This is a genomic window from Streptomyces sp. NPDC014864 (genome assembly GCF_043081525.1).
GTDB lineage: Bacteria > Actinomycetota > Actinomycetes > Streptomycetales > Streptomycetaceae > Streptomyces.
The window spans coordinates 1-112,765 of sequence record NZ_JBIBWT010000017.1 but is presented as its reverse complement, the minus strand read 5'-3'; the positions used below and the strand labels follow the sequence as shown (position 1 = coordinate 112,765).

Sequence of the window (112,765 nt, the reverse complement as noted above, 5' to 3'; positions counted from 1 at the left end):
AGCTCCAGCGTGGTCTCGGCGAGCCGGGCCTTGGTCTCCTCCGTACGCCCGGCCAGCAGTCCGATGCCGACGTGCACGACGGCGTGCCCCTCGTGGTCGAAGCCGACCACGGTGTCCTCGGTGGGGCGGAACTGCGTCTTGCAGGCCGGCGGCCGGGCGGCCGCGATCTCGACCGTGGCGGCGTGCAGCGCCCGCGCGAACCCGGGCCGGTCGAAGGCGTCGGCGAGTCCGCCGGAGTAGTCGACGGTGATCTGCGGCATGGGAACTCCCGTTGTGTCTCTACGGCGTCGCGCTCACCCTAACCGGGGCAGCGGAAAGGGGGCGGTCCCGAAAGGTCCGCCCCCTCACCTGCCGGTCTGCCGTCAGGCGGTCCGGGTGAACACAGCGACCGTGCGCGCGGGCACGGTGAAGGTGCCGGAGCCCTTGGCGTAGGCCGCGGACTTCACGGTGGTGTCCGCGCCCGACGCCTGCACCGGGTGCAGGCGGTAGCCCGTCCCGGCCAGGGACGCGACGTGCTGCTCCTGCGTGGTGGGCGTCGCGTTGAACACGACGACCAGGTCACCGAGGCGCATGGTGATCACGCCGGGCGTCTCGTCCTTGCCGGACAGCGGGAAGGACAGCCGGGACTGCACCTGCGTGGCCGTGGCGAGGGAGAACGCCTTCTCCGTCGTACGGATCCGGAGCAGGTCCCGGTAGGCGGCCGAGGCGGCGTCGATCTGCGGGCAGCCCACCTTGACCGAACCCAGCAGCGGCTTGGCGTACGGCCACTTGGACTGGTTGTCGGCCGCCATGGGCAGACCGCGGCCGAAGCCGTTGCCGTCCGCGCAGTTCCAGTGGATGGCGTTGAACCAGTCGCCGCTGTCGAAGGAGTTGCGGTCCAGGGACTTGGAGCGCAGCAGGTCGGTGCCGGCCTGGGAGAGCGCCGGGCCCTGCGAGAGGGCCGCCGTGGCCATCGCCAGGACCTGCATCCGGGACCGGTCCGACGCCGGGGTGTCCTTCGGCAGCTTGTAGGTGAGCGCGTCGAACAGCGACTCGTTGTCGTGCGCGTCGACGTAGGCGAGGGCGTCGCCGGGGGCGTCCGCGTACCCCGCGGGCGCGCCGTTGTAGTCGACCTCCGCGCCGGTGACCTCCTTGCCGCCGGTGTCGGTGAAGCGGTACGCGGCCAGGTTGCCGCTCAGGCCCACCTTGATGAGGTCCTGGTAGTGCAGCAGGCGGGCCTTCTGCTCGTCCCTGGTGCCGTTGGCGGTGGAGGAGTTGGGGTCGGTGTAGAGCCCCGAGGCGAAGCCCTGGATCCCCGGGTCGGAGTCGAAGGGGCCGCCGCCGCGCACCGCGTCACGGCCCCGGTCGGAGAAGGTGGCGATGCCGGTGCCGGCCATGTTCTTCTGCGTGGCCTGCACGAAGCGGGCGTCGTCGGCGACCTCGCCGAAGTTCCAGCCCTCGCCGTAGAGGATGATCTTCTTGCCGTCGACGCCGTCCTTCTCCGGGGTCAGCGCGTCGAGCGCCCTGCGCACGGCGAGGATGTTGGCCTTCGGGTGGTGGCCCATGAGGTCGAAGCGGAAGCCGTCGACCTTGTACTCCTTGGCCCAGGTGACGATCGAGTCGACCACCAGCTTGCCCATCATCGCGTTCTCGGGCGCGGTGTTGGCGCAGCAGGTGCTGTTGGCCACGGAGCCGTCGGCGAGCAGCCGCTGGTAGTAGCCGGGCACGATCCGGTCGAGCACGGAGGTGTCCGCCTGCCCGGCGGCCGCGGTGTGGTTGTAGACCACGTCCATGACGACCCGCAGGCCGTCCTGGTTCAGCGACTTGACCATGCGGCGGAACTGGACCGTACGCGCCGTGCCGTCCGGGTCGGTGGCGTAGGAGCCCTCCGGGACCGTGTAGTGGTACGGGTCGTAGCCCCAGTTGTAGGCGTCCTTCGCGGCGATCTTCGCCACGCACTCCTGCTGCTTGTCGGAGTCCGCCGGGTAGGAGGCGAGGTCGCAGTCGGTGGTCGCCTGGTCGGCCTTCCGCTCCGGGATGGTGGCGATGTCGAAGGCCGGCAGCAGGTGCACGTAGGAGGTGCCGGCCTTGGCCAGCGCCCGCAGGTGCTTCGAGCCGTCGCTGTTCTTGTCGGTGAAGGCCAGGTAGCTGCCCTTGTCCTTGGCCGGGACGGTCTTGTCCGCGATCGAGAAGTCGCGGATGTGCAGCTCCTGGATCTGCGCGTCGCGCAGCGGTACGGCCTTGGGCTTGGCCAGGGAGGACCAGCCGCTCGGGGCGAGTGCGCGGTCGTCCAGGTCGACGACGAGACTGCGCTCGGAGTTCGCGGTGAGGGCGACCGAGTAGGGGTCGGTGACCTTGTTGGTGACCACCTTGCGCACGGTCGGCGCCCAGACCTTCACGACGTAGCGGTAGGGCTTGCCCTTCCAGGACGCGGGGCCCGTCACGGACCACACGCCGGTGGTGCCGTCGCGGCGCATGGGCACGGTGGAGCCGCCGAGCTCCAGGGCGACGCCCTGGGCGGTCGGCGCCCACACGGACAGCGTGGGCCGTCCGTGGTGGAACACCGGGCCGAGCTTCGCCTTCGCCGCCGCGCCGCCGTACACGTCGTCGAGGACGCCGGCGAGCTGGACGCCGGTCGCGGCGAGCACCGCGCCGTTGGCGGCCCGCTGGGAGGCGACGAGCTGGCCGCGCAGGGCGGCGCGGACCCGGTCGCGGTCGCGCGGGTCGATGGACCAGGCGGTGTAGTTCTTCAGGTGCGGGAACTTCGCCTTCTGGGCGTCGGTGAGGCTGGTCTTCACCAGCCGCAGCCAGCGCTCGTCGTCGCTGGTCAGTGCCCCGTCCTTGACGGTGATCGAGCCGTCGTGGGAGGAGAGCAGCTGGGTGGAGGCGGCGCCCTCGACGCCGTTCCAGGCGATCGTGTCGCGGTCGATCCAGATCGCCTTGGACGTGCCGAGGTCCAGGGCGGCGGCGCTGCCCGTGGGCTGCGGCAGCAGGTACTTCTCCTGGCCGCTCACCTGCCACACCTCGTAGCCGTTGGCCTTGAGGTCGAGGGACTGGTCGGCGGGCAGGTCCTTCTGGTCGCCCTTGTGGACGATGTAGCTGAGGCTGGTGGCACCGTCGCTGAGCGGCACCTCGAAGACCGCGCCATAGGCGTCAGTCTTCACCGGCTTCAGGGGGTTCGACCAGTCGGTGGGGTTCGCGGCGCCGGTCCAGACGTGCAGTCCCCAGCCGTCGTAGTCCCCGTCGGCCCGGTGGTAGTGGATGACCGCCTTGGTCCGGTCCTGCGCCGGGTAGTCGGGGCGCTGGGTCTGGACGGTGTCCTTGCCCTGCTCGATCCAGACCTCACCCGTCTTGGTGACGTCGATGGACCGGTCGGCGGAGACGTCCTTGTTGCCGTCCTTGTCGATCACGAGGAAGCCGACGTTGGAGGCGCCGGGCTTCAGCTTGACGTAGGCGAAGGCGCCGTAGGCGTCGCGGCCGATGAAGGGGTGGCTGGCGGGCCAGGTGGTCGACTCGCCGTCGGCGAGGTCGCCCCAGGCGTACAGGCCCCAGTTCGCGTAGTCGCCGTCGGTGCGCTTGTAGTGGACGACCGCGTACTCGCGGGAGCTCGCCGTGGGGACCTCGGGGGCCGGCGGGGTGCCGGTGGTGGAGGCGGCCATGGCGCTCGCCGTGCGGCCGGCCGAGTCGATCACGACGGCCTTGTAGCGCAGGGCGGTCCCGGCCGGGATGTTCCTGCCGAGGGTCTGGGTGACCTTGTAGGGGGCGTGGTCGGCGGAGCCGAGCACCTGCCACGGGCCGTCGCCGACCTGCGCGGCGAAGACCACCCGGTTCAGCCGGCCGCCGGAGACGTCGGCGCTCGGCTCCACGGTGCCGGTGGCGCCCGCGGGCGGGGCCGTGAGGGTGAGGGTGGGCTTGCTCGCGGGTGCCTGGGGGCGGCCGGCGGCCTTGAGGACGACGGCGGAGCCCGCCGGGACGGTGAGGGTGACCTTGCGGTCGGCGCCGGAGGTCACGGCGGCCTTGGTGCCGTAGATCCCCGTGTAGGCCATGTCCGCCGAGCCGGCCGCGAAGGTCGCGGTCTTCGCCTCGCCGGCGTTGTTGAACGCGACGAGGTACTCGGTGCGGTCGGCGCCGGTGCTGGTGCGGGAGAAGGCGTAGACGCCCGCGCCGTCCGCCGCGTACCGCTCGGTCTGGACGCCGTCCGTCAGCGCCGGGTTGGCCCTGCGGAGCTGGGCCAGCCGGGCGATCTGCCGGTACAGGGGCGCCTTCGTGTCGTAGGCGTCACTGGCGTGGGTGCGGTCGGTGCCGATCTCGTCGTCGTCGAGGTAGTCGGCGACCTTGGAGGCGAACATGGTCTGGCGGGCGTCCTTGTCGCCGCCCGAGCCGGTGAAGCCCTGTTCGTCGCCGTAGTAGACGACCGGGTTGCCGCGGCTGAGGAACATCAGCTCGTTGGCGAGCTTGTCCTTGGCCAGGAGTTCGGCGTCGGTCGCCTTCGGGTTGTCCTGCTTGAGGAAGTACCCGATGCGGCCCATGTCGTGGTTGCCGAGGAAGGTGACCTGTTCGTAGGCGTTGGCCTTGTCGGTCGTGTACTTGTAGTCGTCGCCGAAGACTCCGGCCAGCTTGCCGGCGCTGCCGCCCTGGGAGGCGTAGGTGCGGGCCGCGTCCTGGAAGGGGAAGTCGAGGGTGGCGTCGAGCCGGCCCCGGGTGACGTACGGGGAGGTGACCGAGGTGTCGGCCGAGTAGACCTCGCCGAACATGAAGAAGTTCCTACGGCCGTGCTCGGCGGCGTACTTGTCGAGCGCCGTCGCCCACTGGGTCCAGAACTCCATGTTCACGTGCTTGACGGTGTCGATGCGGAAGCCGTCGACGCCGAAGTCCTTCACCCAGCGCTGGTAGATCTTCTCCATGCCGCTGACGACCTCGGGACGCTCGGTCCACAGGTCGTCGAGGCCGGAGAAGTCGCCGTAGGTGGCGTTCTCCCCGGCGTAGGTGGAGTCGCCGCGGTTGTGGTACATCGCCGGGTCGTTGAGCCAGGACGGGACCTTGACGTCCTTCCTGTCCGCCGGGACGACCGGGGTGTACGGGAAGGAGGAGGTGCCGACCGCGGGGAACCGCCTGGTCCCGTCGGCGTAGTCGGCGTCGTCGAAGGGCCGGCCGTCCTTGGTCAGGTACGGGAAGGCGCCCTTGGAGAGGTACTCGTGGGACTGGCCCTCGTAGTCCACGACGTCGGCGGTGTGGTTGGTGATGACGTCGAAGAAGACCTTCATGCCCTTGGCGTGCGCCTTGGAGATGAGGGCCGAGAGGTCGGCGTTGGTGCCGAAGTGCGGGTCGACCTTGGTGAAGTCGGTGATCCAGTAGCCGTGGTAGCCGGCCGAGGCGTCCTTGCCGGTGCCCTGCACGGGCTGGTTCTTGAAGATCGGCGCCATCCAGATGGCGGTGGTGCCGAGGTTCTTGATGTAGTCGAGCCGCTTGGTCAGGCCCTTGAGGTCGCCGCCCTGGTAGAACCCCTTGTCGGTGGGGTCGTAGCCGGTGCTCGTGCGGGAACCGGTCAGACCGCCGCGGTCGTTCGCGGTGTCACCGTTGGCGAAACGGTCCGGCATGACGAAGTAGAACTGCTCGCGCGTGTCGTCGTGCCGGGCCGGCGCGGCGGCGAGCCGCGCGTCCGACGGTGGCGCGGGCGGGGTGGCGGCCCGGGCGGCGACGGGCTGGACGAGGGCGGCGGCGAGCGAGGCGGCGGTGAGGACCGCGGCTCTTCTCCGGTGCGGGGTACGGCGCGAGCGGGGCGCCGGCCATCTCGGTATCACAGGCGTGAACTCCTTGCGATTACGGCTCAGGTGGGTCCGACTCCTGCGCGGCCGAAGGCCGCGTCGCCGGGCGCCCGCGTGACCGTACCGCCGACGAAAGGTTTACAGCAAGAGGCTTGAAAGCGACGGCAAGAACTTTCACAACCGGGCCCCGGCGCCCGCGCGGACAAGGGTGATGTCCTGCGCCGACGCCGGGGTCCGGGGGTCCGGGTGCGTCAGCAGCCGGACTTTCCGGCGTAGATCGCGAGCGCCGTGTTGGCGCCCAGCGTGGCCGTGAACTGCCCACTGGAGTTCACGCTGACGCTGGTGTTGTTCTGCACGTTGCAGTACGTGCCCGCCGGCAGGGACGTCTGGTAGGTCCGGGTCAGCGAGCCGGTCTCGTGGTTGATGGCCACGAAGCCCGTGGAACCGCGGCCGAACGCGATCGCGTTGTTCCCGTTGTCCCACCAGTTGGTGACCGACTGGCCTCGGGTGGCGTTGCGGAAGGCGACCATGGACTTGATCTCGGGCCAGGCGTGCTGGCACTTCCAGCCGTCCTGCCAGCAGGCGTTCACCGTGCCGCCGTTGGGCGGGCCCGCGTCCGCGTCGGTCCACTCGTAGCCGGAGTTGATGTCCGGGGCGCCGTAGGGCCAGGCGAGCATGAAGACGTTCGCCAGGGTGTAGTTGGCGCCGTCCTTGTAGTTGAGCGTGGAGCCGTTGCGCTCGGTGTCGTGGTTGTCGACGAAGACGCCGGCCACCGAGCTGCTCATGTAGCCCCAGCCCTCGCCGAAGTTGTTCAGGTAGGCGAGCTTCTCGCTGTTGAACACCCGCTTGAGGTCATAGGCGTAACGGAACTCCTGGACGTCGCCGTTGCCGGTGTACTCGGTCGGCTGGACAGCCTCGTTCGCCCCGTAGATGACCTCCTGCTTCCAGTAGGCGTTCGGGTTGGTCAGGCGGGACTTGATGTTGGCGAGGTCGGCCGCGTCGATGTGCTTGGCCGCGTCGATCCGGAAGCCGTCGACGCCGAGGGTGAGCAGGTCGTTCATGTAGCCGGCGATGGTCTTGCGGACGTACTCCTCGCCGGTGTCGAGGTCGGCGAGGCCCACCAGTTCGCAGTGCTGGACGTTCCAGCGGTCCTGGTAGTTGCCGACCTGGGCGGTGCAGTCGTCGAAGTCGTAGACGGAGTAGAGGCCGGGGTAGCCGTACTTGGAGTACGAGGAGCCGCCGGTGCCGGTGCCGCTGCCCGCCGACATGTGGTTGATCACGGTGTCGACGACGACCTTCACGCCGGCCGCGTGGCAGGTGCCGACCATGTTCTGGAAGGCCGCGCGGTCGCCGAGCCGGCCGGCGATCTTGTAGCTCACGGGCTGGTACGAGGTCCACCACTGCGAGCCCTGTATGTGCTCGGCGGGCGGGGAGACCTGGACGTAGCCGTAACCCGCCGGCCCCAGGGTGCTGGTGCACTCCTTGGCGACGGAGGCGTACTTCCACTCGAAGAGAACTGCGGTGACGTCCTTGGTGCCGGGCGGGGAGGCCTGGGCGGTCCCGGCCGGGACGGCGAGTGCGACCGCCGCCGCCGCCGCGAGGGCGAGGGCGCCGGAGAGCGTTCTGCGGGCCATGTGGGGGTCCTTCTCCGTTGAAGGATCTGCTGCCGGGGCCCTGGGGAGGCTCCCGGGATCCCTTTGAAGGGAATTGCTGCAAGCTTTCAATCACTTGCAGTGAGCAGACCGTACGAGCCCCGACCTCGACGGTCAACCCCCTGGACATGCTCCTGTCACATAAGCGAAATAGAGGCGGTTTGCCGCGCGTTGGCGTGCGCGGACGCCTCCGGTACGCGCAGCGGGGCCCGTCGTCCGGTGCGGACGACGGGCCCCTGAAAGAACGCGAAAGACTTGCGACGGATCAGCCGGTGGTCCACCACACCGTGGTGTCGGCGGGCACCGTGGTCGCGCCCTCGCCCTCCGCCACCTCACCGCTCGAGAGCAGGAGCCGGCCGTACGCCGGGACGGTCACCGGCCGGTCGGTGGTGTTCGCCACGCAGACGAACTCACCGCGGCGCAGGGCGAGAACGCCCTCGGGCGCCCGCAGCCACTCCACCGAGTCGCCCGCGCCCAGGTCGGTGTGGGCCCGGCGGAAGGCGAGCGCGGAGCGGTACAGCTCCAGGGTCGAGCCGGGCACGCCCGCTTGCGCCTCCACGCTCAGCTCGCCCCAGGTACCCGGCTGCGGGAGCCAGCTGCCGCCGGCGCCGAAGCCGTAGGAGGAGCCGTCCCGCGTCCACGGGATCGGCACCCGGCAGCCGTCGCGGAAGCCGTCCTGGCCCTCGCCCCGGAAGTACGCCGGGTCCTGGCGCACCTCGTCCGGCAGGTCGACCACGTCCGGCAGGCCGAGCTCCTCGCCCTGGTAGACGTAGGCCGATCCGGGCAGCGCCAGCATCAGCAGCGTGGCCGCGCGGGCCCGGCGCAGGCCGAGCTCCCGGTCGCCGGCGGTGCGGATCTGAGTGCCGAGGCCGGGCGGGTTGGCGAAGCGGGTGGCGTGCCGGGTCACGTCGTGGTTGGACAGCACCCAGGTGGCGGGGGCGCCGACCGGGCGCATCGACTCCAGGGTGCGGTCGATGACCTCGCGCAGCTCGGTCGCGTCCCAGGCGGTGCCCAGGTACTGGAAGTTGAAGGCCTGGTGCAGCTCGTCCGGGCGGACGTACAGGGCGGTGCGCTCGACGGTCGGCGTCCACGCCTCGGCGACGAAGATGCGCTCGCCCGCGTACTCGTCGAGGACCTTGCGCCACTGCCGGTACACGGCGTGCACGCCGTCCTGGTCGAAGAACGGCATGACATCGTTGCCCAGCAGCTTCAGCTGGTCGTGGGAGCCCAGGTCCGGCAGACCGTCCGCCTTGACCAGGCCGTGGGCCACGTCGATGCGGAAGCCGTCCACGCCCATGTCCAGCCAGAAGCGCAGGATGGAGCGGAACTCGTCACCGACCGCCGGGTGCTCCCAGTTGAAGTCGGGCTGCTCCGGGGCGAAGAGGTGCAGGTACCACTCGCCCGGGGTGCCGTCCGGCTCGGTGACCCGGGTCCAGGACGGGCCGCCGAAGATGGACTCCCAGTCGTTGGGCGGGAGTTCGCCGTTCTTCCCCTTGCCGGGGCGGAAGTGGTAGCGCTCACGCAGCGGCGAGCCCGGGCCCTCGGCGACCGCGCGCCGGAACCACTCGTGCTGGTCGGAGGAGTGGTTGGGCACCAGGTCGACGATGACGCGCAGGCCCAGCTCGTGGGCGTCGCGGATCAGGGCGTCGGCGTCCAGGAGGTTGCCGAACATCGGGTCGACGGCGCGGTAGTCGGCGACGTCGTAGCCGGCGTCGGCCTGCGGCGAGGCGTAGAAGGGGCTGAGCCACACGGCGTCGACGCCGAGGTCGCGCAGGTACGGCAGGCGGGAGCGTACGCCCTCCAGGTCACCCATGCCGTCGCCGTTGCTGTCGGCGAAGCTGCGCGGGTAGACCTGGTAGATCACCGCGTCCCGCCACCAGTCGCGTCGCGTGGCGACAGTGGCGACGGCCGCTTCGGAGGTGGGGGTTCCGGCCGAGGAGTGCTGCTGGCTCATGGCGTCCTTGATGCGATGAGGGTCCCCCCTCCCGGGCGGGGCCGGGCGTGGGGGAGTCGGGTCTGGGGGCGTGGGCGGAAGGGATGAGGCGGCCGCGGTGTGAGCGGGGGCGTTGAGGCACCGCGGCCGCCGCCCGCGCGGGTCAGGCGCGCGGGAGCCTTCTCGGCTGGGGTCAGCCCTTGGTGCCGCCCGCTGTGAGGCCGGTGACGAGGTTCTTCTGCACGAGGTAGAAGAACGCGGAGACCGGTATCGCGATCAGCACCGCGGTGGCGGCCATCAGGTTGCGCTGGGCGTCGTGCTCACTGATGAAGCTCTGGAGGCCGACGGCGAGCGTGTACTTCTGGTCGTCCAGCATGAACGTCGTGGCGAAGGCGACCTCGCCGAACGCGGTGATGAAGCTGTAGAAGGCGGCGACGGCCAGGCCCGGCTTGGCGAGCGGCAGGATCAGCCGTGCGAACGTGCCGAAGGGCGTCAGCCCGTCGACGCGGCCGGCCTCGTCGATCTCGAACGGGATGGTGTCGAAGTAGCCCTTGAGCAGCCAGGCGCAGTACGGCACCGCGGTCGTGCAGTACACGAGGACGAGACCGAAGTAGCTGTCGACGAGCTGCAGGTCGGCGAGGATCTGGTACATCGGCACCATGAGCACGGCCACCGGGAACATCTGGGTGACCAGGAGCACCCACATGAACTTCCGGTAGCCCGGGAAGCGCATGCGGGAGACCGCGTACCCGGTGGTCGCGGCGACCATGACGCCGAGGACCGTGGTACCGAGCGAGACGATCAGCGAACTCTTCAGCCACTCGAAGAAGTTCGTGTGCTGCAGGACGAACGTGTAGTTGTCGAGCGTCATCTTGTCCCAGATGCCGCCGGGGTGCAGGTAGTCGTCCTTGTCCGGGCCGAGGGACAGGTACACCAGCCAGGCGACCGGGAACAGCGCGACGAGGCTGCCGGTGATCAGGATGCCGTGGGAGGCGAGGGAGGCGGCGAGACCGCGCTGCTCGCGTCCGCGTCCCCTCCGCGGCCGCGGAGCCGCGGAGTCCTGCTCGCTGACCGCGGCGGAGGTCTCGACTGTGGTCGTACTCATGGGAACTCCTGCCTCAGATCGCGAGCTGCTGCTCATTGCGGTTCAGCCAGCGGCGGTAGAACGAGGTGAAGACGATCAGAATGGCCAGCAGCAGGATGCCGTAGGCGGCCGACTGGGCGAAGTCACGCGGTTGCTGTCCGAAGCCCAGGTAGTAGGCCCATGTGACGAGGATCTGGGCGTCGGGGGCGCCGTTGGGTCCGAACAGCAGGAAGATGACGGCGAACTGGTTGAAGGTCCAGATGATGCCGAGCAGGACGACGGTGGAGCTGACCGACCGCAGGCCCGGGAGGGTGACGAAGCGGAACCGCTGCCAGGCGTTCGCGCCGTCCATCTCCGCGGCCTCGTAGAGCGAGGCGTCGATGGACTGCAGGCCGCCGAGGAGCGAGACCATCATGAACGGCACACCGCACCAGGTGTTGACCATGATCGCCGCGAACCGCTGCCAGAAGGTGTCCTCCAGCCACAGCGGTGTGGGCAGGTGCAGCGTGTCGAGGGCGGCGTTGATGACGCCGCCGTCGGCGAGCATGAAGCGCCAGCCGAAGACGGTGACGAAGGTGGGCACGGCCCACGGCAGGATCAGCATCAGCCGGTAGAAGGTGCGGCCGCGCAGCTTCTGGTTGAGCAGCAGGGCGAGGCCCAGACCGATGGCGTAGTGCAGGGCGACGCACAGGGCCGTCCACACGATCGTCCAGATGAAGTGCGACCAGAAGCGGTCGTACGACGTCGCGCCGAACAGGATGTCCTTGTAGTTGTCGAGCCCGATGAACTTGTAGGTGGCGTCGATGTGGTTGACGCCGATCGTGCGGGCCGTGTTGAGGCTGTTGGCGTCCGTGAGCGTGAGGTACAGGCCGTACACCAGCGGGTACAGCACGAGGACGCCCAGGACGATCGCCACCGGGGCGATCATCGCGTACGCGTACCAGTACTTCTGGTAGCTGTGCTTCAGGCGCCGGCCCAGCCCGGGCCGTGGCGCGCGGTCACCGCGGCGCTTGCCGGTGGCGCGGTCGATGGCGACTGTCATGTTCGACACCTTCTGGAATTTCTGCGGCTTCGGGAAGTGGCTGGGCACAGGCGGGTGGCCGCCGGATCCGCTCCCCCCCTCGGAGGACGGATCCGGCGGCCACACGGGCACTACTTGCTGAAGTCCGGGACCAGCTTGGCGATCGCGAGCTCAGCGTTGCTCAGACCCTTGTCCAGGGACTCCTTGCCACCGGCGATCTTGGGCAGCTCGGTGTCGAGCGGGCCCCACAGGGAGCTGTACTCGGGCAGCGCCGGGCGCGGCTGGGCGGCGGAGAGCACGCCCTGGTAGCCGGCGATGCCGGGGTCGGCCTTGACCTGTGCGGTGTAGGCGTCGTCACGGGTGGGCAGCGTGGAGTTCTTCAGGGCGATGGTCTCCTGGGACTTCGCCGAGGTCATGAACTTCACGAGCTTCAGGGCCGCGGCCTGGTGGGCCTTGTCCGAGCCGGCGTAGACCGAGAGGTTGTGGCCGCCGGTGGGGGCGCCCGCCTTGCCGGAGGAGCCGGCCGGGACGGTGGCGATGCCCAGGTTGGACTTGTCCGTGAAGGCCTTGCCCTTGTAGAAGTTCGTGATCTCCCACGGGCCCTGGATGATCGCGGCGACCTTGCCGTTGACGAACGCGTCCTGGATGTGGGCGTAGGCGTCCGCGGTGGTGTCGGCCTTGTGCAGGCCCTTGCCGGAGAACGTGCTCAGCCAGGTGCCGTACGCCTTCTTGGCGGGGGCCGAATTCACGGTGATCTTCTTGGCGGCGGCGTCGACGGTGTCGGTGCCCTCGCCGTAGAGGAAGGACTGGGCGTAGTAGGCCTGGGTGGAGCCCCAGTAGCCGTCGACGCCGGTCTTGTCCTTGACCTTGGCGGCGTCGGACTTCAGCTCGTCCCAGGTCTTGGGCGCCTCGGTGATGCCGGCCTTCTTGAACAGGGCCTTGTTGTAGACAAGGGCGAGGGTGTCGGTGACCAGCGGCACGCCGTAGGTCTTGCCCTGGTACTGGGCCTGCTTCATCAGGCTGGGCTGGAACTTGGCCTGGTCCGCGAGTGCCTCGGTGCCGTCCAGCGGCAGGAAGTAGCCCTTCTTGGCGAAGGCGGGGGTCCAGCCGACCTCGGAGCGCAGGACGTCCGGGGCACCCTGGGAGCCGGCGGCCGTGTCGAACTTGTTCTGCGCCTGGTCGAAGGGCACGTCGACGTACTTGACCTTGATGTTCTTGTTGGCAGCCATGAACTGCTTCACCAGGGCCTGGTACGTCGGCGCCTCGTTGGTGGCGTTGGAGGTGTCCCACCAGGTGATGGTCACCGGGCCGTCCGACTTGTTGTCGCTGCCGCTGTCGCCTCCGCCGCAGGCCGTCGCCGCGAGGGCGAGGGACGCCACGAGCGCGCTGGCCGCTATGCCACGCCGCATGAGTTCTCCTTGAGGGTGAAAGCCCGTGAACAGAGGGCGGTCCCGTCCGCCGCCTCTGCTGTGTTGCCGACTGCGCCGTTGCGGCGGCCGGGCGACCGTGAACGTAACAGCGATGTAAGCGCTGCGAAAGACCTTGCAGAAAAAAAATGCAAGAGATCATGACGGTTATCCGCCCGTGACCTGACCGCGCCTGCCACGAGCTTGATTCCACGCCGCTCAGCGGGGCCCGAAGTGGTGTGCAAGACTCTGCAAGCTCTTGCCATACCGTTGCGACGGGGGGAACATCCCTTGCGTACCGGGGAGCCGACCAGAACACGAGGGAACGCGATGACGCAGCAGCCCGCAGCGAGCCGGGCGACGGGCCGTGCCAGGCGTCCTGTCGGTGTGCAACGCGAGATCCGACCGGTACAGTCACATCCTGTGACCACACGGCTTGCCGATATCGCCGCTCAAGCGGGGGTGAGCGAAGCGACCGTCAGCCGCGTCCTCAACGGGAAGCCGGGCGTCGCCTCCACCACCCGCCAGTCCGTGCTGGCCGCCCTCGACGTGCTGGGCTACGAGCGCCCGGTGCGTCTGCGGCAGCGCAGCGAGGGCCTGGTGGGCCTGATAACCCCCGAGCTGGAGAACCCGATATTCCCTGCCCTGGCGCAGGTCATCGGCCAGGCGCTGACCCGGCAGGGCTACACACCGATCCTCGCCACCCAGACCCCGGGCGGGTCCACGGAGGACGAGCTGACCGAGATGCTGGTGGACCGCGGGGTCGCCGGGATCATCTACGTCTCCGGACTGCACGCAGACACCACCGCCGACACCCAGCGCTACGACCAGCTGCGCGCCCAGGGCGTGCCGTTCGTGCTGGTGGACGGCTTCTCGCCCAAGGTGCAGGCGCCGTTCATATCCCCCGACGACCGGGCCGCGATGACCCTGGCCGTCACCCACCTCGTCGCCCTGGGCCACACCCGGATCGGGCTGGCCGTGGGGCCGAAGCGCTTCGTGCCGGTGCTGCGCAAGATCGAGGGCTTCGTCCGCGTCATGCAGGACCAGCTCGGCCTGTCCCCGGACGTGATCGAGTCCGTATTCCTCCAGCACTCCCTGTACACGCTGGAGGGCGGCCAGGCCGCCGCCACGGCGCTGATGAACCGGGGCTGCACGGCGGTGGTGTGCGCCAGCGACATGATGGCCCTCGGGGCGATACGGGCGGCCCGGCAGCAGGGTCTCGAGGTGCCCCGGGACGTCTCGGTGGTCGGCTTCGACGACTCCCCGCTGATCGCGTTCACCGACCCGCCCCTGACGACGATCCGCAAGCCGGTGCCGGCCATGGGCCAGGCGGCGGTGCGCACCCTGCTGGAGGAGATCGGCGGGACGCCCGCCCCGCACAGCGAGTTCGTGTTCATGCCCGAGCTGGTGGTGCGCGGTTCGACGGCGTCGGCCCCCGGGGACCGCGCCCGTCCGTAGCAGACGTCGGTGCCTGGGAGCACGCCCGCCCGTGGCGCCGCCGGGTGGACAACATGCGTCCTCGAACCGACGGCGGGATGATCGGTGGGGGAAGGCTTTTCTGGCAGACTCTGTGCCCATGGGTGACACGACCGTGACGCGACCGGGAGGGCCCGAGGGGGCCGCCCCGCATCCCGCCACGGATGCGCGGCAGGCGGACGTCCTGGGCCGGCTGCGCACGCCCGGCCGGCCCCGGCTCTGGTTCGAGATCCTGCTGATCGGGGTCAGTTACTGGACGTACTCGCTCATCCGCAACGCGGTACCGGAGCAGAAGGCCGAGGCGCTGCGCAACGCGGACTGGATCTGGCGCGCCGAGCACCGCCTGGGCATCGCCGTCGAGCAGTCCGTCAACCACGCCGTCGACGCCGTGAATTGGCTGATCGTCGGCATGAACTACTACTACGCGACCTTGCACTTCGTGGTCACGGTGGGTGTTCTGCTGTGGCTCTACCGCAGCCATCCCGGCCGCTACGCGGCGACCCGCCTGGTGCTGTTCACGACGACCGGCATCGCCCTGCTCGGCTACTACCTGTATCCGCTGGCGCCGCCGCGCCTGATGAACGGCGGCCGCTTCGTGGACACGGTCCAGGTCCACCACACCTGGGGCTCGATGGCCTCCGGCGACCTGAAGCACATGTCGAACCAGTACGCCGCGATGCCGTCGATGCACATCGGCTGGTCCCTGTGGTGCGGCCTGACCATCTTCGCCCTGGCCACCGTGCCCTGGGTCCGGGTCCTCGGGCTGGTCTACCCCGTGGCCACCCTCGTGGTCATCGTCGCCACCGCCAATCACTTCTGGCTGGACGCGGTGGGCGGCCTCATGTGCCTGGGCGTCGGCTTCACCCTCGCCCGCCTCTGGTACGGGGCGCTGCCGTACGCCCTGCCCCGCAGCCCGGTTCCGCGCGAGGCGCTGCTGCCGGCGAAGGGGCGCGACGCCGCTCACATCCCGTAGAACAGCGTCTCCACCACGCCCCGGGCCCGCCGGGCGGTCCGCCGGTAGGCGTCCAACATGTCTCCCACGTGCCCCGGCCCGTACCCCAGGTACCGCCCCACCGCCGCCAGCTCGCGCGGGTCCGAGGGGAAGGTGTCCCCCGCCCGGCCGCGCACCAGCATCACGGCGTTGCGCACCCGCGTCGCCAGCACCCACGCCTCGTCCAGGACGGACGCGTCCTCCTCCGACACCAGCCCCGCCTCCCGCGCGGCCGCCAGCGCCTGCCGGGTCCGCGTGGTGCGCAGTCCCGGCTCGCCCGCCCCGTGCCGCATCTGGAGCAGCTGCACCGTCCACTCCACGTCGGACAGCCCGCCGGGCCCGAGCTTGGTGTGCAGCTTGGGATCGGCGCCGCGGGGCAGCCGCTCGGACTCCATCCGCGCCTTCAGCCGCCGGATCTCCCGCACCGCGTCCTCGTCCAGCCCTCGCGCCGGGTACCGCAGCGGATCGACCAGGTCGACGAAGCGCCGCCCGAGGTCCGCGTCCCCGGCGACCGGCTCGGCCCGCAGCAGCGCCTGCGACTCCCACACCAGGGACCAGCGCCGGTAGTAGGCCTCGTACGACGTCAGCGTCCGCACCAGCGGCCCGGTCTTGCCCTCGGGCCGCAGATCCGCGTCGATCAGCAGCGGCGGGTCCGCGCTCGGGATCTGCAGCAGCCGCCGCATCTCGGCGACGACCCGGTTCGCCGCCTGCGCGGCCTCCCGCTCGTCCACGCCCTCGCGCGGCTCGTGCACGAACAGCACGTCCGCGTCCGAGCCGTAGCCCAGCTCGTGCCCCCCGAACCGGCCCATGCCGATGACCGCGAACCGGGTCGGCAGCTCCTCGCCCCACCCCGCGTCCACGACCGCCCGCAGGGTGCCGGCCAGCGTCGCCGCGGTCAGGTCGGACACGGCTGAGCCGACCAGGTCCACGAGCGCGCCCTGGTCGGCCTCGGCGGGCTGCTCCTCGGTGCCGTAGGAGTGGACGATGTCGGCGGCGGCCGTACGGAACAGCTCGCGGCGCCGTACACCGCGCGCGGCGGTGACCGCCTGCTCGGCGTTGTCCGCGCGGCCCACCGCGGCCAGGATCTCCTGCTCCAGGTGGGCACGCTCGCGGGGCTCCAGGCCGCCGCCGTCGCCGTCACCGAGCAGGGCCACCGCCTCGGGCGCCCGCAGCAAGAGGTCGGGGGCGAGGCGGCCGGCCGACAGCACCCGGGCGAGGTTCTCCGCCGCGGCGCCCTCGTCCCGCAGCAGCCTCAGGTACCACGGCGTCTTGCCGAGCGCGTCGGAGACCTTGCGGAAGTTGAGCAGGCCCGCGTCGGGGTCGGCGGAGTCCGCGAACCAGCCGAGCAGCACCGGCAGCAGGGTGCGCTGGATGGCCGCCTTGCGGGTGACTCCGGAGGCCAGGGCCTCCAGGTGGCGCAGCGCGGCGGCGGGGTCGGCGTAGCCGAGGGCGACCAGGCGCTCGCGGGCCGCCTCGGGGCTGAGCCGGGCCTCACCGGGGGCGAGCTGGGCGACCGCGTCGAGCAGCGGCCGGTAGAAGATCTTCTCGTGGAGCCGCCGTACGACGCCGGCGTTGCGCCGCCACTCGCGGGTGAGCTCGGCGACCGGCTCGGTGCGCAGCCCCAGGGAGCGGCCGAGGCGGCGCAGGTCGGCCTCGTCCTCCGGGACCAGGTGGGTGCGGCGCAGCCGGTGCAGCTGGATGCGGTGCTCCATGGAACGCAGGAAGCGGTACGCCTCGTCGAGCTGCACGGCGTCCGCCCGGCCGACGTAGCCTCCGGCGGCCAGCGCCTTGAGGGCGTCCAGGGTGGTGCCGCTGCGCAGGGAGGCGTCGGCGCGGCCGTGCACCAGTTGCAGCAGCTGGACGGCGAACTCGACGTCCCGCAGGCCGCCCGGGCCGAGCTTGAGCTCCCGCTCGACCTCCGCGACGGGAATGTTCTCGACGACGCGGCGGCGCATCTTCTGCACGTCGGCGACGAAGTTCTCGCGTTCGGCGGCCTGCCAGACCAGCGGGTGCAGGGCGGCGACGTACTCCTCGCCGAGCGCGGGGTCGCCGGCCACCGGGCGGGCCTTGAGCAGCGCCTGGAACTCCCAGGTCTTGGCCCATCGCTGGTAGTAGGCGACATGGCTGCTGAGCGTGCGCACCAGCGGGCCGTTGCGGCCCTCGGGCCGCAGGTTGGCGTCCACCGGCCAGATCGAGCCCTCGACCGTCGTCTCGGAGCAGATGCGCATCAGGTGCGAGGCGAGCCGGGTCGCGGCGCGCAGCGCCTTGCCCTCATCGGCGCCGTCCGCGGCCTCGCCGACGAAGATGACGTCGACGTCGGAGACGTAGTTCAGCTCGTGGCCGCCGCACTTGCCCATGGCGATCACCGCGAGCCGGCACAGCGCGGCGTCGTCGGGGGCGGCGGCCGTGGCGAGGCGGAGCGCGGCGCGCAGGGTGGCGGTGGCCAGGTCGGCGAGCTCGGCGGCGGTCTCGGCGACGGTGATGGTGCCGCACACGTCGCGGGCGGCGATGGACAGCAGGCAGCGCCGGTAGGCGACGCGCAGCGAGACGGGGTCGGTGGCGTCCGCGAGCCCGCGTTCGAACTCCTCCACGCCCGGGTGCAGGTCCCGCGGCTCGTAGGTGACGAGCGCCTGCCAGTCGCCGGCGTGCCGCGCGAGGTGGTCGCCGAGCGCGGCGGAGGCGCCGAGCACGCCGAGCAGCCGGTCGCGCAGCGGCTTGGCCGCTATCAGCGTGTCGAGCAGCTCGCGCCGGGCGGCGGGGGCCGGCTGGGCCTCCAGCAGCCGGACCAGGCCGCCGAGCGCGAGGTCGGGGTCGGCGGTCGCGCCGAGCGCCTCGAGGAGCACCGGGTCGTCGCGGACGGCGGCGAGCTCCGCGCTGTCCAGCAGCCGCTCGGCGGCGGAGGCATCGGTGAAGCCGTGCCGCAGCAGCCGTGTGAAGGTACTGCTCCTGCGCCCCGGCGCCGTCATCCCGGCCTCCCGTCGGATCCGTTCGTCCTGGCCAGAGCCTAACCGGAGTGGCGGCCACTGGCGCCGGAGGGAACCCGCCCGAGTCCGGCCTCCCCGTCCCGGACGGCCGGACTCGTGCAACATGCACACGATTCCCCCGCTCGTGCTTCGATCCGCCCATGCGCGAAGACAATGGATCGACTCGTGGCTCCGCAGGACCGATCACCACGACCGGGCCTCGCGGAACTCGGGCCATCGCGCACGGATCACGACCGGCGAGGCGGACGATGCGAGGTCATCCGCCGAGGCGTCCTCCCTTCAGCAAGGGTGGCGCCGCGCCGCAGACGCCGGCGGCCTCGCGGCTCGTCAGTCACAGTGCCGTCCTGAGTCAGCCGTCTAAGAGTTCGCACGCGGGGTGGCTGCGGTCAGGAAGGCGTGAGCAGTCGAAGTAGCCGGACCACCTGAGCTGTGAGTCAGGCGTGGTTCCGGCGCCCCTCTCCCATGTGGCGACCCTTTTGCCGTTTCGAAACTCCAATCCTCCTTGCGATACTGACGGCTTCCGCTCCAGCAAGGTCGCGATGGCCTGCAGCAACGAGATCCGGTCCTTCCTCTTCTCCCAGGAAGCGACCACCTGGCTGGGCATCGCCGCGCTGAACCCGGCAGCGTCAAAGCCTGCCCGGTCCATCGCCACTTCCATCGCGTCGAAGTCGCCTTTGCAGGCGGCATCGTGCACTACCTTGACCGAAACCTCCTCGCGCACTTGGCCGTCCCCGGGGTCGAAGGTGTCGTAAGCCTGGCCGCAATGAAGGCCGGCCAACGTCGAGGGGTGCGCTTCGGGCTTCGCCTTGGGGAGCAACGCCCACACGGCTAGCCCATAACCCAAAGCCACAGCCATGAGCGAGGAGACGACGACCCTCCTTCTTCGCTTCTGTGCCTCCTCACGGGAATACGACGCTTGGTCCGCTTCCGACTGGAGGGGGGCCGCTCTCGGGGCTCGGTTGCGGACGATGCTGATGCGATTGCCGCGCCCACGGTGCAACTGCTGAGGACGTGGTCTGCCTTTACGCCTCATGGCGGCGTCAATATTCTCGAAGACGTCAGTCATCGTCAGCAGCTCGCCGCCACCGGGGGCGCCCTGTTCCAGCACGTTGATGAGCTCGCCGGTGAACGCGGGATATGGCTCACCTTTCGGGGCCAGCGCCAGCTTGGTGGCATGCGAGGCCGTGAGGACGACGGTGCCCTCGATGTCGGCCATGCCCGTCACGTCGGCGTCGGAGGAGAGCGACCTCAGCAAGGCCAAGCCGCTGAAGCAGCAGTCGAGGATGACCACTTTACGCTTTACGTGCGTGGCGGCGACCAGAATGCTTCGGAGGTCGGCGTAACAGACGGCGGAGAATTGCTTGTCCTTGGTCGTGTTCGGCACGGCCAAGTGGAGGTCTTCGCTATGCGGATAAACAACTCCGTGGCCCGCGTAATAGACGACCAGGGTGTCTTGCGCCTTGGCTGCCGCCTTGTGCACGGCCTCCAGCATGTCGTCGCGGCTCGGTTGAGTGACGACTACACAGTTCTGGGGAGACAGGCCCCACACGGTGGGATCGATGAGGAGTTCGGCAAGGCGCCGGCAGCCGGTTTCGACGGAGGGGCGGTCTTCGAGGTATCGGGTTCGGCTGCTGCCCGCATTCGGCTCCCGAGCGAACTGGTGAACCTCGATGAGTACCGCATATGACGTTGAGGGGTCGGAGAGGTGTACCTCCGTGTTCGAGTTCCCCCGTTTCACCGAACGCCCTCCGCTGAACCCTCCTCTGTACTCCCCGCATCATCCGAGCCGCGTTGGGCGGTGTCCGTCGCAGTGCCGGAAAGCTGACGCAGCAGGTCCTGGATCGCCTCGGGGTCGGCACCCTCCACGGAGACTCTGACTCCGTTGCGCTCAACGCGGACTTCAGCCTCCCTGCCACGCGCACTGCGCCAAGTGGAGATGGACACCAGCAAGCTGCCGAGAGCAGTGGCATTCGAAATAACGACGTTGATCAACTCCAGGGCTCCCAGAGCCTCCGGGAACGCTTCAGCCTCAGCCAGTTCGACTTCCGCCTCGTTTCGGACATCCGGGTCCTCGGAAAGCCAGCGGTACAGGTCGTGTACGTCGGAGAGACCGTCTGAGACGACCCGAATGAACACCTGCACTCGTTCCCCCTCCAGTAGTGACATTGATGCTAGCGGGCCCTGTGCCAAGCAGTCAGCGAAGTCGGCGCCCCCGTCCAGTGATGAGCCAGCCCGGAAAGGCGTGGTCGGCCTCGTCCAGGGAGTGGTAACCCTGAGGCGCCGACCTGGGCGCGCTTCATGGCCTCTCGGAGGGGGCATTGCCGGTCGCCTCGCTGCGATCCTCCTGGTTCGCACTTCCGCGGGTGTGCGTGGCCGACTCGGCAACCTCCTGCCGCCCCGATGCCCCGGCCTGCGAGAGTGGTCCGGTGCTGCTGGATCCTGAGAACACTCTGTTCGTCCGTGGTGCCACGCCCGTGCTCCTGCTGGCCGAGGCGCCTGTCCACGATGCCCTGCCGCTCCTGACCGCGCCGGACGGGGCGGTGCCCTTGTGCGAGGGCTGGAGCATCGTCCCCCGCCTCACCCTGTGCCTCGTGGACGGACCCGGGGACCACGGGCTCGTAGTCCCCGCTCTCGCTGCGGCGGTGGTCGGCAGGGCCGACGACGGCACGGCAGCGAGCGGCATGAGCGACTGGTGCGCGGATGCCGAGCAGGCAGGCGGAGCAGTCGTCCTGTCCCTCGAACACCTGCCCCAGGCACTCGACTGGTCAGCCCTGCTCTCCTCGGGCACCGCCCGCGGCGGCTTCATGCCCACGCCGGGCTGACCGTGCCTCCTCCGCCACAAGCTGCCGGGTGCCGTCGCACTCCGCGCTCGTTGCCGTCGGCGTTGGCGGGGTTTCGGTCAATCGCTCTCCCGGTAGTCCATGAACCAGTGGGTGTCGAAATCGCGGGCCATCGTGTACCGCTCCATCCAGTCGACGCCCTCGTCCTCGTCCGGAGCGATCGCCAGAGGTTCTGGGACCTCCCTGTGGGCGACCACCAGCACCGGCCGCTCGATCCCCCGGCGTCCCGCGCCGTACCCGTGCCGACCCACTGGTTCCCGGGGGCCCACGCCCGTATCTTCACGGCCCGGTCCTCGAAGGGGACGAGGAGAGCGGCGCCCCTGGATTCGTCGACCGTCGGGTCGGTGAGGCCGTCGAGGACGAGGGTGCGCGGGACGCCGTACCTGCCGCCGAGCAGCTCGGTCAGGTCCTGCGGATCCACGTCGCTGGACAGGTACGCGTAGCCGTCCCCCGGGCCGATCCGGGCCAGCAGGTCGTCGACGGTCGCTTGCGTGAGCTGCATGGCGGACAGTGAAGCGCACCGCTCCGACAGCGGCTCCTCAGCCGCCCGCGATGGTGGTCTGCCTCTTCTGCATCGGGTGTGCGTCGGCGTACCGCACCAGGTCGAGGAAGCGAGAGTCGCCCGCGGCCGCCAGGAGGTCCTTGCTGGTGACCGGGGAGGATGTCGTGGCGCCCGTGTCCGGGTAGACGCTGAGTTCGACATCACTGTGCCCGTAGGAGAAATAGACCTGGGTGGACAAGGTCTCGGGCGAGTCGGCGGGCAGACGGAGCGAGACCGCCTTGAGGCCACCCGGCAGAGTGGCCTGTTCACAGCTTCCGCCCTTGAGGGCGTCGGGCTGCTCGGGGCAGGGCCTCGGGCCGGAGCCGTCGCCGGACGGCCGTACGGAGAAGATGATCGGGAACACCGAGCCGTCTTCGGCCTGGCCCTGATAGCGCCGCACCTCTAGGTCGACCGGCCGGATCAGGCCGACCGTGTCCGGCAGCAGTTCGTCGAGGACGGCCGCCGCCTGTTGCTGGAACTCCGCCCGCCGTTTCCGCTCGGCGGGCGGAAGGTCGGCCATGGACCGCTCCTCGTCGCTCGTGGGCTCGATGTGGACCGGTGTGCGGTACGGCTCCGGTTCCCGGACCGGATCGGGCGACTCGTGGGGCGAGGGTGTGCCGCTCCTGGCAGGAAGGACCGTCGTACGGGCGCCGCCCCCGACGGGGAGCGCCAGGAAGCCGAACACCACTGTCCCCGCCACACAGGCGACCACCGCGGCGATCGCGAGACGGGCCCGCGCCCTGCGGCGCCGCCCCTGGGTGACTGCGGCGGGCACCAGGTCGGACAACGACGGCAGTTCCGCCACCGTACGTTCCATCGCATCCTTGACCAGCAGGGCGCTCCGGCGGTCTTCTTCGTGCATGTTGTCTGTCATGGCGGTTCCTCAGCTCCCCGTGGCGTAGGTGTGGGCCTCGCCCAGTTGGGCGCGCAGTTTCGCCAGGGAACGTGAGCACTGGCTCTTGACCGTGGACTCGCTGCACTGCAGAAGCTCGGCAACGGACTCGACGCTCTGGTCCTCCCAGTACCGCAGGACGACCATCGCCCGGGCTCTGGGCGGCAGTCCGGCCAGCGCCGACATCAGCGTCACCCGCAGATCGGTGTGGTCGGGTGCGGGCCGGGGGTCGGGACGGGAGTGCGCCAGCAGGTCCCGCAGTCGGCGCCGACGCTCGGCCAGGTAGGTGCGGGCCAGCACGGTTCTGGCATAGGCCTCGACATGGTCGGCGGCGCTCGCCCGCCGCCAGTGCTGGAACAGCTTGGCGAGCGTGGTCTGCGTCAGGTCCCGGGCCGTGTCCGGGTCCCCGCACAGCAGGTAAGCGGTCCGGTACAACCGTCTCTGGCTCGCCCGTGCGAAGGCCTCGAAGCTCTCGGGCGCCTGGGGTCCCCTTGGCGCTTCGGAGCCCCGGCCGTTCTCCGGCATCTGCTCTCCCTTCCGGGCCCTGTCGAGGGACCCTGCCTTGTCACCCCTCTTCAGAGCGCTGCCGCACCCAAAAGGTTGAAGCCGAATCGACCTTCCTCCACGCCGCGCTGCCTCACCGCCGGCGCTGCTCCCGCCGGCAGGGCACTTTGCCCTGGCTGGTCCCCCGTCGAGCCGGCAGGCCCGTTCAGGGCCTGCGGCCGCGGAAGGTGCGGCGGAGGTCGCTCACCCAGGCGTCGGGGTTCTCCCAGGGGATGAAGTGGCCGCCGTGGTCGTGGGCGTTGACGTTGACGTGGTTGAACCAATCGGCCTGCGGGCCGGACTTGAACGCCCGGACGCGCTCGTCGGCGGTGTGGATGCCGGGCGGGTTCTCGTACGTGACGAAGGTGAGGCCGACCGGGGCCTGCACGACCGGGGTGCGGTCGTGGGCGCGGACCCAGGGGTAGCGGTTGGCGTTGGCGTAGTAACGCATCGACGTGGCGATGGAGTTGTTGACCCAGTAGATCGTGGCGTGGGTGAGCAGGTCGTCCTTGGTGAAGACGGACTCGACGTCGCCGCCGTTGTCGCTCCAGGCGTTCCAGCGCTCCAGCAGCCAGGCGAGCAGTCCGGCGGGTGAGTCGCTCAGCCCGTGGGCCAGGGTGGCGCCGTCGAGCATGTGCACGGTGAGGTGGGACGCCGAGCGGTGGTCCAGCTCGATGATGCGGGCGCGGACGTCGGCGGGCTGCTCGTCGGTGAGGGGCCGGTTCCGGGCGAAGTCCCAGGCGCGGGGGCCGGTGAAGAAGTCGAGCGGCAGCCCGGAGCCGATGTGGATGCCGTACAGCTCGTCGGCGTACTTGTGGCCGAGCTGGCTGGAGACGATCCCGCCGATGTCGCAGCCCCCGGCGGCGTACCTCTCGTATCCGAGGGTCTCGGTCATCAGGGTGTGCCAGAGGTCGGAGACCTTCCAGAAGTTGACGTCCGGAAAGCCGGTGAGCGGGCCGGGGAAGCCGAAGCCGGGCAGGGACGGCACGATGACGTCGAACGCGTCGGCGGGGTCACCGCCGAACGCGGCCGGGTCGGCGAGCGGGCCGATCACCTTCGACCAGTGCCAGAACGTCCACGGCCAGCCGTGGGTGAGGATCAACGGGATCGGGCGAGGGCCGCGGCCGCGCTTGCGCATGAAGTGCACCGGGACACCGGCGACGCTCACCTGGTAGTGGTCGTGGACGTTGATGGCGGCCTCGGCCTTGCGCCAGTCGTAGCCGTCCCGCCAGTAGGCGACCAGCTCGCGGAGATAGCTGTCCGGGACGCCGTAGGACCAGTCCTCGTTCCCCTCGTCCAGCGGCGGACGGGTCGATGTGAGACGGGCGCGCAGGTCGTCGAGGACCTCGTCGGGCACGTGGATCGGGGTGGGCTCCGGGGGGAAGGCGGGCGGGGTCATGGCGTGGTCCCTTCTGGACAGGTGGAGGCGGTGCCGTCAGCCTGTCGGGTGATCGGGCGGCGAGCCAGGCCATTTCAAGCAGTGCGCGCTCCGGCGCCGAACGGCCAGGGGCGGCGGCCCGGGGCGGGTGAGACGCGTGGGGGCCGGCGGTCCGTGACCGTCGGCCCCATGCGCCGCGTACGCGGGAAACCCGCCGCGACCTGCGCCTACAGCACCGGCAGGTTCTTCCGCAGTTCGAAGGCGGTCACCTCGGAGCGGTACTCCTCCCACTCCTGCTTCTTGTTGCGGAGGAAGAAGTCGAAGACGTGTTCGCCGAGGGTCTCGGCGACCAGGTCGCTGCGCTGCATGAGGGCCAGGGCCTCGCCGAGGTTCTGCGGGAGGGGCTCGATGCCCAGGGCGCGGCGCTCGGCGTCGGAGAGGGCCCAGACGTCGTCCTCGGCGCCCGGCGGCAGCTCGTACCCCTCCTCGATGCCCTTCAGGCCGGCGGCGAGGAGGACGGCGTAGGCGAGGTAGGGGTTGGTGCCGGTGTCCAGGGAGCGGACCTCCACGCGCGCGGAGCCGGTCTTGCCCGGCTTGTACATGGGGACGCGGACCAGGGCCGAGCGGTTGTTGTGGCCCCAGCAGATGTACGAGGGGGCCTCGCCGCCGGCGCCGGCGGTGCGCTCGGAGCCGCCCCAGATGCGCTTGTAGGAGTTCACCCACTGGTTGGTGACAGCCGAGATCTCCGCCGCGTGGCGCAGCAGGCCCGCGATGAAGGAGCGGCCGACCTTGGAGAGCTGGTACTCGGCGCCGGACTCGTAGAACGCGTTCCGGTCACCCTCGAAGAGGGACAGGTGCGTGTGCATGCCGCTGCCCGGGAACTCCGAGAACGGCTTCGGCATGAAGGTCGCCTGCACCCCCTGCTCCAGCGCCACCTGCTTCATGACCAGGCGGAACGTCATGATGTTGTCCGCCGTGGACAGCGCGTCCGCGTACCGCAGGTCGATCTCCTGCTGGCCCGGGGCGCCCTCGTGGTGGGAGAACTCCACCGAGATGCCCATCGACTCCAGCATGGTGATCGCCTGGCGGCGGAAGTCCATGCCCACGTTCTGCGGGGTGTGGTCGAAGTAGCCGGAATTGTCGGCCGGGGTCGGGCGGCTGCCGTCGACGGGCTTGTTCTTCAGCAGGAAGAACTCGATCTCGGGGTGTGTGTAGAAGGTGAAGCCCAGGTCGGAGGTCTTGGCCAGGGCGCGCTTGAGGACGTAGCGCGGGTCGGCGAAGGACGGGGAGCCGTCCGGCATCAGGATGTCGCAGAACATGCGGGCGGTGCCGGGGGCCTCGGCGCGCCAGGGCAGGATCTGGAACGTGGAGGGATCGGGCTTGGCGATCATGTCTGACTCGTAGACCCGCGCGAAGCCCTCGATGGCGGAACCGTCGAAGCCGATGCCCTCGTCGAAGGCCTGCTCCAGCTCGGCGGGGGCCACGGCCACGGACTTCAGGAAGCCCAGCACGTCCGTGAACCACAGGCGTACGAACCGGATGTCGCGCTCCTCCAAGGTCCGGAGCACGAACTCCTGCTGCTTGTCCATCTTCCGCTTCCCCATCCTTGCTGGTCAGGCCGCCTGTCTCCCGTACCACAGGAGGCGGTAGGGCACCTGAGCATCCCACCACAACACCATTTCATGCGCGTTGCGGACCTTGATCGCCCGGCCGTCCACGGCGTGAAGGCCCCGCGTACGGCAGGTGTACCGCTCCGCTGCCCATCTTGCCTGCTCGCACCGGCATCCGTAATGGCCGACAAGCACCGGGAGTGAGCGACACCACCCCTCCATAATTTGCATCAGAAATGCAAGTTTTATTAGCGTGTTGATCAGTCGAGCACGAGGAGTCCCGATGCTGTCCGAGCCGTCCGCAGCCACCGTCCGCGCCACCCTTCCCGCCGTCGGCGCGGCCATCGGCGAGATCACCGAGCGCTTCTACGCCGGCCTCTTCGCCGCCCACCCCGAACTGCTGCGCGACCTCTTCAACCGCGGCAACCAGGCCGCAGGCACCCAGCGCCAGGCGCTCGCCGGTTCCATCGCCGCCTTCGCCACGTACCTGGTGGAGCACCCCGACCAGCGGCCGGACGCCATGCTCAGCCGGATCGCCCACAAGCACGCCTCGCTGGGCATCGCCCCCGAGCAGTACGAGGTCGTGTACCAGCACCTCTTCGCCGCCATCGCCGACGTCCTCGGCGAGGCCGTCACCCCCGAGGTCGCGGCCGCCTGGACCGAGGTCTACTGGCTGATGGCGAACGCGCTCATCGCCATCGAGAAGCGGCTGTACGCGGAGAGCGGCAGCCGCGACTGGCGGGACTGGGAGGTCGTCGAGCGCGTCACCGAGACCGCCGATGTCGTCACCTTCCGGCTGCGCCCGGCCGACGGCGGCCCGGTGGCCGACTTCCGGGCGGGGCAGTACGTCTCCGTCCGCGTCGAACTCGACGACGGTGCCCGGCAGATCCGGCAGTACAGCCTGTCGGGGGTGCCGGGCTCGCCCGTGCGGCAGTTCAGCGTCAAGCGGGTGCTGGGCGAGACGACGCCCGACGGCGAGGTCTCCAACCACCTCCACGCGCGCGTGGGCGAGGGCGACGTCCTCCAGCTGTCGGAGGCGTACGGCGACCTGGTCCTCGACGACGCCGTCGACACGCCCCTGCTGCTCGCCTCCGCGGGCATCGGCGTCACCCCGATGGTCGCGATGCTGGCCCAGCTCGCGGAGACCGGGCAGCGCGCCCCGGTGACCGTGGTGCACGGCGACCGCTCCCCCGCCGACCACGCCCTGCGCACCGACCACGAGGCGTACGCGGCCAAGCTGCCGGAGGTGTCCGTGCACTTCTGGTACGAGGAGGGCGTCGAGGACGCCGGGCCGGGCGTCCGGACGGGTCTCGTGGACCTCTCCGAGGTCGACGTGGCACAGGGCACGCGCGCGTACCTGTGCGGTCCGCTGCCCTTCATGCGGGCGGTGCGGGCCCAGCTGATCGAGAAGGGTGTGGCCCCGGCGGACATCCACTACGAGGTGTTCGGGCCGGACCTCTGGCTCGCGCAGGGCTGAGAACGGCAGACGGCAGACGGCCCGGGCCGGGGCGCCCCGAGCGTCCCGGCCCGGGCCGAGGCGGTTCGAGGCCGGACGGCCGTGGCCGAGGCGGTTCGAGGCCGGACGGCCAGGGGCGAGGCGCTGGGGTCTGACGGCCAGGGGCGAGGCGCTGGGGTCTGACGGCCAGGGGCGACGCGCTGGGGTCTGACGGCCAGGGGCGAGGCACTCAGGGCCGACGGCCCCCGGGCGAGGCGCTGGGGCCGAGCAGGCGGGACCGACGGGCGCGGGGTCGACCGGGGCGGGGCCAGATGGGCAGGGCCGGACGGGCGGGACGCAGAAGCGTGCGGCCGGACGGATGCGGCCCACAGGTGCAAGGCCGAACGCGGGCGCGGCCCGGAGGCGTACTGCCGGGCGGGCGAGAGGCCAGGAGCACGTGGGTGGAAGGCCTCCCGGCCGGAAAGCGTGCCGAGGGGCGGGCCCGGGGCGCGCACCCCTTCACGGGCCCCCTAACGTGGCGGCCCCGCCCCCCTCACGGAGCCCTGGTGATCTCCAGCAGCAGCGGGCCGGTCGGTGCCGCGACCATGTCGGCCAGGGTGAGCGGGTCCAGCGAGGCGTAGAACGCCTCCTGCGCCCGGCGCAGGGCCCCCCGGAGCCGGCAGGCCGCCTTCAGCGGGCACGGGGAGGTGCCCCCGCCCTCGCAGTCGACGACGTCACCCGCCCCCTCGAAGGCGCGCACCACGGCGCCGACCGACACCGTGCGCCCCTCCTCCGTGAGCGCGAGCCCCCCGCCCCGGCCGCGCCGGGCCGTGATCAGCCCCCTGTGGGTCAGTTCGGCGACGACCTTCGCGGCATGGGTGTAGGGCACGTCCATGTCCGCCGCGACCTCCCGGGTCGTGGGGGTCGAGTCACCCGTGACGGCGAGCCGCATCAGGACGCGCAACGCCAGGTCGGTGGAGCGCAGCAGTCGCATCCGCCCAGCGTAAATAATGTGCATCCATGCTTCAACTTTCCGGCGGCCCGCCCCGGGCACCGCAGCGGCCGGTGGACAGGGAAATTCGTATCTTCGGCCAGTCCCGCGCCCTCCCTGCGTACACGGCCGCCCGCCCCACTACGATCAGCGGACCCGTTCCTCCGCCTCCCCAAAGGACTCGCCATGGGTTCCGCCAACAAGACCGGCGTCGAGCAGCGCAAGGCCCGCATAGAGGAGATGCGCCGTGCCGAGCGCTCCCGGGAGCGCCGCAACCGGATCCTGACCGTCACGGCGAGCGTGGTCGTCGTCGCCGGTCTGGTCGTCGGCGGCGTGGTGCTCGTCCGCTCGCAGGGCGGGGACAAGAAGGACACCGCGAGCGACGGGAAGAACTCCGGCGACTCGGGCCACTTCGCCGTCGGCAAGGACGGGGTGCGGGCCTGGACGGGCACGCTCTCCCGCACCCACGTCAACACGCCGGTCTCCTACCCGATGCACCCGCCGGTGGGAGGCAACCACAACCCGGTCTGGCTGAACTGCAACGGCGACGTCTACACCCAGCCGGTCAAGGACGAGAACGCCGTGCACTCGCTGGAGCACGGCGCGGTCTGGGTGACGTACACCGCCAAGGCCGCCAAGTCCGACGTGCAGGCGCTCGCGGCCAAGGTGAAGAAGACGCCGTACACGCTGATGAGCCCGTACGAGAACCAGGCGGCGCCGCTGGTGCTGTCGGCGTGGGGGCACCAGCTCGCCGTGAAGAGCGCCGACGATCCGGCCGTCGACAAGTTCTTCGCCGGCTACGTGCAGGGCCGGCAGACGCCCGAGCCGGGTGCCTCCTGCACCGGCGGGACGATGAAGTGAGCAAGCACGTCGGCTGGATCGCCGGTGCCGCCGCGGCCGCGCTGGTCGCGGCGGGGGCGATCACGTACGCGGTCGCCGAGGACGGGGGCTCGGACTCCGGCGGCGGGACGCCCGCCGCCGACTCCGCGGACGCCGGTTTCGCCCGGGACATGGCGGTCCACCACCAGCAGGCCGTCGAGATGTCGTACATCGTGCGCGACCGCGCGAGCGACCCCGAAGTGCGACGCCTGGCCTACGACATCGCGCAGACGCAGGCCAACCAGCGCGGGATGCTGCTGGGTTGGCTCGACCTGTGGGGGCTGCCGAAGGTGTCGGCGGATCCGCCGATGACCTGGATGGGCATGGGTGACATGACCTCCGGCGAGGACGGCGCGCTGATGCCGGGCATGGCGACCGACAGCGAGATGAAGAAGCTGGGCGAACTGAACGGCAGGCGGGCCGAGGTCTTCTACCTCCAGCTGATGACGGACCACCACAAGGGCGGTGTCCACATGGCCGAGGGCTGCGCGGCCAAGTGCACGGTCGGCGTGGAGAAGAAGCTCGCGCAGGGCATGGTCGAGGCCCAGCAGTCCGAGATCCGGCTCATGGCCGACATGCTCAGGAAGCGCGGCGCCACCCCCCGTTCGTAATAACGCCGTTCGGGCGAAAGCCTCGATTCACCCAGGATGACGGTCTCTTGGGCTTCTCTTGGCCTGCCCATTCCCCTGGCATGAACGGTTCATCGAAAGAGTGTCCCCGTCGTGTGATCCCTACGGGGGGTCCGAACCGCCGCGGGCTCTACGCGGATCACACCATGACCGACCACTCATTGCGTTACATGCGATCCGCATGGGGGTTCTATGAGATCCAATCGCGCCACGGTGCGCGCCTCAGTGAGCATGGCGGCGACGCTGCCGATGCTCGCCGGCGCGCTGGCGCTCGGCATACCCGCGGCGCACGCCGCGGACCACTCGGGCCGGGACGCCCTCACGGGCACCAAGCCCCTGTGGGCCACGGCCAAGGCGGACAAGGGGGCGGCTTCCGACAGCGCCCTGGTCAGTGCCCGGGTCTTCCTGGCCGGCCGCGACGCCCGCGGTCTGGCCGCCTACGCCAGGGCGGTCGCCGACCCGTCCTCCGCCGCGTACGGCAAGTACCTGAGCGCCAAGCAGGCCCAGGCGCGCTTCGGCGCGACCAAGGCCCAGGTGGCCGCGGTGAAGGGGTGGCTGAAGGCGGCGGGCATGAAGGTCACCGCCGTGACCCCGCACTACATCGCCGTCACGGGCGACGTGGCCGCCGCCGAGAAGGCGTTCGGCACCCAGCTCCACAACTACGCCAAGGGCTCGAAGACCTACCGCGCGCCGTCCTCGACGGCCTCGGCGCCCGAGGCGCTCAAGGGCGCCGTCCTGACCGTCACCGGCCTGGACAACGCCCCGCACAGGGCGAGCCACAAGGACCAGCTGCCGCCCCCGGACGCCGTGTTCAAGAACTCCGGGCCGTTCTCGTCGTACTACGGCTCGAACATCGCGAGCACGCTGCCGGACGCGTACGGCACGAAGATCCCGTACGCGGTCAAGGGCTACACGGGCAAGCAGCTGCGTGCCGCCTACGGCGCCGGCAAGTACACCGGCCGGGGCGTCCGCATCGCCATCACCGACGCGTACGCCTCGCCGACGATCGCCTACGACGCCGCCACCTACGCGAACAAGCACGGTGACGCCGCCTGGACGACCGGACAGCTGCGCCAGGTGCTGCCGAAGAACTACACGAAGACCAAGGAGTGCGGGGCCGCGGGCTGGTACGGCGAGGAGACCCTCGACGTCGAGGCCGTGCACGCGGTCGCGCCCGCCGCGAACGTCACCTACGTGGGTGCCGCGTCCTGCTACGACGACGACCTGCTCGACTCGCTGAGCAAGATCGTCGACGGTCACCTGGCCGACATCGTCTCCAACTCCTGGGGCGACATCGAGGCCAACCAGACGCCGGACCTCGCGGCCGCCTACGACCAGGTCTTCCAGTTCGGCGCGGTCGAGGGCATCGGCTTCTACTTCTCCTCCGGCGACAACGGCGACGAGGTCGCCCACACCGGTACGAAGCAGGTCGACACCCCGGCCAACTCGGCGTGGGTGACGGCGGTCGGCGGCACCTCGCTGGCGGTCGGCAAGGACAACACGTACCTGTGGGAGACCGGCTGGGGCACCGAGAAGGCCTCGCTGTCCGCGGACGGCAAGAGCTGGACCAACTTCCCGGGCGCCTACACCTCCGGTGCGGGCGGCGGCACGAGCAGGACCGTGGCGCAGCCGTACTACCAGAAGGGCGTCGTCCCGAACGCGCTGGCCACGGCGAACAACGCCGCGGGCAACCGCGTCGTGCCGGACATCTCGGCGATCGCCGACCCGAACACCGGTTTCAAGGTCGGCCAGACGCAGACCTTCCCGGACGGCTCGCAGCAGTACAGCGAGTACCGGATCGGCGGCACCTCGCTGGCCGCTCCGGTGATCGCGGCCGTGCAGGCCCTCGCCCAGGAGGCGCGGGGCGGCAAGGCGATCGGCTTCGCCAACCCGACGATCTACGCCAAGTACGGCTCGAAGCTGTACCACGACGTGACGGACACCCCCACGGGTACCGAACTCGCCGTGGCGCGCGTGGACTTCCTCAACGGGTTCGACGCCGCCGACGGTCTGGCCACGTCCGTCCGCAGCCTCGGCAAGGACAGCTCGCTCAAGGCCGTGAAGGGCTACGACGACGTCACCGGCGTGGGCACGCCCGCGAACGGCTACGTCGACTCCTACCGTCGCCACTGACCTCAGGTCAGCGGCTCGGCAGCGCCGTGTGCCCGTCCCTCGTCCGCGAGGGGCGGGCACACGCGTGTGTCAGGGGGCGGGCGGCGCGCCTTCGGGGCGGCGGCCGGCCCGCTCGGTGCTGGGGGCGCGCAGCGCTGCGCGCCCGGATCAGGCCGGGTCCGGACCGCTCGGGCCGTCGGCGACCCGGTACGCCTTCGTCCACGTCTCGCCGCACCGGCAGCGGGAGTGCTCGAGCAGCTCGCCGTCCTCGGAGACGCCGAAGCCGTCCTTGAGGCGTATATGGACATGCTCAGCCATGAGGCCTCCCTTTCTTTGTCCGGATATCAACCGATCCTCGCCTCTCGCCCCCCTTGATCGCAGTGCCCTGGGTCACGTCTGGCCCGAAACCTCTGTGGCGCCGGTCACCCTCCCCCCACCCCATCGTGTCGCTCTGACGATTACACTGGACGCGTGCCTCCGTTGAACTTCTGGTCGATCTATCAGCATGGCTTCGCCCGCGTCGCCGCGTGCACGGGTCACACCGTCATCGCGGACCCGCACGCCAACGCCGAAGCGGTCCTGCGCCACGCACGCCGGTGCACCGAGGAGGGTGTCGCCGTCGCCGTCTTCCCGGAGATGGTGCTGTGCGGCTACTCCATCGAGGACCTGCTGCTCCAGGACGCGCTCCTCGACCAGGTCGAGGAGGCGCTCCGGGAGGTGGTGGCCGGGTCGGCGGGGCTGCTGCCGGTCCTGGTCGTCGGAGCCCCGCTGCGCCACCGCAACCGGGTCTACAACTGCGCGGTGATCGTGCACCGCGGCCGGGTCCTCGGTGTCGTGCCCAAGTCGTACCCGCCGAACTACCGGGAGTTCTACGAGCGCCGGCAGATCGGCGACGGCGCCGACGAGCGCGGCGGATCGATCCGCGTCGCCGGCGAGACCGTGCCGTTCGGCGTGGATCTGCTGTTCGCCGCCGAGGACGTGCCCGGTCTCGTGCTGCACGCGGAGATCTGCGAGGACATGTGGGTGCCGGTGCCGCCCAGCGCGGAGGCGGCCCTCGCCGGTGCGACCGTCCTCGTCAACCTCTCCGGCAGCCCGATCACGGTCGGGCGGGCCGAGGACCGCAAGCTGCTGTGCCGCTCGGCGTCCTCCCGCTGCCTCGCCGCGTACGTCTACGCGGCGGCCGGCCTGGGCGAGTCGACCACCGACCTGGCCTGGGACGGCCAGGCCATGGTCTACGAGAACGGCGTACTGCTCGCCGAGACCGAGCGGTTCCCGCTCGGCGACAGTCACGCGGTGGCCGACGTGGACCTCGACCTGCTGCGGCAGGAGCGGCAGCGGATGGGCACGTTCGACGACAACCGCCGTACGCACAAGGCGCGGACCGACGACTTCCGGACGGTCTCCTTCGAGCTCGATCCGCCGCTCACCGACCTGGGGCTGCGCCGCCGCCTGGAGCGCTTCCCGTTCGTGCCGGCCGACGCCGACCGCCTCGCCCAGGACTGCTACGAGGCCTACAACATCCAGGTCGCCGGCCTCCAGCAGCGTCTCGCGGCGATCGGCGGCCCGAAGGTGGTCATCGGGGTGTCCGGGGGCCTGGACTCCACCCACGCGCTGATCGTCGCCGCGCGCGCGATGGATCGCGCCGGGCGTCCGCGCAGCGACATCCTGGCCTGGACCCTGCCCGGCTTCGCCACCAGCGACCACACCAAGGACAACGCCCACAAGCTGATGGAATCGCTCGGGGTCACCGCCGCCGAGCTGGACATCACGCCCACCGCGCGGCTGATGCTGCGGGAGATGGGCCACCCGTTCGCCTCCGGCGAGCCGGTGTACGACGTCACCTTCGAGAACGTGCAGGCCGGTCTGCGCACGGACTACCTCTTCCGGCTGGCCAACCAGCGCGGCGGCATCGTGCTCGGCACCGGTGACCTGTCCGAGCTGGCGCTCGGCTGGTCCACGTACGGCGTCGGCGACCAGATGAGCCACTACAACGTCAATTCGGGCGTGCCGAAGACACTGATGCAGCATCTGATCCGCTGGGTCATCAGCAGCGGCCAGTTCGACGAGGAGACCGGCAGGACGCTCGCCGCGATCCTCGACACCGAGATCAGCCCGGAGCTGGTCCCGGGCGAGGAGATGCAGTCGACGGAGTCGAAGATCGGCCCGTACGCGCTGCACGACTTCACGCTCTTCCACGTGCTGCGGTACGGCTTCCGGCCGTCGAAGATCGCCTTCCTGGCCTGGCACGCCTGGCACGACCCGGAGACCGGCGCCTGGCCGCCGAACTTCCCGGAGGCCAAGCGGGTGGCGTACGACCTGCCGGAGATCCGGCGCTGGCTGGAGGTCTTCTGCCGCCGCTTCTTCGCGTTCGCGCAGTTCAAGCGATCGGCCATGCCGAACGGGCCGAAGGTCTCGGCCGGCGGTTCGCTCTCCCCGCGCAGCGACTGGCGCGCACCGTCCGACGGCAACGCGCGGGCCTGGCTGCGGGAGTTGGCCCGGTTCGACGTGCCGGAGGCGGATTCAGCCCCTGAGTGAGGCGACGAAGGGCGCCCAGGCGGCCGCGCTGAGAAGCAGGGCGGGGCGGTCGGGCGCCTTGGAGTCTCGTACGGGGACGAGGCCGGGGATGTTGGGGGCGACTTCGACGCACTCCCCGCCGTCACCGTTGCTGAAGCTGCTCTTGAACCAGAGCGCTTCACTCAAGTCGACCCGGTTGCTTGCCATTTCGGTAATCCCCTGCCGCTGCCTTGATGATCGTCAGGGACGCCTCCGGTGACAGCGCGACGGCCCTCAGCCGATCGTATGCCTTGCGGTACTGCTTCACGAGGGCCGGATCGTCGATGGTATCGCCGCTGTAGGACGCCTCGGTATAGATCAGTGGGGGCGCGTCCGGAAAGGTCATGACCATGATGGAGGCGGCCATCAGGGGATACGCTCCGCACGATCGCGGAATGATCTGCGGAGTGATCCGACGTCGCTCGGCCAATTCCACAACCCGGCCGAGCTGTTCCGCCATCTCCAGCGGCGGAAGGATCGAGTCCGTGACCAGCGACTCGTGCAGGACCGCCCAGTACTCCGGGGTGGAGAGATCCTCCTCGAAGAGGCGGGCACGGGCGAGCCGGGCCATCACCTTCTCCTCGACCCACTCATCGGAGGCCGCCGGGTGCGCCGACCGGACGAGCGTCCGAGCGTACGGAGCGGTCTGGAGCAGCCCGGGAAAGATGATGGGGGCCCACAGCTCAATGGACTCCGCCTGCTTTTCCGCCTCAAGGGCCTTCTCGAAGTACGCGGCGTGCGGCCCCCTCCGCGCCTTGCGCACGTCCTCACAATGCCGTTCAAAGAACCCGTCAGTCGCGAGCACCTGGTCCACATGACGCGCAAGATCCAACGGCATCCTGCGCTCCCCGCGTTCGATGTCGCTGAGATAGGTCTTGCCGTAGAAGCTCCCCTGAAGCAGCGCCTCCAGCGAGAGACCCGCCGCCTCCCGCTTCCACCTCAGCTCCTTGCCGTAGAACGTCGGAACGCTCACCGAGCCGTCGATGTCCTTGCGCCGTGCCATCGCCCACCTTCCGCTGTACCGGTCGCGAACGCGAAACCCCTTTCACCGTAGCCAGCCCGACGACAGCCTGTGAGGAATTCGTCACCGACCGCACAGAAGGCTGTCGCCGCCCATGCACGACCACTCCCCCACCGCCTACGAACTCGACCTGCTCGCCACCCCGAAGGCCGTACCGGAGCTGCGCCACCACCTTCGCGCTCTCGACTTCGAAGTCCGCCTGTGTGCGACGGAGTTGCTGACGAACGTCATCGACCACCTCGGCCAGGGCACCCCGGTGACCGTCCGCGTCACCGGCACACCCCACGGCCACACCCGCGTCGAGGTCACCGACCCCGACGCGCGCGCCCTCCCCGTCCTCCTGTCGGCCACCGACACCGCCGAGTCCGGCCGCGGCCTGACCCTGATCGACGCCCTCGCCCAGCGCTGGGGCGTCGATCAGGGAGCGGACCACAAGACGGTCTGGTGCGAACTGGCTTGATCGTGACCGGAACTGTGGCCTCCACCACGGCGAAAGCGGTCTGGTCCTGGTGAGATCACCAAGTGCTCGGTCTACTTCTCCGCGTCCTGCCCTTCTGGGTCCGCGAGCCTCTGCTCATCGTGATCGGGTCCGTTCTCGGCCTGCGCATCATGTATCTCGCCGTCCACGATCGCGACTGGGTCGCGGCCGGTCTCGGTGTGGTGTTCCTCGTGTTCACCGGGATCCGCGTCCGCGCGGTGGTCCGGGCGCTTCGCGCGCGCCGGAACCCGGGTCCGGTGGCCTCCGGGGACGGGGCGGTGGTCGATGGAGCGGCAATCGATGCCGCCGCCCAGGCGGCCCAGTCACAGGCCGGAGCCACCCAGGCTCGGCCACAGGCCGGAACCGGGCCGCGTCCCGGTCCGGGCACGCAGGAGAAGGAGCCCAACGTGTGGGGCCAAGCCGTCGCGGCGGTGGCCCTGTTCGGGGCACTCGGGGCCGCGCTGTGGGTGGCCCCGCACGTGCTGCCGTCCGCCGACAACACGCAGCGACCCGCCTCGTGTTCGGGCACGGAACACGAGGAGTTGCCGAAGGCATACAAGAAGACGCCCCGGCCGGTGACCGGTGACGAGCTGTGCAAGGCGCTCAACCGGCCCGACCTGGCCCGGCTCCTCGGAACGCCCGGAGAGAGCGCGAACTCGGCTTCCGGCACCAGCAATACCGCCGCCCTGACCGATGGGAAGGTCGCCGAGCCGGAGGCCGAGGTCGCGTTCGACACGTACACCGTGAAACTCTCGGCCACTTACAACGAGCTGTCGATCGCCCAGTACGTGAAGCTGATCAAGATCGCGGGTGACGAGGGCAAGAAGGACATGAGGACACTCACGGTTCTCGGCCGGCCCGCGGTCCTCTCCTCGGACCACACCATGAAGTTCGAGATCAACCTCGGCAGTGATCACAACAGCGGGCCGGTCGAGGAGGGTCCCCTGGCCAGGACGCTGTCCGTGGCCCTCGACCGAAAGGATCGGGGCGGCTCCTACGACATCACCGTGTGGAGCACGTCCGGCGCCCTCCCGGACGACAAGGTTCTCCTCCACATCGCTGAGAAGGTTCTGCCGACGATCCCCGAGCGGAGTGACGGACCATGAGCGCCCGACCGACCGACCGGGCCGGGCCGGGCCGGGCCGGATGGCGGGTGACGGAGCGACACCAAGGTCCGGGAGCGAAGCCCCCTGGTTGACGGTCTGGTGCGAGTCGGCTGAACCGGGGCGCCCGTCGGTCACGCAGAACGAGAAAGCTGTCGGCGTACCCATGCGGGATCGGGGTTGACGTGAGGCCGGCCGGCCACGACCACGGTCGGCACGGTCTCGTCGCCCTCGTTGGCCGTTCTCACCACCGCGGCTCCGGCCGGGTCACGCCAGATGTTGACCCAGTGCAACCGGCGGGCGCGTCGGCCCAACCGAAAGCGCAGGCGCAGACAGTAAGTACAGCCCGGCCGCCAGAAGACGACAGGCCGGCCGTCGGCCGCGCTGAGGCGTTGCGCTTCCACAGCTCCGATCGACCTCGGAAAGACGAGCGGCGAGTACACGCCTGCGGTCAGCACGAACGTCAGCAGGACGGCTACGGCGCCGGGGCTGCTCCCTCTGGAGGCCAGTCCGGCCGCAACGACTGAGCCGCAGAGCACCAACGACAGCGGGAGGAGCCAAGCACGCATCACGAAGACGAAGGCTACCGCCCGACCGGAACCGGCCCCCAGACCCGGCAGTGCGAACACATCGCGATCAGGCGATCAACTGCCGTCCTTCTGCGCGGCATTGTGCGGCCTGTTGTCGCAGCCGAGGGGATGAAGTACCGTCACCCGACGTGAACACCGGATCGGCGCTGCGCCACACACGGATCGGCTACCCGGTGGGCGGCTGACCGCACGGTGGGTGCGGACAACGCACCCCGGTTCGGCACGCGGACCTCCCGACGCCCGGGCACCACGAGTCCGTTTCCCGTGCCGAGCGACAGCGAGGTCAGCCACATGACAGTCACGTTCAACCACACCATCGTCGCCGCCAAGGACCGCTCCGAATCGGCCCGGTTCTTCCGAGAACTGCTCGAGCTTCCGGACGCGCCGTCCTGGGGTCCGTTCACCAACATCCAGCTCAGCGACGGCGTGCTGCTTCAATTCGCCGAGCCACCGGTGGAGATCCAGATGCAGCACTACGCGTTCCTGGTCGACGACGAGCTGTTCGACCGGGCGTACCGGCGGCTGTGCGAACGCGGGATCGAGCACTGGGCCGATCCGCAGATGCGGCGCCCCGGCGAGATCAACGACGAGCACGGCGGTCGAGGGGTGTACTTCAAGGACCCCGCCGGGCACGCGATCGAGCTGATCACCCGCCCGTACCTGTAGGTGAAGGACGGCCTGGCCGGGCGCCCGGGACGGGACGCCCGGCCGGGCAGCCGTCGACCCGCCCTCGGTGGACCGGGCCGGGTCGGCGGAGGGGACGCAAGGGGGGGACCCCCGCTCAGTGGTGCAGCACGCCCGGCTCCTCGGGCACATGGGTCGCGACCACACGGCCGGTGTGGGCGGCCTCGCGGCGCCGGTCCACCAGGCGGGCGACGGCCGCCACCGCCAGGCCGAGGACCGCCAGCGCCGCCCCGGCCAGCGCGGGCGAGGTCACGCCGAAGCCCGCCGCCAGGGCGAGCCCGCCGATCCACGCGCCGCCGGCGTTCGCGAGGTTGAAGGCCGCCTGGTTGGCGGAGGAGGCGAGGGACGGGGCCGCCGTGGCCTTCTCCATGACCATGAGCTGGAGCGGGGAGCCCGTGACGAACGCGGCCATGCCGAGCAGCGCGACCGCCAGGGCCGCGCTCCAGCCGGCCGTCATCAGCGCCGGGAAGAGCAGCAGGACGACGGTCAGCGAGGCCAGGCCGCCGAACAGCGTGCCGCGCAGCGAGTGGTCCGCCAGGCGGCCGCCGAGCAGGTTGCCCGCCGTCGCGCCGACGCCGAACAGCGCCAGCAGCAGGGTCACGTCGCCGCCGGCGTACCCGGCGGCGACGGTGAGCATGGGCGTGATGTAGCTGTAGGCGGCGAAGAGGGCGCCGAAGCCCGCCACGGTGGTGGCCAGGGCCAGCCAGACCGGCAGCGGGCGCAGGGCGGCCAGTTCGCCGCGCAGGCCGCTCGTGGAGGCGTGCGTGTGGTCGTGCGGGATCAGCAGGGCCAGCGAGACGATCGCGGCCAAGCCGATCGCGCTCACCCCGAGGAAGGTGGCCCGCCAGCCGAGGTGCTGGCCCATGAGCGTGGCGACGGGGACGCCCGCGATGTTGGCGACGGTCAGGCCGAGGAACATCAGCGAGACGGAGCGGGCCTTGCGCTCCGGCGCCACCATGTTCGTCGCCACCACGGCGCCCACGCCGAAGAAGGCGCCGTGCGGCAGACCGCTCAGGAAGCGGGCGCCGAGCAGGGACTCGTACCCGGGGGCGAAGGCGGACAGCGCGTTGCCCGCGACGAACAGGGCCATGAGGCCGATCAGCACCGTGCGCCGGGACAGGCGCGCGGTGACGGCGGCCAGCAGTGGGGCGCCGACGACGACGCCCAGCGCGTACGCCGAGACCAGGTGGCCGGCGGTCGGGATCGAGATGTGCAGGTCTTCCGCGACGTCGGGCAGCAGCCCCATCATCACGAACTCGGTCGTGCCGATGCCGAAGGCGCCCACGGCGAGGGCGAGCAGGGCCAGGGGCATGAGGGACCTTTCGTTGCGGTGTTCCGTACAGCGTAGCGTCAATATGTTCACTGACGGAACAAAGCCTGCCAGGCCCCTTGTGCCAGCGGGTCAAGACCCGGTTGCGGATCGGGGGACGTTCACCCGCGCCGCCACCGGAAGGTGGTCGCTGTCGGTGCGCGGCAGGGTCCAGGACCCGATCGGCTCGACGCCCTTGACCATGATCTGGTCGATCCGCGCCATCGGGAACGACGCCGGCCAGCTGAACCCGAACCCGCTGCCCGCCGCGCCCTGCGTGGAGCGCATCTGGGAGGTGACCTCGTTGAGCGACCGGTCGTTCATGGTGCCGTTGAGGTCGCCGAGCAGGATCTTGCGGGGCAGCGGCTCGGCGGCGATGGCCTCGCCCAGCGCGTCGGCGCTCTTGTCGCGCTGCCGCGCGGTGAACCCGGCGTTCACCTTCACCCGCACCGACGGCATGTGCGCGACGTACACCGCGACGGGGCCGTACGGCGACGCCACGGTGGCACGCATGGCCCGCGTCCAGCCCAGCTTGATGTCGACGCCCCGGACGTCGGCGAGCGGGTACCTGCTCCACAGCCCGACGGTGCCCTGCACCGAGTGGTACCGGTAGGTCCCGGCGAGCGCCTTCTCGTACACCGGGACCGCCGACGCCTTCAGCTCCTCCAGGGCGAGCACGTCGGCACCGGAGGCGGCCACGTCGCGGGCGGTGCCGGCCGGGTCGGGGTTGTCGGCGTTGACGTTGTGCGTGGCCACCGTGAGGTCTCCCCCGGTGGCCGTCTTGTCGGTGAGCAGGCCGCCGAAGAGGTTCACCCAGACGACCGCGGGCAGCAGCACCGCGATCAGCGCGGTCGCCGACCTGCGCACCAGGGCCAGGACCAGCAGCACCGGGACGAGGAGCCCCAGCCACGGCAGGAAGGTCTCCGTGAGGCTGCCCAGGTTGCCCACGCGGTTGGGGATGCGCGAGTGCAGCAGCATCACCAGGGCGAGCACCAGCGCGACCGCGGCGGTCAGGACGCCCCGCCGCCAGATCCGCGGGTCGCCGCGCCAGCCGTCGAGCAACCGGTCCGCCAGGCGCCGGAGCCGGGAGCCCCGGTGCTCGGGCCCCGAGCCGCCGTTGTCCGTCTCCGTCATGTACGCCTGCTGCGCCATACCGCTGCCTCACCGCCTGCCGTGCACACCGTCACCCCCGGGTTACGACCCTAGGGGATGATCGGCTCCGTTCCGCCGTTCCATGACGGCCGTACGGGCACGAGGACGAACAAGTCGGCGCGGTGAGTTCCGGTGATCGGCGGATCGCCGCGGTCTGTGACGAAACGCGCACATCAGGCCGGGGAACTGACGGGTCGTATCCCTTCGAGCAGGGAGTCGACGATCTGTTCCGCGAGGCCCTCGGGCAGGTCGGCGTCGGGCCGCATCACGGTGCGGACCAGCATCGGGCCGACGAAGAGGTCGTTCAACAGGTCCACGTCGACGTCGGTGCGCAGTTCACCGTTCTCCTGCCCCCGGCGCAGGATCTCGATCTGCAGCCTGCGCCGGGGCTCGACGACGGTGGCGTGGTAGGCGCACCAGATCTTCGGGCTGCTCTTCATCTGGGCGTAGACGTTGTGCAGGATCGCCGAGGAGCGGCTGACCAGTCCGCGCCGCCGCAACTGCTCCAGCAGCGCCACCAGGTCGTCGCGCAGGGAGGTGCCGGGCAGCGCGGGGTCGGCCGGCTCGGCCGCGCGCACCACGTCGACGAAGAGTTCCTCCTTGCCGCTCCAGCGGCGGTAGATGGTGGCCTTGCCGACACCCGCGGTGCGGGCGATGCGCTCGATGGAGAGTTCGGCGAGCGGCACGCCCTCCTCCAGGAGCTTCATCACGCCCTCCATGATGGCGCGCTCCACCGCTTCGCTCCGGGGTCGTCCCCGGACGGGAAGCTCGGAGGCGGCTCGGCTGTCGGCGAGGCTCACTTGGGTCCGTCCTTTCGTCGCACTGAGGGATTGTCCTACCGGGCGCTCGACCCCCCGTAGAGAACTGCTGTCCCCCCGTCGCGAACTGCTCGCCCCCGTCGAGCACTACTCGACCGCCGCCACCAACTCCTGCTCCTCCTCGCCCTTCTGCGGGGCGGCCGGCCGGCCCGGCAGGAACACGGCCACCACGACGGCGCCGATCAGCGCGACCACGGTGCCGCAGAGCGCGGTGACGTGCATGGCGTGCAGGAAGGCGTCGTTGGCCGGGCCGACGAGGGCCTCGCCGCGCGGGCCGAGCCTGGCGGCGACACCGAGGGTGGCCTCGATGGACTCGCCCGCGGTGTCCCGCAGGGCGGCCGGGAGCAGGCCGAGCTTGTCCTCGATGCCGTCGCGGTACGCCGTGGACAGCACCGAGCCGAGGACGGCGATGCCGAGGGCGCCGCCGACCTGGCGGAAGGTGTTGCTGAGCGCGGACGCCGAGCCCGCCTTCTCACGCGGCAGGGCCTGCATGATCATCACACTGGTCGGCGTCATGATGTGCGCCATGCCGGCGCCCATCAGGAAGAAGACGACCTCCAGCACCCAGATCGGCGTGTCCGCCTCGAGGCCGGCGAAGGCGGCCAGCATGCCGGCCAGGAGGACGAGGCCGGCCGTGGTGGTGGCCTTGTTGCCGAAGCGCTCGACGACCAGCCGGGCGCGCGGCGCGAAGATCATCTGCGCGGCGGCCAGCGGCAGCATCAGCAGGCCGGACTGCAGCGGCGAGTAGCCACGCACGCTCTGGGTGTAGAAGACCGAGAAGAACGTCACGCCCATCAGTGCGAAGAAGACCAGCGCGATGGCGGTCATGGCGGCCGAGAAGACCTTGTTCTTGAAGTACGTCACGTCCAGGGACGGGTGGTCGCTGCGCCGCTCGAAGACCACGAACGCGGCGAGCACGACCAGGCCCGAGAGGCTGGTCGCCAGCACGGTCGGGTTGGTGAAGTCGGCGAGCTCGCCGCCCTTGATGATGCCGTAGACGAGCAGGACCAGACCGACGACGGACAGGACGACGCCCACCGGGTCCACGCGGCCGGGCCGGGGGTCACGGGAGTCGGGCACCAACCAGACCATCAGGGCGAGCGCGAGGAGCACGATCGGCACGTTGATGAGGAAGACCGAGCCCCACCAGAAGTGGTCCAGGAGCAGACCGCCGGTGATCGGCCCTATGGCGATGGCGAGGCCGACGCCGCCGGCCCAGATACCGATGGCCTTGGGCTGCTCGTCACGCTCGAAGACGTTCATCAGCACGGCGAGGGTGGCCGGCATGACGAAGGCGGCGCCGAGAGCCATCAGGGCGCGGAAGGCGATCAGCTGGGCCGGCGAGCCGGACTCGGCGGCCAGCGCGGAGCCGGCGCCGAAGATCACCAGACCGCCCAGCAGGACCTTCTTGCGGCCCACCCGGTCGCCGATGAGGCCCGCCGTGAACAGCAGTCCCGCGAAGACCAGGGTGTAGGCGTTTATCGCCCACTCCAGCTCGCTCTGCGTGGCTCCCAGTCCGACCGGCGCCGGGGTGGAGATCGTCTTGATGGCGACGTTGAGGATCGAGTTGTCGAGCACCACGATCAGCAGGCTCAGCATCAGGACGCCCAGGATCGCCCAGCGGCGCCGGTGCACCGCTTCCGGAATCCGGGAGGCAGGGGCGGCAGGAGTAGTCATGCTCACCAGCCTAGATCATTTCCGATACGAGACCGTCTCGTATCGGAAAATTATTTACCGAGACCTTACACAGTGAAACCGTCACATACCGAACCGCCCGGAACCTCCGCACGACACGGGACCGCATGGGACGGGGACCGCACGGGACGGCAGCGGGACGGGACTCCCACCGGGATCACACGGGGTCCTCTGGCCCTGACCGGCACGAGGTGCCACCATGGAGGGGATCCGGGGACGCCGTCAGGGCGCCTCGAGATGACTGAAGGAGCCGTAGCATGACGCAGCTTTCGGCTGCCCAGAAGCCCTCCGACGGCAGCAAGGCGCTGTACGGGGGCAAGGGCACGCGCCGCATCACGGTCCGCGACATCGCCGCCGCCAAGGAGCGGGGCGAGAAGTGGCCCATGCTCACCGCCTACGACGCGATGACCGCCTCCGTCTTCGACGAGGCCGGCATCCCGGTGATCCTGGTCGGCGACTCCGCCGGCAACTGCCATCTCGGGTACGAGTCGACGGTGCCCGTCACGCTCGACGAGATGACCATGCTGTCCGCCGCCGTGGTACGCGGCACCAGCCGCTCCCTCGTCGTGGGCGACCTGCCCTTCGGCTCCTACCAGGAGGGCCCGGTGCAGGCGCTGCGCTCGGCGACCCGGCTGGTGAAGGAGGCCGGCGTCGGCGCCGTCAAGCTGGAGGGCGGCGAGCGCTCGCACGAACAGATCCGGCTGCTGGTGGAGTCCGGCATCCCGGTGATGGCGCACATCGGCCTCACCCCGCAGTCGGTCAACGCCATGGGCTACCGCGTCCAGGGCCGCGGCGAGGAGGCGGCCGCGCAGCTGCTGCGCGACGCGAAGGCCGTGCAGGACGCCGGCGCCTTCGCGGTCGTGCTGGAGCTGGTGCCGGCCGAGCTCGCGGCCGAGGTGACGCGGGTGCTGCACATCCCCACGGTCGGGATCGGCGCCGGTCCGGACACCGACGCGCAGGTGCTGGTGTGGACCGACATGCTCGGGCTGACCGGCGGGCGGGTGCCGAAGTTCGTGAAGAAGTACGCCAACCTGCGCGAGGTCATGGGCAGCGCGGTGAAGGAGTTCGCCGAGGACGTCGTAGGCGGGACGTTCCCGCTGGAGGAGCACTCCGTCCACTAGACCATTGCGGCAACACCACGGACAGCCCGCCGACCTTCCCCCAGTCGGCGGGCTGTCCCCTCTTTGCGCCTGGACCGGCGCCGCTCTCGCGGGGGTGGTTGCTCGCCGTCCTGGTTCCTCAATCGATGGTCGCGGTTGCTCGTCGGCAGACTGTCGGTGCTGTGAGCGCGCGGTCGACGGCCTGTCGGAGGGATGTCGGTGGGATGTCGGTGGGTTCCGGTGGGTGTCGGTGGTCTGTCGGTGGTGGCTGACACCTTCGGGGCATGACGCGAATCGACAAGAACCCCAGCGGCGCGGACGGCGTCGTGACCGTGCGGGGGCTGGCGAAGCACTACGGCGGGACCAGGGCGCTGGACGGGGTGGACCTGGACGTGCGCGAGGGCACCGTGATGGGGGTGCTCGGGCCGAACGGGGCCGGCAAGACCACCCTCGTGCGGATCCTCTCCACCCTGCTGTCCCCGGACGCCGGACGGGCCACCGTGGCCGGCTACGACGTCGTACGGCAGCCCCGGCAGCTGCGCCGGGTGATCGGGCTGACCGGCCAGTACGCCTCCGTCGACGAGAAGCTCCCCGGCTGGGAGAACCTGTACATGATCGGCCGGCTGCTGGACCTGTCCCGCCGGGACGCCCGCGCCCGCGCCGACGCACTGCTGGAGAGGTTCTCCCTGACCGAGGCGGCCCGGCGGCCGGCGAGCACCTACTCCGGCGGCATGCGGCGGCGGCTGGACCTCGCCGCCTCGATGATCGGACGGCCCGCCGTGCTCTTCCTCGACGAGCCGACGACCGGACTCGACCCCCGGACCCGCAACGAGGTGTGGGACGAGGTGAAGGCCATGGTCGGGGACGGAGTGACCGTCCTGCTCACCACGCAGTACATGGAGGAGGCCGAGCAGCTGGCCTCCGAGCTGACCGTGGTCGACCGCGGCAGGGTCGTCGCGGGCGGCGGCATCGAGGAGCTCAAGGCGCGCGTCGGCGGGCGCTCTCTGCGCGTACGGCCGGCCGATCCGCTCCAGCTGCGACCGCTGGCCGGGATGCTCGACGAGCTGGGCATCACCGGGCTGGCCACCACCACGGTCGACGCCGCCACCGGCTCCCTGCTGGTGCCGGTGCTCAGCGACGAGCAGCTGACCGCCGCGGTCGGCGCGGTCACCGCACGCGGCATCACCCTCTCCTCCATCACCACCGAACTGCCCAGCCTGGACGAGGTGTTCCTGTCCCTCACCGGCCACCGCGCCAGTGCCCCGCAGGGCGCCCAGCCCGCCGACGCCCGCGAGGAGGTCGCCGTATGAGCGCCGTCACCACATCCCCGGCCCACCTGTCCGACCCGCGCATCCCGCTGCGCGCCCATCTGCGCCACACCGGGGCGCTCATCCGCCGCAATCTGCTGTGGATCCGGCAGGATCCGGAGTCGATGTTCGACGCGCTGCTGATGCCGATCGTCTTCACCCTGCTCTTCGTCTACGTCTTCGGCGGCTCGATCGGGCAGGCGCTGGGCGGCGGACAGGAGCGCTACGTGCAGTACGTCATCCCCGGCATGCTGGCGATGATGAGCATGACGCTGTCGCAGGGCGTCGGCACCGGCTTCAGCCAGGACTTCAACAGCGGTGTCATGGACCGTTTCCGGTCCCTGCCGATCGGGCGCGGCTCGGTGCTGTTCGCGAAGGTCGCGGTGGAGCTGGCGCGCATGCTGTTCGCGACGGCGGTGCTGATGGTCGTCGCCGTCCTGGTCGGCTTCCACATCACCAACTGGCCCGGTCTGTTCGCGACCGTGGGCCTGTCCGCGCTTTTCGCCTCCTCGATCATGTGGGTGTTCCTGACCCTCGGCGTCGTCCTGAAGAACGCCCAGTCCGTACAGGCGATGGGCTTCCTGGTGCTGTTCCCGCTCCAGTTCGGCTCGTCGATCTTCGCGCCGACCCAGTCGATGCCGGGCTGGCTGCGGCACTTCACCGACTACAACCCGCTGTCCACGCTCGCGGACTCGGCACGCGGCCTGATGACGGGCGGCCCGGTCGCGCACGACCTGTGGGTGACCCTCGTCTGGTCGGTGCTGATCACGGCGGTGATGGCGCCGGTGGCGATCCACAAGTTCCGTACGAAGAGCTGACGTTCGGGCACGTCCTCGTCGTGACGCGTCAGATCAGGGCGGCGGCCTCCCGCACGGAGAGGCCGCCGCCCTCCGCGTGCGCGGTCTCGTAGGCGTCGTCGCCGAGGACGGCCCGGACGCCCCGCACCGCCCGGTCGCGGACGTGGCGTTCCAGCGCGGAGGGGTGGTGGCGCGGGGGCAGCAGGGCGTCGGCGGCGCCGACGCAGCGGGCGGCGTCCCGGGCGCGGCCGCCCTCGTCCAGGCCGGCCAGGGCCACGGCGGCGATGGTCAGGTAGGCGGACCGCATGGCGGGAGCGATGGCCTCGGACAGGGGGTCCTGGGCCCGTTCGAGCGCCCGGCGGGCCTTGTCGAGGGCGTCCTCGTGGCGCCCGTCGGCCGCGTCCAGCCAGGCCTCGGCGCCGAGGATGAACCCGTCGAAGACCACGAAGTGGGCGATGGTGAAGTCCTCGCGCAGCAGCCGCAGGTGCTCGCGGCCCTCGGCGATACGGCCGGTCATGCCGAGCCGGCAGGCGAGGACGACCCGGGCGAGGGGCATCGCCTCGTTGTGCCCGCCGTCCCCCCGGTCGATCACCTCGCGCAGGATCGCCTCGCCCCGCTCGGTCTCGCCCGCCTCCAGCAGGGCGCTGCCGAGGCGGGCGCTGAGGACGTTCACCTGGGCGTGGGCGCCGAGGCGTTCGGCATGCTCCACGGCGGCCTCGTAGTCGGCGGCGGCGGGCAGGTACCGGCCGGTGCGCTCCAGGGCCTCGCCCCGCGCGGAGAGTGCCTCGGCGGTGCCCCAGGCGTCGCCGAGGCGGCGGAAGATCTCCAGCGACTCCTCGGCGTCCCGGGCGGCGTCACCGGCCCAGTCGGTGCGGTTGGCCAGCAGGTTGGCCCGGAACTGCAGGGCGGTGGCCAGTTCGTGCTCGAACGCGGGGTTGCCACGGCAGGTGCGGACGGCGGCGTCGACGACCGTGCGGAGCCGTTCCATGTCGCCGGTGAGCATCACCGCGAAGATCCACACCATGCCGGGGCTGCGGCAGGTCTGCGGGAGGCCGGGCTCGTACACCTCGGTGATGACGCGCAGCTTCTCCTTGGCCTCGGGCCGTTCCCAGGCGTCCAGTTCGGTGTCCATGCAGGCGAGGTGGGCCAGATGGACGCCGCGCCGGGCCTCGGCGAGCACCTCGCCGGTCATCGGCGGCGGGCGGTCCGTGCACCGCTGCCACACCGGGGCGGCGCGGCGGACCGGCTCGGTGAAGGGATCGGGCCCGAGGGCCATGACCTCGGCGCACCAGGTGCGGGCCTCGATGCGCACATCCCGCATCTGCCAGTACGCGACCAGGGACAGGACCAGGCACAGCGCCTCCTGCTCGTCGCGTTCGGCGATGGCGTGCCGCAGGGCGGTGCGCAGGTTCTCGTACTCGAGCTCGAACCGTCCGACGGCGGCGTGCTGCCGAGGCCCGCGCAGCAACGGGTCGGTGGTACGGGCGAGTTCGCGGTAGTACGTCAGGTGGGCGCGCTCGGCCTCCTTGCGGCCGCCGGCCTCGTCGAGCCGTTCGCCGGCGTACTCGGCGACGGTCTCCAGGAGCCGGTAGCGCATCTCGCCGTCCGGTGCGGGGGCGGCCGTCACGAGGGACTTGTCGACGAGGGAGCCGAGGGCGTCGAAGGCGGCCGGTCCGCACACGGCCTCGGCGGCGGCGAGGCCGCAGCCGCCCGCGAAGACGGACAGCCGGCGCAGGACGTCCCGTTCGTCCTCGTCGAGCAGGTCCCAGGACCAGTCGACGACGGCCCGCAGGGTCTGCTGGCGGGGCAGGACGGTGCGGCTGCCGGAGGTGAGGAGGCGGAAGCGGTCGTCGAGGCGTTCGGCGATCTGGCGCGGGGTCAGCATCCGCAGCCGGGCGGCGGCGAGTTCGATGGCCAGCGGCAGGCCGTCCAGGCGTCGGCAGATCTCGGCGCAGGCGGCCGCGGTGTCGTCGTCGGCGTCGGCGCGGAATCCGGGCCGTACGGCCGCTCCCCGGTCGGCGAACAGCCGCAGCGCCACGGGCTCGGGCAGCGGCTCCACCGGCCGCAGCACCTCCCCGGGCACCCCGAGGGGTTCGCGGCTGGTGGCGAGCACGGTGAGGTGGGGGCAGCGGGCGAGCAGTTCCTCGGCCAGGCGGGCCGCCGCGCCGACGACGTGCTCGCAGTTGTCGAGCAGGATCAGCATCCGGCGCCGGGAGCAGTGCTCGACGAGCCGCTCGACGGGGCTGTCGTGCCGGTCGGCGACCGCGGCCCGCATCTCCTCGGCACCGGCGCCGTAGAGCACGGTCTCGCGGGCGCCGACGGCGGTGAGCACGGCCTCGGGTACGGCGTCCGGGTCGTCGACGGGAGCGAGCTCGGCCAGCCACACCCCGTCCCGCGGCGCGGGCCGGACGGCGTCGGCGGCCTCCTGCGACAGCCGGGTCTTCCCGGCCCCGCCCGGCCCGAGCAGGGTCACCAGCCGGGCGCCGTCGAGGTCGGCCAGGATCGAGTCGATGTCGGCCTCCCGGCCGACGAAGGAGGTGAGCCGGGCCCGCAGGTTGCCGGGGGACGTGGAGTCGCCCGCCGGGAGAGGCCCCCGGCCGCCTTCTCCCCGCCCGTCGACGGACGCACCGGCGTCGTAGGCGGAACCCGTCGCGGCCCGCTGAAGATCCCCGCGGACCCGCGCTGCGACGGGCGCGCGCGAACGGTCGCCGGCCGCCTCGAACGGGGCCGGTCCCCCGGCCGCACCGCCCGCGTCCCGGCCACCGGGGACACCGCCCGTCTCCCGCGCGGCCTCGGGCGCGCCCGTACCGCCCGGCGGCACGGCCTTCGTACGGGACTCCCCTGGCGCGGGTGCGCCGAAGCCGTGCTCGCCCGGCACGTCCGACCCCCCTGGCACAGCGGACCCGCCAGGCAGGCTCGGCTCGCCGGGCACATGCGCCACGTTCGGCTCGGCGGACCCGCCGGACACGCCGGACACGCCGGACCCGCCAGTCACCCCACCCGATCCACCTGGCACACCCGGCACGCCCGACCCGCCAGGCACGCCAGAGCCACCGGGCACGCGCGACCTGCCCGACCCAGCCGTCACGCCTGCAGCACCGGACAGGCCGGACCCGCCAGTCACGCCACCCGATCCACCTGGCACACCCGACCTACCGGGCACGCCCGACCCGCCAGGCACGCCCGACCCGCCAGGCACCTCCGGGCCGCCTGGCACGTCCGACCCACCCGGCATCTTCGGCACGCCCGGCACGCCCGGCTCGCGCGTGTGCAGCAACTCCCGGTGCAGGGCACGCAGTTCCGGGCCCGGGTCCGAGCCGAGGCGGTCCGCGAGGAGGCGGCGCAGGCGCTCGTACGCCGCCAGTGCCTCGGCCGTGCGGCCAGTGTCGCGCAGGGCGCTCAGGCGGAGGCACTGGAGGGGCTCGTCCAGGGGGTGGGTTCCGCACAGGGCGGTCAGCTCGGGCAGGGCCCGGTCGGCACGGCCGAGGGCGAGGTCGGCGGTGAGCCGGGCGCGGCGCGCCTCCAGCCGGCGGGTCTCCCAGCGGGCCGCCTCGGCGGTCCGGTCGGGCAGGTCGGCGAGGGCCGGGCCGCGCCACAGGGCGAGGGCGTCGTCGAGGACGGCCGCCGCCTTGGCCGGGTCGCCGTCGGACAGCGCCCGCACGCCCTCGTCGGCCAGCCGTTCGAAGCGGTGCAGGTCGATGTCGTCGGCCGCGGCGGTGAGCCGGTAGCCGCCCTCGGCGGAGGCGACCGCGTCCGCGCCGAGCGCCCGGCGCAGCCGCCCGACCAGTGCCTGCAGGGCGCCCGTGGCGTCGGCGGGCGGGTCGCCGTCCCACACCTCGTCGACGAGGAAGCGCACCGGGACCGTACGGCCGGGCCGCAGGGCGAGCACGGTCAGCAGGGCACGCAGCCGCGCCCCGCCGACCGGGACGACGGTGCCGTCGGGACGGAGCGCCTGGGTGGTGCCGAGGATGCCGTAACGCACGGGAGCCATTGTCCCCGGGAACGCCGGGTCATCTCCTCCGGGTTTCCCGGTCGCCCCGGTCACGGGCGCACGACCGGCAGGAACCTCCCGCCCTCCACGGGACGTTCCCCCCTCATCACCGGTACGGTCGACCCCACCTCTCCGACCCACACCTCCAGGAGCCGTCCCGTATGACCAGCGTCACCAGCCGCCACAGCGACCGGCGGATCAGTCCCGTCTTCGTCGGGATCCTGGCCGTCACGGCGGTCACGGGATGGGCCACCTGGACCGGGTTCGCCCAGCAGCCGGGCGTGGCCGTCTTCCTCTTCGTGACGGCGGCCTGGATCGTCTCCCTGTGCCTGCACGAGTACGCGCACGCGCGCACCGCGCTGCACAGCGGCGACATCTCCGTCGGCGCCAAGGGCTACCTCACGCTGAACCCGCTGAAGTACACGCACGCCCTGCTGAGCATCGTGCTGCCCGTGCTGTTCCTGATCATGGGCGGGATCGGCCTGCCCGGCGGGGCGGTGTTCATCGAGGACCACCGGATCCGGGGCCGCTGGCGGCACAGCGTGATCTCGGCCGCGGGCCCGCTGACGAACGTGCTGTTCGCGGCGGTGTGCACGGCCCCGTTCTGGCTCGGCACGATGGACGACGTGCCCACCGGCTTCCGGTACGCCCTCGCCTTCCTGGCGCTGCTCCAGGTCTCCGCCGCGATCCTGAACTTCCTGCCGGTGCCCGGCCTGGACGGCTACGGCGTGATCGAGCCCTGGCTGCCGTACGGCGTCAAGCGGCAGGTGGAGCCGTTCGCGCCGTTCGGCCTGCTGTTCGTCTTCGCGCTGCTGTGGGTGCCGTCGGTCAACGGCGCGTTCTTCGACGCGGTCGACGCGGTCCTGCGCGCGCTCGGGGTCGGCGACTCGGCGAGCTACTGCGGCCAGTCGCTGTACCGGGTCTGGGAAGCGGCCCCGGACTTCTGCTCGGTCAGCCGGTGACCGAGCGGTCGCGGGCGGCCCGGCCGCGGCGGACGTAGTACCAGGCCATGTTGGAGGACAGGCCCGCCAGCAGGACCCACACGACTCCCAGCCAGCTGCCCCGCACGAAGGAGACGACGGCCGCGGCCACGGAGAGCACACAGACGATCAGGGCGTAGAGGGCGAGGCGCCGGGTCGGACCGGTCGTGGGCAGGGGAGGCATGGTCGGCTCCTGTCGGGGACACTGCTCGGAACGTCGCCGACCAGTGTCCCCCATCAGGTCATACGTCCGTGATGCGGAGTCCCGCGTGCGCCTTGTACCGGCGGTTGACGGAGATCAGGTTGGCGACCAGCGACTCCACCTGGTGGGCGTTGCGCAGCCGCCCGGCGAAGATGCCGCGCATCCCGGGGATGCGCCCGGCCAGCGCCTGGATCGTCTCCACGTCGGCCCGCTCCTCGCCGAGGACCATGACGTCGGTGTCGATCTCGTCGACCTCCGGGTCCTGGAGCAGCACCGCGGACAGGTGGTGGAAGGCGGCGGTCACCCGCGAGTCGGGCAGCAGCGCGGCGGCCTGCTCGGCGGCGCTGCCCTCCTCGGGCTTGAGGGCGTAGGCGCCCTTCTTGTCGAAGCCGAGCGGGTTGACGCAGTCCACGACGAGCTTGCCGGCGAGTTCCTCGCGCAGGGACTCCAGGGTCTTGCCGTGGCCCTCCCAGGGCACGGCGACGATCACGATGTCGCTGCGCCGGGCGGTCTCGGCGTTGTCGGCGCCCTCGACTCCGTGGCCGATCTCCTCGGCCGCGGCCCGGGCGCGCTCCGCGGCGCGGGAGCCGATGATCACCGTCTGGCCGGCCCGGGCGAGGCGGTAGGCGAGGCCCTTGCCCTGGGGGCCGGTGCCGCCGAGCACGCCGACGACGAGCCCGGAGACGTCGGGGAGGTCCCACGGGTCCTTGGCGGGGGCCTTCGCGGGCTGCTGTGCACTGTCGCTGGAGGTCATGGGCCGACTCTACGTCCGTCCCGGCACGCCGACCGGTCCAGGGAGGCCCTTTCGGATCTTGCCGTGAGCCGCGGCACCGGCCACCCGCCGGAAGGCGATCGTCCGATACCGCCCGTCGTCCCCGGGTCGGGCGAATTCGGGGTGAACTCCACGTCACTCGTGCCCGGTTGCGGCAGGATGCGCTCGTATGGACGCCGTACGGGTCGCGTTGTTGCGCGAAGTACTTGCCGGGACCGAGTGGCTGGGTGCCACCCGGCGGTTCGCCGGGGTGCTGCGGGGGTCCGTGGTGTCGCACGGCGGCGGGCTGCTGCTGGTCGGCACGCCCCGGTACGAGCCGTGGCACCTGGCGGCGCATCTCGTGGACGAGGCCGCCTGGTCGGGCACCCCGGAGCTGGCGCCGACGCTGGTACGGCACGGGGCGCGCCCCTCGGACCCGGCGCACCTGGCGGTCGGTCTCGGCCGGCTGGAGGCGGCCCGGCGCGGCGAGACGCTGCTGGTGGTCGCGCCGGACGGTCCGGGCGGCTGTCTGTGCGAGCGGATCCACGACGCCCGGCGGGCCGGGGCCACGGTGCTCGCCCTCGGCCCCGGCGACCGGGACCTGGCGGCGCTGGCCCACGAGTCACTGGCCGTGCCGGACGGTTCCGAGCTGGATCTGGACACCGTGCAGCACCTGGTCAGCGCGGCCGCCGGGGAGAACGCGCTGCCCGCCCCACGGGGACGCGGCCGCCTCCGCGACCGCCTCTCCCGCCTGGCCGACTCCCTGACGGCCCCACCCCCGGCCCGCTGGTGACCCCGCCCCGCCGCGCGGCGCCCTGAAAAGCGGTTGCCCGGTGCCGCGTCCGCGCCGAGCATCAACCGTCGTGACCGACCAAGCCCCCGCAGCCACCGGCACGTCCCCCTCCGGCCTTCGGGCCCTACTCCCGGACCTCGCCCCCTGGCGGCACTCCCGTGACTTCCGCAGGCTCTGGGTGGCGGGCCTGATCTCCAACTTCGGGAGCTTCCTGACCCTCGTCGCGCTGCCGGTGCAGATGAAGGAACTCACCGGGTCGGCCGCGGCGGTGGGCGCGATCGGGGCCGTGGAACTGGTGCCGCTGGTGGTGTTCGGGCTGTACGGCGGTGCCCTCGCCGACGCAGTGGACAAGCGCCTGCTGATCCTGTGGACCGAGGTCGGCCAGGGGGTGCTCAGCGCGGCGCTGCTGGCCGACGCGCTCCTGCCGCGCCCGGCGGTCTGGCCGCTGTACGCGGTCGCCGCCCTCTCCTCGGCCCTGACCGCGGTGCAGCGGCCCGCGCTGGACTCGCTCTGGCCGCGGATCGTGGCCCACGAGCACCTCACGGCGGCCACCTCGCTGAACTCCCTGCGCTGGACGCTCGGTGGCGTGGCGGGCCCTGCCGTGGCGGGCGTGGTCGTCGCCTTCGCGGGGCTGCCCACGGCGTACGCGGCCGACCTGGCCACCTTCGCCGTCTCCGTGCTGCTCGTGGTCCGCATCGCCACGCAGCCCGCGTCCCGCGAGGCGGCGCGCCCGTCACTGGCGTCGATCGCCGAGGGCGCCCGGTACGCCTGGAGCAGGAAGGAACTGCTCGGCACCTACGCCGTCGACCTGGCGGCGATGTTCCTGGCGATGCCGCTGGCCGTCCTGCCGTTCCTCGCGGACGAGCTGCACGCGCGCTGGTCGCTGGGGCTGATGTACGCGACGCTCCCGCTGGGGTCGCTGCTGGTGAGCCTGTCCGGCGGCTGGACTTCACGGGTCCACCGGCACGGGCGGGCGGTGGTGCTGGCGGCCCTGTCGTGGGGCCTGGCGGTGGCCGCGGCCGGCCTCGTCGGCAATGTGTGGCTGGTGCTGCTGTGCCTCACCGTCGCGGGCGGCTGCGACATGGTCAGCGGGATCTTCCGGGGTGCGATGTGGAACCAGACGATCCCCGACGAGCTGCGCGGCAGGCTGGCCGGGATCGAGCTGCTGTCGTACTCGGTGGGACCTCAGCTGGGCCAGGTCCGCTCGGGCGGCATCGCCGCGTGGGCGGGGGTGCGCACGTCGGTGTGGTCGGGCGGGCTGCTGTGCGCGGGCGCGGTCGGGCTGCTGGCCCTGTGCCTGCCGAGGCTGATGACCTACGACGCCCGGACCGACGAGCACGCGGTGCGGCTGCGCGAGATGCGCGCAGCCGCGGTGCGGGCAGGCGTCTGATCAGTCGTCGTCGGTGGGGCCGGCCGCCGGGGCGTCGTGCCAGCGGGGGTCGGTCTCCCATTCGACGTTGCGCTCGCGGGCGATCTCCATCGCGTGCTGGGCCTCCGTAGGGGAGGCGTACGGGCCGAACCGGTCCTTGGCGGGACACTCGGGTCCCTCCTCGACCTTCTTGTGCTCCAGGCAGTAGTACCACTCGCCCGGCTTTCCGGCGGTCCGCTTCTTGAACAGGGCCATGACCAGCTCCTCTCGCCACCGACATGTTCCCCCATCGCCCCTGGATAGACTCGCTGACATGTCTGGCCAGTCGCTGCTCGTCCCGGGGGAGCTGTCCCCCACCCGTTCCGTGCCCGGAAACATCCGCCGCCCCGAGTACGTCGGCCGGCCCGCGCCGAAGCCGTACACCGGGCCGGAGGTGCAGACGCCGGAGACCGTCGAGGCGATGCGGGTCGCCGGGCGGATCGCCGCGCAGGCCATGGAGGAGGCCGCCCGGCACATCGCGCCGGGCGTCACGACGGACGAGCTGGACCGGGTGGCGCACGAGTTCATGTGCGACCACGGCGCCTACCCCTCGACGCTCGGCTACCGGGGCTTCCCCAAGTCGCTGTGCACCTCGGTCAACGAGGTGATCTGCCACGGCATCCCGGACTCGACCGTGCTGCGGGACGGCGACATCGTCAACCTCGACGTGACCGCGTACATCGGCGGGGTGCACGGCGACAACAACGCCACCTACCTGGTCGGCGAGGTGGACGAGGAGAGTCGGCTGCTGGTCGAGCGGACCCGCGAGGCCCTCCACCGCGCGATCAAGGCGGTGCGGCCGGGCCGGCAGATCAACATCATCGGCCGGGTCATCGAGTCGTACGCCAAGCGCTTCGGGTACGGCGTGGTGCGGGACTTCACCGGACACGGCATCAACTCGTCGTTCCACTCCGGCCTGATCGTCCCGCACTACGACAGCCCGCACGCGACGACGGTCATCCAGCCCGGGATGACCTTCACGATCGAGCCGATGCTGACGCTCGGCACCCACGAGTACGACATCTGGGACGACGGCTGGACGGTCGTCACCAAGGACCGCAGGCGCACGGCGCAGTTCGAGCACACGCTGGTGGTGACGGACTCGGGGGCGGAGATCCTCACGCTGTCGTAGGCCGGTGCGCCCGCGACCGTCCCGGGATAGGATTTACCGACAGTATGTCGGCAACCTCATCGACCGGGGAGAGCGCATGGACCCCTTCTCCGCGGTCGTCCGGGCCGCCTCGCGGGAGCAGCACCGGGCGGCGGAGGCCTCGCCGTTCCTGGGCGACCTGCTCGGCGGCCGGCTCGGCGTCGAGGCCTTCGCGCGCTACACCGAGCAGCTCTGGTTCGTCTACGAGGCGCTGGAGAGCGGTGCCGGGCCGCTGACGTCGGACCCGGTGGCCGGGCCGTTCATACGGCCGGAGCTGATGCGTCTGGCGGCCCTGGAGCGGGATCTGGCCCACCTGCGGGGCCCCGGCTGGCGCTCGACCCTCGACGCGCTGCCGGCGACCCGGGTGTACACGGACCGGATCGCGGAGTGCGCCCGCGCCTGGCCGGCCGGCTACGTCGCCCATCACTACACCCGCTACCTCGGGGACCTCTCCGGCGGCCAGATCATCCGCGACCGGGCGGAGCGGACCTGGGGGTTCCCGCGCAAGGGCGACGGGGTCCGTTTCTACGTCTTCGACCGGATCGACAGTCCGGCCGCGTTCAAGCGCGACTACCGGCACCGGCTGGACGAGGTCCGGGCGGACGACCTGGAGCGGCAGCGGATGGTCGCGGAGTGCCAGCGGTCCTTCGCGATGAACAGCGCCGTGCTCGCCGAACTCGGCGAGGAGTTCCCGCTGAGCGCGTAGCGGACCCCCGGCGGAGCGCTTTCGCCGTGTGCGACCCGCTTCGGCGGGGTGTCATCCGCTTCGGCTCGGTGCGATCCGCTTCGGCTCGGTGCGATCCGCTTCAGCCCGGTGCGACGAGGGGACTAACGCTCCAGGACGACCCGTCCGCCGACCTCCACCCAGCCGCCCGGCTGCGGTGCCGTCAGGATCTGCGAGCCGGCGCCCTGGGTGATGTTGAGGGCCCGGCCCAGCTGTTCGGTGAGCAGCAGGGCGGCCGCGCCGGTCGCCTCGTCCTCGTCGATGCCGTCGTCGCGGCCCGTGAAGGCGCGGGCGCGCACCCGTCCGGCGGCCTCGTCCTCCCACGCCCACGCGTAGAGCCTCCCCCACTGCCCGAAAGGCGTGGGGGGTGCCCCCATGCCGGGCGGCGGCACGGGCAGCGCGTCGACCTCGGCGGCTGTCGCGCAGCGGCGCAGGGTGCGCGGCGGCACCCACTCCGCCCGCGCCTCGATCCAGGAGAACTCCCCGTCGAGGCGGGCGCCGGCCACCCCGGCGGGCGTCACCACCTCGGGCACGTCCAGCAGCCAGGCCGCGCCCACGCAGGGGTGACCGGCGAAGGGCAGGCGCAGGGTGGGGGTGTAGATGTCGATGACACCGCGCTCGGGGTCGTCGACGAACACCGTCTCGCTGAAGCCGAGCTTCGCCGCGAGTTCCTGGCGTTCGCCCCGCTCCGGGACCGCCGAGCCGTCGCGGACGACGCCGAGCTCGTTGCCGTAGCCGCCCCGCGGTCCGCAGAACACGCGCAGCACGTCGTAGTCAGTCACCCGGGAATTGAAGCACCGGCGCCACTCAGGACGCTCCCTTGACTGTCTCTTTAACGCCCCTTGGCGTCCTCTTTCCTCTGTTGCGATCAAGCCGTGTCTGTGAGCTTTCCGTGCGAGCCGAATCACGGAGGGGGTGGGTTCCAGTGAGGTAAGCCTCAGGTAACTTAGGAAAGCCTCACCGAACCGTTCTCGTCTGGAGCCTGCATGCGAGCCGTCCGACTCTCCGTCGTCACCGCCGCCGCCACCGCGGCCGCCCTGACCTCCCTGACGGCCTGTACGCAGAAGAGCACGGCCGGGGACGGCGACCACGTGATCAGCGTGACCGCGACCGACGACGCCTGCGAGGTGTCCAAGAAGCAGTTCCCGGCCGGCCACATAGAGCTCGACATCGAGAACAAGGGCTCGAAGGTCACCGAGGTCTACGTCCTCTTCCCGGACGACCGGGTCGTCGCCGAGCGCGAGAACATCGGTCCCGGCACCCGGCAGAAGGTCACCGCCGAGGTGAAGGCGGGCTCCTACCGGATCGCCTGCAAGCCCGGCATGAAGGGCAAGGGCATCCGCCAGGACGTCCGGGCGACCGGCGGCTCGACGGCCAAGCGCAACCCGGCGCTGGACAAGGCCGTCGCCGGCTACCGCGCCTATGTGCAGACGCAGGCCGACGAGACCCTGCCCCGGGTCGAGACCTTCACCAAGGCGGTCCAGGCCGGCGACCTGGAGGCCGCGAAGAAGGCGTACGCACCCTCGCGGCTGGGCTGGGAGCGCACCGAGCCGGTCGCCGAGTCCTTCGGCGACATCGACCCGAAGGTCGACGTCCGCGAGGACGGCCTGGAGGGCGGCCAGAAGTGGACCGGCTGGCACCGCCTGGAGAAGGCGCTGTGGAAGGACAAGAAGATCGGCGCCGAGGAGAAGACCCTCGCCGGTCAGTTGGTCACCGACCTGAAGGACTGGCGGAAGCGGGTCGCCACCGCCGAGATCACCCCGACCTCCATGGCCAACGGCGCCAAGGAACTTCTCGACGAGGTCGCCACCGGCAAGGTCACCGGCGAGGAGGAGGCCTACTCGCACACCGACCTGGTCGACTTCAAGGGCAACGTCGAGGGCGCCCAGAAGGCCTACGAGCTGCTGAAGCCGGCCGCGCAGGCCAACGACCCGGCGCTGACCAAGGAGCTCGACAAGCAGTTCGCGGCGCTTGAGGCGCTGCTCGACAAGTACCGCGCCGGCAAGACGTCGTACGAGTTCGTCTCCTACGACAAGGTCGGCCCGGACGACCGCAAGGAGCTCTCGGACGCGGTGAACGCGCTCGCCGAGCCGCTGTCCAAGCTCGCCGCCACCGTCGTGAAGTGAGGGGACCCACGACCATGACGGACACCCAGGAAGCCACCACCGACAGCACGCCCGCGAAGGCGCCTTCCCGGCGCGCCCTGATCGGCTGGGGCGGGGCCGGGCTCGCGCTCGGCGCCGCCGCGGCCGGTGGCGCGGCGGCGATGACCCGCGCCGGCCAGGACGCCGACCCGGTCGCCGCCGAGACGGGCGCCGCGGTGGAGTTCCACGGCACGCACCAGGCAGGCATCGCCACCCCCGTGCAGGACCGGCTGCACTTCGCCGCGTTCGACGTGAAGACCGAGGACCGCGCCGAGTTCGTGCGGATGCTGAAGGAGTGGACGGCGGCCGCGCGCCGGATGACCGCCGGGAAGGCGGTCGGCGAGGGCGCGTACGGCGGGCTCGCCGAGGCGCCGCCGGACGACACCGGCGAGGCGCTCGGGCTCCGGCCGTCCCGGCTGACGCTGACCATCGGCTTCGGCCCGTCGCTGTTCGACAAGTTCGGGCTGGCGGACAAGCGGCCCGCGGCGCTGGTGGACCTGCCCAAGTTCCCCGGCGACAACCTGGACCGCTCCCGCACCGGCGGCGACCTGTGTGTGCAGGCCTGCGCGGACGACCCGCAGGTCGCCGTGCACGCGATCCGCAACCTGGCCCGCATCGGATTCGGCAAGGTCGCCGTCCGCTGGTCCCAGCTCGGCTTCGGCAAGACCTCGTCGACGACCCCGCACGCCCAGACCCCGCGCAACCTCTTCGGGTTCAAGGACGGCACCCGCAACATCGCGGGCACCGAGCCGGACCGGCTGAGGAAGTTCGTGTGGGTCGGCGACGGCGACGGGCCCGACTGGATAACCGGGGGGTCGTACCTGGTCGCCCGGCGCATCCGCATGAACATCGAGACCTGGGACCGGACCTCGCTGCAGGAGCAGGAGGACGTCTTCGGCCGGGACAAGGGCGAGGGCGCCGCGGTCGGCAGGGCCAAGGAGCACGACGCGCCGTTCCTGAAGGCGATGAAGCCCGACGCGCACGTCCGGCTCGCGCACCCCGATTCCAACGACGGCATCACCATCCTGCGCCGGGGCTACTCCTTCACCGACGGCACCGACGGCCTCGGCCGCCTGGACGCCGGTCTGTTCTTCCTGGCCTACCAGCGTGACGTGCGCAAGGGATTCATCCCGCTCCAGCGCAGGCTGGCGGCGCACGACGCGCTCAACGAGTACATCCAGCACGTGGGTTCGGCGGTCTTCGCGGTCCCGCCCGGCGTCCGTGACGCGGGCGACTGGTGGGGACGCACGCTGCTGTCCGAGGAGGCGTAGTCCGTGTTCTCCAACTACCTGATCGGTCTGCGCGAGGGGCTGGAGGCCAGCCTCGTCGTGTGCATCCTGATCGCCTACCTGGTCAAGACCGGCCGGCGCGACGCGCTCAAGCCCATCTGGGCCGGCATCGTCATCGCCGTCGCCATCGCCATGGGCTTCGGCTGCGTCCTCGAATTCGGCTCGCAGGAGCTGACGTTCGAGGCCCAGGAGGCGCTCGGCGGTTCCCTGTCGATCGTCGCGGTCGGCCTGGTGACATGGATGGTGTTCTGGATGCGGCGCACCGCCCGGCACCTGAAGTCCGAGCTGCACGGTCGGCTCGACGCGGCCCTCGCGATGGGCACGGGCGCGCTCGTGGCCACGGCGTTCCTCGCCGTGGGCCGTGAGGGCCTGGAGACCGCCCTGTTCGTGTGGGCGTCGGTGCACGCGGCCTCCGACGGCACTCCGCGCCCGCTGATCGGGGTGGCGCTGGGCCTGGCCACCGCGGTCCTGCTGGGCTGGCTGTTCTACCGCGGCGCCCTGAGGATCAACCTCGCCAAGTTCTTCACCTGGACCGGCGCCATGCTGGTCGTGGTCGCGGCGGGCGTGCTCGCGTACGGCGTGCACGACCTCCAGGAGGCCGGCTGGATCCCGGGTCTGGGCAGCCTGGCCTTCGACATCAGCGACACCGTCCCGCCGGACAGCTGGTACGGCACCCTGCTGAAGGGCGTGTTCAACTTCCAGCCCGACCCGACGGTCCTCCAGGCCACCGTGTGGCTGGTGTACCTGGTCCCGACGCTGGCGCTGTTCTTCGCGCCGGCCGGTTCGGGCGCCGGGAAGCGGCAGCCGTCCACTCCCCCGGTGCACGACAAGGTCTGACGGGCCGTCCGCTCCGGTCGACGTGACGACGGCCCGGGCGCCGCCCGGGTCGGTCACAGTAAAGGGAACCCGGCACTCGCGTGCCTTCCCGCCCCGGTAGGGTTCGCCTCCGGGAAGGGGAAGGTGAACGTAGCTGATGAGCAGGGTTCGCGGCTCTCGCAGGCTTCGCAGGCTCGGGCGGAAGGCGGTCCTGGCGGCCTCCGTGTCCGCCCTGGCGTGGACGGCGAGTGGATGCGTGGTGGTGCACGGGGAGCGCGAGGTGCTCCCGGCCACCACCCGCGCGGAGGCCGAGAAGGCGCTCGGCCGGTTCACCGCCGCCTACAACGAGGCCGACGAGGCGTACGACGCCTCCCTGGACGCCCGCCACGTCACCGGGGCGCTCGCCGCCATCGACGGGGCCCGGCTGAAGGCCGGGCACGCCAACCACCCGGGCGGCAACCCCGCGCACACGCCGCTGGAACTGACCGACGCGAAGTTCACCATCCCCAAGAAGGCCGGCTGGCCGCGCTGGTTCCTCGCCGACGCCCGCGGCAACAAGGGCGGTGACGCGCGCTGGCTGCTGGTGTTCACCCGCGGCGGTCTCGCCGAGCCGTGGCGGGTGGCGTATCTGACGCTCGTGGCGCCCGGCGACGTACCGCGGTTCCGGCAGGACGCGGACGGCTGGGCCGAGGCCGTGCCCGCGGACTCCGCCGACGTGGCGGTCGCGCCGGGCGAGCTGAGCCGGGACTACGCGAGGTATCTGAAGAGCGGCGGGAACACCTTCGCGGCAGGCCCGCACACCACCGGGTGGCGCACTGCGCGCGAGAAGGGCGCCATCCGGCCCGGTCTGGCGACCCAGTACATCGACGAGCCGCTGACGAGCGGCGACTACGCCCCCCTGGCGCTGCGCACCGCGGACGGCGGCGCGCTGGTGTTCTTCACCACGCACCACTTCCAGAAGCAGACGGCCGCCGCGGGGGCCTCCGTGCCCGCGCAGAACAAGGACGTGCAGGCGCTGACCACCGGCGAGGTCAAGCAGTCGCTGACGATGGAGTTCGTCTCCAACGAGGTCGCGCTCGACCCGGGCCGGACCGCGGGCGGACGGCAGGTGTCGATGCTGGGACGCGTCCAGGGGCTGACGGCGGCGCGGGGCGAGTAGCGCCGGGGCCGGCCCGGGGCGAGGAGCGCCCGTACGCCGCCGGGCCGCGCGGGGCCCGATGGCGCCCGGGGGCTCGCCCGAACGCCGTGGGGGTGAGGTGCGCGCACCTAACCCCCAGGGTCTCGCAGGGGCCGGTAGCGCCGGTGCCCCGTCGAAGCCCCGCGGGGCTCGTACCCCCCCAGGCCGCGCCCGAGCGCCGCGGGGGCGTGTGGCGCCCGCACCCCGCCCGGACCGCGGGGCCAGGAGCGCCGGAGACCCGCCCAAGGCCAGCAGGGCGAGTGGGGCTCGCGCCCCCGCCCGGCCCGCGCGAGTGGCTGGTAGCGCCGGTGCCCCGTCCGGGGCCCGCAGGGCGAGCGGGCCTCGCACCCCGCCCGGACCGAACCCGAGTTCCGCGGGGCCCCGCCCGGACCGAACCCGAGTTCCGCGGGAGCGCATGCCCGCACCCCGCCGGGGCCGCGCGAGGCCGGTAGGCCGGGGCCCGCGGGGCTCGTACCCCGCCCAGGCCGCGCCCGAGCGCCGCGGGGCGCGTGCCCGCACCCCGGTAGCGCTGGTGCCCCGTCCGAGGCCCGCGGGGCGAGTGGGGCTCGTGTCCCTCCGGGTCGCGCACGGCCGGTGGCGCCGGTGCCGGGCCCGCGGGGCGGGGTTCAGCGGCGCAGGGGCCAGGCCGAGCCCGCCGCGTGGTCGGGCTCCTCGCCGGTGTGGCGGGCGCAGGCGTCGGTGAGGTCCTCCAGCAGGCTCAGCGGGTCGGGCAGCGCGTGCTCGGGGCCACGCAGCCAGCGCACCCGCCGGTCGTCGTCGCCGGGCAGCCGGGCGGGCGGCACCAGGACGTAGGAGCCGCGGCAGTGCCAGCGCAGTCCCGGGTGCTCGTCCATCGTCTCCGGGTGGCAGTCCAGCTCGCACGGCCACCACTCGTCCTCGTCCTCGGGGGTACCGCGGGTGAGGGTGAAGAACAGCATGCGGCCGTCGTCGCTCTCGGCCACCGGGCCGACCTCGACGCCGGCGGCGAGCAGCCGCGCGAGCGCCACCCGGCCGGCCTCCAGGGGGACGTCGAGGACGTCGTGCACCATGCCGGTCGCGGTGATGAAGTTGGCCTGCGGCTGGTTCCGGGCCCAGCGCTCGATCTGCGCGCGGTCGGTCGTGGACTGTGTCTGCCAGGCGAAGGACACCGGGTGCCGGGCGGGCGTGGGACAACCGACGCGGTCGCAGGAGCAGCGGTAGCCGGCCGCCGGGTACGCGGCGGGGGCCAGCGGCAGGCCCGCGGCCGCCGCGGCCAGCAGCAGGTCCTCCCGGCCGCCGTCGCCGGTGGTCTCCTTCGGGCGTCGCCCCCGCAGCCACTGGGAGAGCCTGCCCTGCCGGCCGGTGCGTCCGCCGAACTCCGCGCTCATCTATCCCCTCGCCTCGCCGCTGTAGTCGCCATGCCCCATGGTCCCACCATCCTGCGCCCCCAGGGTCCGGAGCCCGGATCCGGGGTCCCCCAAGGCGGCGAGGTCGCCGCGCGCGGCGGCCCGGCCCGGCGCACCATGGGCACCAGACGCAGCTCGCACCACGCACCACGCAGCCCACCCACGACAACCTGCGGTACATCCCCCGCAGCCCTGCGGCACCCGAGGAGCCCGCCTTGGCCCGTTCCCGCCGCGCCACACCCCGGCGCTACCTGATGTGCCCGCCCGCGCACTTCGACGTGACGTACTCCATCAACCCGTGGATGGACCCGGCCAAGCCGGTCGACGGTGCGCTGGCCCTCGCCCAGTGGGAGCAGCTGCGCGAGGTGTACCGGTCGCTCGGCCACACCGTGGAGGAGCTGCCCTGCGAGCCCGGCCTGCCCGACATGGTGTTCACGGCGAACGGCGCCACGGTGGTCGACGGCCGGGTGTTCGGCGCCCGGTTCGCGCACCCGGAGCGGGAGCCGGAGGCCGAGGCCCACCTGGAGTGGTTCGCGGCGAACGGCTTCACCCACCTGCACGTGCCCGTGCACATCAACGAGGGCGAGGGCGACTTCGCGGTCACCGCCTCCTACGTGCTGGCGGGCCGGGGGTTTCGCACCAACCCGCTCTCGCACGGCGAGGCGCAGGAGTTCTTCGGCCGCCCGGTGATCGGCCTGGAACTGGTCGACCCCCGCTTCTACCACCTCGACCTGGCGCTCGCGGTGCTCGACGACGCGGCGGACGAGATCGCCTACTACCCGGCCGCCTTCTCCCCCGGCAGCCGGGAGGTGCTGCGGCGGCTCTTCCCCGGGGCGCTGGTGGCGACCGACGACGACGCCACCGCGTTCGGCCTGAACGCGGTCTCCGACGGTCTGCGCGTGGTGCTGCCGCAGGCGGCGGCCGGTCTGTGCGACGCCCTGCGGGAACGGGGCTTCGAGCCGGTCGGCGTGGATGTGAGCGAACTCCTCAAGGGCGGCGGCGCCGTGAAGTGCTGCTCCCAGGAGCTACGCGTCTGAGGCTTCGGGCGGCCACCGGTCGCCCCAGTCGGTGTCCCGGGCCGTCTTGTACTGGTCGCCGTGGCGTTTGGTGACCGTGCGGCGGCTCAGCCGCTCGTCGGCCTCGCACAGGTCGAGGAGGACCTGGCCCTTGCGGATCTGGGGGCGCCGGACCACCCGGGCGGGGGCCGGCGATACCGGGAAGCGGGCGGCGGCGACGTAGCTGAACTTCTCGTCCTCGTAGGGCAGGGAGCCGCCCTTGACCTGCCGGTGCAGGGAGGAGCGGCTCACCCGCGCAGAGAAGTGGCACCAGTCCGTGCCCGGCACGATGGGGCAGGCGGCGCTGTGCGGGCAGGGCGCGGCGACCTGGAAGCCTGCCCCCAGCAGACGGTCGCGGGCCTCGATGACGCGGGCGTAGCCGTCGGGCGTGCCCGGCTCCACGACCACCACGGCCTGGGCGGCGGCCGCGGCCGCGTCGACGACGGCGGCGCGGTCGTCCCCCGTCAACTCGCCGAGGACGTAGGAGACGGTGACGAGGTCGGTCGGGTCGAGGGAGAGCGCCGCACCGATCCGGGCGCGTTGCCAGCGGGCGTCCCGCAGCGCCGGGTTGGCCTCGGCGATCTCCCGGCCGAGCGCCAGCGCGGGTTCGGCCCAGTCGAGCACGGTCACCGGACGCGGGCCGTCCCAGGTGGCGCTGACGGCCCAGGTGGCGGCGCCGGTCCCGCCGCCGACGTCCACATGGCCGGCGGGCCGCCATCCGGGGGCCGCGGCGGCGAACGCCGCCAGGGCCGCGCGTACGGCCTCGAAGGTGGCCGGCATCCGGTACGCGGCGTACGCGGCCACGTCCGCGCGGTCGCGCAGGATGGGGGCGTCGGTGGGGGTGCTCCCCCGGTAGCTGGCGATCAGCCGCTCGACGGCGCCCGCGGCCTGCCGGGGCGGGAGCCCGTCGAGCAGACCGGCCAGGGCGGCGCGAAGGGACTCGGCCGGGGACAGGGGGACGTTCACCCGCCGATTCTACGAGCCGCCGGGCACCTCACCGGACGCCACCACCGCTCCCGCGGATGTCGGCAACGGCGACACCACCGCGACGCGGGCGACCGCCCCGGCGACAACGGCCGCTCCCACGGACGACCACCGCGGCGACACCACCGTGCGACGACCTCAGCGGCAACCACCGCCCGCCCGGACGACCACTCCGGCGAAACCCGCCACCCACCGGGCGACAACCCCAGCGACACCCACCGCCCGCACGGACGACCACCCCAGCCCAACCGCGACCACGACCGCTCCCCCTAGGCCGCCCGCACCGCGCGTGCCACCCGGGTGGCCGCCGCCGCGCGGGGGCCGCTGTCCGGCGGGCGCCTGCGGGGGTGGACCGTGTTGGCGAGGAGCACCAGGAAGGTGTCCGTCGCCGGGTCCAGGACCAGGGAGGTGCCCGTGAAGCCCGTGTGCCCCGCCGCCCCGTGTCCCGCGAGCTCGCCCATGAACCACGGTTGGTCCACGGCGAAGCCGAGCCCGGGCGGGGTCAGCAGCAGTTCCACGAAGTCGGGGCCGAGGATCCGGGCGGGGCCGTACGCCCCGCCCGCCAGCAGGGTGCGGCAGAAGACGGCGAGGTCCCGCCCGGTCGAGAACAGGCCCGCGTGACCGGCCACGCCGCCCAGCGCCCAGGCGTTCTCGTCGTGGACCTCGCCGCGCAGCGTCCCCCGGTCCGCCTTGGCCCAGGGCCGCCGTTGGTCCTCCGTGGCGGCGGCGCCCGGGCAGGGTCCGAAGCGGGTCGCCGTCATGCCCAGCGGGCGGGTGATGCCGTCGCGCACGAGGACGTCGAGGCCGCGCCCGGTCAGCCGCTCGAGGAGGTGCTGGAGCAGGAGGAAGTTCAGGTCCGAGTAGACGTGCGTGCCGGGCGGGCCCACCGGCGCCTCCGCGCGCAGCAGCGCCGACCGGGAGGCGTCGTCGGGGCAGTCGTACAGCGGGAGTTCGGGGCGCAGCCCGGAGGTGTGGGTGAGCAGCTGCCGTACGGTGATGCCGTGCCGGGCGGCGGCCCCGAAGTCCGGCAGATACGCCCCCACGCGCGCGTCGATGCCGAGCGTGCCCCGCTCGATCTGCTGCACCGCGGCGACCGCCGTGAACAGCTTGGTGAGCGAGGCGAGGTCGAAGGGGGTGTCGACGGTCGTCGGCACCCGTCGCTCGGGCGGCAGTTCGACGCCGCGGTCGGTCGCCGGGTCGTGGGCGGCGTACCGCACGGCCCAGCCCGCCGCCTCGGCCACGGCGATCACCGGGCCGCGCCCGGCGACCACGACGGCGCCGGGCGCCCAGGGCCGGTCCCCGGCGGTGAGTTCCTCGACCTCGTGGACGAGCCGCTTGAGCTCACCGGGGTCGAGTCCGGCGCGCTCCGGTGTGCCGGGACGCAGCTTCGGCGTGCTCAGCTCTCCTCCCCGGGGCTCTCGGCCTTGCGCGGGGAGGGCAGGGACCCACCGCTCCCACGGGTGTTCCAGGGGCGGCACAGTCCCGCGAAGCAGGCCAGGGCCACCAGCGCCGCCGCCAGTTGCACCACGGCCATCGGGACGGCGGTGTGCTCCCCGGCGATGCCGACGAGCGGGGAGGCGACCGCGCCGATGAGGAAGGAAGTGGCGCCCAGCAGGGCGGACGCGGAGCCGGCGGAGTGCCGGGTGCGCGTCAGGGCCAGGGCCTGGGTGTTGGGCAGGGTGATGCCCATCGCGGACATCAGCACGAACAGCGCGGCGGCGACCGGGGGGAGGCCCACCTCGCCGAGGACGCCGTACGCCATCAGCAGCAGGGCGGTCGCGGCCAGGACGATCAATGTCAGGCCTACGGCCAGCACCCGGTCCAGGCGGACCCGTCCGACCAGCACCTTGCCGTTGATCTGGCCGGCCACGACCAGCCCGACCGAATTGAGCCCGAACAGCAGGGCGAAGGTCTGCGGGGAGGCGCCGTAGATCTCCTGGATCACGAACGGCGAGGCCGATATGTAGGCGAAGAGCGCGGCGAAGGCGAAGCCGCCCGCGAGCGTGTAGCCGGTGAAGACGGGGTCGGCGAGCAGCCGGCGCATGGCGCCGAGCGCCTCGCCGAAGCCTCCGCCGTGCCGCCCGGCCGCGGGCAGCGTCTCCGGCAGCCGGGTGAGGACGGCCGCGCCGAGCAGCAGCCCGACGGCCGTGAGCACCACGAACACCCCCCGCCAGTCGGTCACCCGCAGGACCTGACCGCCGATCAGCGGGGCCACGATCGGGGCGACTCCGGAGATCAGCATGAGGCTGGAGAAGAAGCGGGCCATGGCCACGCCGTCGTACAGGTCCCGGACCACCGCCCGCGCGATGACGATCCCGGCGGCGCCCGCCAGGCCCTGCGCCAGCCGGAAGGCGACCAGGAACTCGACGGTGGGCGCGAAGGCGCACAGCGCGGTGGCGAGGACGTAGACGGCGAGGCCGGCGAGGAGGGGGCGGCGGCGGCCCCACCGGTCGCTCATCGGGCCGACCACGAGCTGCCCCAGCGCCATGCCGGCCAGACAGGCGGTGAGCGTGAGCTGGACGGTCGCGGCGGGCGCGTGCAGGGAGCGGGTGACCTCCGGCAGGGAGGGGAGGTACATGTCCATCGCCAATGGGGGCGTGGCGGTCAGGCCGCCGAGGACCAGGGTGAGCAGCGGGCCGGTGCGGCGCCGCGCGCGCGTCGGTGGCCCCGAGGGCCCCGTCCTGGGTATGGCCGCCGGTGAGGCGTGCGGTATCGAGGCCCCGCCCTCGGGCATGCGTCCCTCCTCGTCATCGGATCCGCCACCTATGCTCTCAGTTCGTACACGGTGCCGAGCGTCACACGAGCGAGGGTGGGGTCCTTCGATGAGGGAGCCGAGGGCGGAGCAGAGGGTGCGCTGGGGGATCCTGGCCACGGGAGGGATCGCGGCGGCCTTCGCGGCGGACCGGGTGGACCTGCCGGACGCGGAGCCGGTGCTCGTCTGAGGCCTTCCCGAAGTCCGCATCCGGGTGGCGGACAGTGGATTCCGTGTGACGGAGCACCCTCGTACGCTCCGGGGCATGACCGACAGGGATGTGAAGATCGCCGTGGTGACCGGCGCCGGTTCCGGGATCGGGCGGGCCGTGGCCGTGGAACTGCTGGGCGCGGGCTGGTCGGTGGCGCTGGCCGGGCGGCACCCCGAGACGCTGACGGAGACGGCGGAACTCGTGCCGGGGGCCGCCTGCCTCGCCGTGCGCACCGACGTGTCGCGGCCGGACGAGGTGGCCGCACTGTTCTCGGCCACCGTGGAACGCTTCGGGCGGGTGGACCTGCTGTTCAACAACGCGGGGACGTTCGGGCCCGGCGGGGTGCCGGTCGAGGATCTGCCCTACGAGGCGTGGCGGCATGTGGTGGACACCAACCTCAACGGGGCGTTCCTGTGCGCGCAGGCGGCGTACCGGCGGATGAAGGAACAGGACCCGCAGGGCGGCCGGATCATCAACAACGGCTCCGTCTCGGCGCACGCGCCCCGGCCGCACTCGGCGCCGTACACCGCCACCAAGCACGCGCTGACGGGGCTGACCAAGTCGCTGTCGCTGGACGGGCGGCCGTACCGCATCGCGGCCGGGCAGATCGACATCGGCAACGCGGCCACCGACATGACGGCCGGGATGCGGACCGGCGCCCTCCAGGCCAACGGGGAGGTCGTCCCGGAGCCGGTGATGGACGTCGCCGACGTGGCCCGCACGGTGCGGCACATGGCGGAGCTGCCGCTGGAGGCGAACGTGCAGTTCGCGACGGTGCTGGCGACGGGGATGCCCTACGTCGGGCGGGGCTGAGCGGTACGGCACCCGGCCCCGGAAGGGCAATCCACACAAGCGGAATGATGAACTCCGAACCGTCTGGGCCTATAGCGGGCTTATGCTCTTCATCTCCTCCACTAAAGCTTCACAGTTGGAGGAGAGCGCTTCCGCCGATGGTGCCGAGAGCCACACCAAGGGGGGAGGCGGCAGCCGTTCCACGGCGCCGGCTGGGGGTGGGCCCCGCCGCGGGACCGCGGGGTGCGCGACGGTGCGCGGAACGGCTGCCGCCCATTTCCGCGGTCAGCGCCGGTGCCGGCCGCCGGAGTCCTTGCCTCCGAAGTCCTTGCCCACGGAGTCCTTGCGCCTGGAGTCCGCCCCGGCCGTCGCCGGCCTGAGCCGGCGGCGCAGCGCCCACACCCCGCCGGCCAGCAGCACGACCGTTCCGCCCGCCCCTTCGAGCAGCCGCCAGGCCGAGGGCTTGCCCACCGCCATGCCGGGCGCCCCGGCCGCGGCCCGTACGGACTTCCGGACGGCTTCGGCGCCCGCGCGGGCCCCGCCCTCGCTCAACGGGTCGACCAGCGCGCCCACCGCCCGCGCCGAGGGCCCCTGCGCGAAGCCCCAGTCGAGCAGGGCGGCGGTCTCCTCGTAGACGCCGTTGCCGCCGCTGCCTGGATGCATCACGGTGACGAGCAGGGTGCGCCCGCCGCGGGTGGCCGCGCCGGTGAAGGTGTTGCCGGCGTCGCTGGTGTAGCCGTTCTTCACCCCGATCAGACCGTCGTACGTCCGCAGGCCCCACGAGCCGGTCAGCAGACGGTCGGTGTTCTGGATCTGGAACGTCTTGTTCCCGCCGGCCGGGAAGGCTGCGGTCCGCGTGCCGCAGTAGGCGCGGAAGTCGGCGTCCTTCAGCCCGTGCCGGGCGAACAGCGTCAGGTCGTACGCGGAGGAGAGCTGGCCCGGGTGGTCGAAGCCGTCGGGGCTGACCACCCGGGTGTCCAGGGCCTGCAGGTCGGCGGCCCTGGCCTGCATCTCGGCGACCGTCTTCGCCACGCCGCCGTTCATGTGGGCGAGCACGTGCACCGCGTCGTTGCCCGAACGCAGGAACACGCCCTGCCACAACTGCTCGACGGTGTACGTAATCCCGGCCCTGATGCCGACGAGGCTCGAGCCCAGCGGGATGTCGGCCAGGTCGGCGGCGGTGACGGTGTGCCGCTCGGCGCGGTGGAACTTCCTCAGCACCGTGTCGGCGAACAGCATCTTCAGCGTGGAGGCGGGGGCCAGGCGCCGGTGCGCGCGGTAGGAGGCGAGCACCTCGCCCGTGTCCGCGTCGGCGACGAGCCACGAGCGGGCGGTGAGTCCCTTCGGCAGGTCGGTGGCGCCGTTCACCTGCACCCCGTCGCGGGTGAGCCGCTCTCCGCCGACGGCGGGGCTGGTGATGGCGGGGGCCGCGGCCTGGGCCGGGGCGGCCGCGGCGACCGTTGGGGCGGCCGCGGCGAGGGCGACGGCGAACAGGGATCGCCGGGACGGACGGGCGGGGGTCGGACGGGGGAACCGAGACGAATCACGCACGTCGGGACCGTACAGAGTCAGCCTGTGCCCGCGCACAGAGGGGGCTCAAAGCACGATCAAAGGATCATCAAAAGCCATGTTCCGTTCGGGTGGTGTTACGCCGGGGTTCGGCCCACGCTCGGCCGGGGTCGCCAGGCCTGCCGGGACTGCCGGGACTGCCGGGACTGCCGGGACTGCCGGGACTGCCGGGCCCGCTAGGCCTGCCCGGTCTCGAACCGGGAGATCCTCCCGTCGTCGGCGACGACGAAGCTCCACCGGGTGCGCATCTCGCCCCAGGTGTCGTTGCTGTAGCGGGCGAGGAGCGCACGGCCGCCCCGGGACTCGTTGTCGACCTCCATGTGACCGTGGGTGGAGAAGATCTCCTTCTCGATCCACTCGGCGAGGTCGCGGTCCAGACCGTCGTCCGACATCGTCGCGCCGGGCGCGAGGAGCTGCATGAAGCCCTCGCGGTCGTGGCTGTTGACGGCTGTGACGAAGGCGCGGACGGCCGGGTCGCTCAGTTTGGCGGTCGAAATCGTCATGTCGGTCAGGTTCACACCGCCCCCGGCCCCCCGCCACCCGAACGGCGCCCAGGACGGGCCCGGACGCCGGTGCGGGTGCGAGGGTGGGAACGCGGAAGGACGCGCCCCACTGTCCACGCCCCGTCCGCCCGCAGGTCCGCCTGTCTGCAGGGACGCGTTTTCCGCCCGCCCAGCTGTCCGCCTGCCCGTCTGTCCGCCTGTCCGCCTGGGGAGTCACCGTGACCTGTTACGACCGACGCGATCTCGGCCTGCTGCTGCTCCGACTGGGCACCGGCGGCGTGCTGGCCGCGCACGGCGCGCAGAAGCTGTTCGGCTGGTTCGGCGGTGGCGGCATCGCGGGGACCGGCCAATTCATGGAGTCCGTCGGCTACCGGCCGGGCCGGGCGAGCGCCACCGCGGCGGGACTGGCGGAGACGGGCGGCGGCCTGCTGCTGGCGCTGGGGCTGGCGACGCCCGCGGCGGGCGCGTCGGCGGCCGGCGCGATGGCGGGGGCCGCGGCGGTGCACGCGCCCAATGGTTTCTTCGCCCAGAACGGCGGCTACGAGTACGCGGCCACCCTCGGCCTGACCTCCGCCGGGCTCGCCGTGACGGGCCCCGGCCGCCTCTCCCTGGACCACGCGCTCGGCCACGCGGTCGACCGCGGCTGGATGGTGCCGGCGGCGTTCGCGACGGTGGCCGCGGCGACGGCGGTGGTCGTCGGCACCCGCAACCGGCGGCTGCGCAGGCAGCGGGAGGGCGAACAGGAGGTGCTGTTCGAGGAGGACCTGATGGAGTAGGCGTGGCGGGGCGCGGCCACCTGGCACGCTGAGGGCATGGCTGATCAGCATTCGCCGGGGGCGGCGCACGCGGACGTGTGGGACTCCATCGACGACCTGTGGAAGTGGCTGGACGGCAACAGTCCTTACAACGGCCGCGAGGGGCTGCTGCTGCGCATGCTCAAGCTGTCGGAGGAGGTCGGCGAGGTCGCCGAGGCGGTGATCGGCGCAACCGGCCAGAACCCCCGCAAGGGCACGATCCACACCTGGGACGACGTCCAGGCGGAACTCTGCGACGTGGCGATCACGGCCCTGGTCGCTCTGCGCACCCTGACCCCGCAGACCCGCGAGGTGTTCACGCGGCACTTGGCGCGGGTGACGGCTCGCTCGCTGGGGACGGACGCCGACCGCTGAGGCCGCTCGGCGCCGCGCGTCGCCGCGCAGGAAGAGCCGACTCACGCGGAGCGAAGAGCCCCCTCACGCGGCCCAATGAACATGCGTGCCACTGTCGCTCGACGTGATCGCGCGCGGGCCTGGTCGGGAAACGCCCCGGTTCGGCACGGGGCCTTCCGATGTCTCTGCCGTCTGCCCGGGTGAGGCCGCGTGCGCCGAACGGGCCCACCTCGGCGCCCTTGAGCCGGTGCAGGCCGCCCCTGTCACTTACGGTCGGCCGGGAAGTCCACCGTCTCGATCCCCCTGGGTCGGAGGGGTGAACCGGACGAAGCGTTCGAAAACCGGTGGCACCGCCGCGGGGGAAGTGCGCCGGGAGAACAGGAGGCCGACCATGACGACGCGAGAGCCGCGGGCTCGCCGGTTACGCAGGCGGACCTGCCGCACGGTCGGGGCCTGCATGCTCGCCGCGGGGTGCGTCGTCCGGATTCGAGACAGCCGTCACCACGAAGTCCCCCGGACCGTATTTCCAGGTGAAGGCGCTGAACGCGCAGGGCAGGGTGCTCGGGACCTCACGTGTCGTGACTCTCCCGGACAACGGTCGACGGGGGAGACCATGAAGGAGTCGCGGCGTGGCGGTCCGACGGCGCGGCAAGCCCCCGAAAAACCGGAGAGAGCCTCCGCCGCAGGCCGCAAGTCCTTTCCCGGACACAGCCGCGGGTAGGGGCAGACGAGTCGGGCTGTACGCCGGGTTCTGTTCCCCGGGTTCCTCGCGGAGCCCGGGGCGACGGCCATCCATCTAGGGCCGGTGTTGCCACCGGCCTCGTGCGGTCCACCCGCGGACTCGGGCGGGCAGCCCTCGAACGTCCGCGCAGAGCGCTTTTCACGGCGCTCCTTTTGACCTTGCTCCGGGTGGGGTTTACCTAGCTGCCCAGGTCACCCTGGGCACTGGTGGTCTCTTACACCACCGTTTCACCCTTACCGAGGGCCGAAGCCCCCGGCGGTCTGCTTTCTGTGGCACTGTCCCGCGGGTCACCCCGGGTGGCCGTTAGCCACCACCCTGCCCTGTGGAGCCCGGACGTTCCTCGGGAAGCCCCTGAGGGGCTCCACGCGGCCGTCCGCCCGGCTCGTCTGCCGTGTCGACCATGGTACCGGGCGCATGGGGCGCCCGATCGCCCCGTCAGAGGAAGTCCGTCGTGTCCAGATCGAAGGCGAAGGGGTCGGGGAGGGAGAGGGGCTTGCCGAAGGGGCGGGTGCACAGCTCTCGGTAGTCGTCGCGCTTCGGCTCGCTGAACAGGGTGATCGAGGCGGCATCCCGGTCGACGAGCAGGTAGAGCGGGATACCGGCGCGGGCGTAGCACCGGCGCTTGGCCTCCCGGTCGGCCTCCGGCTTCGTGGAGGTCACCTCCAGCACCATGGCGACGCCTTCGCAGGGCATCCAGGGCTCGGCACCCCGGTAAAGGCGCAGCGCCCTGGGCGCGAAGGTGCCGTCCGGGATCACATGATTCTTCGGGCAGTGCCCTCCACTGATCAGCCTCAAGCCCTTGTTCCCGGAGAACTGCATCTCGGTCCGGGCCCGCCCGTACACCTGCCTCACGATCAGCTCGATGCAGTCCTCGTGCTCCCCGTCCGGCGGCGGCGTCACTACGATCTCCCCCTCGATCAGTTCGGCCCGGAAGCCTGCCGGGGTGTCGAGGGACAGGAAGATCTCCAGCAGTCCCTCGGCCGGCGTGGTGGGCTCGTGCGCCACGGCAGTCATGTCACGCCCCTCCTTCGGTCGCTCGCCAGACTCGGACATCCCAAGATCACCTGTCCATGAGATCGGGAACCGTTCCCTCGATCGTGGCACAGACGCGCGCGCTCACGCGGGTGTGAAGCGCAGGGTCGCCGTGACCGGGTCGGCCCGGGTGAGACGTACGCGCAGGTCCTCGCCCAGCGGGAGGGGGATGCCGGGGCTCTCGACGGGGGCCACCACGGGTGGGGAGGTCAGTTGCACGGTGCCGGCGGTGGGGTGCCGCTCCTCCACGTCGATGACGCAGGCGTCGAACACGTCGCCGGTCCGGTCCGCCAGCAGCGCGGCCTCCAGCGCGCGGAGGCAGTCCTGTTCGACGGCGTCCGCGCGCCGGATGCCCTCGGCCATCTCCGCGGGCAGCGCGTCCAGCGCGGCGAGCACCCAGTCGGGCGGATCCTGGCCGGCCGCGGCGGCGAGGCAGATCTCGGTGGCGTACCGGTCGGCGAGCCGGTGCAGCGGGGCGGTGCAGTGGGCGTAGGGGGCGGCGACGGCGGCGTGGGTGGTGATCTCCGGCAGCCTGCCGTCCCGGAAGACGGTGTGGCCCGCGGCGTGCAGCAGGGTCGTGCACTCCTGGAGGAAGGCCGCGTGCGGCGGCCGGTGCGGGTCGAGGGAGCGGACGAGGGCCGCGTACGAGACGTGGTGCGGCCAGTCGATGCGCAGGGCGTGCGCGGTACGGCGCAGCCGGCGGACCGCACCGTCGGGGGCGGCGGCCAGGGTGCACAGCACGCCCGTCCCCTGCCTCAGCATCAGCTCGGCCGCCGCCATGCCGGGCAGGAGAGAGAGCTGGGCGTACCGGCGCTCGACGGCGGGCGGCACGCGGTAGGCGAGCCGGTACTCGGAGCCGTACGCGGCCATCTCCTGTTCGGGCGGGGTGAGCGAGATGCCGCCGCGCTCGGTCTCCAGCCCCTCGCACAGCCGCCCGACCTCAGCCAGCAGCGCGAGCGGCTCCTCGGCGGTCCCGGCGTCGATCGCGTGCTGGACCTCGGCGGGGTCGAGCCGTGCGCGGCTGCGCACCAGGGCGCGCCGCAGGTCGACGGCGAGGACCCGGCCGTCCGCGTCGAGGTCGAGCGTCCACAGGACGGCCGGGCGGGTCCGCCCCGGCAGCAGGCTCGCCGCGCCCTCCCCCAGGACGGCCGGGTGCAGCGGGACGTTCCCGTCGGGGAAGCACAGCGTGATGACCCTGCGGTGCGTCTCGGCGTCCACCGGGCCGGACGGCACGACGAAGGCGGCGACGTCCGCGACGGCGTACCGCACGCGGTGGCCGGTGCCCCTCCTGGACAGGTGCACGGCCCGGCCGAGGGTGGCGGCGCCGGGCCGGGCAAGGGTGAAGAAGGGCACGTCGGTGGCGTCTTCGCGGGCTGCGCGGGCCTCGAGCGCTGCGAGGGGGAGGACGGGGTCCCGTGCCGCCCGTTCGGCCTCGGCCAGGACCTCGGGCGGGAAGCCGCCGGGCACCCCCGGCGCGGTGCGCAGCGCGGCGAGCGCGGCCCTCAGGGGCGCTCCGGGAGCGCCGGTCACGCGGATGCGGCGGCGGGGCATACAGCGAGCGTAGGCCGGGGGTGCCCGGGCGGCACGCCGTACGCTGGCGCGGAGTCCCACAGAAGGAGTGACCCCGTGCTTGTCCTGCTGCCGCCGTCCGAAGGCAAGGCCTCCTCCGGGCGTGGCGCCCCGCTGCGGCCGGAGTCGCTGTCGCTGCCGGGGCTCGCCGCCCCCCGGGAGGCCGTCCTCGGCGAACTGGTCGAGCTGTGCGCGGGCGACGAGGACAAGGCCCGCGAGGTGCTCGGGCTGAGCGAGGGCCTGCGCGGCGAGGTCGCCAAGAACGCGGAGCTGCGCACGGCGGGCGCGCGCCCCGCCGGGGAGATCTACACCGGGGTGCTCTACGACGCCCTCGGCCTGGCCTCCCTCGACACTGCCGCCAAGCGGCGCGCGGCGCGGTCGCTGCTGGTGTTCTCGGGGCTGTGGGGTGCCGTCCGGGTGACCGACCGGATCCCGTCCTACCGCTGCTCGATGGGGGTGCGGCTGCCGGGGATCGGGGCGCTGGGCGCGTACTGGCGCGCGCCGATGGCCTCGGTGCTGCCCGACGCGGCCGGCTGCGGGCTGGTGCTGGACCTGCGGTCCTCCGCGTACGCGGCCGCCTGGAAGCCGAAGGGCGAGGTCGCGGGCCGGACGGCGACCGTGCGGGTGCTGCACGCGCAGACGGTGGACGGCGTGGAGAAGCGGTCGGTCGTCAGCCACTTCAACAAGGCGACCAAGGGCCGGATCGTCCGCGCCCTGCTGACCGAGGGGGCCGCGCCGAAGGACCCGGCCGAGCTGGTGGAGGCGCTGCGCGACCTCGGGTACGTGGTGGAGGCGGAGCCGCCCGCGAGGGCGGGGAGGCCGTGGGCGCTGGACGTGGTGGTGACGGAGATCCACTGACACGGCTGACACTTCCGGGACGTTGCAACATGCGCAACGTCCTTTGCGCAGAATGAAGGGCATGGGCAGGATACGGCCATGCCCTCCACCCCCGTGCCCGCGCCGTTCTCCGTGCTCGATCTCGCTCCCGTCGTGCCCGTGGTCGTCCTCGACGACGCCGCGGACGCGGTGCCGCTGGCCCGGGCGCTGGTGGCCGGCGGGCTGCCCGCGATCGAGGTGACGCTGCGGACGCCGGCCGCGCTCGACGGGATCCGGGCCGTCGCCGGCGCGGTGCCGGACGCGGTGGTGGGCGCGGGCACGGTCATCTCCCCGGGCCAGGTGCCGGACTGCGTGGCGGCCGGGGCGCGGTTCCTGGTGAGCCCCGGCTGGACGGACGCCCTGCTGGAGGCGATGCGGGGGTCCGGGGTGCCGTACCTGCCGGGGGTGTCGACGACGACGGAGGTGGTGGCGCTGCTGGAGCGCGGGGTGCGGGAGATGAAGTTCTTCCCGGCCCAGGCGGCCGGTGGCACCGCCTATCTGAAGTCCCTGTCCGGCCCGCTCCCCCAGGCCCGCTTCTGCCCGACCGGGGGCATCGGCCCGGACACCGCGCCTACGTATCTGGCGCTGCCCAATGTCGGGTGTGTCGGCGGGAGTTGGATGCTGCCGCCGGACGCGGTGGCCGCGCGGGACTGGTCCCGGATCGAGCGGCTGGCCCGTGAGGCGGCGGGGCTCAGCGCAGGTGCGAGGTGTCGTTGAGCAGCCGGACGCTCGCGTTGCCGTCCGCGTAGTACGCCACCGCCGACAGCGAGGCCGCCGACAGCTCCATGCGGAACAGTGACTCGGGCGGGGCGCCGAGCGCCAGGCGGACGAACGTCTTGATCGGGGTGACGTGCGTGACCAGCAGGACGGTACGGCCCGCGTGGGCGGCGACCAGCTTGTCGCGGGTGGCGGCGATCCGGACGGCGGTCGCGGCGAAGCTCTCACCGCCGCCGGTGGGTTCGGCCTCGGGGGAGGCCAGCCAGGCGTTCAGGTCGTCCGGGTGGCGCTCGCGGACCTCGGCGAAGGTGAGCCCCTCCCAGGCGCCGAAGTCCGTTTCGCGCAGGCCCTCTTCGACGGTGACGCCCAGGCCGAGGCGGGCGGCGACGATGCCGGCGGTCTCGCGGGTGCGGGCCAGGGGCGAGGAGACGACGGCCTGGATCGTGCCGCGCCGGGCGAGGGCCGCCGCGACGCGCTCGGCCTGCTCCCGGCCCACGGCGGAGAGGGAGGGGTCGGTCCCGCCGCTGCCGGAGAACCGCTTCTGCGGGGTCAGCGGGGTCTCGCCGTGCCGCAGCAGGACGAAGGTGGAGGGAGCGCCGAGATCCGCGGGAGCCCACCCGGGCGAGACGACCCGCGCGGCCCTGACATCGGCGCCCGCGGGGGCGGGGGGTCCGGCATCCGCGCCGGCGGCTGCACGGGCTCCGGCACCCACGCCGGTGGCGGCACCTGCCTCGGCATCCGGGCCGGTGACGGCACCCGCCTCGGCATCCGGGCCGGTGACGGCACCCGCCTCGGCATCCGGGCCGGTGACGGCACGCGCCTCGGCATCCGCGCCGGTGACAACATCCGCACGCTCGTCGGGCGTGCCGGTGACAACATCCGCACGCTCGTCGGGCGTGCCGGTGTCGGGCGCACCGGTGTCGGGAGACGTCCCCGTGTCCATCGCCTCGTTGGCCAGGCGGTCGGCCTGTTTGTTCTGGTCGCGCGGGATCCACTCGTAGGTGACCCGCTCGGGCGGGAAGACCCGGGCCGCCTCCGTCGCCAGCCGTCGGAGGCCGGGGTGCTTGATCTTCCAGCGGCCGGACATCTGCTCCACGACGAGCCTGGAGTCCATGCGGACGTGCACCCGTGCCGCGGGGTCCAGTTCGCGCGCGGCGCGCAGGCCGGCCAGCAGGCCCCGGTACTCGGCCACGTTGTTCGTGGTGGTGCCCAGGTACTCGGAGACCCGCGCCAGCGTCTCCCCCGTCGCCGCGTCGATCACCACGGCCCCGTAGCCCGCGGGCCCGGGGTTGCCCCGCGACCCGCCGTCCGCCTCGACGATGAACTCCCGCACGCCGTACTGCTCCCTACCGGCCCTACCGGCCCTACCGACCTGCCCGCCCGACCACCGACCGCGCGCCCGGTCAGAGGCCGGACTCGGCGGTGCGCACCAGGATCCGGCGGCAGTTCTCGCAGCGTACGACCGTGTCGGGGGCGGCCGCGCGGATCTCGCTCAGCTCGGTGATGGCGAGCTCCTGGCGGCAGCCCTGGCAGGTGCGCTGGTACAGCTTCGCCGCGCCGATGCCGCCCTGCTGCGCGCGCAGCTTGTCGTACAGCTTGAGCAGGTCCGCGGGGACGGAGCCGGCGACGACCTCCCGCTCCTTGGTCACGGACGCCGCCTCGCCGTCGATCTCCTCGAAGGCCGCGTCCCGGCGCCCGGTCGCGTCGTCGATCTTGGACTGTACGGAGCCGACCCGCTCGGTGAGCTCGGCGACCCGCTCCTGCGCGGACTCGCGGCGCTCCATGACCTCCAGGACGACGTCCTCCAGGTCGCCCTGGCGCTTGGCGAGGGAGGCGATCTCGTGCTGGAGGTTCGACAGGTCCTTCGGGGAGGTGACGGCGCCGGAGTCGAGGCGCTGCTGGTCGCGGGCGGCGCGCTGGCGCACCTGGTCCACGTCCTGCTCGGCCTTGGTCTGCTCGCGGGCGGTGTCGCTCTCCTCGGTCTGCGCGGCCACCAGCAGGTCGCGCAGTTGCGTCAGATCCTTCGTCAGGGCCTCGATCTCGGCGTGCTCGGGCAGGGACTTCCGCTTGTGCGCGAGCTGCTGCAGGCGGACGTCGAGGGCCTGGACGTCGAGCAGTCGGATCTGGTCGGCGGGCGCGGCGTTCAGTTGGGGGCTCCCGGGGCATTCGAAGGGGTGCGCGAAGCGCTCGTTGGAAGGGTGGTGGCGGGCGACGGGCGGGCGGTGGCGGTGGACGCCGCGTGGGCGGTCCAGGGGTCGGTGACCGTGGCCGAGACGTGCACGCGCAGGTCCCATCCGTGCCGGTCGGAGATTTCGTCGAGCTGGGCTGCGGCCAGCTCGCACCAGGGCCACTCGGTGGCCCAGTGCGCCGCGTCGAGCAGCGCGAGGGGGCTGTGGGCGGAGGCCGCCACGAACTCGGAGGCCGGGTGGTGGCGCAGGTCCGCGGTGAGGAAGGCGTCGGCACCGGCGGCCCGTACGGCGTCGAAGAGGCTGTCGCCGGAGCCGCCGCTGACGACGACCGTGCGGACGAGGGCCTCCGGGTCGCCGGCGACGCGGATGCCCTGCGCGGTGGCGGGCAGCCGCTCGGCGGCGCGCGCGGCGAACTCGCGAACGGTCAGCGGGTGGTCCAGCGCGCAGACGCGGCCCAGGCCGCGGCGGCCCTCCGGGTCGGTGGTGTCGGGCACCAGGGGCCGTACGACCCGCAGGTCCAGCGCGCCCGCGAGGGCGTCGGAGACGCCCGGGTCGGCGGTGTCCGCGTTGGTGTGCGCCACGTGCAGCGCGATGTCGTGCTTGATGAGGGTGTGCACCACGCGGCCCTTGAAGGTGGAGGCCGCGACCGTCGTCGTACCGCGCAGGTAGAGCGGGTGGTGGGTGACCAGCAGGTCCGCGCCCAGCTTCACCGCCTCGTCGACGGTCTCCTGGACGGGATCGACGGCGAACAGGACCCGGGTGACCTCCTGGTCGGGGTCGCCCACGACGGTGCCGACCGCGTCCCAGGACTCGGCCCGCTCGGCGGGCCACAGGTTCTCCAGCGCGGCGATGACTTCACACAGACGGGGCACGGGTGCAAGGCTACCTGCCCGATCTCCGCGGCTGAACCGGTGCCGTCGCCCGGGCCCGGGGCGCACGCGTCCAGCACACACGTCTCCACCCCCTCAGCAGAATCGCTTCTGCTCCACCCTTATGTGTGAAGCCGCCGCCCGCCGCTCCTGCCGCCGCACCGACGAAAACTAGCGTCGTCACCGGAGGTGACCGACGATGACGGCCTGTGCCATCGAACCCACGGCGGACAACGAGCACGGCGGTACGCCGCAGGCAGGCTGCACGATCACGGCGGACGGAGCCTACGCGGCCCGGCTGGCGCGCAGCGGCGACTCCCTTTACCCGGAGCGCTGGACGCTGGACGGCCCCGAGCCCTACACGGTGCCGCTGCCCGGCAACCAGCCCGAGGAGCCCGGTACGGAGGTGCAGCCGATGGCCGACGGCCGGGTCCTCATCCGGCGGCCGACTGCCGGGCGGCACGCCTTCTCCCTGCTGTATCCGACCGGCCCCGGCACCGGGGAGCTGCCGCTCGGCGCGGTCGAGTGCCCGGAGGACACCGGCCTGCGGCTGCTGCCCCCGGCGCCCGACGGCGAGCGGGCCTACGCGCTCGCCGTCGGCCGGCGTTCCACGGCGGTGTGGCTGGTGGTGGGCGGCGCCCTGGGGCCCGAGCTGGTGGCCGAGGTGCCGGGGCACTGTTCGGGCGGGGTCTGGCTGGACCGCGCGGGACGGATGCTGGCGCTGGACCGGGAGGCCCTGGGGCGGACCAAGACGGTCGTGGTGGACCTCGGGCGCGACGGCGCGGTGTCGCCGCTGCTGCAGATCACCGCCGACAGCGACGACCGGCTGCTGCTCGCCGACCCGGACAGCGGGCTGCTGCTGATCCGCTCGGACGCGCCCTCCCCCGGGGAGGAACGGCTGGGCTGGGGCGTGCTCGGCAGCACTCTGCCGGTGCGCTTCCCGGAGTGCCTGCGGCTGCCGGACTGCGTGGTGACCCCGTTCGCCATCCAGCCGGGGCAGGTGCTGACCCCGGAGCACTGCGGGGTGGCGCTGCGCTGCGACGGCGCCCTCGGCAGCTGGGTCGGCGTGTGGCGGCCCACCGAACGGCAGGTGGTCCATCTGCCCGCGCCCGAGGGGTGGTTGACCGGGGCCGGGCTGTGGACCGCGGACGGGACGCTGCGGCTGCCGTACGCGACCGAGGCCGTGCCCTGCGGGGTGGCCGCGTGGGAGGCACCGCTCGGGCAGGCGTCGCCGCACCCGGCGGCGCGTGAGGGCTCCGCGGGCGCGGAGAGGGCGCCGTCCGGAGCCGGGGAACCGTCCGGCGGGGGCCTCTCGGACGCAGGGGAGCTCTCCGATGCCGGGGCCGCCGAAGGCGAAGGAGCGGGCGCCGCGCGGACGTCGGCCGGGCAGGCGTCGGTGGCGCGGGCGCCGGCCGCCGGGACACGGGCCTCGGGTGACGGGTCGGGCCCCTGTCCGCGCGGAGAACCGGACGCCGAACCCGCGGCGGCGGCACGCCCGTTGCCGCCGGAACCTGTCGCGCCCCGCCCGGTCCCGTTGCAGCAGGCGCCTCTGACGGACCGTATGGCGCGCAGGTAACGAAGTCGTGCCGGTCGGCGTGGCCGCCTGGATTTCGCCCGAGGTGTGCCGGTTAGACTCGCCCGGCTGTACGAAAGATGATGTTGACGGGGTGAATTCTTCCGATGAACGACGCCAGCACGAACCAGCCGCTGCCCGACGAGGGCGCCCAGGAGGCCACCGGTCACGGCAGGCACCGCGGTCCGGTCTCGTCCCACGACGGCGAGGCGGCCCCCAGCGGCCGCCACCGCAAGCCCGCGGAGAAGGCCCAAGCGGCCGCCTGACAGCGGACAGCGGACGGCGAAGGGTCCCGGACTTCCTGGAAGTCCGGGCCCCTTCGCCGTTGTGGCGCTACGCGCGGCGGGGCCGAGGACCTCGACGGCCGTGGACTTCTCCACCCTCCGCCCGCGGTCCACCCCGCCGACGACGGCTGACGGTCCCTCCGGCGGTCGTGGCGTACCTGTCCCCCCGGACGGTTCAGGTGTGTTCGACGACGGTGTCGGCGAGGACGGGGGCGTCGTCCCGCTCAGCGGCGCTCACGGCGACCCGCACCGCCCCCTCCTGCCGCCACATGCGGACGCGCAGGGTCTCGCCCGGGTACACCACCCCGGCGAAGCGCGCGGTGTACGAGCGGACCCGGGTCACGTCACCGCCGAGCAGGGTGTCCACGACGGCCTTCAGTGTCATGCCGTAGGTGCACAGCCCGTGCAGGATGGGCCGGTCGAACCCGGCGCGCCGTGCGAACTCGGGGTCGGCGTGCAGCGGGTTGTAGTCGCCGCTCAGCCGGTACAGGAGGGCCTGGTCCTCACGGATCGGCCGCTCGACGGTCCGGTCCGGTGCGCCGGTGGGCTCCACAAGGCGGGTGGTGGGGCCGCGGTCGCCGCCCCGGCCGCCCTCCCCGCGGACGAAGATCCGGGCGTCGCTGGTCCACAGGGGGCCGTCGGCGTCGGTGACCTCGGTGCGCAGGACGAGGACGGCCGCCTTGCCCTTGTCGTGGACGGCGACGATCCGGCTGGTGGCGGTGGCGGTGCCGCGCGCGGGCAGGGGCCGGGACACGGTCAGCGCCTGGCCGCCGTGCAGCACCCGGGCGAGTTCGACCTCGACACCGGGCATGGACAGACCGCTGATCACGCCGGGTGGGCCGCCCCCGGCGACGGTGGCGAAGCTCGGCAGGACGTGCAGCCTGGACTCCAGGGTGTAGCGCAGCTCGTCGGGGTCGGTGGCGGGGACGCCCGCGCCGATGCCGAGGTGGTAGAGCTGGACGTCCTTGGGAGTCCAGGAGATCTCGCCGGTCCGGGGCTCGGCGGCGAGGGCCTTGGCTGCGTCGATGGGCATGGGACTCCTGAGGTCTCGAGACCCCGGCCGGCCGTCCGCACCGCCGGCCGCACCGGGGTCGTCACGGTGCCGCGGAACCCGACGCTTCCAGAACGCGTTCCAGTCGGCGCCCCCTGTATAGCCCAGTGCCCGCCGGTTGCGCAGGCTGCTGACGCGGTGCCAGTTCAGTGGAGGCCGGTCCGGTCGGCCGTGACATTTGTCCTGCCGGAGAGCGGACAAGCGCCTCTGCCGTGCGGTGGCCGGGACTCGTAGCGTCGTGGTCATGGCGAAGAGGAGCGGGACGGAGCCGGGCGGGACACCGGCGGCCCTCGGTGCGATCCTCGTGCTGACCACCTGGCTGCTCGCGTTTCGGTTCGTACGCAGTCCTGTCGCACCGCCGCGGCGCGGGCATTGCCTGATATCGAGGAGATTCGGGGGACGAGGACATGCCCTGGACGTGTGGCATCGCAGAGCCAAGGAAGAAGTCGCGGTCGGTGCTGCGGCCGATGCGGGAGGGGCGGCGCCGCCGCGCGGAGGAGAAGCGTCGTCTTATGGCCGGGTGGCGGGCAGAACGCAAGGCCGGCAAGGCCGCCGAGAACCCGGGGCCGCCGCCCAACGGTTTCACCCTGCTGCCGTGGCTGCTGATGGGAATGGGCGCCCTCTCCAACATCTTCCGGGGCCAGACGCCCAACCCGTGGATCGGTGCCCTGGGCCTGTTCGTCTTCAACTCCCTCTACGTACACATCGCCTTCCGCGCCTTCCACCCCCGCTGCCGCAACGCGGCGTCGACGCGGGTCGCCCTCGGACTGCTGGCGGCAGTCGCCTGCGCGCTCGCGGCCGGCTACGGCGGCAGCTGGCAGTTGTTCTTCCCCCTGCTGGGCCTGGCGACGGGCGCCGTGCTCCGCGGGCCGCACCTGCGCTACGCCGGTCTGGCGGTGGCCGCGCTCGCCGGTGGGGTCAGCTGCGCCCGTGACGGCTGGGACGGAATCGGCATCGCGTACGCGACCTGGATCTCCACCATGGTGACGGCGGCGATCCTGTCCCTGTCCGAGGCGGTACGGGAACTGCGCGCCGCCCGCGAGGAGTTGGCGCGGCGCGCGGTGGAGCAGGAGCGGCTGCGCTTCTCCCGCGACCTGCACGACCTGCTCGGGCACACCCTGTCGGTGATCGTGGTGAAGTCGGAGGCGGCCCGGCGGCTCGCGCCGCGCGACATGGGGGCGGCGCTGACGCAGATCACGGACATCGAGTCCGTCGGGCGGCAGGCGCTCACGGAGATCCGCGAGGCGGTCACCGGCTACCGCGAGGGCAGCCTCAGCACCGAACTGGACGGGGCCCGTTCGGCGTTGACCGCGGCCGGCATCGAGCCCGTCGTGCGCCGGTCCGGGCCGCCGCTGACGCCGCAGACCGAGGCCCTGCTGGGCTGGGTGGTGCGGGAGGCGGTCACCAACACCGTACGTCACAGCGGTGCGGCCCGCTGCGAGATCACCGTCGACGGCACGCCCGAACGCGTCCGGCTCGAGGTCGCCGACGACGGCGAGGGCGACGGCACCCCCGCCTCCGCCTCTGCCCCGGCCCCGAATCCGCCGGGCATCGGCGGCACCGGTCTGAAGGGCCTGACCGAGCGCCTCGCGGCGGCGGGCGGCTCCCTGCGGGCCGGCCCCTCGCCGCGCGGAGGCTTCACGGTCGCCGCCGAACTCCCGGTGGACACGGCGAACTTCACCGGTCCGGAGGAACAATTCGCCCCGTCCAAGGGGCAGGAGGAGCACGTCGCCGGGTCCACGGAGGCGGCGCAGCGACTCTCCCGGCCCACTCCCCACGGCGCCCGGCGCGCGGCGATCCCCGGCACCGGCCCTCACTCCGCACGAGCGGACGACGGCATCGGCTCGGGTCCGCTCCCTACCCTTGACCCGTGAACGAGATGCCCCGGAACCACCGGCCCGCCCAGCCCGTCCGCATCCTGCTCGCCGAGGACCAGGGGATGATGCGCGGCGCCCTCGCCCTCCTGCTCGGCATGGAGGAGGACATGGAGGTCGTCGCCCAGGTCCCGGCGGGCGACGCGATCGTGGACGCCGCGCTGGTCCACCGGCCCGACGTGGCCCTGCTGGACATCGAACTGCCGGGCAGGAGCGGTCTGGACGCGGCCGCCGACCTGCGTGAGCAGGTGCCCGACTGCCGGGTGGTGATCCTGACCACCTTCGGCCGGCCCGGCTATCTGCGCCGCGCCATGGAGGCGGGCGCGGCGGGCTTCCTGGTCAAGGACGGCCCGGTGGAGGAACTGGCGGCCACCGTCCGCCGGGTGCTCACCGGCGAGACGGTGGTCGACCCGGCGCTCGCCGCGGCCGCCCTCAGCGCCGGGCCCAACCCGCTCACCGCCCGCGAGTGCGACGTGCTGAAGGCCTCGGCGGACGGCGCGACGGTCGCCGACATCGCCGCCCGGCTGCATCTGTCGGAGTCCACCGTCCGCAACTACCTGTCCGCCGCCATCGGCAAGACCGGCACCCGCAACCGCATGGAGGCGATGCGGGAGGCACGGCAGCAGGGGTGGCTGTAGGGAGCCGTGGCTCAGTCCGGGCCGGCGACCCGGATGGCCGGGGTCTTCTTGAGCAGCGCGCGGAGATGGGCGAGCCTGCGCGCGTCCCGCGGCATCGGTGTCGCGGACCTGGCCGGGCGTCCAACAGCCGGGGTGGAACAGCCCATGACGCTGCCCGGCGGGTAGCAGTTGTCCGGCGTGTTCCGGGTGACCGTGGTGCCGGAGAGGAGGTTCACCACCCCACCGGCACGGTAGCCGCCACCGCGCAGGCGCACTGAGGACTTCATGGACGGGCCTCCTTGTCCGTCGAGGACGCGGGCACGGCCACGAGTTCACAGCGCCGACTCAGGCACATGGGGTGATCGTCCGGCCGCAAGGTCATGGGTGTCCCGTGCGGATACGACCCGCACGGCGAGACGCCCGTACGGCCGGACGCCGCACGACGTACCACCGAGAGCTGACGCAGCGTCAGGACATTGCGGAACGGTCAAGAAATCGTTAGTACGCCAAAGCATCGGAATAGGCACCCGGACGTACGGGGTTCACCGAGGGCTACCCGCACGGTTGATCATCGACCCCTCTCCCCGGCCCGGAGGCCCCACTTCATGACGCTCACGACGACCGACCGGCCCGCGCCGAGCGCGAGCGGGGCACTCGTCCCCGTACTCGCCTTCGCGGGCATCGTTGTCGCGGTGATGCAGACCCTGCTCGTCCCGGTCATCAAGGATCTGCCGCAGCTGCTGGACACCGCGCCCAGCAACGCGACCTGGGTGCTGACCTCGACCCTGCTCTCGGGCGCGGTGGCCACGCCGATCATGGGCCGCCTCGGCGACCTGTACGGCAAGCGGCGGATGCTGATCGCGAGCCTCGCGGTGATGGTGGTGGGCGCGCTGGTCAGCGCGTTCACCAGCACTCTGCTGCCCATGATCGTCGGCCGTGCGCTCCAGGGCTTCGCGATGGGCGCCATCCCGCTCGGCATCGGCCTGATGCGGGACATGCTGCCGCGCGAGCGGCTCGGCTCGGCGATGGCGCTGATGAGCTCCTCGATCGGCGTCGGCGGCGGCCTCGCGCTGCCCGCAGCGGCCCTGGTCGCCCAGCACGCGAACTGGCACGCCCTCTTCTACGGCGCCGCCGGCCTCGGCGTGCTCTCCATCGTCCTCACCCTCCTCGTCGTCCCCGAGTCCCCGATGCGCGCGCGGGGCTCCTTCGACCTGCTCGGCGCGCTCGGCCTGTCCGCCGGGCTCGTCCTGCTCCTGCTGCCCGTCACCAAGGGCAGCGACTGGGGCTGGTCCTCCGGCAGGACGCTCGGCATGTTCGCCGCGGCCCTCGTCGTACTGCTGCTGTGGGGCGTGCTGGAGCTGCGCGTCAAGGCCCCGCTGGTCGACCTGCGCACCACCGCCCGCCGCGAGGTGTTGCTGACCAACCTCGCCTCGATCATGGTCGGCGTCAGCTTCTACGTCGTCTCGCTCGTCCTCCCCCAGCTGCTCCAGCTGCCCGAGGCCACCGGCTACGGCCTGGGCCGGTCGATGGTGGAGGCGGGTCTGTGCGTGGCCCCGCTGGGCCTGACGATGATGTTCACGGCGCCGCTCTACGCCCGCCTGTCCACCCGCTACGGCCCCAAGGTGACCCTGATCCTCGGTCTGCTGGTCATAGGTGCCGGCTACGGCGGCGGCCTCGGCCTGATGGACGCGGCCTGGCAGACGGTGGTCACCTCGGTGGTCCTCGGCGCGGGCATAGGCCTGGCGTACTCGTCCCTGCCCGCGCTGATCGTCGGCGCGGTCCCGGCCTCCGAGACCGGCGCGGCCAACGGCCTCAACACCCTGATGCGGTCCATCGGCACCTCGGTGTCGAGCGCCGTGATCGGCATGGTGCTGGCGAACACCGCGCACCCCGTCGGCGGCGTGGCGGTTCCGACGATGCACGGTTTCCGGGTCTCCTTCCTGATCGCGACGGCCGCCGTGGCCCTCGGCCTGGTCCTGGCCCTGTGCCTGCCGAGCCCGAACCGGTCGGTGCGGCCGCAGCTGCGGGCGAGCAGCGAGGAGGACGCCAACCTGGAGCGCGCGCAGGATGTGCTGCGCGGCTTCCGCGGGCGGGTCCTGGGCGCCGACGGGGCGCCGGTCCCGCGCGCCAAGGTCACCCTGATCGACCGTCGCGGCCGGCAGGCGGGGGCCACGCTCTCCGCGGCGGACGGCAGCTACGCCCTCGCCGTCCCGGCCGAGGGCCCCTACGTGCTGGCCGCCCGCGCCACCGGGCACGGCCCGCACGCCTCCTCGGCGACCCACACCGGTGACGACCGCCCGGTCGACCTGGACCTGTCCCTGCCGGGCGAGACGGTCACCACGTGAGCGCCCGCGCCTGAGACCCACACCTCCCGCACCCTCCGTCGCCCCTCCGGCGGAGGGTGCGGCAGCATGGGGGCCCTCATGCACGTACGACCGGAAGGACCCCCATGCCCGCGGCACCCAAGCCGGACACCCTGGCCGCGTTCGAGGCCGCCAAGGGGTTCATGCCCACCGACGAGGGGCTGGCGCTGTACGCGGCCGCCGTGGAGGCCGGACGGCTCGGGCTGCCGCTGCTGGAGGTGGGCACCTACTGCGGACGCTCCACGATCCTGCTGGCCGACGCGGCCCGGCAGTCCGGGGTCACCGCGCTCACCGTCGACCACCACCGCGGCAGCGAGGAGCAGCAGCCCGGCTGGGAGTACCACGACCCGGAGACGGTCGACCCGGAGATCGGCCTGATGGACACGCTGCCCACGTTCCGGCGCACCCTGCACCGGGCGGGCCTGGAGGAGCACGTGGTGGCGCTGGTCGGCCGCTCGCCGCAGATCGCCGCGTTCTGGAACACCCCGCTCGGCCTGGTGTTCGTCGACGGCGGCCACACCGACGAGCACGCCGCCGCCGACTACGAGGGCTGGGCGCCCCATGTCGCCGAGGGCGGCCTCCTCGTCATCCACGACGTGTTCCCGGACCCGGCGGACGAGTTCACCGGGCAGGCCCCGTACCGCGTCTACCGCCGGGCCCTGGAGTCGGGCGAGTTCACCGAGCTCCCGGCGACCGGCTCGCTGCGCGTCCTGCGGCGAACGCAGGTGCCGGTCCGCACCGCCTGAGCCTTCCCCCGGCCGCGCCCCGCCCCTACGATCACTCATCCGGATCACCGGGGAGTGATCCGCTACGGGGGTGGGGGCTGTGGACTTCCTGCTCGGGACACCCCTGATCGTCTTCGGGGCGCCGCTGGTCGGCATCGCGGGCCGCGTGATCGAGATCTCGGGCCGCGAGGGACTGGGCAAGGCCCTCGGTGTGGGGGGCTGCCCGGCCGTGCTCGCGGTCGCCGGGTGGCTGATCATCGGCAGCTTCTGAGCCGTCGCGGCGTCCGCGGGCCCCGGCCGCGCACGCGGCTCGGCACGGCCGGACGCGGGGCCACGGGTGACGGGCGCGGGCCGGACGCGGCGAGCCCATTTCGCACCGGGCCACGGGTCACGGGCTCGGGCCGGACGCGGGGCCGCCGTCCCGCCCGGGCTCCGGGTGACCGGCTCGGGCCATGTGCGCCGTGGCCGGCCGCTAGGGTGGCTGACGTGTCGTACCTAGGCCCGGACTTCGATCCCCCGCAGCCCCGCCGCTCCCGGCGCGCGCCCCTGATCGTCGCGCTCGCCGCGCTGGTACCCGGCGGGCTGCTCGGCTGGGTCGTGTACGAGGCGGTCGGCAAGGACGGTTCCGGGGGCGGCGCGGACCGGGCCGACGCACGACCGGCCACCAGCGCTCCCCCGTCCGCCCCGGCCCCGTCCCCCGGCGACGACTCCAAGCGGCCGGGCGCCTCCCCGGCGCCGTCGCGGAGCACGGAGCCCTCCGCCTCCGCGCCCGCCGCCTCCGGCTCCCTCAAGGGCAAGGTCGTCGTCATCGACCCGGGGCACAACCCCGGCAACTTCCGGCACACCGCCGAGATCAACCGTCAGGTGGACATCGGCACCAACCGCAAGGAGTGCGACACCACGGGCACGTCCACCAACTCGGGTTACACCGAGGCCCGGTTCAGCCTGGATCTCGCGCACCGGCTGCGCGCGCTGCTCCAGCAGCAGGGCGCCACGGTGAAGCTGACGCACGACGGGGACTCCCCGGCCTGGGGCCCGTGCGTGGACGAGCGGGCCCGGATCGGCAACGCCGCGCACGCGGACGCGGCGATCTCCCTGCACGCCGACGGCGCCGCCGCGGGCGACCGCGGCTTCCACGTCATCCTCCCCGCGTCCGTGCACGCCGGCCGTGCCGACACCCGCCCGATCGCCGCCGCCTCGCGCGACCTCGGCGAGCGGGTCGCGGGCAACTTCGTGCGTGTCACGGGGAACGCGCCGTCCAACTACATCGGCGGCGGCACCGGACTCGTCACACGGAAGGACCTGGGCGGTCTCAATCTGTCAACGGTTCCGAAGGTGTTCATCGAGTGCGGCAACATGCGCGATAGCAAGGACGCGGCGCTGCTGACCAGCGGGGCCTGGCGGCAGAAGGCGGCGCAGGGGATCTCTGAGGGAATCGTGAGTTTCCTGCGCGGGTCATGACCGGCGCGCTGATCCCGGCGGACACCCTCTCGGGACGGACGATAGTGTCGTCCCTACGATGAGGGCCATCCCCGCGCTTCGCACCGGGGCCTGACGGCGACCCGGTGACGGCGACGCCTCTACCGACGACGAGACGACCTGTGAAGGACCTGAAGTGAATATCCGCTCCCTCACTCGAGGCGACGGCGTGGTGATCGGAGCAGCGGTGTTGCTGTTCATCGCGTCGTTCCTCGACTTGTACGACACGAGCTTCGTCAGCAGCGGCAATGCCTGGGACGGACTCGGTCTGGGCCTGGGCACCTACATGGGCGGAGTCGTCGGCGCCGCGCTGATCGTCGTCAACCGCTGCCTGCCGCAGCCCCGCAAGGTGGCGGGCCTGGACCTGGGCACCGTCGGGGCGGCCTTCACGGTCCTCGTGGCGTGGACCCTGTTCTGGCAGCTGGTGGACACCCCCGGCTCGATCAGCGCCGGCGCGGGCCTCATCCTCGGCTTCGTCGCGGCCCTGGTCCTGGCCGGTGCCGCCATCGCCACCCCGCTGGTCCCCGCCCTCCAGGCCGCGCTCGTCCCGGCCCCCAAGCCCGCCGCGCCGCAGCCCTACGGGGCCCAGCCGCAGGGCGGTTACGGCTACCCGGGCGCCCAGCAGCAGCCTTTCGGCGGCCAGCCGCAGCAGACCCAGCCCTTCGGCGGGCAGCCGCAGCAGCAGGCCCCGCAGCCGGCCGCGCCCTTCTCGCCGTTCTGGTTCGCGGTGCCGGCCCCGCGTCCGCTGTTCGCGGAGGACGGCTCGTCGCAGATCGCCGAACTGGCGCCGGGTGTTTGGTACTTGGCGGTGGAGCAGCGCGGCCAGGGCCTGCTGGCCGAGATGCAGGACGGCCGCCGCGGTGTCCTGCAGGACGCGTCCAACATCCAGCGCGGCTGAGTCCCTCCGCCGTCGGCCCGGCAACGGCCCCTCGTCCTTCCGGGCGGGGGGCCATCGCCGTACCGTCGCACGGCTCCGCACAACTGACGTACGCCGTTGACAAGTTGGAGGGGACATGGGGCTCGGGCCGTCCCCGGACCCGGACACGCCGCGGGTGCGGAGCCCGACGCCTGAGGCGGCCGGCCTCGGCGCGGAAGGTTTCAATCAGGCCACCGGGGCCAGACGGAAGCCATGTCCCCTTATCACAGCGGCTCCAACTCCGCCGGAAGAGTCATCGCGATGATCGCGGACGTGATGGCCCTCATCCTCGGCCTGTGGATCCTGATGTATCTGCTGGACGCCAACCGGGCCAACGAACTGGTCCAGTTCGTCCACAACGCGGCCGACGTACTGGCCGGCTGGTCGCGTGACCTGTTCACCTTCAACGAGGCATGGGCCCGGGTCGTCGCCGGCTACGGCCTGGCCGCGGTGGTCTACCTGTTCGTGGGGCACGCCATCGCCGGCCGTATGCGCGGCTGACCCGTCAGCCGCAGCAGTCCGGGTCCAGCCCCCTCGGCAGCCGGTCGGCGCTGAAGACGGTGCAGGTGGCCTCGTCGCCGCCGAGCGCGGCGACGGCGAGGAGGAGGGACCCGGCGGTCCACGTGGTGAGCTCGCGCGGCCAGATCGCGGCGTCCTCGAAGACGTAGCCCGTCCAGTACAGGCCGGTCTCCGGATCGCGCAGGTGCTGGATGGACTTGAGGACGTCGAGGGCGCGGTCGGACTCCCCCACCGCCCAGAGCGTCAGGGCCAGTTCGGCGGACTCGCCGCCGGTCACCCACGGGTTGGGCACCACGCAGCGTACCCCGAGCCCGGGCACCACGAAGCGGTCCCAGCCGGACTCTATGCGCTCCTTGGCCTCCACGCCGGTGAGCGCGCCGCCCAGCACCGGGTAGTACCAGTCCATCGAGTAGCGGTCCTTGTCCAGGAACCGCTCCGGGTGCCGGCGGATCGCGTGCCGCAGCGTGCCGACCGCCAACTCCCAGTCCGGCTGCGGCTCTTCCCGCTGCTCGGCGATGGCGAGGGCGCAGCACAGCGCGTGGTGGATCGAGGAGCTTCCGGTCAGCAGCGCGTCCGCCGTGGCCGTGCCGTCGGCCTCCCGCTTCCAGCCGATCTGGCCGCCCGGCTGCTGCATCCGCAGCACGAACTCGACCGCCGCGTACACCACCGGCCACATCCGGTCCAGGAACGCGTCGTCGCCGGTGGACAGGTAGTGGTGCCACACCCCGACGGCCGGGTAGGCGACGAAGTTCGTCTCGCGGCCCCGGTCGGTGACGTCGTCGTGGGCTCCGTCGGCGTACGCCGCGTACCAGGAGCCGTCGGCGTGCTGGTGCCGCGCCAGCCAGGTGTAGGCCCGCTCGGCCGCCTCGTGCTCGCCCGCCGCGTCCAGCGCCATCGCCGCCTCGACGTGGTCCCACGGGTCGAGATGGTGCCCGCGGAACCACGGGATCGCCCCGTCCTCCCGCTGCTCGGCGAGGATGCCGTGCACCGTCGCGGCGGCCTCCTCCGCGGTGAGGACTCCGGGCAGGACGAGGTGTTCCGTGCGGGGAGTGGTCACTTGGCGGCCGCCCGGGGGAGGTGGGGCTTGGTCGCGTACGCCACGAAGCTCTTGCCGATCAGCGGGTTGAGCGCCTGTTCGGCGACCCGCGTGGCCAGCGGTTTCTTCATGATGTCCCAGACCAGCAGCTTGTGGTACGCCCGCACCGGCAGGGCCTTGTCGTTGTCGACGCCGAAGGCGCACTTCAGCCACCAGTACGGCGAGTGCAGCGCGTGCGCGTGGTGCGAGCCGTAGGGCCTGAGGCCCGCTCCCCGCATCTTGGCGAGCAGTTCGTCGGCCTTGTAGATGCGGATGTGGCCGCCCTCGACCTCGTGGTAGGCGTCGGACAGGGCCCAGCAGACCTTCTCCGGGCCGTAGCGCGGGACGGTGACCGCGATCCGGCCGCCCGGCCTCAGCACCCGCACCATCTCGGCGAGTACGCCCTTGTCGTCCGGGATGTGCTCCATCACCTCGGAGATGATGACGACGTCGAAGGACTCGTCCGGGAAGGGCAGCGCGAGGGCGTCGCCCTCCATCGCCGTCGCGGTCGCGCCCGCCGGGGCCTCGCCCGCCTCCTTCATCGCGGCGAACCACTTGGCGACCTCGCGGATCTCCTCGCCGTTCCGGTCGAGGGCCACGACCTGGGCGCCGCGCCGGTAGCACTCGAACGCGTGCCGTCCGGCACCGCAGCCGAGGTCGAGGACGCGGTCGCCCGGGGCGAGCGGGAACCGGGAGAAGTCGACGGTCAGCACGTGCTCCTGCTTTCGCGGTTGGAATCGACGTCGGTCATCTGGGGTCCGGCCCCTCTCACTTGGCCGCCTCCACCGCGGCCTGCGCCTCGGCTCCGGCCGCCACGGCGGTGACCCCCGGGCGGACGGCCAGGGCAGCCGGTTCGGCCTCCGCCGCGACGGCAGCCGGTCCGCCGCCCGTCGCCACGGCAGACGGTTCGGCGCCGGCCGCGACGGCTGCCGCCGGGCCGCTTCCGGTCGTGGCGGCGCCGACCGCGACGGCCGTGGACCGTGACCGGGCGGGGGCGACGGCCGTGGCGCGCCCGGCCCGGGCCGCGGCGATGGCCTCCCGGTACCGGGCCACGGTGCCCTCGGCGGCCCGAGCCCAGGTGAAGTGGCGCAGCACCCGCTCGCGCCCGGCCCGGCCCAGCCGGTCCCGCAGCTCCGCGTCCTCCAGCAGCCGGCTCAGCGCGGCGGCCAGCGCGCCCGCGTCCGCGGGCGGCACCGCCAGGCACGTCTCGCCGTCGCGGCCCGCGACCTCGGGGATGGCGCCCCCGGTCGTGGCGACCAGCGGGGTGCCGGTGGCCATCGCCTCCGCCGCCGGCAGGGAGAACCCCTCGTACAGCGACGGCACGCACGCGACCTCGGCCGAGCGGACCAGGTCGACCAGTTCGGCGTCCGAGATGCCCTTGACGAACTCGACGGCGCCCTCCAGGCCGTACCGCTCGACCGCCTGCGCGACCGGCCCCTCGGTGGGCTGCTTGCCGACGACGACGAGGTGCGCCCCGGGGTGTTCGGTACGGACCTTGGCGAGCGCCTCGACGAGGAAGACCAGGCCCTTCAGCGGCACGTCCGCGCTGGACGTCGTCACGATCCGGCCCGGCACCCGCGGCACCGAGGGGTCGGGGGAGAACAGGTCGGTGTCGGCGCCGATGTGGACGACGTGGACGCGGTCCTCGCGCACCCCGAGGTGGTCGACGATCTCCTGGCGGGAGGTGCCGGAGACGGTGAGCACCGAGGGCAGGCGGCGGGCGACGCGCTTCTGCATCCGGGTGAAGGCGTACCAGCGGCGCACGGACCAGCGCCGCTGCCACCCCTCGGCGGCGTCCAGCTCCAGTTGCCGGTCGACGGTGATGGGGTGGTGGACGGTGGTCACCAGCGGCGCGCCGACATCGCCCAACAGCCCGTATCCGAGCGTCTGGTTGTCGTGCACGACGTCGAACTCGCCGCGCCGGGCGCGCAGATGGCGACGGGCGCGGAGCGAGAAGGTCAGCGGCTCGGGGAAGCCGCCCGTCCACATCGTGGCGACCTCCAGCGCGTCGACCCAGTCGCGGTACTCCTCGCGCTTCGGGGTGCGGAAGGGGTCCGGCTGGCGGTAGAGGTCCAGGCTCGGCAGCTCGGTCAGGCGCAGGCCGTCGAGGCCCTCGTCGAGCACGGGGTAGGGCTGGGAGCCGATCACCTCCACCCGGTGGCCGAGGCGGGCCAGCTCGCGCGAGAGGTGGCGCACATAGACGCCCTGCCCGCCGCAGAACGGGTTCCCCTTGTAGGTGAGGAGCGCGATGTCGAGCGGTCGCTCGCCGTCCTCGGCCGGGTCCTGCCGGGGACCCGCCTGACTGGCCTCAGCGGTCACTCTGGGCCCCCTTCTTCCTGCATTGTCCCGCGAGATTACGCCGGGACGCTAATCTAGAACAAGTTTCAGACTTGATCGTCCAGGAGGCTCCGAATCTACCGGCAGGTAGCCGCGCTGTGAGAAGTGGATCAGGTGATTCATGCCACGGCCGGCGCCCCTGCCCCGCTGTCCGATCACTCGCCCTCACCGACTGTCACGGAACGGTGCCCATGCCTGCGGAAGCCAAGGGGGAAGCCCGTACCGCGCGGACCTCCCCCGGTCCCCACTCCGTCCGAGCGGACGGTCCCCCGCCGCCTCCCCTCACCGAGCGGCAGGAGGCGCGGCGCCGCCGCATCCTGCACGCGAGCGCCCAGTTGGCCGGCCGGGGCGGCTTCGACGCGGTGCAGATGCGGGAGGTCGCGGAGTCCTCGCAGGTGGCGCTCGGCACGCTCTACCGCTACTTCCCCTCCAAGGTGCATCTGCTGGTCGCCACGATGCAGGACCAGTTGGAGCACATGCACGCAACGCTGCGCAAGAAGCCGCCGGCGGGCGAGACGGCGGCCGAACGGGTGGCGGAGACCCTGATGCGGGCCTTCCGCGCGCTCCAGCGCGAGCCGCAGCTGGCCGACGCGATGGTCCGTGCGCTCACCTTCGCCGACCGCAGCGTGAGCCCCGAGGTGGACCAGGTCTCCCGGCAGACCACGGCGATCATCCTGGACGCGATGGGCCTGGACAGCCCGACCCCCGAACAGCTCGCCGCGGTCCGGGTGATCGAGCACACCTGGCACTCGGCGCTGATCACCTGGCTGTCGGGCCGGGCCTCCATCGCCCAGGTGCGGACGGACATAGAGACGGTCTGCCGTCTGATCGACCTGACGGCTCCGGCGGAGGACGCCCCGGGTTCGTCCGCCGGGCCTCCCGGCCACCCTCCCCTCCCCTGCCGCTGACGGCGCGTCCGCCCCCCTTGCCGCCGGCGGTGCGTCCGCGCTCGGCCCGCCGTCTCCGCCGGGAGGAGCGGCATCCGCGCCCAACTCCGTGGCTGGGGAAGCCTGTTCTCCGGCGACCATCTGCCCCCGTGGATCACCCCGCGCATCGGCCCCCACGAGGTCCGGACGACGCCACCGTGCCCGACCCCCTCGGCGCGGTGCGGCGGCGGGAGCCCGGGCCGGACCCCCCCGCACCCAGGCCCCTCTCGCAGCCCCGCTACCTGCGGGTAGAGTGGCCGCGTCGTCATCACACCCGTACGAGGGGAAGCCGGTGCAATTCCGGCGCTGACCCGCAACCGTGAGCCGCCCGTGGGGCGGTGAGCCGGACTGCCCCGGGCGGACGTGACCGGCTCACGTGCGTCGGCGGTCCGCCGGCACACGGCACCGTCGAGGTTACGGAGCCGAGCCGCCCGGGGTGTCCCGTGCTGTCCGGCTCTCTTCAGGGAGAGGCAGCAGCCGATCATGAACGTTCGCCGCAACGCCGCGGCTCTGGCCGCCATAGCCGTGATCGGCACCGCGGCACCCGCCGTCGCCGCACCGTCCCCGTCGCCCAAGCCGGCGATCCCGTCGGGGCTCTACGGCAGCACAGACCCCACCTACGACGGCGTCTGGCGCCAGTCGCTCGCGCTGCTCGCCCAGCACACCGTGGGCGTGCGGCCCGCCGCGAAGGCGGTGGACTGGCTGACCGGGCAGCAGTGCGCGAACGGCGCGTTCGCCGCGTTCCGTGCCACGCCCGGGAAGGCCTGCGACGCCAAGGTGATGGTCGACACCAACAGCACGGCCGCCGCCGTCCAGGCGCTCGCCGCGCTCGGCGGTCACGACGACGTGACCGGCAAGGCGGTGGCCTGGCTGAAGTCCGTGCAGAACAAGGACGGGGGCTGGGGGTACACCCCCGGCGGCCCCAGCGACACCAACTCCACGTCCGTCGTGGTCGGCGCGCTCGCCGCCGCCGGCCAGAGGCCCGCGGCCGTCGAGAAGGACGGCCGGTCCGCCGACGACGCCCTGCTGAAGCTCGCCCTGCCGTGCGACGGCGACGGGGCCGGCGCCTTCGCCTACCAGCCCGACAAGAAGGGCAAGCTCGCCGCCAACGCGGACGCGACCGCCGCCGGTGTGGTCGGCGCCCTGGGCCAGGGCTTCGCGGCGAAGCCCGCGGCCACGGCGGGCACGGCCGCCCACTGCACGGACTCCGGCAGCGCGACGCCGGAGCGCGCCGCCGCCAACGGCGCGTCCTACCTCGCGGGTGCCGTCGCCAAGGACGGCTACCTGACCTCCGTGCTCCCCGGCTCCACCGACCAGCCCGACTACGGCAACACCGCCGACACGGTCGTCGCGCTCGCCGCGCAGGGCGGGGCCGGGCAGGCGCAGAAGCCGCTGCGGTGGCTGGAGCGGCACTTCGAGCCGTGGGCCAAGCAGAGCGGCCCCGCCGCCTACGCCCAGCTGATCTTCGCGGCCCACGCGACGGGCACCGACCCGCGCGCCTTCGGCGGCGTGAACCTGGTCGACCGGCTCAACGCCGCGGGCCCGGCCCCGCAGTCGGCCGAGCACAAGTCCACGCACGCCGACCGCAAGAACGACTCGGGGTACGGCGTGTGGTGGATCGTCGGCGTCTGCCTGGTCGCCGGCATCGGCGTCGGCTTCCTGCTCAGCGGCCGCCGGAAGAAGCAGCAGCCGTGACCCGCCGGCTCCGCGTGCGGGCCGTGCTGCTCCTGGCCGCGTTCCTGCTCCCGGGGGGCGCCGGCCAGGCGCAGGCCGTGGGCTACCGCTACTGGTCCTTCTGGGAGCGGGACGGCGGCCACTGGTCGTACGCCACGCAGGGGCCGTCCACGGCGCGCCCCGCCGACGGCGACGTCCAGGGCTTCCGCTTCGCGGTGAGCGAGGACTCGCGGAACGCGAAGCAGCCGCGCGGCACGGCCGACTTCGCCACGATCTGCGCGCGGACCCCGGCCCGGCACGACAGCAAGCGGGTGGCCCTGGTGCTCGACTTCGGCACCAGGGCGGACGCCCCCTCCGGCGAGACCCCGCCGGGTCCGCGCACGGCCTGCGCGCGGGTGTCCCCGGACGCGACGACGGCGGAGGCCCTGGCCGCGGTGGCGGGGCCGCTGCGGTACGACACCAACGCCCTGCTGTGCGCGATCGCCGGGTACCCCCGGCAGGGTTGCGGCGAGCAGGTCACGACCGCGGGGAAGGACGCGGGCGCGGGCGCCGCCCCGGACTCCACCTCGTCCTCGACCTCCTCCGCGTCCGCGTCCTCGGCGCGGAAGTCGTCCGGTGACGGCCCGTCCGTGGGGCTGCTCGCCGGCGCGGCGGGCGTGGCGGCCCTGGCCGTGGCGGCGGTGTGGCAGGCGCGCCGGCGCAGGCATGGGTAGCGACGGCCCCGGGCGCGGGCCGTCGCGCGGTGCGCCCTCCCGGCTGGTGGTCCACCCGGGGGCCTGGTGGCTGTGGTCGCTGGCCCTCGGCACCGCCGCCACCCGCACCACCAACCCCCTCCTGCTCACCCTCCTCCTGGCGGTGTCCGGCTACGTCGTGGTGACCTGCCGCCCGGACACCCCCTCGGCCCGCTCCTACCCCGCCTTCGTCAAGCTGGCCCTGGCGGTCCTGCTGGTCCGCCTGGCCTTCGCCACCCTGCTCGGCTCCCCGATCCCGGGCACGCACGTGATCGTCACGCTGCCCGAAGTCCCGCTGCCGCACTGGGCGCAGGGCATCCGCCTCGGCGGCCGGGTCACCGCCGAGGCCCTGGTCTTCGCGCTCTACGACGGGCTGAAGCTGGCGGCCCTGCTGGTCTGCGTCGGCGCGGCGAACGCCCTCGCCGCCCCCGCCCGCCTGCTGAAGTCCCTGCCGGGCGCGCTGTACGAGACCGGCGTCGCCGTGGTCGTCGCGCTGACCTTCGCCCCGCACCTCGTCGCCGACGTCCGCCGGCTGCGCGCCGCGCGCCGGCTGCGGGGCCGCCCGGACCGCGGCGTCCGGGGCCTGCTGCACGTGGGGCTGCCGGTGCTGGAGGGCGCGCTGGAGCGCTCCGTCGCCCTCGCCGCCGCGATGGACGCCCGCGGTTACGGCCGTACCGCCGAGGTGGCGCCCGCCGTGCGGCGTACCACGGCCGTCCTCACCCTCGGCGGGCTGCTCGGCGTCTGCGCCGGAACGTACGGGCTGCTCACCGCCGAGGGCGGCACCTACGGCCTCCCCGTTCTGTTCGCCGGGGTCGCCGCCGCGCTGGCGGGTCTGTGGCTCGGCGGCCGCCGTTCGCCGCGCACCCGCTACCGTCCCGACACCTGGAACCCGCGCTCCTTGCTGGTGGCCGGGTCCGGTGCGGCGGTCGCGGCGCTGCTGTTCCTGGCCGCGGCGCGGGATCCCGGCGCGCTGCACCCCGGTGTGGTCCCGCTCGTCGCCCCCGCCCTCCCGCTGTGGCCCGCGGCGGCCGTACTCCTGGGCCTGCTCCCCGCGTTCCTGGCCCCCGCCGCCCCCGCGGGCCCCGCGCCGGGCCGGGGAGCCGCACCCCGCCGCGCCGCCACCGACCGTCCTCCCGCCCCGTCCGCCCCCGCCGCCGAGGAGCCCTCATGATCCGCTTCGAGGACGTCTCCGTGACGTACGACGGCGCCACCGAACCGACCGTCCGGGGCGTCGACTTCGAGGTGCCGGAAGGCGAACTCGTGCTGCTCGTCGGGCCGTCCGGGGTGGGCAAGTCCACCGTCCTCGGCGCGGTGAGCGGCCTCGTCCCGCACTTCACGGGCGGCACCCTGCGCGGCCGCGTCACGGTGGCCGGGCGCGACACCCGCACCCACAAGCCGCGCGAACTCGCCGACGTCGTCGGCACCGTCGGCCAGGACCCGCTGTCCCACTTCGTGACGGACACGGTGGAGGACGAACTCGCCTACGGCATGGAGTCGTTGGGGCTCGCCCCGAACGTCATGCGGCGCCGGGTGGAGGAGACGCTCGACCTGCTGGGCCTGGCCGGCCTGCGCGACCGCCCCCTGGCCACCCTCTCCGGCGGGCAGCAGCAGCGGGTCGCGATCGGCTCGGTGCTCACCCCGCACCCGCAGGTGCTGGTCCTCGACGAGCCCACCTCCGCGCTCGACCCGGCCGCGGCGGAGGAGGTCCTCGCCGTCCTCCAGCGCCTGGTGCACGACCTCGACGCCACGGTCCTCATGGCCGAACACCGGCTGGAACGCGTCGTCCAGTACGCCGACCAGGTCGTCCTGCTGCCCTCCCCGGGCGCCGCGCCCGTCCTCGGCGCCCCGGCGGACGTCATGGCCGTCTCCCCCGTCTTCCCGCCGGTCGTGGACCTCGGCCGTCTCGCCGGCTGGACCCCCCTTCCCCTGACGGTCCGCGACGCCCGCCGCCGCGCCGCCCCCCTGCGTGACCGCCTGGCCCACCATGTCCCGCTCTCCGCGCCTCCACCCCTCGCCCGTCCGACGACCGGCCCCCGGGCTACGGACACCTCGACGCCCACGCCAGGAGCTCCCCCTGCCTCCGCGAGTCCGGCCCCGGCACGACCGACCGACGGCACCGGGACGGTCGACACCGCGACCCGCGCCGACGCGGCACCCCCACGAACGACCGGCACAGGTGGGGCGGCCGGCCTCCCGGCCCGCACGACCGGGGGCGCCGCCACCCCGGCTTCCGCGGGACCGGCCCCGGCACGAACGACTGGTGGCACCGGGACGGCCCACGCCGGCGCGGCACCCATACACACGACCGGCACCGCCGGGGCGGCCACCGACCCGCCCTGCGGGCACCCGGAATCAGGCAGCACGTCCCGGCCCGCCGCCCCTCGCTCCCCCGGCGTCCTCCGGCGTCTGTTCCGGCGGACCATGCCCGGCGTCACGCCGGAGCACCCGGCCGCCGAGGCCGGTGCCGACGGCGCCCCCGCTGCCGAGGCGTCCGCCGCCCCCGTCGCCGACGTGCGCTCGCTCGCCGTCCGGCGGGGCCGCGTGGACGCGCTGCGGCACGTGGACCTGGCCGTCGCGCCCGGTGAGACCATCGCCCTCATGGGCCGCAACGGCGCCGGCAAGTCCACGCTCCTCGGGGCGCTCGTCGGCCTGGTCGAGCCGTCCGCCGGGCGGATCCGGGTCGGCGGCGCGCCCCCGCACCGCACCCCGCCCCGCGACCTGGTCCGCCGCGTCGGCCTGGTCCCGCAGGAGCCGCGTGACCTGCTCTACACCGACACGGTCGCCGCAGAGTGCGCCGCCGCCGACCGGGACGCCGGGGCCCCGCCGGGCACCTGCCGGACCCTTGTCTCGGAGCTGCTGCCCGGCATCACGGACGGCACCCACCCCCGTGACCTCTCCGAGGGCCAGCGGCTCACGCTCGCCCTGGCCGTCGTCCTCACCGCCCGCCCGCCCCTGCTGCTGCTCGACGAGCCGACCCGCGGGCTCGACTACGCGGCGAAGGCCCGCCTGGTCGCCGTCCTGCGCGCCCTGGCCGTCGAGGACCACGCCATCGTGCTCGCCACGCACGACGTGGAACTCGCCGCCGAACTGGCCCACCGGGTGGTCCTGCTCGCCGACGGAGAGGTGATCGCGGACGGACCGACGGCGGACGTCGTGGTCTCCTCCCCGTCCTTCGCACCGCAGGTGACGAAGATCCTTGCGCCGCAGCCCTGGCTGACCACGGCCCAGGTGCGCGAGGCCCTCGCATGACCGCCGAAGAGCGCGGAGCCCCGCGCGCGACCGCCGCACAGCGACGAGGCCGCACCGAGACCGACCCGCGACCCGAAGGCCGCACCGAAACCGACCCGCGGCGCGAAGGCCCTCGCGCGACCGGCCCACGGCGGGAAGGCGCCCCCGCCACCGGCCCGCGGCGCCCGGTGCGGGCCGTCCGCATCGGCCCCCGTTCCCTCGCCGCCCTCGTCCTGGTGGGCGCCGTGGGGGTCGTCGGCTTCGGCTGGCCCTTCCTCGCCCCGCCCGGCTCGCAGCTCGGCGCGCACGCGCAGGACGCGCCCTGGCTGTTCGCGGGTCTGCTGGTCCTCCTCGTCGCAGTCGTGGCCGCGACGATCTCCGAGTCGGGGCTCGGCCCGAAGGCGGTCGCCATGCTCGGCGTGCTCGCCGCGACCGGCGCGGCCCTGCGCCCGATCGGGGCCGGGACCGCCGGCATCGAGCCCATGTTCTTCCTGATGGTGCTCAGCGGGCGCGTCCTCGGACCGGGCTTCGGGTTCGTGCTCGGCTCCGTCACGATGTTCGCCTCTGCCCTGCTCACCGGCGGGGTGGGGCCGTGGATGCCGTTCCAGATGCTGGCCATGGGGTGGTTCACCATGGGCGCGGGCCTGCTGCCGGGCCCCGAACGCCTGCGCGGCCGCGCCGAACTGGCGCTGCTGGCCCTCTACGGCTTCCTCGCCGCGTTCGCGTACGGCACGGTCATGAACCTCGCGGGCTGGCCCTTCATGGGCGCCCTCGCCTCCTCCATCGCCTTCGACCCGCACGCCGCCGTCCCCGCCAACCTGGCCCGCTTCCTCGCGTACTGCCTGGCCACCTCGCTCGGCTGGGACCTGGGCCGCGCCGTGGTCACCGTCGTACTGACCCTCGTCCTCGGCCCCGCGCTGCTCCGCGCCCTGCGCCGCGCCACCCGTCGCGCCGCCTTCGAGGCGCCGGTCACATTCGACGCACCCGCTCCGTGAGTCCGTGTACGCGTACGGCGACGGCCTCCGTGAGCCCGCCCACGTGACGCGGATCACCTACGACCCCGGGCCGTAGTCCCCGCCCGCGACCCGCGCGCCCGGACACCCCCGCTGACCTGCGCATTGCGACGTAGCTCACACTACGGACCTTCACCCCAGATGCGACCACAACTAGTAAAAGGGGTGTTTGCGGACAGATTTCGCACCTGCTTGTCTGAACGACGTCGCAAGGCGCCACGGCCCCACGGGTCGCGGCGCCGACGCACGCCCCACCGCGCACCGCGTGGTGACGGAACTGCACGCGACCCCCACCGTCCCCGACGCAAGAGGTTCTCCGTGTCCGTCTCCTTCATCCGCCGCATCGCCACCCCGAAGAAGTCCCTCACCACCGCCGCCGTGGCCGCCGCCGCCGTCGGCATGGCCCTGACCGCGGCCCCCGCCCAGGCCGCCCCCGCCAACTCGGCCGGTCAGGCGCAGGCGATCGCGCACCAGATGATCCCGGACGCCGCGCAGTACAACGCGTTCAGCAAGATCGTGGAGCGCGAGAGCAACTGGAACGTCTCCGCGACCAACTCCTCCTCCGGCGCCTACGGCCTGGTCCAGGCCCTCCCGGCCTCCAAGATGTCCACGGCCGGGTCCGACTGGAAGACCAACGCCCAGACCCAGATCAAGTGGGGCCTGGACTACATGAACTCCCGCTACGGCAGCCCGGCCGCCGCCTGGAACTTCTGGCAGGCCAACGGCTGGTACTGAGCCGCACCCGCGGTCTGAGCCACCTCACGGCAGCCATGGAGGCGGCGGTCCCCTGATCCCCGGGGCCGTCGCCTTCGCCGCACCCGACCAATCGGAACGCGGCACCCCCCGGGCCCGACCCTCCGACCGCGGCCCCCGGGCCCGGCACCCACACCGCACCGCAAGCGGCGCACCCCAGGCCCGGCACCCCGGGGCCTGGCAGCCCGGCCCCGGCACCCCAGGCCCCGCCCTACCGCGCCCGGCACCCCGGACCCGGCGAGCCCCTCGGCCGGCCCCCGACCGCTCTGCTTTGCTGGCGCCATGACCGCAGCTCAGCCCCCTGACCGGCCAACGGGACCGCCGCCGGCCCCGCCCCCGGACAACCCCGAGTCGCGCGGACTGCGCCTCGGGGCCGTGCTGTTGGGCCTGACGGTGGTCAGCGGCCTGATCGACGCCGTCGGTTATCTGGGCCTCGGCCACGTCTTCACGGCGAACATGACCGGCAACGTGGTGGTCCTGGGTTTCGCCGCCGCCGGTGCCCCCGGCTTCTCGATCCGCCACACCCTGACCTCCCTGCTGTGCTTCCTGGCAGGTGCCACGGCCGGCGGCCGGATCGCGGTGCGCTTCGGCGGCGGCTCACGCCGCACCTGGGCCCGGGTGACGCTCACCGCCGAGTCCGTGCTGGTCGGCGCCGCGGCGGCGGTGGCGTTCGCCGAGCCGGACGCGAACGGCACGACGTACGCCCTCATCGCCCTCACCGCCTTCGCGATGGGCCTGCGCAACGCCACGGTCCGCAAACTCCACGTCGCCGACCTGACGACGACCGTCCTGACGATGACCCTGACGGGCCTCGCCTCCGAATCCCGCCTCGGCGGCGGCGACGGCCGGCGCTCCGCCCGCCGCGCCGCCGCCGTGGCCGCGATGGCGGCGGGCGCCCTGCTCGGCGCCTGGCTGGTCACCCACCACAACCTGGCCGCCCCCCTCCTCCTCGCGGCACTGGCAGCGGGCACGCTGGCCCTGGTCACGTCGGGCCGCGAGTGAACCTCGCGTGCGCCGACGAGGCGACCGGACGGCACCGAAGCTGCCGGCAGTGGCTGTCCTCCCGCCAACATGCCGCTCCACAGCGGGAGATGAGCGACACAGTCCCCCTGCTATGGTGCGCCGATGTCATCGATCAAGCAGTTCCAAGTCACCTTCGACTGCGCGGAGCCCGCGCCCCTCGCCGGTTTCTGGTGCGAGGTGCTGGGATACGTCGTACCGCCGGTCCCGGAGGGGTTCGCCACATGGGAGGACTACCACCGCTCGCTGCCGCCTGAGGACCAGGTCGTCTACTTCGCTTGCAGTGATCCTTCGGGTGTGGGCCCCCGCCTGCTCTTCCAGCGCGTTCCCGAAGGGAAGGTCGTCAAGAACCGGGTGCATCTCGACGTGCGGGTCGGCACCGGACTCGTGGGCGAGGAGCGCCTCGCCACACTGGAGGCGGAATGCGCCCGACTGGTCGCGCTCGGCGCGGTACACGTGCGAACGCTGCTTGCCGACGACGAGAACGAGTCGTGCATCCTGATGCAGGACATCGAGGGCAACGAGTTCTGTCTCGATTGACCGTCCTCCGCGACGGCCAGATCCGGGGGAGAGCCGCCCACCTGGCCTTCCTCGCCGTAGCCGCGTTGACGCCGACCCTGACGGCCTGGGCGGGCTTCGTCCCGTCGCCGGTGGTGCCCGGGGTGTGCCGATTCCGGGTCACGGGTGCTCCTCGCCGCTGGACGGTGTGGGCGTAGCACGGCGCTGGTGGTGTGGACGCCTCCCCCCGCACCCTCGTTGCCACCGCCGTCGATCAGGCGGGTGCCGTCGACGGATTCGGGCATCGCGCGTGTCCAGATGCTGTGCCCAAGGCCTCTCCGCCGGGTTGGGCACCTGACCCAGCGGACGGCCCTACTCCGGCACGTTCAACCCGAGCGAACGCAGGCGGGGGATCGTCCCGGTGGCCCGAAGGCGCCATCCGCGCATCCGGACCAATCACCCGGGAGTCCGGCGTGCCGCGCCCCTCGCCACAGATGGAACCCGTTACTACCTCCTCGGTAGTTTCTGCTGGGCCGTCAGAATGGTGGGAGTCGCTCATGCCCTGTCCAGCGCTGCCCGACGGTTTCGACCTCACCGACCCCGATCTGCTGCACCAGCGCGTGCCTCTTCCGGAGTTCGCCGAGCTGCGCCGGACGGAACCGGTCCGCTGGATCGAGCAGCCGCACGGCCTGGCCGGTTTCGCCGACGACGGCTACTGGGCCGTGACGCGGCACGCTGACGTCAAGTACGTGTCCACGCATCCCCAGCTCTTCTCGTCCTCCCTCAACACCGCCATCATCCGCTTCGACGAGCACATCGAGCCCGAGGCGATCGACGCCCAGCGGCTGATCCTGCTCAACATGGACCCGCCGGAGCACACCCGGGTCCGGCAGATCGTGCAGCGCGGTTTCACCCCGCGCGCGATCCGGGCGCTGGAGGACCGGCTGCGCGCCCGCGCACGGGCGATCGTGGAACGGGTGCGGGCGCTGCCCGGCCCCTTCGACTTCGTCATGGAGGTCGCCTGCGAACTGCCGCTGCAGACCATCGCGGAACTCATCGGAGTGCCGCAGGAGGACCGGGCGAGGATCTTCGACTGGTCGAACAGGATGATCGCCTACGACGATCCGGAGTACGCGCTCACGCAGACGGCCGGGGCGGAGTCGGCCACGGCGATCATCGCGTACGCGAAGAACATGGCCGCCGACCGCAAGCGGTGTCCCGCCGAGGACATCGTCACCACGCTGGTGGCCGCGGAGCACGAGGGCAACCTCGGCTCCGAGGAGTTCGGCTTCTTCGTGCTGATGCTGGCCGTCGCGGGGAACGAGACGACGCGCAACGCCATCGCCCACGGCATGCACGCCTTCCTCACCCACCCCGCGCAGTGGGAGCTTTTCCGGCGGGAGCGCCCCGCGACGACCGCCGAGGAGATCGTCCGATGGGCGACGCCGGTGGTGTCCCTCCAGCGAACGGCGGTCGAGGACACGGAACTCGGCGGCCGGCGGATCAGGAAGGGCGACCGGGTCGGCCTCTTCTACGCCTCGGCCAACCATGACCCGGAGGTCTTCGACTCCCCGGACGTCTTCGACATCACCCGCGATCCCAACCCGCACCTCGGCTTCGGCGGCGGAGGACCGCACTACTGCCTGGGCAAGTCCCTGGCCGTCCTGGAGATCGACCTCATCTTCCGGGCGATCGCCGACGCGATGCCCGGCCTGCGGATGACCGCCGCTCCGCGCCGCCTTCGCTCGGCCTGGCTCAACGGCGTGAAGGAACTCCGGGTCACCACCGCCTGAGAGCCCGGGACGGCCGGGGAGGGTCGTCAAGGGCTCGGGCACGTGTGCCGTGCCGGGGAGTCGCCCGGCACGGCACAGCGTCCTTCCTCAGGGCTCGCGCAGGACCTGCCTCACGGCGACACGCTGCTCAGTCGTTCCTGTCGGGAATGGCCCTTCCCGGAGCGCCGGCGGCGCGCTGCACTTTCCGGACGTCGTCCTTCGCGAACGTCACGGTTGGGTGAGTTCGACCCAGGGCTCGTCCCAGACGAAGGTTTGCCCCTCGATGTCACCGTGTGTCTCCCACACCTCGTTGTCCGTGGTGAGCACCTTGGCGTAGGCCGAGTTGCCCTGCGCCGTGATGGAGACGGAACACGGATTGGCGGGGTAGTTGGGGTTGGGGTCTCCGTCACTGATGTTGGTCCAGACGTAGGGCCCGGTCGCCTCGCCGGTGACGCCGTCCCCGTCCAGGTCCACTCCGCCGTCCAGGCCCCGGCGACCGACGAAGTAGCTCCCGTCGGTGGTGAGCACCGCGCTGAACTCCTCGGAGTTGCTGGGAGCGTAGCTGTCGATGTCCATGCAGGGGCCGGTGTCCCCCGTGGGGCCGGTGTCCCCCGTGGGGCCGGTGTCCCCCGTGGGGCCGGTGTCCCCCGTGGGGCCGGTATCGCCCGTCGGACCGGTATCGCCCGTCGGACCGGTCGGGCCGGGGGGCCGGTCGGACCGGTCTTGCCCCTGCAGTCGTCGCCGTGGTCCCGACCGGCTCGTGGGCCGTCGCACCAGTCGCCGCCCGCGGACGTGCCCTTCAGCACCATGGACCGGTGAGGGCTGCTTGTGGCGGCCAGGGCAGGACTGGAGAGGCCCAGCATGACGAGAGCCACTGATGTCGTCGCGGCTCCGACGAGCCACCCGTGCCGCTTCGGAAGCGGACCGAGCCCGGACGGGGCTCTGTTCGCAGGACTCATGAAGACCTACTTTCCTCGGTCGAAGTGTTGTTCGTGCCTCAGGAGTGCGGGCGCCACCCCTTGCCCGGGGGAAACGCCCCGCCCGTGTCGGCCCGGGCCCACGGGGCAGGTGTTCCGCCTGCCGAGCACGCCCCAACGTGACGGAATGCACCATTTGTCATGATTTGATCGTTAATCCCGTACACCGCATGCGGCACGCGCAACCAGCGACGGACGGACCGCCCAAGACCCCCTGAACGGACCAGACTGCGGTGTGCCGGACTTCTTCCGGGCCGGGCATCGCCTTAAAGTCACCGTCACATTCACGTGGCGAACGGTGATGATGTGCAGCCGTCAATCTGCCTTTGCATGATCGTCAAGAACGAGTCCGGCGTCATCGAACGCTGCCTCTCCTCGGTCCGCGACCTCATTACCACCTGGGTGATCTCCGACACCGGTTCCACGGACGGCACGCAGGAGTTGATCCGCGAGGCGCTCAGGGGTGTCCCCGGTGAACTTCACTCGGAGCCCTGGGTCGACTTCGGTCACAACCGCAGCCTGAACATCGCTCACGCCCGCGGGAAGGCCGACTACCTGCTCCTGCTCGACGCGGATCTGGAGGTCCGGCAGGACGGGCCCCTCCCACCCTTGACGGCCGCTTCCTACATGCTGCGGCACGAAGGCGACCTCGAGTACCGCATCAAGCGACTGGTACGAGGTGACATCGCCTGGCGTTACGAAGGTGTCACCCACGAATACCTCACCACCGACGAACCGGCCGATCAGGCGAAACTCGATGCCCTCGTCATCGTGGACCATGCCGACGGAGGATCGCGTCACGACAAGTTCGAGCGCGACGCACGTCTGCTGAGTGCTGAGCTCGAGCGAGATCCGGACAACCCCCGCACTGTCTTCTACCTGGCCCAGACCAAGCGGGACATGGGCCGGGCGGAGGAGGCGATTGCGCTGTACGAGCGTCGCGCCGCGATGGGCGGTTGGTCCGAGGAGGTCTACTACTCCCGGGTCCAGATCGGTGTCCTCAAGGCCGGGAGGGGCGACTGGCCCGGCGCCATGGATGCGCTCGTGCAGGCCTGGGAAACCCGGCCCCACCGCCTGGAAGCCTGCTACGAATTGTGCTCGCGACTGCGCGTCATGGGTCGCTACCGGACCGCATACACTTTCGCCTCCGCCGGTCTCAACCGGCCCGTGCCGGACGACCTGCTCTTCGTCAGCCCCTGGGTGTACCGCTGGGGCATGTTGTTCGAGTTCTCGATCAGCGCGTACTGGGTGGGGGACTGGGCAGGCTCGTACCAAGCCTGCGACCGGCTCCTCGCCATGCCCAACGTGCCTGACGCCCGACGCAGGCAGACACTGGTCAACCGTGAGTACGCCGCCCAGCGCCTTTCCCCGGTACTCGGCGTCCCCTCCCCGGGATCCACCCACCGCAGGCGGCCCAAGACCGCGAGGGGGAGGCGCGAGCGATAGGACCCGAGGGCCCATCACGGTCGACCACCACTCCGACCGGTGGAGGGCCCGCCACCTGGCATGCCGGTCCGGGCGCGGAGGCCCGTCCGCATGCCGCCCGCCCCGGAGCCGCCGGCCTGCCATCGCCGGCCCGCCTCCGACGGACCCGGGGACCAACCGCCGCGCCCCTAGGCACGTCCTGGCATGTGGAACAGTGTCCCCCGGCGTCAATGGAAGAGCGGTGACCGTGGCTTCTGCGCACCTCACGTCCGTACCCGCCGGTGGGACGGCCAGCAGCCGGAGGGGAAGGTTCCGACTCTTCTGCCACCGCCACCGGGTGCCGCTGCTGGCCACCGTGCCCACCCTTCCGCTGTACGTCCTGTGGGCCACCGTGCTGGCCACGGGCGGCGGGGACCTGGCGGCGCAGGACGCCTGGGCGGGGTTCGCCGCGCGCCACCCCTCGTCCGCGTACAACCTCTTCTGGTACGGCGGGATGCACACCGCCAACTACAGCTTGCTGTCACCGCAGTTGATGGCCTGGATGGGCGTGCGGACGGTCACGGTCGCGTCCGGGCTCGCGGCCTCCTGGTGCGCGGCCCGCCTCCTGGAACGCACGCGGATCGAGCGGCCCGTGTGGGCGGCCCTCCTGGCGTCCGCCGCGCTGTGGTGCGACGTCGCCTCCGGCCGCACCACGTTCGCCCTCGGGGTGGCGATCGGCCTCGCCGCGTGCCTCGCCGTCTCCGGACACCGGGACCGCCCGGGTCTGGCGGCGCTCCTCAGTGCCCTGGCCACCATGGCGAGCCCCGTGGCGGGGCTGTTCCTCGTGGTCGCGGGGGCCGGTTGCCTGCTGAGCCGGCGGTACCACTGGGGCGCGGCCCTGGTCGTGCCGCCGGCCGTCGTGGTCGGCCTGACGACGGCGCTGTTCCCGTTCCGGGGCGAACAGCCCATGTTCGCGGGCCGGATCTGGCCGCCCGCCCTGTTGGGCCTCGCCGTGTTCGTGCTCGCCCCGCGCGACTGGCGGGTACTGCGGCGGGGGGCGGCCGTCTACGCGGCCGGGGTCGTCCTCACGTATCTGATCCCCTCGCCGGTCGGCACGAACGTAGAGCGGCTCGCGGAGCTGATGGCACCGGCCGTGCTGCTCGCGGCGGCCATGGCCCCGCGGCTGTCGCCCGTCCGGCGCGCCGCCCTGGCCGTGGCGCTCGCCCTGTCGGTGAACTGGGTGACCCAGAAGACCGTCGACGACCTGCGGGTCTCGACCACGGTGCCGGCCTGGGCGGCCGACACGGACGGCGTCGTGGCCGCCCTGGAACGGCTGGGGGCGGACCGGACCCGGGTGGAGGTGGTGCCGGCCCGCGACCACCGCGAGGCCAGCGGCCTGGCCCCGCACGTCAATTCCGCCCGGGGCTGGAACCGGCAGCTGGACGTCGAGCGCGGACGGCTCTTCTACGACGGCTCGTTCTCCCCGACCGCCTACCGGGCCTGGCTCGATGACGCGGCCGTGGGGTTCGTGGTCCTGCACGACGGCCAGCCCGACGGGCCGGCGGCGCGGGAGGCCGCCTTCGTCCGCGGCGGTTCCCCCTGGCTGGAGCCGGTCTGGCGCGACGCCCACTGGCGGGTCTACCGCGTGCGGGGGGCGGTCCCCCTCGTCTCGCCGCCGGCGACGGTCGTCCGCTTCGACGACGCCGAACTGGTGGTCCGCGTCGGGCGTCCGGGCCCGGTGACCGTGCGCATCGCCTATTCGCCGTGGCTGTGGCCGGACAAGGGCTGCCTGGAGCGGGAGGGCCGGTGGGCCAGGCTGGACGCGCCCGCGGCGGGCGAGTACCGGCTGTCCTCCCGCTACCGCCTTCCGTGGCGCGGGCGGTGCTAGGTGCGTACCGATGCGTCGGTCTCCGAGAACGCGCGCCCGCGCCATGCGGCCGTCCCGGGGCACGCGTCGCCCGGCGGGGCGGGGGCCGGGGAGCCTCCGCGGAAAACGGGTTGGGCGGGGCGCCGCCCGCTTGGTAGCGTGCGGAACACCGTGACAGGCCGCTAGGAGGTGAGACCCGTGAACGCTGTTCTCAAGTGGGTGCTCCCCCTTTCCCGCACGGTGCGCGAGTGACGTAGGTGTCCTCGGGAGTGCCTCGACCGACAGGGCATTCCTGAAAGGGCATCACCATGGACACATCGCATTTCTCTTCGCGCACCGGGGGCCACCCGGTGACGATCACACGGGTCTCGCAGACGCACTGGCTCGCCGTCGAGGACGACCGGGAGGTCGGGCGCGGCGACGCTGTGCGCAGGCCCGACGGGCGGATGTTCGTCAGCGTCGACGCGTGGCAGGACGCGGTCTTCGACCGGCTCGCCGCCGCGATGGTGGCGGACCTGCCGGCGCCGTTGCACGTGGTGGTCGGTGAGACCGACCACCAGGTCAGGGCCGGTTGGGAGCGGGCCGGTTTCACGACAGGGCGCCGTGAGCGGGAGTACGCCGTGCCCACCGACCCGCGGGTCACCGGGCTCGACGCGGTGCTGCCGCCGTCGGCCGTGACGGTCGTGCCCGCCGGCGAGGCGCGGGAGGACCCGCTGCGCGTGCTGGACCGGGCGATTCGCGAGGAGGTCGGGGCCACGGTCGGCTGGCGGACGATGCCGGCCGAGGTGCTGCCCCTCCCTGCCGGGGGCACGGTCGTGGACCCGTCGAAGTACGCGGTCGCGGAACTGTCCGGTCGCTACGTGGGGCTGATCCGGGTGGCACCGGTCCCCCGAAGGCCGCGGATCGGGCTGATCGCGGTCCTGGCCGAGGAGCGGCGCCAGGGCATCGCGCGGGCGCTGCTGGCCGAGGCGCTGGGTTCGCTGCACCGCTCCGGCGCCGAAACGGCATGGGCCGAGGTGGACGAGTCCAATGCCGCCGCCGCAGCGCTCTTCGAGGGCGTGGGCGCCCAGCGCACGGGCGTGAATCTGGAGTTGGTGCGCCTTTGAGGCGCCGCCGCGTCAGCGCGTCCCCGAGTTTTTCACCGTCATCGACTCAAAGGAACGAGTGATTTTGCCGAAAACATCGGGCGGTCTCGAAATGGAGGGAACCGTCGTCGAATGTCTGCGCAACGCCACCTTCACGGTGGAGCTGCACAACGGGCACAAGGTGCTCGCGCACATCAGTGGGAAGATCCGGAAGAACTACATCAAGATCCTCCCGTACGACCGGGTGCTCGTGGAGCTGAGCCCCTACGACCTCACCCGGGGCCGGATCATCTACCGCTACCGCACGTGAGCGCGATCATCCCGCCTCGGTGAAGGCCATCGTCCTAGGTCGTGTCTTCAATTGATCTTGAGTGGTGGATCATGGTCGGGTGATACGTCGCCATGAACTGTCCGATGAGGAGTGGGAGTTCCTCCGTC

General features: G+C 72.5%; 99 protein-coding genes, 1 other RNA gene, 1 pseudogene and 1 riboswitch (1 of these 102 cut by a window edge). Of the genes and pseudogenes, 54 read left to right on the top strand and 47 right to left on the bottom strand.

All coding sequences use genetic code 11. The features are described from left to right. The 7 genes from ACF1A5_RS26950 to ACF1A5_RS26920 form a co-directional block, all read right to left on the bottom strand. Nucleotides 1–260: the 5' portion of a 5-carboxymethyl-2-hydroxymuconate Delta-isomerase gene (locus ACF1A5_RS26950; RefSeq protein WP_392195463.1), read on the bottom strand. It extends 103 nt beyond the left edge of the window; the window shows 260 of its 363 coding nt (coding positions 1–260); it begins with the start codon at nucleotides 258–260; the stop codon falls past the left edge of the window. Between the two features lie 102 nt (nucleotides 261–362). After that, nucleotides 363–5,780, bottom strand: a complete 5,418-nt coding sequence (gene pulA, locus ACF1A5_RS26945) for a pullulanase-type alpha-1,6-glucosidase (protein WP_392195462.1) — start codon at nucleotides 5,778–5,780, stop codon at nucleotides 363–365. A gap of 215 nt (nucleotides 5,781–5,995) precedes the next feature. Further along, nucleotides 5,996–7,378, bottom strand: coding sequence for an alpha-amylase family protein (locus tag ACF1A5_RS26940; protein ID WP_392195461.1), 1,383 nt, complete (start codon nucleotides 7,376–7,378; stop codon nucleotides 5,996–5,998). 283 nt (nucleotides 7,379–7,661) lie between these two features. Next, nucleotides 7,662–9,350 (bottom strand): glycoside hydrolase family 13 protein, encoded by a 1,689-nt coding sequence (locus ACF1A5_RS26935; RefSeq protein ID WP_392195460.1) that lies wholly within the window; start codon nucleotides 9,348–9,350, stop codon nucleotides 7,662–7,664. Nucleotides 9,351–9,522: 172 nt separating this feature from the next. Further along, nucleotides 9,523–10,434, bottom strand: a complete 912-nt coding sequence (locus ACF1A5_RS26930; RefSeq protein WP_392195459.1) for a sugar ABC transporter permease — start codon at nucleotides 10,432–10,434, stop codon at nucleotides 9,523–9,525. A 13-nt stretch (nucleotides 10,435–10,447) separates the two neighbouring features. Continuing rightward, complete coding sequence (locus ACF1A5_RS26925; RefSeq protein ID WP_392195458.1) at nucleotides 10,448–11,455, bottom strand: carbohydrate ABC transporter permease; 1,008 nt, start codon at nucleotides 11,453–11,455, stop codon at nucleotides 10,448–10,450. 110 nt (nucleotides 11,456–11,565) lie between these two features. Then, on the bottom strand, nucleotides 11,566–12,843 hold the full coding sequence (locus ACF1A5_RS26920) for an extracellular solute-binding protein (protein ID WP_392195457.1): 1,278 nt from the start codon (nucleotides 12,841–12,843) through the stop codon (nucleotides 11,566–11,568). 420 nt (nucleotides 12,844–13,263) lie between these two features. Here ACF1A5_RS26920 and ACF1A5_RS26915 point away from each other — a divergent pair, with 420 nt between their 5' ends. Both ACF1A5_RS26915 and ACF1A5_RS26910 read left to right on the top strand, forming a co-directional pair. Then, entirely contained in the window at nucleotides 13,264–14,298 is a 1,035-nt protein-coding gene (locus ACF1A5_RS26915) for a LacI family DNA-binding transcriptional regulator (RefSeq protein WP_392195456.1), read from the top strand. Between the two features lie 118 nt (nucleotides 14,299–14,416). Beyond that, on the top strand, nucleotides 14,417–15,289 hold the full coding sequence (locus ACF1A5_RS26910) for a phosphatase PAP2 family protein (protein ID WP_392195455.1): 873 nt from the start codon (nucleotides 14,417–14,419) through the stop codon (nucleotides 15,287–15,289). Here the strand turns inward: ACF1A5_RS26910 and ACF1A5_RS26905 are convergent. The 3 genes from ACF1A5_RS26905 to ACF1A5_RS26895 form a co-directional block, all read right to left on the bottom strand. After that, nucleotides 15,277–18,273, bottom strand: coding sequence for a bifunctional [glutamine synthetase] adenylyltransferase/[glutamine synthetase]-adenylyl-L-tyrosine phosphorylase (locus ACF1A5_RS26905; RefSeq protein WP_392195454.1), 2,997 nt, complete (start codon nucleotides 18,271–18,273; stop codon nucleotides 15,277–15,279). The two genes, ACF1A5_RS26910 and ACF1A5_RS26905, sit on opposite strands and share 13 nt — an antisense overlap. 367 nt (nucleotides 18,274–18,640) lie before the next feature. Continuing rightward, nucleotides 18,641–20,029 carry a caspase domain-containing protein gene (locus tag ACF1A5_RS26900; protein ID WP_392195453.1) on the bottom strand — a complete coding sequence of 463 codons (1,389 nt, stop codon included), beginning with the start codon at nucleotides 20,027–20,029 and terminating at the stop codon, nucleotides 18,641–18,643. Then, nucleotides 20,026–20,433: a hypothetical protein gene (locus ACF1A5_RS26895; protein WP_392195452.1), complete on the bottom strand. Its 408-nt coding sequence runs from the start codon at nucleotides 20,431–20,433 to the stop codon at nucleotides 20,026–20,028. Before ACF1A5_RS26895 ends, ACF1A5_RS26900 begins: the two co-directional genes overlap by 4 nt. A gap of 284 nt (nucleotides 20,434–20,717) precedes the next feature. Here ACF1A5_RS26895 and ACF1A5_RS26890 point away from each other — a divergent pair, with 284 nt between their 5' ends. Next, entirely contained in the window at nucleotides 20,718–21,113 is a 396-nt protein-coding gene (locus ACF1A5_RS26890) for a hypothetical protein (protein ID WP_392195451.1), read from the top strand. 77 nt (nucleotides 21,114–21,190) lie between these two features. Here the strand turns inward: ACF1A5_RS26890 and ACF1A5_RS26885 are convergent, their stop codons facing one another. The 5 genes from ACF1A5_RS26885 to glnA form a co-directional block, all read right to left on the bottom strand. Further along, a complete protein-coding gene (locus ACF1A5_RS26885) occupies nucleotides 21,191–21,382 on the bottom strand; it encodes a hypothetical protein (protein WP_392195450.1) in 192 nt (63 codons plus the stop codon). A 288-nt stretch (nucleotides 21,383–21,670) separates the two neighbouring features. Next, entirely contained in the window at nucleotides 21,671–22,546 is an 876-nt protein-coding gene (locus ACF1A5_RS26880) for a hypothetical protein (protein WP_392195449.1), read from the bottom strand. A gap of 9 nt (nucleotides 22,547–22,555) precedes the next feature. Next, the gene (locus ACF1A5_RS26875) at nucleotides 22,556–23,089 is read right to left on the bottom strand and encodes a SigE family RNA polymerase sigma factor (RefSeq protein WP_392195448.1); all 534 of its coding nucleotides are present in this window, start codon (nucleotides 23,087–23,089) and stop codon (nucleotides 22,556–22,558) included. Nucleotides 23,090–23,273: 184 nt separating this feature from the next. Further along, entirely contained in the window at nucleotides 23,274–24,506 is a 1,233-nt protein-coding gene (locus ACF1A5_RS26870; RefSeq protein ID WP_392195447.1) for an epoxide hydrolase family protein, read from the bottom strand. 206 nt (nucleotides 24,507–24,712) lie between these two features. Beyond that, a complete protein-coding gene (gene glnA, locus ACF1A5_RS26865) occupies nucleotides 24,713–26,074 on the bottom strand; it encodes a type I glutamate--ammonia ligase (RefSeq protein WP_356188384.1) in 1,362 nt (453 codons plus the stop codon). A 304-nt stretch (nucleotides 26,075–26,378) separates the two neighbouring features. On the opposite strand from glnA, the gene ACF1A5_RS26860 reads away from it, so the two are divergent. Beyond that, nucleotides 26,379–27,572, top strand: a complete 1,194-nt coding sequence (locus ACF1A5_RS26860) for a globin domain-containing protein (RefSeq protein WP_392195446.1) — start codon at nucleotides 26,379–26,381, stop codon at nucleotides 27,570–27,572. 511 nt (nucleotides 27,573–28,083) lie between these two features. Here ACF1A5_RS26860 and ACF1A5_RS26855 read toward each other — a convergent pair. After that, nucleotides 28,084–28,524 carry an RrF2 family transcriptional regulator gene (locus tag ACF1A5_RS26855; protein WP_392195445.1) on the bottom strand — a complete coding sequence of 147 codons (441 nt, stop codon included), beginning with the start codon at nucleotides 28,522–28,524 and terminating at the stop codon, nucleotides 28,084–28,086. Nucleotides 28,525–28,707: 183 nt separating this feature from the next. Between ACF1A5_RS26855 and ACF1A5_RS26850 the strand changes: the two genes are divergently transcribed. The 3 genes from ACF1A5_RS26850 to ACF1A5_RS26840 all read left to right on the top strand — a co-directional run bounded on the left by ACF1A5_RS26850 (nucleotide 28,708) and on the right by ACF1A5_RS26840 (nucleotide 32,162). Then, a complete protein-coding gene (locus ACF1A5_RS26850; RefSeq protein ID WP_392195444.1) occupies nucleotides 28,708–29,382 on the top strand; it encodes a DUF3105 domain-containing protein in 675 nt (224 codons plus the stop codon). Beyond that, entirely contained in the window at nucleotides 29,379–30,011 is a 633-nt protein-coding gene (locus tag ACF1A5_RS26845; RefSeq protein ID WP_392195443.1) for a DUF305 domain-containing protein, read from the top strand. Before ACF1A5_RS26850 ends, ACF1A5_RS26845 begins: the two co-directional genes overlap by 4 nt. A 210-nt stretch (nucleotides 30,012–30,221) precedes the next feature. Further along, complete coding sequence (locus tag ACF1A5_RS26840; RefSeq protein WP_392195442.1) at nucleotides 30,222–32,162, top strand: protease pro-enzyme activation domain-containing protein; 1,941 nt, start codon at nucleotides 30,222–30,224, stop codon at nucleotides 32,160–32,162. Nucleotides 32,163–32,309: 147 nt separating this feature from the next. Here ACF1A5_RS26840 and ACF1A5_RS26835 read toward each other — a convergent pair whose 3' ends face one another. Continuing rightward, nucleotides 32,310–32,459: a hypothetical protein gene (locus ACF1A5_RS26835; protein ID WP_392195441.1), complete on the bottom strand. Its 150-nt coding sequence runs from the start codon at nucleotides 32,457–32,459 to the stop codon at nucleotides 32,310–32,312. A gap of 153 nt (nucleotides 32,460–32,612) precedes the next feature. Between ACF1A5_RS26835 and ACF1A5_RS26830 the strand changes: the two genes are divergently transcribed. Further along, the gene (locus ACF1A5_RS26830) at nucleotides 32,613–34,676 is read left to right on the top strand and encodes an NAD(+) synthase (RefSeq protein ID WP_392195440.1); all 2,064 of its coding nucleotides are present in this window, start codon (nucleotides 32,613–32,615) and stop codon (nucleotides 34,674–34,676) included. On the opposite strand, the gene ACF1A5_RS26825 is transcribed toward ACF1A5_RS26830, so the two are convergent. Both ACF1A5_RS26825 and ACF1A5_RS26820 read right to left on the bottom strand, forming a co-directional pair. Next, a complete protein-coding gene (locus ACF1A5_RS26825) occupies nucleotides 34,662–34,862 on the bottom strand; it encodes a DUF397 domain-containing protein (protein ID WP_392195439.1) in 201 nt (66 codons plus the stop codon). The genes ACF1A5_RS26830 and ACF1A5_RS26825 overlap by 15 nt on opposite strands. Next, nucleotides 34,834–35,697 (bottom strand): Scr1 family TA system antitoxin-like transcriptional regulator, encoded by an 864-nt coding sequence (locus ACF1A5_RS26820; protein WP_392195438.1) that lies wholly within the window; start codon nucleotides 35,695–35,697, stop codon nucleotides 34,834–34,836. Before ACF1A5_RS26820 ends, ACF1A5_RS26825 begins: the two co-directional genes overlap by 29 nt. Nucleotides 35,698–35,809: 112 nt before the next feature. On the opposite strand from ACF1A5_RS26820, the gene ACF1A5_RS26815 reads away from it, so the two are divergent. Together ACF1A5_RS26815 and ACF1A5_RS26810 are read left to right on the top strand one after the other, a co-directional pair. After that, the gene (locus ACF1A5_RS26815) at nucleotides 35,810–36,175 is read left to right on the top strand and encodes an ATP-binding protein (protein ID WP_392195437.1); all 366 of its coding nucleotides are present in this window, start codon (nucleotides 35,810–35,812) and stop codon (nucleotides 36,173–36,175) included. 62 nt (nucleotides 36,176–36,237) lie between these two features. After that, nucleotides 36,238–37,299: a DUF6215 domain-containing protein gene (locus tag ACF1A5_RS26810; RefSeq protein WP_392195436.1), complete on the top strand. Its 1,062-nt coding sequence runs from the start codon at nucleotides 36,238–36,240 to the stop codon at nucleotides 37,297–37,299. Nucleotides 37,300–37,430: 131 nt separating this feature from the next. Here ACF1A5_RS26810 and ACF1A5_RS26805 read toward each other — a convergent pair whose 3' ends face one another. Beyond that, nucleotides 37,431–37,868 (bottom strand): glutaredoxin domain-containing protein, encoded by a 438-nt coding sequence (locus tag ACF1A5_RS26805; protein ID WP_392195515.1) that lies wholly within the window; start codon nucleotides 37,866–37,868, stop codon nucleotides 37,431–37,433. Between the two features lie 309 nt (nucleotides 37,869–38,177). Between ACF1A5_RS26805 and ACF1A5_RS26800 the strand changes: the two genes are divergently transcribed. Continuing rightward, nucleotides 38,178–38,552 (top strand): VOC family protein, encoded by a 375-nt coding sequence (locus ACF1A5_RS26800; protein ID WP_392195435.1) that lies wholly within the window; start codon nucleotides 38,178–38,180, stop codon nucleotides 38,550–38,552. Between the two features lie 115 nt (nucleotides 38,553–38,667). Here the strand turns inward: ACF1A5_RS26800 and ACF1A5_RS26795 are convergent, their stop codons facing one another. From ACF1A5_RS26795 to ACF1A5_RS26780, 4 genes are all read right to left on the bottom strand, one after another. Then, nucleotides 38,668–39,882 carry an MFS transporter gene (locus ACF1A5_RS26795; protein ID WP_392195434.1) on the bottom strand — a complete coding sequence of 405 codons (1,215 nt, stop codon included), beginning with the start codon at nucleotides 39,880–39,882 and terminating at the stop codon, nucleotides 38,668–38,670. A 90-nt stretch (nucleotides 39,883–39,972) separates the two neighbouring features. Beyond that, the gene (locus ACF1A5_RS26790; RefSeq protein WP_392195433.1) at nucleotides 39,973–41,031 is read right to left on the bottom strand and encodes an endonuclease/exonuclease/phosphatase family protein; all 1,059 of its coding nucleotides are present in this window, start codon (nucleotides 41,029–41,031) and stop codon (nucleotides 39,973–39,975) included. Between the two features lie 173 nt (nucleotides 41,032–41,204). Next, entirely contained in the window at nucleotides 41,205–41,831 is a 627-nt protein-coding gene (locus tag ACF1A5_RS26785; RefSeq protein WP_392195432.1) for a TetR/AcrR family transcriptional regulator, read from the bottom strand. A gap of 105 nt (nucleotides 41,832–41,936) precedes the next feature. Then, nucleotides 41,937–43,526: an MFS transporter gene (locus ACF1A5_RS26780; RefSeq protein ID WP_392195431.1), complete on the bottom strand. Its 1,590-nt coding sequence runs from the start codon at nucleotides 43,524–43,526 to the stop codon at nucleotides 41,937–41,939. Nucleotides 43,527–43,801: 275 nt separating this feature from the next. On the opposite strand from ACF1A5_RS26780, the gene panB reads away from it, so the two are divergent. The 3 genes from panB (at nucleotide 43,802) to ACF1A5_RS26765 (ending at nucleotide 46,769) form a co-directional block, all read left to right on the top strand. After that, entirely contained in the window at nucleotides 43,802–44,665 is an 864-nt protein-coding gene (panB, locus tag ACF1A5_RS26775) for a 3-methyl-2-oxobutanoate hydroxymethyltransferase (protein WP_392195430.1), read from the top strand. Nucleotides 44,666–44,928: 263 nt separating this feature from the next. After that, nucleotides 44,929–45,954, top strand: coding sequence for an ATP-binding cassette domain-containing protein (locus ACF1A5_RS26770; protein ID WP_392195429.1), 1,026 nt, complete (start codon nucleotides 44,929–44,931; stop codon nucleotides 45,952–45,954). Beyond that, nucleotides 45,951–46,769 (top strand): ABC transporter permease, encoded by an 819-nt coding sequence (locus tag ACF1A5_RS26765; RefSeq protein WP_392195428.1) that lies wholly within the window; start codon nucleotides 45,951–45,953, stop codon nucleotides 46,767–46,769. Before ACF1A5_RS26770 ends, ACF1A5_RS26765 begins: the two co-directional genes overlap by 4 nt. Before the next feature lie 28 nt (nucleotides 46,770–46,797). Here the strand turns inward: ACF1A5_RS26765 and ACF1A5_RS26760 are convergent, their stop codons facing one another. Beyond that, nucleotides 46,798–50,739 carry a BTAD domain-containing putative transcriptional regulator gene (locus tag ACF1A5_RS26760; protein ID WP_392195427.1) on the bottom strand — a complete coding sequence of 1,314 codons (3,942 nt, stop codon included), beginning with the start codon at nucleotides 50,737–50,739 and terminating at the stop codon, nucleotides 46,798–46,800. 161 nt (nucleotides 50,740–50,900) lie between these two features. Between ACF1A5_RS26760 and ACF1A5_RS26755 the strand changes: the two genes are divergently transcribed. After that, a complete protein-coding gene (locus tag ACF1A5_RS26755) occupies nucleotides 50,901–51,701 on the top strand; it encodes a site-2 protease family protein (RefSeq protein ID WP_392195426.1) in 801 nt (266 codons plus the stop codon). Here ACF1A5_RS26755 and ACF1A5_RS26750 read toward each other — a convergent pair. Both ACF1A5_RS26750 and npdG read right to left on the bottom strand, forming a co-directional pair. Beyond that, nucleotides 51,691–51,957 (bottom strand): hypothetical protein, encoded by a 267-nt coding sequence (locus ACF1A5_RS26750; RefSeq protein ID WP_392195425.1) that lies wholly within the window; start codon nucleotides 51,955–51,957, stop codon nucleotides 51,691–51,693. The genes ACF1A5_RS26755 and ACF1A5_RS26750 overlap by 11 nt on opposite strands. A gap of 4 nt (nucleotides 51,958–51,961) precedes the next feature. Then, nucleotides 51,962–52,675 (bottom strand): NADPH-dependent F420 reductase, encoded by a 714-nt coding sequence (gene npdG / locus ACF1A5_RS26745; protein WP_392195424.1) that lies wholly within the window; start codon nucleotides 52,673–52,675, stop codon nucleotides 51,962–51,964. A 187-nt stretch (nucleotides 52,676–52,862) separates the two neighbouring features. On the opposite strand from npdG, the gene ACF1A5_RS26740 reads away from it, so the two are divergent. After that, nucleotides 52,863–53,465: a hypothetical protein gene (locus tag ACF1A5_RS26740; protein ID WP_392195423.1), complete on the top strand. Its 603-nt coding sequence runs from the start codon at nucleotides 52,863–52,865 to the stop codon at nucleotides 53,463–53,465. 70 nt (nucleotides 53,466–53,535) lie between these two features. Next, nucleotides 53,536–54,855: an MFS transporter gene (locus ACF1A5_RS26735; RefSeq protein WP_392195422.1), complete on the top strand. Its 1,320-nt coding sequence runs from the start codon at nucleotides 53,536–53,538 to the stop codon at nucleotides 54,853–54,855. On the opposite strand, the gene ACF1A5_RS26730 is transcribed toward ACF1A5_RS26735, so the two are convergent. Then, nucleotides 54,856–55,089, bottom strand: a complete 234-nt coding sequence (locus ACF1A5_RS26730) for a hypothetical protein (RefSeq protein ID WP_392195421.1) — start codon at nucleotides 55,087–55,089, stop codon at nucleotides 54,856–54,858. It lies immediately after the preceding gene. Nucleotides 55,090–55,147: 58 nt separating this feature from the next. Here ACF1A5_RS26730 and map point away from each other — a divergent pair, with 58 nt between their 5' ends. Beyond that, nucleotides 55,148–56,005: a type I methionyl aminopeptidase gene (gene map / locus ACF1A5_RS26725; RefSeq protein WP_392195420.1), complete on the top strand. Its 858-nt coding sequence runs from the start codon at nucleotides 55,148–55,150 to the stop codon at nucleotides 56,003–56,005. 76 nt (nucleotides 56,006–56,081) lie between these two features. Beyond that, complete coding sequence (locus ACF1A5_RS26720) at nucleotides 56,082–56,729, top strand: heme oxygenase (biliverdin-producing) (protein ID WP_392195419.1); 648 nt, start codon at nucleotides 56,082–56,084, stop codon at nucleotides 56,727–56,729. Nucleotides 56,730–56,851: 122 nt separating this feature from the next. Here the strand turns inward: ACF1A5_RS26720 and ACF1A5_RS26715 are convergent, their stop codons facing one another. Then, nucleotides 56,852–57,529 (bottom strand): PhzF family phenazine biosynthesis protein, encoded by a 678-nt coding sequence (locus ACF1A5_RS26715; protein WP_392195418.1) that lies wholly within the window; start codon nucleotides 57,527–57,529, stop codon nucleotides 56,852–56,854. 204 nt (nucleotides 57,530–57,733) lie between these two features. Between ACF1A5_RS26715 and efeO the strand changes: the two genes are divergently transcribed. The 4 genes from efeO to ACF1A5_RS26695 all read left to right on the top strand — a co-directional run bounded on the left by efeO (nucleotide 57,734) and on the right by ACF1A5_RS26695 (nucleotide 62,155). Continuing rightward, on the top strand, nucleotides 57,734–58,873 hold the full coding sequence (efeO, locus tag ACF1A5_RS26710) for an iron uptake system protein EfeO (RefSeq protein WP_392195417.1): 1,140 nt from the start codon (nucleotides 57,734–57,736) through the stop codon (nucleotides 58,871–58,873). A gap of 14 nt (nucleotides 58,874–58,887) precedes the next feature. Next, nucleotides 58,888–60,162, top strand: coding sequence for an iron uptake transporter deferrochelatase/peroxidase subunit (efeB, locus tag ACF1A5_RS26705; protein WP_392195416.1), 1,275 nt, complete (start codon nucleotides 58,888–58,890; stop codon nucleotides 60,160–60,162). Between the two features lie 3 nt (nucleotides 60,163–60,165). Further along, entirely contained in the window at nucleotides 60,166–61,017 is an 852-nt protein-coding gene (gene efeU / locus ACF1A5_RS26700; RefSeq protein WP_392195415.1) for an iron uptake transporter permease EfeU, read from the top strand. Between the two features lie 136 nt (nucleotides 61,018–61,153). Beyond that, nucleotides 61,154–62,155, top strand: coding sequence for a hypothetical protein (locus ACF1A5_RS26695; RefSeq protein ID WP_392195414.1), 1,002 nt, complete (start codon nucleotides 61,154–61,156; stop codon nucleotides 62,153–62,155). A 644-nt stretch (nucleotides 62,156–62,799) separates the two neighbouring features. On the opposite strand, the gene ACF1A5_RS26690 is transcribed toward ACF1A5_RS26695, so the two are convergent. Next, complete coding sequence (locus ACF1A5_RS26690) at nucleotides 62,800–63,540, bottom strand: bifunctional DNA primase/polymerase (protein ID WP_392195413.1); 741 nt, start codon at nucleotides 63,538–63,540, stop codon at nucleotides 62,800–62,802. A 233-nt stretch (nucleotides 63,541–63,773) separates the two neighbouring features. Between ACF1A5_RS26690 and ddaH the strand changes: the two genes are divergently transcribed. Continuing rightward, on the top strand, nucleotides 63,774–64,595 hold the full coding sequence (gene ddaH, locus ACF1A5_RS26685) for a dimethylargininase (RefSeq protein ID WP_392195412.1): 822 nt from the start codon (nucleotides 63,774–63,776) through the stop codon (nucleotides 64,593–64,595). Here ddaH and ACF1A5_RS26680 read toward each other — a convergent pair. From ACF1A5_RS26680 to ACF1A5_RS26670, 3 genes are all read right to left on the bottom strand, one after another. Continuing rightward, nucleotides 64,584–65,579 carry a small ribosomal subunit Rsm22 family protein gene (locus ACF1A5_RS26680; protein WP_392195411.1) on the bottom strand — a complete coding sequence of 332 codons (996 nt, stop codon included), beginning with the start codon at nucleotides 65,577–65,579 and terminating at the stop codon, nucleotides 64,584–64,586. The genes ddaH and ACF1A5_RS26680 overlap by 12 nt on opposite strands. Nucleotides 65,580–65,866: 287 nt before the next feature. Further along, nucleotides 65,867–66,997 carry a serine hydrolase domain-containing protein gene (locus ACF1A5_RS26675; RefSeq protein WP_392195514.1) on the bottom strand — a complete coding sequence of 377 codons (1,131 nt, stop codon included), beginning with the start codon at nucleotides 66,995–66,997 and terminating at the stop codon, nucleotides 65,867–65,869. After that, nucleotides 66,994–68,331 (bottom strand): multidrug effflux MFS transporter, encoded by a 1,338-nt coding sequence (locus tag ACF1A5_RS26670; protein ID WP_392195410.1) that lies wholly within the window; start codon nucleotides 68,329–68,331, stop codon nucleotides 66,994–66,996. Before ACF1A5_RS26670 ends, ACF1A5_RS26675 begins: the two co-directional genes overlap by 4 nt. 88 nt (nucleotides 68,332–68,419) lie before the next feature. Between ACF1A5_RS26670 and ACF1A5_RS26665 the strand changes: the two are divergent. After that, nucleotides 68,420–68,536 (top strand): annotated as a pseudogene (locus ACF1A5_RS26665) (gfo/Idh/MocA family oxidoreductase); the annotation flags it as partial. 78 nt (nucleotides 68,537–68,614) lie between these two features. Beyond that, nucleotides 68,615–69,373, top strand: coding sequence for an SDR family oxidoreductase (locus ACF1A5_RS26660; RefSeq protein ID WP_392195409.1), 759 nt, complete (start codon nucleotides 68,615–68,617; stop codon nucleotides 69,371–69,373). 264 nt (nucleotides 69,374–69,637) lie between these two features. Here the strand turns inward: ACF1A5_RS26660 and ACF1A5_RS26655 are convergent, their stop codons facing one another. Next, nucleotides 69,638–70,903: a D-alanyl-D-alanine carboxypeptidase family protein gene (locus ACF1A5_RS26655; RefSeq protein ID WP_392195408.1), complete on the bottom strand. Its 1,266-nt coding sequence runs from the start codon at nucleotides 70,901–70,903 to the stop codon at nucleotides 69,638–69,640. Between the two features lie 194 nt (nucleotides 70,904–71,097). Then, nucleotides 71,098–71,424 (bottom strand): nuclear transport factor 2 family protein, encoded by a 327-nt coding sequence (locus ACF1A5_RS26650; RefSeq protein ID WP_392195407.1) that lies wholly within the window; start codon nucleotides 71,422–71,424, stop codon nucleotides 71,098–71,100. Nucleotides 71,425–71,642: 218 nt separating this feature from the next. Between ACF1A5_RS26650 and ACF1A5_RS26645 the strand changes: the two genes are divergently transcribed. After that, complete coding sequence (locus ACF1A5_RS26645; RefSeq protein ID WP_392195406.1) at nucleotides 71,643–72,200, top strand: DoxX family protein; 558 nt, start codon at nucleotides 71,643–71,645, stop codon at nucleotides 72,198–72,200. Nucleotides 72,201–72,236: 36 nt separating this feature from the next. Continuing rightward, nucleotides 72,237–72,593, top strand: coding sequence for a MazG-like family protein (locus ACF1A5_RS26640; protein WP_392195405.1), 357 nt, complete (start codon nucleotides 72,237–72,239; stop codon nucleotides 72,591–72,593). A 703-nt stretch (nucleotides 72,594–73,296) separates the two neighbouring features. Here ACF1A5_RS26640 and rnpB read toward each other — a convergent pair. The 3 genes from rnpB to ACF1A5_RS26625 all read right to left on the bottom strand — a co-directional run bounded on the left by rnpB (nucleotide 73,297) and on the right by ACF1A5_RS26625 (nucleotide 75,897). Further along, nucleotides 73,297–73,699: RNase P RNA component class A (rnpB, locus tag ACF1A5_RS26635), an RNA gene on the bottom strand. Nucleotides 73,700–73,749: 50 nt separating this feature from the next. Then, nucleotides 73,750–74,328: a Uma2 family endonuclease gene (locus tag ACF1A5_RS26630; protein ID WP_392195404.1), complete on the bottom strand. Its 579-nt coding sequence runs from the start codon at nucleotides 74,326–74,328 to the stop codon at nucleotides 73,750–73,752. Between the two features lie 102 nt (nucleotides 74,329–74,430). Further along, the gene (locus tag ACF1A5_RS26625; RefSeq protein WP_392195403.1) at nucleotides 74,431–75,897 is read right to left on the bottom strand and encodes an RNB domain-containing ribonuclease; all 1,467 of its coding nucleotides are present in this window, start codon (nucleotides 75,895–75,897) and stop codon (nucleotides 74,431–74,433) included. Nucleotides 75,898–75,972: 75 nt separating this feature from the next. Between ACF1A5_RS26625 and yaaA the strand changes: the two genes are divergently transcribed. Beyond that, nucleotides 75,973–76,773, top strand: coding sequence for a peroxide stress protein YaaA (gene yaaA / locus ACF1A5_RS26620; protein ID WP_392195402.1), 801 nt, complete (start codon nucleotides 75,973–75,975; stop codon nucleotides 76,771–76,773). Nucleotides 76,774–76,851: 78 nt separating this feature from the next. After that, nucleotides 76,852–77,508, top strand: coding sequence for a bifunctional 4-hydroxy-2-oxoglutarate aldolase/2-dehydro-3-deoxy-phosphogluconate aldolase (gene eda / locus ACF1A5_RS26615; RefSeq protein ID WP_392195401.1), 657 nt, complete (start codon nucleotides 76,852–76,854; stop codon nucleotides 77,506–77,508). Here eda and ACF1A5_RS26610 read toward each other — a convergent pair. The 3 genes from ACF1A5_RS26610 to ACF1A5_RS26600 all read right to left on the bottom strand — a co-directional run bounded on the left by ACF1A5_RS26610 (nucleotide 77,483) and on the right by ACF1A5_RS26600 (nucleotide 80,569). Then, nucleotides 77,483–78,841, bottom strand: a complete 1,359-nt coding sequence (locus ACF1A5_RS26610; protein WP_392195400.1) for a bifunctional RNase H/acid phosphatase — start codon at nucleotides 78,839–78,841, stop codon at nucleotides 77,483–77,485. The two genes, eda and ACF1A5_RS26610, sit on opposite strands and share 26 nt — an antisense overlap. Nucleotides 78,842–78,911: 70 nt before the next feature. Then, complete coding sequence (locus ACF1A5_RS26605) at nucleotides 78,912–79,655, bottom strand: zinc ribbon domain-containing protein (protein WP_392195513.1); 744 nt, start codon at nucleotides 79,653–79,655, stop codon at nucleotides 78,912–78,914. Next, nucleotides 79,652–80,569: a Nif3-like dinuclear metal center hexameric protein gene (locus ACF1A5_RS26600; RefSeq protein WP_392195399.1), complete on the bottom strand. Its 918-nt coding sequence runs from the start codon at nucleotides 80,567–80,569 to the stop codon at nucleotides 79,652–79,654. Before ACF1A5_RS26600 ends, ACF1A5_RS26605 begins: the two co-directional genes overlap by 4 nt. 196 nt (nucleotides 80,570–80,765) lie before the next feature. On the opposite strand from ACF1A5_RS26600, the gene ACF1A5_RS26595 reads away from it, so the two are divergent. Then, nucleotides 80,766–82,142 carry a hypothetical protein gene (locus tag ACF1A5_RS26595; RefSeq protein WP_392195398.1) on the top strand — a complete coding sequence of 459 codons (1,377 nt, stop codon included), beginning with the start codon at nucleotides 80,766–80,768 and terminating at the stop codon, nucleotides 82,140–82,142. A gap of 104 nt (nucleotides 82,143–82,246) precedes the next feature. Beyond that, nucleotides 82,247–82,405: a hypothetical protein gene (locus ACF1A5_RS26590; protein WP_392195397.1), complete on the top strand. Its 159-nt coding sequence runs from the start codon at nucleotides 82,247–82,249 to the stop codon at nucleotides 82,403–82,405. Nucleotides 82,406–82,598: 193 nt separating this feature from the next. On the opposite strand, the gene ACF1A5_RS26585 is transcribed toward ACF1A5_RS26590, so the two are convergent. After that, nucleotides 82,599–83,456: a MaoC/PaaZ C-terminal domain-containing protein gene (locus tag ACF1A5_RS26585; RefSeq protein ID WP_392195396.1), complete on the bottom strand. Its 858-nt coding sequence runs from the start codon at nucleotides 83,454–83,456 to the stop codon at nucleotides 82,599–82,601. Nucleotides 83,457–83,881: 425 nt separating this feature from the next. Here ACF1A5_RS26585 and ACF1A5_RS26580 point away from each other — a divergent pair, with 425 nt between their 5' ends. Beyond that, a complete protein-coding gene (locus tag ACF1A5_RS26580) occupies nucleotides 83,882–85,348 on the top strand; it encodes a sensor histidine kinase (protein WP_392195395.1) in 1,467 nt (488 codons plus the stop codon). Nucleotides 85,349–85,353: 5 nt separating this feature from the next. Then, a complete protein-coding gene (locus ACF1A5_RS26575) occupies nucleotides 85,354–85,986 on the top strand; it encodes a response regulator (protein WP_392195512.1) in 633 nt (210 codons plus the stop codon). Between the two features lie 11 nt (nucleotides 85,987–85,997). Here ACF1A5_RS26575 and ACF1A5_RS26570 read toward each other — a convergent pair whose 3' ends face one another. Beyond that, nucleotides 85,998–86,252: a hypothetical protein gene (locus ACF1A5_RS26570; RefSeq protein WP_392195394.1), complete on the bottom strand. Its 255-nt coding sequence runs from the start codon at nucleotides 86,250–86,252 to the stop codon at nucleotides 85,998–86,000. A 318-nt stretch (nucleotides 86,253–86,570) separates the two neighbouring features. On the opposite strand from ACF1A5_RS26570, the gene ACF1A5_RS26565 reads away from it, so the two are divergent. The 6 genes from ACF1A5_RS26565 to ACF1A5_RS26540 all read left to right on the top strand — a co-directional run bounded on the left by ACF1A5_RS26565 (nucleotide 86,571) and on the right by ACF1A5_RS26540 (nucleotide 91,949). Continuing rightward, nucleotides 86,571–88,310, top strand: a complete 1,740-nt coding sequence (locus ACF1A5_RS26565; RefSeq protein ID WP_392195393.1) for an MFS transporter — start codon at nucleotides 86,571–86,573, stop codon at nucleotides 88,308–88,310. A gap of 104 nt (nucleotides 88,311–88,414) precedes the next feature. Then, nucleotides 88,415–89,074, top strand: a complete 660-nt coding sequence (locus ACF1A5_RS26560) for a class I SAM-dependent methyltransferase (protein ID WP_392195392.1) — start codon at nucleotides 88,415–88,417, stop codon at nucleotides 89,072–89,074. A gap of 70 nt (nucleotides 89,075–89,144) precedes the next feature. After that, a complete protein-coding gene (locus ACF1A5_RS26555; protein WP_392195391.1) occupies nucleotides 89,145–89,324 on the top strand; it encodes a hypothetical protein in 180 nt (59 codons plus the stop codon). A gap of 215 nt (nucleotides 89,325–89,539) precedes the next feature. After that, nucleotides 89,540–90,514 carry an N-acetylmuramoyl-L-alanine amidase gene (locus ACF1A5_RS26550; protein WP_392195390.1) on the top strand — a complete coding sequence of 325 codons (975 nt, stop codon included), beginning with the start codon at nucleotides 89,540–89,542 and terminating at the stop codon, nucleotides 90,512–90,514. Between the two features lie 187 nt (nucleotides 90,515–90,701). Then, nucleotides 90,702–91,430: a hypothetical protein gene (locus tag ACF1A5_RS26545; RefSeq protein ID WP_392195389.1), complete on the top strand. Its 729-nt coding sequence runs from the start codon at nucleotides 90,702–90,704 to the stop codon at nucleotides 91,428–91,430. Nucleotides 91,431–91,661: 231 nt separating this feature from the next. Continuing rightward, entirely contained in the window at nucleotides 91,662–91,949 is a 288-nt protein-coding gene (locus ACF1A5_RS26540) for a hypothetical protein (protein WP_392195388.1), read from the top strand. A 4-nt stretch (nucleotides 91,950–91,953) separates the two neighbouring features. On the opposite strand, the gene ACF1A5_RS26535 is transcribed toward ACF1A5_RS26540, so the two are convergent. Genes ACF1A5_RS26535 through ACF1A5_RS26525 form a run of 3 tightly spaced genes read right to left on the bottom strand, consistent with a single transcriptional unit; the run spans nucleotide 91,954 to nucleotide 95,361 of the window. Then, nucleotides 91,954–93,024, bottom strand: coding sequence for a prenyltransferase/squalene oxidase repeat-containing protein (locus tag ACF1A5_RS26535; RefSeq protein WP_392195387.1), 1,071 nt, complete (start codon nucleotides 93,022–93,024; stop codon nucleotides 91,954–91,956). After that, a complete protein-coding gene (locus ACF1A5_RS26530; RefSeq protein WP_356185736.1) occupies nucleotides 93,021–93,755 on the bottom strand; it encodes a class I SAM-dependent methyltransferase in 735 nt (244 codons plus the stop codon). The genes ACF1A5_RS26535 and ACF1A5_RS26530 overlap by 4 nt, the downstream gene beginning before the upstream one ends. A 55-nt stretch (nucleotides 93,756–93,810) precedes the next feature. Then, nucleotides 93,811–95,361, bottom strand: a complete 1,551-nt coding sequence (locus tag ACF1A5_RS26525; protein ID WP_392195386.1) for a glycosyltransferase family 4 protein — start codon at nucleotides 95,359–95,361, stop codon at nucleotides 93,811–93,813. A gap of 209 nt (nucleotides 95,362–95,570) precedes the next feature. Between ACF1A5_RS26525 and ACF1A5_RS26520 the strand changes: the two genes are divergently transcribed. The 10 genes from ACF1A5_RS26520 to ACF1A5_RS26475 all read left to right on the top strand — a co-directional run bounded on the left by ACF1A5_RS26520 (nucleotide 95,571) and on the right by ACF1A5_RS26475 (nucleotide 107,015). Continuing rightward, nucleotides 95,571–96,287 carry a TetR family transcriptional regulator gene (locus ACF1A5_RS26520; RefSeq protein WP_392195385.1) on the top strand — a complete coding sequence of 239 codons (717 nt, stop codon included), beginning with the start codon at nucleotides 95,571–95,573 and terminating at the stop codon, nucleotides 96,285–96,287. A gap of 299 nt (nucleotides 96,288–96,586) precedes the next feature. Beyond that, nucleotides 96,587–96,659, top strand: a riboswitch (cobalamin riboswitch). 129 nt (nucleotides 96,660–96,788) lie between these two features. Further along, on the top strand, nucleotides 96,789–98,000 hold the full coding sequence (locus ACF1A5_RS26515) for a prenyltransferase/squalene oxidase repeat-containing protein (RefSeq protein WP_392195384.1): 1,212 nt from the start codon (nucleotides 96,789–96,791) through the stop codon (nucleotides 97,998–98,000). Then, the gene (locus ACF1A5_RS26510) at nucleotides 97,997–98,692 is read left to right on the top strand and encodes an SCO2322 family protein (RefSeq protein WP_392195383.1); all 696 of its coding nucleotides are present in this window, start codon (nucleotides 97,997–97,999) and stop codon (nucleotides 98,690–98,692) included. The genes ACF1A5_RS26515 and ACF1A5_RS26510 overlap by 4 nt, the downstream gene beginning before the upstream one ends. After that, nucleotides 98,685–99,881, top strand: coding sequence for an energy-coupling factor transporter transmembrane protein EcfT (locus ACF1A5_RS26505; RefSeq protein WP_392195382.1), 1,197 nt, complete (start codon nucleotides 98,685–98,687; stop codon nucleotides 99,879–99,881). The genes ACF1A5_RS26510 and ACF1A5_RS26505 overlap by 8 nt, the downstream gene beginning before the upstream one ends. Beyond that, nucleotides 99,878–101,959 (top strand): ATP-binding cassette domain-containing protein, encoded by a 2,082-nt coding sequence (locus ACF1A5_RS26500; protein WP_392195381.1) that lies wholly within the window; start codon nucleotides 99,878–99,880, stop codon nucleotides 101,957–101,959. Before ACF1A5_RS26505 ends, ACF1A5_RS26500 begins: the two co-directional genes overlap by 4 nt. Beyond that, nucleotides 101,956–102,933 carry an ECF transporter S component gene (locus tag ACF1A5_RS26495; protein ID WP_392195380.1) on the top strand — a complete coding sequence of 326 codons (978 nt, stop codon included), beginning with the start codon at nucleotides 101,956–101,958 and terminating at the stop codon, nucleotides 102,931–102,933. The genes ACF1A5_RS26500 and ACF1A5_RS26495 overlap by 4 nt, the downstream gene beginning before the upstream one ends. A 336-nt stretch (nucleotides 102,934–103,269) precedes the next feature. Further along, the gene (locus tag ACF1A5_RS26490; RefSeq protein WP_392195379.1) at nucleotides 103,270–103,686 is read left to right on the top strand and encodes a transglycosylase SLT domain-containing protein; all 417 of its coding nucleotides are present in this window, start codon (nucleotides 103,270–103,272) and stop codon (nucleotides 103,684–103,686) included. 300 nt (nucleotides 103,687–103,986) lie between these two features. Beyond that, nucleotides 103,987–104,706 carry a YoaK family protein gene (locus ACF1A5_RS26485; RefSeq protein WP_392195378.1) on the top strand — a complete coding sequence of 240 codons (720 nt, stop codon included), beginning with the start codon at nucleotides 103,987–103,989 and terminating at the stop codon, nucleotides 104,704–104,706. Between the two features lie 123 nt (nucleotides 104,707–104,829). Then, nucleotides 104,830–105,264, top strand: a complete 435-nt coding sequence (locus tag ACF1A5_RS26480; protein ID WP_392195377.1) for a VOC family protein — start codon at nucleotides 104,830–104,832, stop codon at nucleotides 105,262–105,264. Nucleotides 105,265–105,779: 515 nt separating this feature from the next. Beyond that, complete coding sequence (locus ACF1A5_RS26475; RefSeq protein ID WP_392195376.1) at nucleotides 105,780–107,015, top strand: cytochrome P450; 1,236 nt, start codon at nucleotides 105,780–105,782, stop codon at nucleotides 107,013–107,015. Nucleotides 107,016–107,222: 207 nt separating this feature from the next. Here the strand turns inward: ACF1A5_RS26475 and ACF1A5_RS26470 are convergent, their stop codons facing one another. Then, complete coding sequence (locus tag ACF1A5_RS26470) at nucleotides 107,223–107,570, bottom strand: hypothetical protein (protein WP_392195375.1); 348 nt, start codon at nucleotides 107,568–107,570, stop codon at nucleotides 107,223–107,225. A 731-nt stretch (nucleotides 107,571–108,301) separates the two neighbouring features. Between ACF1A5_RS26470 and ACF1A5_RS26465 the strand changes: the two genes are divergently transcribed. The 4 genes from ACF1A5_RS26465 (at nucleotide 108,302) to infA (ending at nucleotide 112,637) form a co-directional block, all read left to right on the top strand. Beyond that, nucleotides 108,302–109,417 carry a glycosyltransferase gene (locus ACF1A5_RS26465; protein ID WP_392195374.1) on the top strand — a complete coding sequence of 372 codons (1,116 nt, stop codon included), beginning with the start codon at nucleotides 108,302–108,304 and terminating at the stop codon, nucleotides 109,415–109,417. A gap of 226 nt (nucleotides 109,418–109,643) precedes the next feature. After that, nucleotides 109,644–111,263, top strand: a complete 1,620-nt coding sequence (locus tag ACF1A5_RS26460; RefSeq protein ID WP_392195511.1) for a hypothetical protein — start codon at nucleotides 109,644–109,646, stop codon at nucleotides 111,261–111,263. A 287-nt stretch (nucleotides 111,264–111,550) separates the two neighbouring features. Beyond that, the gene (locus ACF1A5_RS26455; protein WP_392195373.1) at nucleotides 111,551–112,348 is read left to right on the top strand and encodes a GNAT family N-acetyltransferase; all 798 of its coding nucleotides are present in this window, start codon (nucleotides 111,551–111,553) and stop codon (nucleotides 112,346–112,348) included. Between the two features lie 91 nt (nucleotides 112,349–112,439). Beyond that, entirely contained in the window at nucleotides 112,440–112,637 is a 198-nt protein-coding gene (gene infA / locus ACF1A5_RS26450; protein WP_392195372.1) for a translation initiation factor IF-1, read from the top strand. Nucleotides 112,638–112,765: the final 128 nt, after the last annotated feature.

Coding starts and splice junctions, on each gene's coding strand:
- ACF1A5_RS26840 (WP_392195442.1), top strand. CDS start 30,222: ATGAGATCCAATCGCGCCACGGTGCGCGCCTCAGTGAGCATGGCGGCG.
- ACF1A5_RS26495 (WP_392195380.1), top strand. CDS start 101,956: ATGACCGCCGAAGAGCGCGGAGCCCCGCGCGCGACCGCCGCACAGCGA.
- ACF1A5_RS26500 (WP_392195381.1), top strand. CDS start 99,878: ATGATCCGCTTCGAGGACGTCTCCGTGACGTACGACGGCGCCACCGAA.
- glnA (WP_356188384.1), bottom strand. CDS start 26,074: ATGGACAAGCAGCAGGAGTTCGTGCTCCGGACCTTGGAGGAGCGCGAC.
- ACF1A5_RS26640 (WP_392195405.1), top strand. CDS start 72,237: ATGGCTGATCAGCATTCGCCGGGGGCGGCGCACGCGGACGTGTGGGAC.
- ACF1A5_RS26755 (WP_392195426.1), top strand. CDS start 50,901: ATGACCAGCGTCACCAGCCGCCACAGCGACCGGCGGATCAGTCCCGTC.
- ACF1A5_RS26580 (WP_392195395.1), top strand. CDS start 83,882: ATGCCCTGGACGTGTGGCATCGCAGAGCCAAGGAAGAAGTCGCGGTCG.
- ACF1A5_RS26760 (WP_392195427.1), bottom strand. CDS start 50,739: ATGGCTCCCGTGCGTTACGGCATCCTCGGCACCACCCAGGCGCTCCGT.
- ACF1A5_RS26465 (WP_392195374.1), top strand. CDS start 108,302: ATGATCGTCAAGAACGAGTCCGGCGTCATCGAACGCTGCCTCTCCTCG.
- eda (WP_392195401.1), top strand. CDS start 76,852: ATGCCCTCCACCCCCGTGCCCGCGCCGTTCTCCGTGCTCGATCTCGCT.
- ACF1A5_RS26720 (WP_392195419.1), top strand. CDS start 56,082: ATGGACCCCTTCTCCGCGGTCGTCCGGGCCGCCTCGCGGGAGCAGCAC.
- ACF1A5_RS26855 (WP_392195445.1), bottom strand. CDS start 28,524: ATGCGACTGCTGCGCTCCACCGACCTGGCGTTGCGCGTCCTGATGCGG.
- ACF1A5_RS26595 (WP_392195398.1), top strand. CDS start 80,766: ATGACGGCCTGTGCCATCGAACCCACGGCGGACAACGAGCACGGCGGT.
- ACF1A5_RS26790 (WP_392195433.1), bottom strand. CDS start 41,031: ATGGCGCAGCAGGCGTACATGACGGAGACGGACAACGGCGGCTCGGGG.
- efeB (WP_392195416.1), top strand. CDS start 58,888: ATGACGGACACCCAGGAAGCCACCACCGACAGCACGCCCGCGAAGGCG.
- ACF1A5_RS26455 (WP_392195373.1), top strand. CDS start 111,551: ATGGACACATCGCATTTCTCTTCGCGCACCGGGGGCCACCCGGTGACG.
- ACF1A5_RS26740 (WP_392195423.1), top strand. CDS start 52,863: ATGGACGCCGTACGGGTCGCGTTGTTGCGCGAAGTACTTGCCGGGACC.
- ACF1A5_RS26630 (WP_392195404.1), bottom strand. CDS start 74,328: ATGACTGCCGTGGCGCACGAGCCCACCACGCCGGCCGAGGGACTGCTG.
- ACF1A5_RS26800 (WP_392195435.1), top strand. CDS start 38,178: ATGACAGTCACGTTCAACCACACCATCGTCGCCGCCAAGGACCGCTCC.
- ACF1A5_RS26585 (WP_392195396.1), bottom strand. CDS start 83,456: ATGCCCATCGACGCAGCCAAGGCCCTCGCCGCCGAGCCCCGGACCGGC.
- npdG (WP_392195424.1), bottom strand. CDS start 52,675: ATGACCTCCAGCGACAGTGCACAGCAGCCCGCGAAGGCCCCCGCCAAG.
- ACF1A5_RS26475 (WP_392195376.1), top strand. CDS start 105,780: ATGCCCTGTCCAGCGCTGCCCGACGGTTTCGACCTCACCGACCCCGAT.
- ACF1A5_RS26590 (WP_392195397.1), top strand. CDS start 82,247: ATGAACGACGCCAGCACGAACCAGCCGCTGCCCGACGAGGGCGCCCAG.
- ACF1A5_RS26650 (WP_392195407.1), bottom strand. CDS start 71,424: ATGACGATTTCGACCGCCAAACTGAGCGACCCGGCCGTCCGCGCCTTC.
- ACF1A5_RS26625 (WP_392195403.1), bottom strand. CDS start 75,897: ATGCCCCGCCGCCGCATCCGCGTGACCGGCGCTCCCGGAGCGCCCCTG.
- ACF1A5_RS26540 (WP_392195388.1), top strand. CDS start 91,662: ATGTCCCCTTATCACAGCGGCTCCAACTCCGCCGGAAGAGTCATCGCG.
- ACF1A5_RS26905 (WP_392195454.1), bottom strand. CDS start 18,273: ATGACGGCGCCGGGGCGCAGGAGCAGTACCTTCACACGGCTGCTGCGG.
- ACF1A5_RS26825 (WP_392195439.1), bottom strand. CDS start 34,862: ATGGCAAGCAACCGGGTCGACTTGAGTGAAGCGCTCTGGTTCAAGAGC.
- infA (WP_392195372.1), top strand. CDS start 112,440: ATGGAGGGAACCGTCGTCGAATGTCTGCGCAACGCCACCTTCACGGTG.
- ACF1A5_RS26670 (WP_392195410.1), bottom strand. CDS start 68,331: ATGCCCGAGGGCGGGGCCTCGATACCGCACGCCTCACCGGCGGCCATA.
- map (WP_392195420.1), top strand. CDS start 55,148: ATGTCTGGCCAGTCGCTGCTCGTCCCGGGGGAGCTGTCCCCCACCCGT.
- ACF1A5_RS26565 (WP_392195393.1), top strand. CDS start 86,571: ATGACGCTCACGACGACCGACCGGCCCGCGCCGAGCGCGAGCGGGGCA.
- ACF1A5_RS26780 (WP_392195431.1), bottom strand. CDS start 43,526: ATGACTACTCCTGCCGCCCCTGCCTCCCGGATTCCGGAAGCGGTGCAC.
- ACF1A5_RS26520 (WP_392195385.1), top strand. CDS start 95,571: ATGCCTGCGGAAGCCAAGGGGGAAGCCCGTACCGCGCGGACCTCCCCC.
- ACF1A5_RS26470 (WP_392195375.1), bottom strand. CDS start 107,570: ATGGACATCGACAGCTACGCTCCCAGCAACTCCGAGGAGTTCAGCGCG.
- ACF1A5_RS26880 (WP_392195449.1), bottom strand. CDS start 22,546: ATGACAGACAACATGCACGAAGAAGACCGCCGGAGCGCCCTGCTGGTC.
- ACF1A5_RS26505 (WP_392195382.1), top strand. CDS start 98,685: ATGGGTAGCGACGGCCCCGGGCGCGGGCCGTCGCGCGGTGCGCCCTCC.
- ACF1A5_RS26875 (WP_392195448.1), bottom strand. CDS start 23,089: ATGCCGGAGAACGGCCGGGGCTCCGAAGCGCCAAGGGGACCCCAGGCG.
- ACF1A5_RS26860 (WP_392195446.1), top strand. CDS start 26,379: ATGCTGTCCGAGCCGTCCGCAGCCACCGTCCGCGCCACCCTTCCCGCC.
- ACF1A5_RS26910 (WP_392195455.1), top strand. CDS start 14,417: ATGGGTGACACGACCGTGACGCGACCGGGAGGGCCCGAGGGGGCCGCC.
- panB (WP_392195430.1), top strand. CDS start 43,802: ATGACGCAGCTTTCGGCTGCCCAGAAGCCCTCCGACGGCAGCAAGGCG.
- ACF1A5_RS26750 (WP_392195425.1), bottom strand. CDS start 51,957: ATGGGGGACACTGGTCGGCGACGTTCCGAGCAGTGTCCCCGACAGGAG.
- ACF1A5_RS26820 (WP_392195438.1), bottom strand. CDS start 35,697: ATGGCACGGCGCAAGGACATCGACGGCTCGGTGAGCGTTCCGACGTTC.
- ACF1A5_RS26690 (WP_392195413.1), bottom strand. CDS start 63,540: ATGAGCGCGGAGTTCGGCGGACGCACCGGCCGGCAGGGCAGGCTCTCC.
- efeO (WP_392195417.1), top strand. CDS start 57,734: ATGCGAGCCGTCCGACTCTCCGTCGTCACCGCCGCCGCCACCGCGGCC.
- ACF1A5_RS26695 (WP_392195414.1), top strand. CDS start 61,154: ATGAGCAGGGTTCGCGGCTCTCGCAGGCTTCGCAGGCTCGGGCGGAAG.
- ACF1A5_RS26485 (WP_392195378.1), top strand. CDS start 103,987: ATGACCGCAGCTCAGCCCCCTGACCGGCCAACGGGACCGCCGCCGGCC.
- ACF1A5_RS26930 (WP_392195459.1), bottom strand. CDS start 10,434: ATGAGTACGACCACAGTCGAGACCTCCGCCGCGGTCAGCGAGCAGGAC.
- ACF1A5_RS26765 (WP_392195428.1), top strand. CDS start 45,951: ATGAGCGCCGTCACCACATCCCCGGCCCACCTGTCCGACCCGCGCATC.
- ACF1A5_RS26795 (WP_392195434.1), bottom strand. CDS start 39,882: ATGCCCCTGGCCCTGCTCGCCCTCGCCGTGGGCGCCTTCGGCATCGGC.
- ACF1A5_RS26835 (WP_392195441.1), bottom strand. CDS start 32,459: ATGGCTGAGCATGTCCATATACGCCTCAAGGACGGCTTCGGCGTCTCC.
- ACF1A5_RS26920 (WP_392195457.1), bottom strand. CDS start 12,843: ATGCGGCGTGGCATAGCGGCCAGCGCGCTCGTGGCGTCCCTCGCCCTC.
- ACF1A5_RS26925 (WP_392195458.1), bottom strand. CDS start 11,455: ATGACAGTCGCCATCGACCGCGCCACCGGCAAGCGCCGCGGTGACCGC.
- ACF1A5_RS26560 (WP_392195392.1), top strand. CDS start 88,415: ATGCCCGCGGCACCCAAGCCGGACACCCTGGCCGCGTTCGAGGCCGCC.
- ACF1A5_RS26570 (WP_392195394.1), bottom strand. CDS start 86,252: ATGAAGTCCTCAGTGCGCCTGCGCGGTGGCGGCTACCGTGCCGGTGGG.
- ACF1A5_RS26935 (WP_392195460.1), bottom strand. CDS start 9,350: ATGAGCCAGCAGCACTCCTCGGCCGGAACCCCCACCTCCGAAGCGGCC.
- ACF1A5_RS26940 (WP_392195461.1), bottom strand. CDS start 7,378: ATGGCCCGCAGAACGCTCTCCGGCGCCCTCGCCCTCGCGGCGGCGGCG.
- ACF1A5_RS26575 (WP_392195512.1), top strand. CDS start 85,354: ATGCCCCGGAACCACCGGCCCGCCCAGCCCGTCCGCATCCTGCTCGCC.
- ACF1A5_RS26730 (WP_392195421.1), bottom strand. CDS start 55,089: ATGGCCCTGTTCAAGAAGCGGACCGCCGGAAAGCCGGGCGAGTGGTAC.
- ACF1A5_RS26815 (WP_392195437.1), top strand. CDS start 35,810: ATGCACGACCACTCCCCCACCGCCTACGAACTCGACCTGCTCGCCACC.
- ACF1A5_RS26480 (WP_392195377.1), top strand. CDS start 104,830: ATGTCATCGATCAAGCAGTTCCAAGTCACCTTCGACTGCGCGGAGCCC.
- ACF1A5_RS26870 (WP_392195447.1), bottom strand. CDS start 24,506: ATGACCCCGCCCGCCTTCCCCCCGGAGCCCACCCCGATCCACGTGCCC.
- ACF1A5_RS26770 (WP_392195429.1), top strand. CDS start 44,929: ATGACGCGAATCGACAAGAACCCCAGCGGCGCGGACGGCGTCGTGACC.
- ACF1A5_RS26660 (WP_392195409.1), top strand. CDS start 68,615: ATGACCGACAGGGATGTGAAGATCGCCGTGGTGACCGGCGCCGGTTCC.
- ACF1A5_RS26850 (WP_392195444.1), top strand. CDS start 28,708: ATGGGTTCCGCCAACAAGACCGGCGTCGAGCAGCGCAAGGCCCGCATA.
- ACF1A5_RS26515 (WP_392195384.1), top strand. CDS start 96,789: ATGAACGTTCGCCGCAACGCCGCGGCTCTGGCCGCCATAGCCGTGATC.